General features: G+C 71.3%; 75 protein-coding genes and 1 pseudogene (1 of these 76 cut by a window edge). 35 read left to right on the top strand and 41 right to left on the bottom strand.

What is annotated here, in order from left to right; translation table 11 throughout:
- Positions 1 to 425: 425 nt before the first annotated feature.
- Entirely contained in the window at positions 426 to 1,433 is a 1,008-nt protein-coding gene (locus G3I78_RS30480; RefSeq protein ID WP_164430325.1) for a stage II sporulation protein M, read from the bottom strand.
- Between the two features lie 130 nt (positions 1,434 to 1,563).
- Here G3I78_RS30480 and G3I78_RS30475 point away from each other — a divergent pair, with 130 nt between their 5' ends.
- Positions 1,564 to 2,574: an RDD family protein gene (locus G3I78_RS30475; protein WP_164430323.1), complete on the top strand. Its 1,011-nt coding sequence runs from the start codon at positions 1,564 to 1,566 to the stop codon at positions 2,572 to 2,574.
- A 39-nt stretch (positions 2,575 to 2,613) separates the two neighbouring features.
- Here the strand turns inward: G3I78_RS30475 and G3I78_RS30470 are convergent, their stop codons facing one another.
- The gene (locus G3I78_RS30470) at positions 2,614 to 3,243 is read right to left on the bottom strand and encodes a hypothetical protein (RefSeq protein ID WP_164430321.1); all 630 of its coding nucleotides are present in this window, start codon (positions 3,241 to 3,243) and stop codon (positions 2,614 to 2,616) included.
- A 148-nt stretch (positions 3,244 to 3,391) separates the two neighbouring features.
- A complete protein-coding gene (ahcY, locus tag G3I78_RS30465; RefSeq protein ID WP_164430319.1) occupies positions 3,392 to 4,849 on the bottom strand; it encodes an adenosylhomocysteinase in 1,458 nt (485 codons plus the stop codon).
- Positions 4,850 to 5,305: 456 nt separating this feature from the next.
- On the opposite strand from ahcY, the gene G3I78_RS30460 reads away from it, so the two are divergent.
- Positions 5,306 to 7,525, top strand: a complete 2,220-nt coding sequence (locus tag G3I78_RS30460) for a fructose-specific PTS transporter subunit EIIC (RefSeq protein ID WP_164430317.1) — start codon at positions 5,306 to 5,308, stop codon at positions 7,523 to 7,525.
- A 133-nt stretch (positions 7,526 to 7,658) separates the two neighbouring features.
- Here the strand turns inward: G3I78_RS30460 and G3I78_RS30455 are convergent, their stop codons facing one another.
- From G3I78_RS30455 to G3I78_RS30425, 7 genes are all read right to left on the bottom strand, one after another.
- Positions 7,659 to 8,642: a cation diffusion facilitator family transporter gene (locus G3I78_RS30455; protein WP_164430315.1), complete on the bottom strand. Its 984-nt coding sequence runs from the start codon at positions 8,640 to 8,642 to the stop codon at positions 7,659 to 7,661.
- Between the two features lie 145 nt (positions 8,643 to 8,787).
- On the bottom strand, positions 8,788 to 9,939 hold the full coding sequence (gene manA / locus G3I78_RS30450) for a mannose-6-phosphate isomerase, class I (protein ID WP_164430313.1): 1,152 nt from the start codon (positions 9,937 to 9,939) through the stop codon (positions 8,788 to 8,790).
- Between the two features lie 45 nt (positions 9,940 to 9,984).
- Complete coding sequence (locus G3I78_RS30445; RefSeq protein ID WP_164430311.1) at positions 9,985 to 11,112, bottom strand: SIS domain-containing protein; 1,128 nt, start codon at positions 11,110 to 11,112, stop codon at positions 9,985 to 9,987.
- A gap of 136 nt (positions 11,113 to 11,248) precedes the next feature.
- A complete protein-coding gene (locus G3I78_RS30440) occupies positions 11,249 to 11,419 on the bottom strand; it encodes a Trm112 family protein (protein WP_007382472.1) in 171 nt (56 codons plus the stop codon).
- Positions 11,420 to 11,594: 175 nt separating this feature from the next.
- Positions 11,595 to 12,962 (bottom strand): phosphomannomutase/phosphoglucomutase, encoded by a 1,368-nt coding sequence (locus G3I78_RS30435; protein ID WP_203615712.1) that lies wholly within the window; start codon positions 12,960 to 12,962, stop codon positions 11,595 to 11,597.
- Between the two features lie 111 nt (positions 12,963 to 13,073).
- Positions 13,074 to 14,696, bottom strand: coding sequence for an L-lactate permease (locus G3I78_RS30430; RefSeq protein WP_164430307.1), 1,623 nt, complete (start codon positions 14,694 to 14,696; stop codon positions 13,074 to 13,076).
- A gap of 136 nt (positions 14,697 to 14,832) precedes the next feature.
- The gene (locus tag G3I78_RS30425; RefSeq protein WP_343243883.1) at positions 14,833 to 15,207 is read right to left on the bottom strand and encodes a DUF3499 domain-containing protein; all 375 of its coding nucleotides are present in this window, start codon (positions 15,205 to 15,207) and stop codon (positions 14,833 to 14,835) included.
- A 356-nt stretch (positions 15,208 to 15,563) separates the two neighbouring features.
- Between G3I78_RS30425 and G3I78_RS30420 the strand changes: the two genes are divergently transcribed.
- On the top strand, positions 15,564 to 16,013 hold the full coding sequence (locus G3I78_RS30420) for a metallopeptidase family protein (protein WP_164430305.1): 450 nt from the start codon (positions 15,564 to 15,566) through the stop codon (positions 16,011 to 16,013).
- 6 nt (positions 16,014 to 16,019) lie between these two features.
- Here the strand turns inward: G3I78_RS30420 and G3I78_RS30415 are convergent, their stop codons facing one another.
- From G3I78_RS30415 to G3I78_RS30405, 3 genes are all read right to left on the bottom strand, one after another.
- On the bottom strand, positions 16,020 to 17,498 hold the full coding sequence (locus G3I78_RS30415) for a DUF5719 family protein (protein ID WP_164430303.1): 1,479 nt from the start codon (positions 17,496 to 17,498) through the stop codon (positions 16,020 to 16,022).
- Positions 17,495 to 21,166 (bottom strand): glycosyltransferase, encoded by a 3,672-nt coding sequence (locus tag G3I78_RS30410; protein WP_203615711.1) that lies wholly within the window; start codon positions 21,164 to 21,166, stop codon positions 17,495 to 17,497. Before G3I78_RS30410 ends, G3I78_RS30415 begins: the two co-directional genes overlap by 4 nt.
- 183 nt (positions 21,167 to 21,349) lie before the next feature.
- Complete coding sequence (locus tag G3I78_RS30405) at positions 21,350 to 21,613, bottom strand: WhiB family transcriptional regulator (protein WP_020137941.1); 264 nt, start codon at positions 21,611 to 21,613, stop codon at positions 21,350 to 21,352.
- A 659-nt stretch (positions 21,614 to 22,272) separates the two neighbouring features.
- On the opposite strand from G3I78_RS30405, the gene G3I78_RS30400 reads away from it, so the two are divergent.
- The 4 genes from G3I78_RS30400 to G3I78_RS30385 are packed head-to-tail and all read left to right on the top strand — an operon-like array spanning position 22,273 to position 26,149.
- Complete coding sequence (locus tag G3I78_RS30400) at positions 22,273 to 22,782, top strand: cysteine dioxygenase family protein (RefSeq protein ID WP_164430301.1); 510 nt, start codon at positions 22,273 to 22,275, stop codon at positions 22,780 to 22,782.
- Between the two features lie 34 nt (positions 22,783 to 22,816).
- On the top strand, positions 22,817 to 23,776 hold the full coding sequence (gene cofD, locus G3I78_RS30395; RefSeq protein WP_164430299.1) for a 2-phospho-L-lactate transferase: 960 nt from the start codon (positions 22,817 to 22,819) through the stop codon (positions 23,774 to 23,776).
- Positions 23,773 to 25,083 (top strand): coenzyme F420-0:L-glutamate ligase, encoded by a 1,311-nt coding sequence (locus tag G3I78_RS30390; protein WP_164430296.1) that lies wholly within the window; start codon positions 23,773 to 23,775, stop codon positions 25,081 to 25,083. Before cofD ends, G3I78_RS30390 begins: the two co-directional genes overlap by 4 nt.
- 58 nt (positions 25,084 to 25,141) lie before the next feature.
- The gene (locus G3I78_RS30385) at positions 25,142 to 26,149 is read left to right on the top strand and encodes a DNA-3-methyladenine glycosylase 2 family protein (protein WP_164430294.1); all 1,008 of its coding nucleotides are present in this window, start codon (positions 25,142 to 25,144) and stop codon (positions 26,147 to 26,149) included.
- A gap of 187 nt (positions 26,150 to 26,336) precedes the next feature.
- On the opposite strand, the gene G3I78_RS30380 is transcribed toward G3I78_RS30385, so the two are convergent.
- Both G3I78_RS30380 and G3I78_RS30375 read right to left on the bottom strand, forming a co-directional pair.
- Positions 26,337 to 27,419 (bottom strand): NDP-sugar synthase, encoded by a 1,083-nt coding sequence (locus G3I78_RS30380; protein ID WP_164430292.1) that lies wholly within the window; start codon positions 27,417 to 27,419, stop codon positions 26,337 to 26,339.
- Between the two features lie 145 nt (positions 27,420 to 27,564).
- Positions 27,565 to 29,013 carry a peptidoglycan recognition protein gene (locus tag G3I78_RS30375; RefSeq protein WP_164430290.1) on the bottom strand — a complete coding sequence of 483 codons (1,449 nt, stop codon included), beginning with the start codon at positions 29,011 to 29,013 and terminating at the stop codon, positions 27,565 to 27,567.
- 129 nt (positions 29,014 to 29,142) lie between these two features.
- Between G3I78_RS30375 and G3I78_RS30370 the strand changes: the two genes are divergently transcribed.
- The 6 genes from G3I78_RS30370 (at position 29,143) to G3I78_RS30345 (ending at position 38,690) form a co-directional block, all read left to right on the top strand.
- A complete protein-coding gene (locus G3I78_RS30370; protein WP_164430288.1) occupies positions 29,143 to 29,877 on the top strand; it encodes a TIGR03089 family protein in 735 nt (244 codons plus the stop codon).
- A gap of 225 nt (positions 29,878 to 30,102) precedes the next feature.
- Complete coding sequence (locus tag G3I78_RS30365) at positions 30,103 to 31,296, top strand: LCP family protein (RefSeq protein ID WP_164430286.1); 1,194 nt, start codon at positions 30,103 to 30,105, stop codon at positions 31,294 to 31,296.
- 153 nt (positions 31,297 to 31,449) lie between these two features.
- Positions 31,450 to 33,174 carry an LCP family protein gene (locus tag G3I78_RS30360; protein WP_164430284.1) on the top strand — a complete coding sequence of 575 codons (1,725 nt, stop codon included), beginning with the start codon at positions 31,450 to 31,452 and terminating at the stop codon, positions 33,172 to 33,174.
- Between the two features lie 215 nt (positions 33,175 to 33,389).
- Complete coding sequence (locus tag G3I78_RS30355) at positions 33,390 to 35,009, top strand: LCP family protein (RefSeq protein WP_164430283.1); 1,620 nt, start codon at positions 33,390 to 33,392, stop codon at positions 35,007 to 35,009.
- 208 nt (positions 35,010 to 35,217) lie between these two features.
- On the top strand, positions 35,218 to 36,954 hold the full coding sequence (locus tag G3I78_RS30350) for an LCP family protein (RefSeq protein ID WP_164430281.1): 1,737 nt from the start codon (positions 35,218 to 35,220) through the stop codon (positions 36,952 to 36,954).
- 191 nt (positions 36,955 to 37,145) lie between these two features.
- Positions 37,146 to 38,690 (top strand): LCP family protein, encoded by a 1,545-nt coding sequence (locus tag G3I78_RS30345; RefSeq protein WP_164430377.1) that lies wholly within the window; start codon positions 37,146 to 37,148, stop codon positions 38,688 to 38,690.
- A 6-nt stretch (positions 38,691 to 38,696) separates the two neighbouring features.
- Here the strand turns inward: G3I78_RS30345 and G3I78_RS30340 are convergent, their stop codons facing one another.
- On the bottom strand, positions 38,697 to 39,725 hold the full coding sequence (locus tag G3I78_RS30340) for a glycosyltransferase family 2 protein (protein ID WP_164430280.1): 1,029 nt from the start codon (positions 39,723 to 39,725) through the stop codon (positions 38,697 to 38,699).
- A gap of 130 nt (positions 39,726 to 39,855) precedes the next feature.
- Between G3I78_RS30340 and G3I78_RS30335 the strand changes: the two genes are divergently transcribed.
- Both G3I78_RS30335 and G3I78_RS30330 read left to right on the top strand, forming a co-directional pair.
- The gene (locus G3I78_RS30335; protein ID WP_164430279.1) at positions 39,856 to 41,316 is read left to right on the top strand and encodes an LCP family protein; all 1,461 of its coding nucleotides are present in this window, start codon (positions 39,856 to 39,858) and stop codon (positions 41,314 to 41,316) included.
- Between the two features lie 277 nt (positions 41,317 to 41,593).
- A complete protein-coding gene (locus G3I78_RS30330) occupies positions 41,594 to 41,956 on the top strand; it encodes a four-helix bundle copper-binding protein (protein ID WP_164430278.1) in 363 nt (120 codons plus the stop codon).
- A gap of 70 nt (positions 41,957 to 42,026) precedes the next feature.
- On the opposite strand, the gene G3I78_RS30325 is transcribed toward G3I78_RS30330, so the two are convergent.
- Positions 42,027 to 43,301 carry an LCP family protein gene (locus tag G3I78_RS30325; protein WP_164430277.1) on the bottom strand — a complete coding sequence of 425 codons (1,275 nt, stop codon included), beginning with the start codon at positions 43,299 to 43,301 and terminating at the stop codon, positions 42,027 to 42,029.
- 118 nt (positions 43,302 to 43,419) lie between these two features.
- Here G3I78_RS30325 and G3I78_RS30320 point away from each other — a divergent pair, with 118 nt between their 5' ends.
- The 6 genes and pseudogenes from G3I78_RS30320 (at position 43,420) to G3I78_RS30295 (ending at position 46,947) form a co-directional block, all read left to right on the top strand.
- Positions 43,420 to 43,998, top strand: coding sequence for an acyl-CoA thioesterase (locus G3I78_RS30320; protein ID WP_164430276.1), 579 nt, complete (start codon positions 43,420 to 43,422; stop codon positions 43,996 to 43,998).
- A 303-nt stretch (positions 43,999 to 44,301) separates the two neighbouring features.
- On the top strand, positions 44,302 to 44,529 hold the full coding sequence (locus tag G3I78_RS30315; protein WP_164430275.1) for a hypothetical protein: 228 nt from the start codon (positions 44,302 to 44,304) through the stop codon (positions 44,527 to 44,529).
- Complete coding sequence (locus G3I78_RS30310; RefSeq protein ID WP_164430374.1) at positions 44,516 to 45,031, top strand: DUF6879 family protein; 516 nt, start codon at positions 44,516 to 44,518, stop codon at positions 45,029 to 45,031. The genes G3I78_RS30315 and G3I78_RS30310 overlap by 14 nt, the downstream gene beginning before the upstream one ends.
- 6 nt (positions 45,032 to 45,037) lie before the next feature.
- Positions 45,038 to 45,889 carry a Scr1 family TA system antitoxin-like transcriptional regulator gene (locus G3I78_RS30305; RefSeq protein ID WP_164430372.1) on the top strand — a complete coding sequence of 284 codons (852 nt, stop codon included), beginning with the start codon at positions 45,038 to 45,040 and terminating at the stop codon, positions 45,887 to 45,889.
- A gap of 378 nt (positions 45,890 to 46,267) precedes the next feature.
- Positions 46,268 to 46,360, top strand: a pseudogene (locus G3I78_RS52225) (DUF397 domain-containing protein); the annotation flags it as partial.
- A 119-nt stretch (positions 46,361 to 46,479) separates the two neighbouring features.
- The gene (locus G3I78_RS30295; RefSeq protein ID WP_164430274.1) at positions 46,480 to 46,947 is read left to right on the top strand and encodes a hypothetical protein; all 468 of its coding nucleotides are present in this window, start codon (positions 46,480 to 46,482) and stop codon (positions 46,945 to 46,947) included.
- Positions 46,948 to 47,069: 122 nt separating this feature from the next.
- Here G3I78_RS30295 and G3I78_RS30290 read toward each other — a convergent pair whose 3' ends face one another.
- Complete coding sequence (locus G3I78_RS30290; RefSeq protein ID WP_164430272.1) at positions 47,070 to 48,227, bottom strand: acyl-CoA dehydrogenase family protein; 1,158 nt, start codon at positions 48,225 to 48,227, stop codon at positions 47,070 to 47,072.
- Between the two features lie 177 nt (positions 48,228 to 48,404).
- Between G3I78_RS30290 and G3I78_RS30285 the strand changes: the two genes are divergently transcribed.
- Complete coding sequence (locus G3I78_RS30285; protein WP_164430270.1) at positions 48,405 to 49,748, top strand: UDP-glucose/GDP-mannose dehydrogenase family protein; 1,344 nt, start codon at positions 48,405 to 48,407, stop codon at positions 49,746 to 49,748.
- A 357-nt stretch (positions 49,749 to 50,105) separates the two neighbouring features.
- On the opposite strand, the gene G3I78_RS30280 is transcribed toward G3I78_RS30285, so the two are convergent.
- A complete protein-coding gene (locus tag G3I78_RS30280) occupies positions 50,106 to 50,609 on the bottom strand; it encodes a CGNR zinc finger domain-containing protein (RefSeq protein WP_164430268.1) in 504 nt (167 codons plus the stop codon).
- Between the two features lie 118 nt (positions 50,610 to 50,727).
- On the opposite strand from G3I78_RS30280, the gene G3I78_RS30275 reads away from it, so the two are divergent.
- Positions 50,728 to 51,087 (top strand): VOC family protein, encoded by a 360-nt coding sequence (locus G3I78_RS30275; protein ID WP_164430266.1) that lies wholly within the window; start codon positions 50,728 to 50,730, stop codon positions 51,085 to 51,087.
- Positions 51,088 to 51,165: 78 nt separating this feature from the next.
- Positions 51,166 to 51,549 carry a VOC family protein gene (locus tag G3I78_RS30270; RefSeq protein ID WP_164430264.1) on the top strand — a complete coding sequence of 128 codons (384 nt, stop codon included), beginning with the start codon at positions 51,166 to 51,168 and terminating at the stop codon, positions 51,547 to 51,549.
- 17 nt (positions 51,550 to 51,566) lie between these two features.
- Here G3I78_RS30270 and G3I78_RS30265 read toward each other — a convergent pair whose 3' ends face one another.
- Complete coding sequence (locus G3I78_RS30265; RefSeq protein ID WP_164430262.1) at positions 51,567 to 52,688, bottom strand: dipeptidase; 1,122 nt, start codon at positions 52,686 to 52,688, stop codon at positions 51,567 to 51,569.
- Between the two features lie 194 nt (positions 52,689 to 52,882).
- On the opposite strand from G3I78_RS30265, the gene G3I78_RS52925 reads away from it, so the two are divergent.
- Positions 52,883 to 53,512 carry a response regulator transcription factor gene (locus G3I78_RS52925; protein ID WP_203615707.1) on the top strand — a complete coding sequence of 210 codons (630 nt, stop codon included), beginning with the start codon at positions 52,883 to 52,885 and terminating at the stop codon, positions 53,510 to 53,512.
- 87 nt (positions 53,513 to 53,599) lie between these two features.
- Here the strand turns inward: G3I78_RS52925 and G3I78_RS30255 are convergent, their stop codons facing one another.
- Genes G3I78_RS30255 through G3I78_RS30245 form a run of 3 tightly spaced genes read right to left on the bottom strand, consistent with a single transcriptional unit; the run spans position 53,600 to position 56,450 of the window.
- Positions 53,600 to 54,796 (bottom strand): dipeptidase, encoded by a 1,197-nt coding sequence (locus G3I78_RS30255; RefSeq protein WP_164430260.1) that lies wholly within the window; start codon positions 54,794 to 54,796, stop codon positions 53,600 to 53,602.
- Positions 54,793 to 55,314: a 5-(carboxyamino)imidazole ribonucleotide mutase gene (gene purE, locus G3I78_RS30250; protein WP_203615706.1), complete on the bottom strand. Its 522-nt coding sequence runs from the start codon at positions 55,312 to 55,314 to the stop codon at positions 54,793 to 54,795. Before purE ends, G3I78_RS30255 begins: the two co-directional genes overlap by 4 nt.
- Positions 55,311 to 56,450: a 5-(carboxyamino)imidazole ribonucleotide synthase gene (locus G3I78_RS30245; protein WP_164430258.1), complete on the bottom strand. Its 1,140-nt coding sequence runs from the start codon at positions 56,448 to 56,450 to the stop codon at positions 55,311 to 55,313. The genes purE and G3I78_RS30245 overlap by 4 nt, the downstream gene beginning before the upstream one ends.
- A gap of 178 nt (positions 56,451 to 56,628) precedes the next feature.
- Between G3I78_RS30245 and G3I78_RS30240 the strand changes: the two genes are divergently transcribed.
- Positions 56,629 to 57,132 (top strand): GtrA family protein, encoded by a 504-nt coding sequence (locus G3I78_RS30240; protein WP_164430256.1) that lies wholly within the window; start codon positions 56,629 to 56,631, stop codon positions 57,130 to 57,132.
- Positions 57,133 to 57,197: 65 nt separating this feature from the next.
- Here G3I78_RS30240 and G3I78_RS30235 read toward each other — a convergent pair whose 3' ends face one another.
- Both G3I78_RS30235 and G3I78_RS30230 read right to left on the bottom strand, forming a co-directional pair.
- A complete protein-coding gene (locus G3I78_RS30235) occupies positions 57,198 to 58,472 on the bottom strand; it encodes an ATP-binding protein (RefSeq protein WP_164430255.1) in 1,275 nt (424 codons plus the stop codon).
- A 70-nt stretch (positions 58,473 to 58,542) separates the two neighbouring features.
- On the bottom strand, positions 58,543 to 59,220 hold the full coding sequence (locus tag G3I78_RS30230) for a response regulator transcription factor (RefSeq protein WP_164430253.1): 678 nt from the start codon (positions 59,218 to 59,220) through the stop codon (positions 58,543 to 58,545).
- Positions 59,221 to 59,516: 296 nt separating this feature from the next.
- On the opposite strand from G3I78_RS30230, the gene G3I78_RS30225 reads away from it, so the two are divergent.
- Complete coding sequence (locus G3I78_RS30225) at positions 59,517 to 61,055, top strand: oligopeptide:H+ symporter (protein WP_164430251.1); 1,539 nt, start codon at positions 59,517 to 59,519, stop codon at positions 61,053 to 61,055.
- A gap of 71 nt (positions 61,056 to 61,126) precedes the next feature.
- Here G3I78_RS30225 and G3I78_RS30220 read toward each other — a convergent pair whose 3' ends face one another.
- The 7 genes from G3I78_RS30220 to G3I78_RS30190 form a co-directional block, all read right to left on the bottom strand.
- Positions 61,127 to 61,486, bottom strand: coding sequence for a hypothetical protein (locus G3I78_RS30220; protein ID WP_164430249.1), 360 nt, complete (start codon positions 61,484 to 61,486; stop codon positions 61,127 to 61,129).
- 145 nt (positions 61,487 to 61,631) lie between these two features.
- The gene (locus G3I78_RS30215) at positions 61,632 to 62,942 is read right to left on the bottom strand and encodes a hypothetical protein (protein WP_239158122.1); all 1,311 of its coding nucleotides are present in this window, start codon (positions 62,940 to 62,942) and stop codon (positions 61,632 to 61,634) included.
- Between the two features lie 2 nt (positions 62,943 to 62,944).
- The gene (locus tag G3I78_RS30210) at positions 62,945 to 64,054 is read right to left on the bottom strand and encodes a hypothetical protein (protein WP_343243882.1); all 1,110 of its coding nucleotides are present in this window, start codon (positions 64,052 to 64,054) and stop codon (positions 62,945 to 62,947) included.
- Entirely contained in the window at positions 64,051 to 64,248 is a 198-nt protein-coding gene (locus G3I78_RS30205; protein WP_164430247.1) for a hypothetical protein, read from the bottom strand. The genes G3I78_RS30210 and G3I78_RS30205 overlap by 4 nt, the downstream gene beginning before the upstream one ends.
- Positions 64,249 to 64,286: 38 nt before the next feature.
- The gene (locus tag G3I78_RS30200; protein WP_164430245.1) at positions 64,287 to 64,985 is read right to left on the bottom strand and encodes an LPXTG cell wall anchor domain-containing protein; all 699 of its coding nucleotides are present in this window, start codon (positions 64,983 to 64,985) and stop codon (positions 64,287 to 64,289) included.
- Positions 64,986 to 65,121: 136 nt separating this feature from the next.
- A complete protein-coding gene (locus G3I78_RS30195; protein WP_164430243.1) occupies positions 65,122 to 65,616 on the bottom strand; it encodes an ATP-binding protein in 495 nt (164 codons plus the stop codon).
- Positions 65,617 to 65,799: 183 nt separating this feature from the next.
- On the bottom strand, positions 65,800 to 66,180 hold the full coding sequence (locus G3I78_RS30190; RefSeq protein WP_164430241.1) for an STAS domain-containing protein: 381 nt from the start codon (positions 66,178 to 66,180) through the stop codon (positions 65,800 to 65,802).
- Between the two features lie 251 nt (positions 66,181 to 66,431).
- Between G3I78_RS30190 and G3I78_RS30185 the strand changes: the two genes are divergently transcribed.
- Positions 66,432 to 67,334, top strand: coding sequence for an RNA polymerase sigma factor SigF (locus tag G3I78_RS30185; RefSeq protein WP_164430239.1), 903 nt, complete (start codon positions 66,432 to 66,434; stop codon positions 67,332 to 67,334).
- 166 nt (positions 67,335 to 67,500) lie between these two features.
- Entirely contained in the window at positions 67,501 to 69,036 is a 1,536-nt protein-coding gene (locus tag G3I78_RS30180) for an RICIN domain-containing protein (protein ID WP_164430237.1), read from the top strand.
- A gap of 17 nt (positions 69,037 to 69,053) precedes the next feature.
- Here the strand turns inward: G3I78_RS30180 and G3I78_RS51295 are convergent, their stop codons facing one another.
- From G3I78_RS51295 to hutU, 6 genes are all read right to left on the bottom strand, one after another.
- The gene (locus tag G3I78_RS51295) at positions 69,054 to 69,275 is read right to left on the bottom strand and encodes a hypothetical protein (RefSeq protein ID WP_203615704.1); all 222 of its coding nucleotides are present in this window, start codon (positions 69,273 to 69,275) and stop codon (positions 69,054 to 69,056) included.
- 146 nt (positions 69,276 to 69,421) lie between these two features.
- Positions 69,422 to 69,685, bottom strand: coding sequence for a hypothetical protein (locus G3I78_RS30170; RefSeq protein WP_164430233.1), 264 nt, complete (start codon positions 69,683 to 69,685; stop codon positions 69,422 to 69,424).
- 56 nt (positions 69,686 to 69,741) lie between these two features.
- Positions 69,742 to 71,022 (bottom strand): imidazolonepropionase, encoded by a 1,281-nt coding sequence (gene hutI / locus G3I78_RS30165; protein ID WP_164430231.1) that lies wholly within the window; start codon positions 71,020 to 71,022, stop codon positions 69,742 to 69,744.
- On the bottom strand, positions 71,019 to 72,356 hold the full coding sequence (locus tag G3I78_RS30160) for a formimidoylglutamate deiminase (RefSeq protein ID WP_164430229.1): 1,338 nt from the start codon (positions 72,354 to 72,356) through the stop codon (positions 71,019 to 71,021). The genes hutI and G3I78_RS30160 overlap by 4 nt, the downstream gene beginning before the upstream one ends.
- Entirely contained in the window at positions 72,353 to 73,555 is a 1,203-nt protein-coding gene (locus tag G3I78_RS30155) for an allantoate amidohydrolase (protein WP_164430355.1), read from the bottom strand. Before G3I78_RS30155 ends, G3I78_RS30160 begins: the two co-directional genes overlap by 4 nt.
- A gap of 59 nt (positions 73,556 to 73,614) precedes the next feature.
- Positions 73,615 to 75,279 (bottom strand): urocanate hydratase, encoded by a 1,665-nt coding sequence (hutU, locus tag G3I78_RS30150; protein ID WP_164430227.1) that lies wholly within the window; start codon positions 75,277 to 75,279, stop codon positions 73,615 to 73,617.
- Between the two features lie 195 nt (positions 75,280 to 75,474).
- Between hutU and G3I78_RS30145 the strand changes: the two genes are divergently transcribed.
- The 5 genes from G3I78_RS30145 to G3I78_RS30125 all read left to right on the top strand — a co-directional run bounded on the left by G3I78_RS30145 (position 75,475) and on the right by G3I78_RS30125 (position 79,343).
- Complete coding sequence (locus G3I78_RS30145) at positions 75,475 to 76,845, top strand: diaminopimelate decarboxylase (RefSeq protein WP_164430353.1); 1,371 nt, start codon at positions 75,475 to 75,477, stop codon at positions 76,843 to 76,845.
- 170 nt (positions 76,846 to 77,015) lie between these two features.
- Complete coding sequence (locus G3I78_RS30140; protein WP_164430225.1) at positions 77,016 to 77,432, top strand: hypothetical protein; 417 nt, start codon at positions 77,016 to 77,018, stop codon at positions 77,430 to 77,432.
- Positions 77,429 to 78,358, top strand: a complete 930-nt coding sequence (locus G3I78_RS30135) for a hypothetical protein (RefSeq protein WP_164430223.1) — start codon at positions 77,429 to 77,431, stop codon at positions 78,356 to 78,358. Before G3I78_RS30140 ends, G3I78_RS30135 begins: the two co-directional genes overlap by 4 nt.
- A gap of 34 nt (positions 78,359 to 78,392) precedes the next feature.
- Entirely contained in the window at positions 78,393 to 78,947 is a 555-nt protein-coding gene (locus G3I78_RS30130; RefSeq protein WP_164430221.1) for a roadblock/LC7 domain-containing protein, read from the top strand.
- Between the two features lie 21 nt (positions 78,948 to 78,968).
- Entirely contained in the window at positions 78,969 to 79,343 is a 375-nt protein-coding gene (locus G3I78_RS30125; RefSeq protein WP_031060095.1) for a hypothetical protein, read from the top strand.
- Between the two features lie 16 nt (positions 79,344 to 79,359).
- Here the strand turns inward: G3I78_RS30125 and G3I78_RS30120 are convergent, their stop codons facing one another.
- The 3 genes from G3I78_RS30120 to G3I78_RS30110 form a co-directional block, all read right to left on the bottom strand.
- Positions 79,360 to 79,944: a hypothetical protein gene (locus G3I78_RS30120; protein WP_343243881.1), complete on the bottom strand. Its 585-nt coding sequence runs from the start codon at positions 79,942 to 79,944 to the stop codon at positions 79,360 to 79,362.
- Positions 79,945 to 80,025: 81 nt separating this feature from the next.
- Complete coding sequence (locus G3I78_RS30115; protein WP_164430220.1) at positions 80,026 to 80,877, bottom strand: MurR/RpiR family transcriptional regulator; 852 nt, start codon at positions 80,875 to 80,877, stop codon at positions 80,026 to 80,028.
- A complete protein-coding gene (locus G3I78_RS30110) occupies positions 80,874 to 82,475 on the bottom strand; it encodes an aromatic amino acid ammonia-lyase (protein WP_164430218.1) in 1,602 nt (533 codons plus the stop codon). The genes G3I78_RS30115 and G3I78_RS30110 overlap by 4 nt, the downstream gene beginning before the upstream one ends.
- A gap of 141 nt (positions 82,476 to 82,616) precedes the next feature.
- Here G3I78_RS30110 and G3I78_RS30105 point away from each other — a divergent pair, with 141 nt between their 5' ends.
- Positions 82,617 to 83,630 carry the 5' portion of an ABC transporter ATP-binding protein gene (locus G3I78_RS30105; protein WP_164430216.1) on the top strand. The gene runs 21 nt beyond the window's last position, so only the first 1,014 of its 1,035 coding nucleotides appear in the window; the start codon lies at positions 82,617 to 82,619; its stop codon lies beyond the right edge, outside the window.

Here is an 83,630-nt window from a genome sequence, read left to right as displayed (position 1 = left end):
AACATATCTGGCGTTGATTTTTGGCACGCTGTTGAGTTCTCAAGGAACGGACGCTTCCTTTGTACTCACCCTCTCGGGCTTTCCTCCGGGCTTTTCCCTTCGGTCTTGCGTTTCCGACTCTATCAGACCGTTTCCGGTTCCGATTTCCTCGGTGCTTTCCAGGTTCCCGCTCTCGCGTTTCCCTTTCCGGCGGTCCCAACATTATCAGAAGTTTCGGGCCGGACTGACCGGCCATCTGTTTCCGATTCATCGGGAAGGGGCTTCTCTGAAATCAAGATTTCCAGAAGCAGACAGACACTTACTGCTGCCGAGCGGGATGAACCCGGCTCTAGGCAACTGTTCGAATCTACCTCCCCGCAGGTGCCGTGTCAACGGCTCTTGTGGGGCGAAGGAGACAGTAGCAGTTCAGCGCGGTCACTCGCACATCAGGCGGCGGTCGGGACGGTGGCACTGCGTTCCGCGGCCTCGACGTCCCCCGTGTCGCCGGAGCGCGCGGCTCGTCCGCCCAGGACGAAGACGTAGGCGAGGAAGGCCAGCTCGGCGAGGACCCCGATGGCTATGCGGGCCCAGGTGGGCAGGCCGGAAGGGGTGACGAAGCCTTCGATGGCGCCGGAGACGAAGAGGACCAGGGCAAGGCCGATCGCCATGCCCACGGCGGCCCGGCCCTCTTCGGCGAGCGCGATGCGTCGGGAGCGGGGGCCCGGGTCGATCAGGGTCCAGCCGAGGCGCAGGCCGGTGCCGGCGGCGACGAAGACTGCGGTGAGTTCGAGGAGGCCGTGCGGGAGGATCAGGCCGAGGAAGGTGTCGAGTCGGCCGGCCGAGGACATCAGGCCGAAGCCGACTCCGAGGTTGAGCATGTTCTGGAACAGGATCCAGAGGACCGGGAGCCCCAGGAAGACCCCCAGGACCAGGCACATGGCGGCGGCCTGGGCGTTGTTCGTCCACACCTGTGCGGCGAAGGAGGCAGCGGGATGGCTGGAGTAGTACGTCTCGTACTGACCGCCGGGGCGGGTGAGCTCGCGCAGCTCGCTGGGGGCCGCTATGGAGGACTGCACCTCGGGGTGGGTGCCGATCCACCAGCCCAGGAGGGCCGCGACGACGGTGGAGAGCAGCGCGGTGGGTACCCACCAGTGGCGCGACCGGTAGACCGCGGCGGGGAAGCCGTACGCGAGGAAGCGGGTGACGTCGCGCCAGGAGGCTCGGCGGGTTCCTGTGACGGCACTACGCGCGCGTGCCACGAGTTGGCTGAGTCGGCCGGTGAGTTGTGGGTCGGGGGCGCTGGACTGGATCAGGGAGAGATGGGTGGCGGTGCGCTGGTAGAGGGCGACGAGTTCGTCCGCCTCGGCGCCGTTGAGGCGGCGCTGGCGCCGGAGCAGGGCGTCCAGGCGGTCCCACTCGGCTCGGTGGGCGGTGACGAAGACGTCGAGGTCCATCGGTTTGCCTGCTCCTCGGCTGATCGTCGGCGGGCCGTCGTGAGTTTCAGCTTGTCGTACTGCGGCGCGATGCGCCCTCAGCTTGGCAGACTGGCAGTTCTCAAGGCAGGTCAGGGGAAGGGCGGCGGGCGTGAGTGAGCTGGTGACGGGCGAGGCGGTGGCGCTGGAGTTGCGCCCCGCGAGGCTGCCCAGCAGGGCGTTGGCCGTGCTGATCGATCTGATCGTGGCCATGGTCGTGTACATCGCCGTGACCATCGCCGTGGTGGCCGCTGCCGCTTCTCTGGACGATGCGGCGCAGGTCGCCCTGTCGATCGCCGCGTTCCTGCTCGTGCTGGTGGGTGGGCCGATCGCGGTCGAGACGCTCAGTCATGGACGCTCGTTGGGGAAGCTCGCCGTGGGGCTTCGTGTGGTGCGTGACGACGGTGGGCCGATCCGGTTCCGGCACGCGCTGGTGCGGGGTGCGATCGGTGTGGTCGAGATCCTTATGACGTTCGGGGTCGTGGCCTGTATCGCCTCGCTCGTCTCGGCGCGCGGGCGTCGGGTCGGTGACGTGTTCGCGGGGACGCTGGTCGTCCGGGAGCGGATTCCCGTCGCGCGCAGCGGCTTCGTGCCGCCGCCTCCGCCGTGGCTGGCCGGGCGGTTCTCCGAGCTCGATCTGTCCGCGGTTCCCGACGGTCTGTGGCTCGCCGTCCGGCAGTACCTGACGCGGATGCACCAGCTGGATCCGCAGGTCGGCGGGGCCATGGCGGAGCGGCTGGCGTCCGATCTCGCGGCGCGGACGGGGGCTCCGGCGCCGCGGGACGTGCCGCCGGGCGCGTATCTGGCCGCGGTGGTGCAGGAGCGGCAGGCGCGTGAGGCGCGGCGGGCTTTCGGCGGTGGTACGGCGCAGGCGGGGCCTTCTCCGGTGGCGGGGCCCGGCGCGGCGCCGGTCGGAGTGCCGGGCGGCTATCCGTATCCGGCTCCGTATTCTCCTCAGCCCCAGCCGCCTGTCTCGTACGGCGCCGGAGCGGCCCCCGTGGTGGAGGGCCCGGGTGTTCCCACTAAGGGACCCGCTGTTCCCGCGAAGGGAGACGCCGAGGGTGCCTCGCCCACCACGCCGCCGGGAGGCAGGCCCGCGTCCGGATTCGCGCCGCCTGCGTGATCCTGTCGGGGGCCGGTGCCGGCACCCGGTGAAGTCGGTTCAGCCGAGCGGTGGTTCGGGGAACGCCGACGGCGGTGTCTCCAGGTCCTCCAGCTCGATCCCGGGGGCCGCGAGGACCACGTCCCCGGCGATGTGCACGGTGTGCTGCTCGCCCGTGTCCAGGGCTGTGACCTGGTAATCCTCCACTGTCAGAGGGCCGTTGTCAGTGGCGTGTGATTCTCTTTTCAGCAAGGTCCAGGACTGGTCCACGGTGCGCGGGGCGAGGACCGGGTCCGTGAAGGCCAGGAGGCGTACGCGAGTTGCTGAGGCGGAGGGGGTGAGGCGCAGGAGACGGGTGGTGGCGACGAGGAACGCGGGGGATGTGCCGGTGAAGGCGTGGGCGGCGACGTTGCCTTCCGTGGCGTGGGTCCCGGTGGGGTCTGTGCGGACCCAGGTGACACCGTCGAGCGCGGCACCGCGCACCTGCCAGCTCGCGGCGTGGAGTTCGAGGCGGATGGGGCGGCCGAGTTCGTCAAGGGTGAGATCGACCGAGCCGCTGTGACTGCCCGCGGGGGTAGTCAGTTGAGAGACGTAGCGCCAGCCGGACGGGCCGGGGGCGCACTGGAAGTGTTCTTCGGCGAGAGGGGTGTGATCGTGCGGATCGTGGAGCGAATAGCGGCCGCGGGGCATGGGGGTCCTGGGTTCTGACGGGCTGTCCGGCCTGACGGTCACACGGCGGAGGAGCGCGGGCCCGGCAAGGGCCGCGGGACCAAAGGGGCAGGCCCCCGACACGGGGGTGCGGGGGCCTGCCTCGGAGGCTGCTGCTGTGCCGTGGGGCTCAGTAGCGGTAGTGGTCCGGCTTGTACGGGCCGTCGACCTCGACGCCGATGTACGACGCCTGCTCCGGGCGCAGCTGGGTCAGCTTCACGCCCAGGGCGTCCAGGTGGAGGCGGGCGACCTTCTCGTCGAGGTGCTTGGGCAGCACGTAAACGTCGGTCGGGTACTCGGACTGCTTGGTGAACAGCTCGATCTGGGCCAGGGTCTGGTCCGCGAACGAGTTGGACATCACGAAGGACGGGTGGCCGGTGGCGTTGCCCAGGTTCAGCAGGCGGCCCTCGGAGAGGACGATGAGCACCTTGCCGTCGGGGAACTTCCAGGTGTGGACCTGCGGCTTGACCTCGTCCTTGACGATGCCGGGGATCTTGGCGAGGCCGGCCATGTCGATCTCGTTGTCGAAGTGGCCGATGTTGCCGACGATCGCCTGGTGCTTCATCTTGGCCATGTCCGAGGCCATGATGATGTCCTTGTTGCCCGTCGTGGTGACGAAGATGTCGGCCTTGTCGATGACCTCGTCGAGGGTCGTGACCTGGTAGCCGTCCATCGCCGCCTGGAGGGCGCAGATCGGGTCGATCTCGGTGACGATGACACGGGCGCCCTGGCCGCGCAGGGACTCCGCGCAGCCCTTGCCCACGTCGCCGTAGCCGCAGACGACCGCGGTCTTGCCGCCGATGAGGACGTCGGTGGCGCGGTTGATGCCGTCGATCAGGGAGTGGCGGCAGCCGTACTTGTTGTCGAACTTCGACTTGGTGACGGCGTCGTTCACGTTGATCGCCGGGAACAGGAGGGTGCCGTCGCGGTGCATCTCGTAGAGACGGTGCACACCGGTCGTGGTCTCCTCGGTCACGCCGCGGATCTCCGAGGCGAGCTGGGTCCACTTCTGGGAGCCGTCGGTGATGGTGCGGTTGAGGAGTTCGAGGATGACGCGGTGCTCGTCGTTCTCGGCGGTGTCGACGGAGGGGACCTTGCCGGCCTTCTCGTACTCGACGCCCTTGTGGACGAGGAGGGTGGCGTCACCGCCGTCGTCCAGGATCATGTTCGGGCCGCCGGTGGGGGTGTTCGGCCAGGTCAGGGCCTGCTCCGTGCACCACCAGTACTCCTCCAGGGTCTCGCCCTTCCAGGCGAAGACCGGGACGCCCTGGGGGTTGTCCACGGTGCCGTTCGGGCCGACGGCTACGGCGGCGGCCGCGTGGTCCTGGGTGGAGAAGATGTTGCAGGAGACCCAGCGGACCTGGGCGCCCAGGGCGACCAGGGTCTCGATCAGGACGGCGGTCTGCACGGTCATGTGCAGCGAGCCCATGATCCGGGCGCCGGCCAGCGGCTGGGTGGCGGCGAACTCCTTGCGGATCGCCATCAGGCCGGGCATCTCGTGCTCGGCGAGGGTGATCTCCTTGCGGCCGAAGTCGGCCAGGGAGAGGTCGGCGACCTTGAAGTCCTGTCGGTTGTCGACAGTCGTCATTGCGAGCTGCTCCTCGGGGTTGGGGCGAGGTGGGTACGGCTGGTCTGCGCGGCGGCGGACACAGGGGTGCCCGAAGAGGACACAGGCATGCCCGGTGCGCGCAGCGCAGTCCGTCGGAGGCCCTCTCTCCCTCGGTCGGTCCGCGTCGGGACCGCCCGACCGCCATCAGCAGCGACGTCTGGCTCCGTCCCAAGCTACACCGGTCGGCCGGGCCGCCCCAGTCCGTCTCCGAATACATCAAGCCGATCACAGCGTGATGTCGAGAACATCGCCGGGGTTCGGCGGGGTTCCCGAGCCCGCGTGGTTCCGGTGGCAACGGACCAGGTCATCGGGGGGCTTTTGTCCTTGGGCGGTCTGGGCAGGTGGTGGAGGATGCACAGCGATCGGAACATCTGATCGATCTTGCGGGGCGTCCGGGACGGCGTCTCCGCGTGACAAAGGCGTTAGGAGATCGACGTGACCAGTCCAGCCGGGCCTCCCCCCACGGGCGGCGGCAGCGACGAGCGGCAGACGGTGAAGCTGCTCGCGGTGACCGCGTGCCCGACCGGCATCGCCCACACGTACATGGCCGCGGAGAAGCTCGCGCAGGCCGCCGAGAGCCGTGGCATCGAGATGAAGGTGGAGACGCAGGGATCGATCGGGGCTGAAAACGTCCTGACTGACAACGATGTCAGCACCGCAGACGGCGTCATCGTCGCCGCGGACAAGGACGTGGACCTGAGCCGGTTCGTGGGCAAGCGAGTGCTGAGCGTGGGGGTGGCGGAGGGGATCCGTCATCCCGAGCAGTTGATCGAGCGGGTGCGGTCGGCGCCGGTCCACACGGCGGGCGCCGCCACGGCCACCACGGCCGCGTCGACGGCGACCGGCGGCGGCAAGGAGCGGAGCGTCGGGTACAAGGCGCTGATGAACGGGGTCAGTTACATGATCCCGTTCGTGGTGGTCGGCGGGCTGCTGATCGCGATCTCGCTCTCGCTCGGCGGGCACACCGACCCGTCCGGCGGTCTGGTCATCCCGAAGGACTCCTTCTGGATGGACATCAACAACATCGGTGTCATCGGCTTCACGCTGATGGTGCCGATCCTGTCCGGCTACATCGCCTACGCGATCGGGGACCGCCCCGCGCTCGTCCCCGGCATGATCGGCGGCTGGATCGCGAACACGGGTTCGCTGTACGACTCGAAGGCGGGCGCCGGGTTCATCGGAGCCATCGTCACCGGGTTCCTGGCCGGGTATCTGGTGCTGTGGATCAAGAAGGTCAAGGTCCCGAAGTTCGTGCGGCCGATCATGCCGATCATCGTGATCCCGATCGTGGCGACCACGGCCCTGGGCCTGTTCTTCATCTACGTCATCGGGAAGCCGATCTCCTGGGTGTTCGAGCACCTCACCAGCTGGCTGAGCGGGATGACCGGCACCAGCGCGATCCTGCTGGGCGCGATCCTGGGGCTGATGATCGCGTTCGACATGGGCGGGCCGGTCAACAAGACGGCGTTCCTGTTCGGCGCGGGGCTCATCGCGACCGGCAACCAGACGGTCATGGGCATGTGCGCCGCCGCGATCCCGGTCATGCCGTTGGGGCAGGGCCTGGCCACGCTGATACGGAAGCGGCTCTACACCGAGCAGGAGCGCGAGACGGGTCTGGCCGCGCTGTTCATGGGGTGCTTCGGCATCTCCGAGGGCGCGATCCCGTTCGCGGCGGCGCGGCCCGCGCAGGTCATCCCGGCCAACATGCTCGGTGGTGCGGTGGCCGGGGCGATCGCCGGTGTCGCTGGGGTCGAGGACGCGGTGCCGCACGGCGGGCCGATCGTGGCGGTGCTGGGTGCGGTGAGTGGGGTGCCGATGTTCTTCATCGCCGTGATCATCGGCACGGTGGCCACCGCGCTGACGACGGTCACGCTGATCGACATCGGCGAGCGGCGGCGCAAGGGTGAGGCGCCGGAGCCCGGACCGGGTGTGACGGTGTCGGGTGCGGCCGGGCCGCTGGAGCCCGAGCTGGTCGGAGTGGGCGCCGGGGCCGCGGGGTCCGGGGCGATCGGTGCCGTGGTCGCACAGCGGGTCGTGACCTCGTCGGGTACGGCCGCTGCGGAGGCATCACCGACCGGGGCCGCGGAGGTCGCGGGCACCGAAGCGGAGGCCGGTACGGACGTCGGCACGAGCGCCGGCACGAGCGCCGGCACCGATATCGATGCCGAAGCCGTCGCCCCTGCCACCGAGCCCCGCCACGAAGTCCTCTCCGGCTACCTCACCGCCCGGACCGTGAAGGTCGCCCTCGCCTCCCACGACAAGGAGGCCGCCATCAAGGAGATGGCGGAGCTGCTGGCCCGTACCGGCAGCGTGACCGACGTGGACGAACTGGTCGCGACCGCTCTGCGCCGGGAGGAGCAGGGTACGACCGGGCTCGGGGAGGAGATCGCGATTCCGCATGCCAAGACGGATGCGGTGAGCGCGCCTGTCGTCGGGTTCGCGCGGTCCGCCGAGGGCGTCGAGTGGGGTTCGCTGGACGGTACGAAGGCCAGGCTGGTCTTCATGATCGCCGTGTCGGAGACGGCCGCGGGCGACGAACACCTGCGGATCCTGGCGCTGTTGTCGCGGAAGTTGATGGACCCGGGATTCCGGGAGCGGCTCGTCGCCGCGGCGGACGAGGGGGCGGTGCTGGAGGTGCTGGGCGAGATCCGGTAGCCGTCGGAGCACCGGTAGCCGTCGGAGCACCGAGAACCGACGGGGCCCGCCGAGAGATCGGCGGGCCCCGTCGCCGTACAGCGGAAGGCCTGTCAGCGAAAGGTCGTACAGCAGGCCCTGCCTCAGCGCCCCGTCAGTGCCCCGCGGTCGGCTGCTGTGCCGGACCCCCGGGTGTGGCTTCCCGGTCGGCGCCCTTGGCGGCCTCGCTCTCGCTGTAGATGTCCGGTTCGAGGTAGATGACGCGGGCGATCGGGACGGCGTCGCGGATGCGGGACTCGGCGGCGTTGATGGCGGAGGCGACCTCGGCGGCCGAGTCGTCGTGCTGGACGGCGATCTTGGCGGCGACGAGGAGTTCCTCGGGGCCGAGGTGGAGCGTGCGCATGTGGATGATGCCGGTGACGGTGTGGCCGTCGACGATCGCCGTCTCGATCTTCCTGACCTCGTCGGTGCCGGCGGCCTCGCCGAGCAGCAGGGACTTGGTCTCGGCGGCCAGGACGAGGGCGATCAGGATGAGCAGGATGCCGATGCAGAGGGTGCCGATGCCGTCCCAGACGCCGTCGCCGGTGAGCAGGGCCAGGCCGACGCCGCCGAGGGCGAGGATCAGACCGACGAGGGCGCCGAAGTCCTCCAGGAGGACGACGGGGAGTTCGGGGGCCTTGGCGCGGCGGACGAACTCCTTCCAGGAGAGGTCGCCGCGCAGCGGGTTGGACTCCTTGATGGCGGTCCGGAAGGAGAAGCCCTCGGCGATGATCGCGAAGACGAGGACGCCCACCGGCCAGTACCAGTGCTCGATCTCGTGCGGGTGCTTGATCTTCTCGTAGCCCTCGTAGATGGCGAACATGCCGCCGACCGAGAAGAGCACGATGGAGACCAGGAAGGCGTAGATGTAGCGCTCGCGGCCGTATCCGAACGGGTGTTGCGGGGTGGCCTCGCGCTGGGCCTTCTTGCCGCCGAGCAGCAGCAGGGCCTGGTTGCCGGAGTCGGCGAGCGAGTGCACTCCCTCGGCGAGCATCGAGGACGAGCCGCTGAACGCGAACGCCACGAACTTCGACGCCGCGATCGCGAGGTTGGCGCCGAGTGCCGCCACGATCGCCTTGGTTCCGCCTGACGCGCTCATCTGCTCGCGTTGTCCCTTCGCCTCAAGTGCCTCTACGCCGTCCAGGCCTTTGCCCGTCCTTTGCCGGTGGGCCATTCTTGCAGCCTCACCCGGCTCGGGCGTCCCAGCCGTCCACAGGTCCGGTCATACGATCACAAAGACACGGTCACACGATGACCGTGGCCCGGAAGACCGTGCCCGCCCCGGACACCTCGGCCTTCTCGCCGGCCGGCACGAACACCGACTGACCGGGGCTCAGTTCGTGTTCCCCGGTCCGTACGGAACCTGCCGTGCAGAGCAGGATCTGCGGGGACGGACGGGTGAGGTCGTGGGTGGCGGCGCCCTCGGCGAGGACGTACCGGGACAGCCGGAACTCGTCGATGGGGGTCTCGTAGACCTCCTCGCCGTCGGGGGACGCCTCGGGGCGCAGTACTCCCGGGTCGGCGGCCTCGAAGTTGACGATGCGCAGGAGTTCGGGGACGTCGACGTGCTTGGGGGTCAGGCCGCAGCGCAGGACGTTGTCGGAGTTGGCCATGATCTCGACGCCCAGGCCGTTCAGGTAGGCGTGCGGGATGCCGGCGCCGAGGAACAGGGCCTCGCCGGGCTGGAGTCGGACGTGGTTGAGCAGCATCGCGGCGATGACGCCCGGGTCGCCCGGGTAGTGGTGGGCGATGTCGGCGTAGGGGGCGTGCTCGCCGCCGAGGCGGGCGCAGGCGGCCGCGGCCTCGGTGACCGTGTGGGCCATCTCCGCGCGGTCGGCGGTGAGGATCGCCGTCAGGACCTCGCGCAGGGCCGCCTCCTCGGGGCGGGCGTGCAGGAGGTCGACGTACGGCTTGAGGGAGTCCACGCCGAGCGCGTCGAGCAGTTCGGCCGCGCGCGCGGGCTCGCGGAAGCCACACAGGCCGTCGAACTCGGTGAGCGCGCAGATCAGTTCGGGCTTGTGGTTGGCGTCCTTGTAGTTGCGGTGGCCCGCGTCCACGGGGATGCCCCGGCGCTCCTCGTCGTCGTAACCCTCCTTCGCCTGGGCGAGGTTGGGGTGCACCTGGAGGGAGAGCGGGGCGCCCGCGGCGAGGATCTTGAGCAGGAAGGGCAGCCGGGGGCCGAACTTGGCGACGGCCTTTTCGCCCAGCTCGCGCGCGGGGTCCGCGTCGATGACCTCGACGAGGGTGCCCCGGCCGGTGCGGGAGGGGGCACCGGGGTGGGCGCCCATCCACATCTCCGCCTGCGGCTCACCGGTCGGCCGGACGCCGAGCAGCTGCGGGATGGCGGTGGTGGAACCCCAGGCGTAGGGGCGGACGGTGTTGTCGAGGCGGTCCATCGGGCTCTTTCTGTACGTACGGCGTTCAGGGCGTCCTGGGCAACGTCAGGCCCCGGAGGCGAGCGCCAGGTAAACGGCGGCGAAATCCGTGACGGCGATCAGTTCCGCGAGGGTCTCGATCTCGCCGCCGGCTTCGGGTTCCAGCTCGCTGATGGGGGTGTCGTGGCCGAGGGCCAGGTCACGGGCGGCGGGGGCGGCGGTGAGGCCGCCGAGGGGGCGGTCGCGAAGGAGCACCACGCGCGCGTGCAGCGCGGGAGGCTCCTCGACACGGTCGCGGAAGAAGTCGTCGGGGTCGGCGCTGGCGGCGAGCGGTCCGGCGAGCAGGGCGTTGTGCGCGGCGAGGGCCTCGGGCAGTTCGGCGACGACGGCGGGGCGGCCGGAGAGCTCGGCGAGGGCGGCGGCGAAACGGCGGCCCGCGGGGCCCGCGGAGGTGCCCTCGGTCCAGATCACCGGGAGCGAGTCGGCGAGTTCGGCGGCGAGGGTCTTGGCGGGGTTGCTGTAGGTCGCGATGGCGGGGCCGCAGCGCTCGGCGATGTGGTCGAGCCGGTCGGCGACCTTCTCCAGCGCCTCCGGCGGGGCGGCGAGCAGTCCGGTGCGGTCGAGGATCGCGAGGAGCGGGGTGAGCAGGGCCCACAGGACGCCCGGGGCGGACGCGGTGAGGGGCGTGTCCTGCTCGTAGGGGGCCGTCGCCATCGGTACGAACAGGCCGTGGGCGCCCTCGACGGCCTCGGTGAGCGGGGTGCCGGCGGGGGCCACGGCGACGACCGTGCAGCCGCGGCGGTAGGCCTGGTCGGCGAGGAGCGACAGGCCGGGCTCGGTGCCGTCGGGGGTGGCGATCAGGAGCAGGTCGACCGATCCGGCCCAGCCCGGGAGTTCCCAGCGCAGGGCGCCCGCGGCGGGGGCGACGCCGGTGGGGCTGAGGCGGGTGACGGGGCTGCCGGCGCCCGCGAGGGTGCCGAGGAGGTCGGCCACGCAGGTGGCGGCGGCGCCGGGGCCCGCGATGAGGACGGCGCGGGGTCGGCCGTCGGGCTTGAGGTCGTTGACCCCGGCCTCGGTGGCGTGCCGGGCCGCTGTGCGGACGCGGGCGCCTGCCTCGGCCGCGCCGCGGAGCAGTCCTCGGCGGTCGGCCTCCGAGAGGGCTTCGGGGGTGTCTAGCAGCGATTCGTCGAGCATGGGGCGGCAGCCTCCGATCGCCGGGTCTCCGGGACGCCGGTGGTCGCTGTGTCGTTGTCGCTTTGCGCTACGGCGGCGGGGGCGCGGTGTCTCCTACGGCGGCCCTGGCGCCGTCCCGTCCGCGGCGGACCCGTGTCTACGCGGGGCGGCGGGCCTCGTCGACGAGGAGGACGGGGATGCCGTCGCGGACGGGGTAGGCCAGGCCGCAGTCCTGGCCGGTGCAGATCAGCTCGGTGTCCTGCTCCTTGAGGGGGGCGTGGCAGGCCGGGCAGGCGAGGATCTCCAGGAGGCCGGCTTCGAGCGGCATGGGGGTTCCCTTCGGGAGCGGTACGGCTGCGTGTGCGGATGTGCCTGGTCAGGGTACCGCCGGGGAGAGGGCGGCGCCGGGGTCGGGACGAGGTCCGGGGCCGGGGTTCGGCGGGTGCTTCCCGCCCCCGCCGGCCCGGCGCCCGCTCCTCGAACGCCGGAGGGGCCGGGTTTCCTCACGCCCTGATGATCGCCAGTACCTCGTCGCGCACCTTCGCCATGGTCGCCTCGTCCCTCGCCTCCGCGTTCAGGCGCAGGAGGGGTTCGGTGTTGGAGGGGCGGACGTTGAACCACCAGTCGGGGGTGGTGACGGTGAGGCCGTCGAGGTCGTCGAGGGTGACGTCCTCCTGGTGCTCGTAGGCCGTCCTGATCGCGGCCAGGCGGTCGGTCTGGTCGGCGACCGTGGAGTTGATCTCGCCGGAGCCGGCGTAGCGGTCGTACTGGGCGACCAGGGACGAGAGCGGGCCGTCCTGGCCGCCCAGGGCCGCCAGGACGTGGAGGGCGGCCAGCATGCCGGTGTCCGCGTTCCAGAAGTCCTTGAAGTAGTAGTGCGCGGAGTGCTCGCCGCCGAAGATCGCGCCGGACCTCGCCATCTCGGCCTTGATGAAGGAGTGGCCCACGCGGGTGCGTACCGGTGTGCCGCCGTGCTCCCTGACGACCTCGGGGACGGACCAGGAGGTGATCAGGTTGTGGATGACGGTGCCCTTGCCGCCGTGCCGGGCGAGCTCGCGGGAGGCCACGAGGGCGGTGACGGCGGACGGGGAGACCGGGTCGCCGTGTTCGTCGACGACGAAGCAGCGGTCGGCGTCGCCGTCGAAGGCGATGCCGAGGTCGGCGCCCTCCGCGCGGACCCGCTGCTGGAGGTCGACGATGTTCGCCGGGTCGAGGGGGTTGGCCTCGTGGTTCGGGAAGGTGCCGTCCAGCTCGAAGTACATCGGTACGACGTCCAGGGGCAGGCTCGCGAAGACGGTGGGGACGGTGTGGCCGCCCATGCCGTTGCCCGCGTCGACGACGACCTTCAGGGGGCGCACCGAGGACAGGTCGACCAGGGAGAGCAGGTGGGCCGCGTAGTCCTCCAGCGTGTCCCGCCGGGTGACCGTGCCCGCGTCGCCCGTCGTCTCCGGGGCGCCCGTCTCGCTCCACCGCTCGACCAGTGCGCGGATCTCGGCGAGGCCGGTGTCCTGGCCGACCGGGGCCGCGCCCGCGCGGCACATCTTGATGCCGTTGTACTGCGCGGGGTTGTGGGAGGCCGTGAACATGGCGCCCGGCAGGTCCAGCGCGCCCGAGGCGTAGTACAGCTGGTCGGTCGAGCACAGGCCGATCTCGGTGACGTCCACACCGCGGGCGGCGGCTCCGCGCGCGAAGGCCCGCGACAGACCGGGGGACGAGGGCCGCATGTCGTGGCCGGTGACGATCGCGGTGGCGCCGGTCACCTGGACGAAGGCGGCACCGAAGAGCTCGGCCAGTGTCTCGTCCCACTGGTCCGGTACGACTCCGCGCACGTCGTACGCCTTCACGAGCTGTGACAGATCAGCCACGGCCAACCCTTCTGGAAGTTCTGTCGGTCACCACAAACTACCCGCAGCCACTGACAGCGGGCTGTGCGGGAGCTGAGTGGACTCCCAGCCGTAACCTCAGGTCAGGACGCCGGTGGGTCAGGGCAGCATCCAGTCCAGGACCGGTGAGCTCTGCCCGACCACGATCAGGCACATCACCAGCAGCAGTCCGAGGCTCCAGGGCAGCACCTTGCGCAGCAGGTCGCCCTCGCGGCCCGCGAGCCCGACGGCCGCGCAGGCGATGGTGAGGTTCTGCGGGGAGATCATCTTGCCGAGGACCCCGCCCGAGCTGTTGGCGGCGGCCAGCAGTTCCGGGGAGAGCCCGGACTCCCGGGCCGCGGTCACCTGCAAGGCGCCGAACAGCGCGTTGGCGGAGGTGTCCGACCCGGAGACGGCCACCCCGAACCAGCCCAGGACCGGCGACAGGAAGGCGAGTCCGGCGCCGGCCGCGGCGACGAAGTGGCCGATGGTGGCGGCCTGTCCGGAGAGGTTCATGACGTAGGCGAGGGCCAGTACGGACGTCACGGTCAGGATCGCGAACCTCAACTCGTGGACGGTCGCCGCCCATTCGCGAAGGGCCACGCGCGCGTGCACGCCGAGCACGACCGCGGTGAGGACGCCGGCGAACAGCACGAGGGTGCCGCCGGTGGAGACGACGGGCCAGCTGAAGACGTTGCCGCCGACCGGTTCGCCGTCCGGGTTCACGACGTTCAGGAAGGGCCAGTCGTACGTCTGGGTCGCCTCGGCCAGCCAGTCCTTGATCGCCGGGATCTGCGCGAGGGAGAAGATCACGACGATCAGGGCGTACGGCGAGTAGGCGCGCAGGACTTCACCGCGCGGGTCGCTCTCGTCGAGGTCGAGGTCCTCGCTGCGGGTGCCGGTCAGTACGGACGCGCGTACGGACTCGTCGGCCGGTACGCGCGCGTGCGGTACGGCGACGAGGGCGCCCGCGCCGGCCAAGGCGGCGCCGATGTCGGCGAGTTGCGCGGAGAGGTAGTTGGAGGCCGCGAACTGGGCGACGGCGAAGGCGACTCCGCAGACCAGTGCCGGAACCCAGGTCTCGCGCAGGCCGCGCTTCCCGTCGACCAGGAAGACCAGCACGAGGGGCACCACCAGGGCCAGCAGAGGCGTTTGACGGCCCACCACGGTGGCGACGTCCTCCAGCGGGATGCCGGTGACCTGGGCGAGCGTCACGACCGGTGTGCCCATGGCGCCGAAGGCGACCGGGGCGGTGTTGGCGACCAGGGCGACGACGGCCGCGCGCACCGGGTCGAAGCCGAGGGCGACGAGCATGACCGAACAGATCGCGACCGGGGCGCCGAAGCCGGCGAGGGCCTCCAGGAGCGCGCCGAAGCAGAAGGCGACGACGAGGGCCTGGATGCGGGGGTCGTCGGAGAGCCGTCCGAAGGAGCGGCGCAGGATGTCGAAGTGCCGGGTGCGGACGGTCATCCGGTACACCCACAGGGCGTTGACGACGATCCACAGGATGGGGAAGAGCCCGAAGACGGCTCCCTGGGCGGCGCTGGAGACGGTCTGGCCCAGCGGCATGCCGTAGGCGAGCCAGGCGACCAGAGCGGCCGCCAGGAGCCCTGTGAGGCCCGCGAGATGAGCCTTCAGGCGCACTCCGCCGAGCAGGACGAGGACGATCACCAGGGGCAGGGCCGCGACCAGGGCGGACAGGCCCAGTGAGTCGGCGACGGGTTCGAGTTCCTGGACGTACACGGGCGCCTCCCCGATTCCGTCATGCGGAAAGCGATTTCTCACTTCGGCTTACGGAATGGTCGTGTCCGCGCCAACCGGACGTCAATGGCCGTGCGTCACTGAGCGAAACGCGCACCGAACGCGCACAGGAGACAGGTCAGTTGTCGGGAGAACGCAGCACCCGCAGATGGCCGCGGCGCGCGACCTCCATCGGGTCGGCCCGGCGGGCCCCGCCACCGGCCTCGGCGGCGCGCTCCTGCGGACGGGCCGCCTCGCGCACGGCGTTGGCAAGCGCTTCCAGATCGTCGCCGCTGGGCCGGGCCGGAGCCGAGCCGTCGACGAGCCGGACGACCTCCCAGCCGCGCGGCGCGGTGAGGCGCTCGGAGTGCTCGGCGCACAGGTCGTAGCAGTGGGGTTCGGCGTAGGTGGCGAGCGGGCCGAGGACCGCGGTCGAGTCGGCGTAGACGTACGTCAGCGTCGCGACGGCGGGACGGCCGCAAGCGGTGCGCGAACAGCGACGTACAGGGCTCACGACGTTGGACGGTACCGCACTCTTGAGCGGGCCGCGACGACTCTCCCCCAGGTCACTCCACCGTGTCGTGCTGTGAAACGCCCCACACGCCACTCCGCCCACACCGCGATGACCTGCACGGACACCCGTTTTCGAGGGGCCGAACAGACCTGGACCCGGTCACTACTTGGTGCAAAGCAGGTCAATTGCCTTGAGTTCGACGGTCTTGGAGAGATACGGAAACGAGCCCAACCTTGGCTGGAATGGTCATCCGGCGACATGACGTACGAGACGATCGCACGCCGTTCCGTGCGGCGCCCGGGGTACCGCGTGGGGGCCGGGCGGCGGACCGCGGCGAGGATTACGCTTCACCAGTGATGGACAACCCCGTAACGCCCCGCGCCACCGGCCCCGGGCCCCGCCGCCGTGACCGCCACGGACGCGGCATGCGCGGCCCGATCGCCCCGCCGCAGGTGCCGCTCGCCGCCAGCAGGGCCGAGGCGTTCGCGGATCTGGTGCAGGACTCCGTGGAGCGCCTGGAGCGGCGGTGGCCGCAGCTCGCCGACATCGACTTCCTGGTCCTTGAGGTGCCGCGGCTGGACGGTCCCGGGCAGGCCTGGAACGACGAGGCGGTGCCGCTCGGCGGGACGATCGCCGCGCGCGAGGGGCGTCCCGCGCGCGTGGTCGTCTACCGGCGGCCCGTGGAGATCCGCACCAAGGGGCGCGACGAGCGGGCGGCGCTGGTGCACGAGGTGGTCGTGGAGCAGGTCGCCGAACTGCTCGGACTCACCCCGGAGACCGTGGACCCCCGCTACGGCGAGGACTGAACCCGGCTACTTCTGGAGCACGGACAGGTCCTCGTCGGCCTCCGGCACCGACACCGTCCCCCGGTCGTCCGGGAGGTTCTGGATCGTGAAGCCCGGCACTCCCTCCTCGGTCGCCGCCAGCATCCGGGAGCCGTAGACCGGGCCTCCGGAGACGCGCTCCACCGTCAGGGCGTACGTGCCCTTGAGGCCGGTCGGGGTGGGGGCCTCGACGTTCTCGGTGGTGCCTGCCTTGACGGTGAAGGTCTTCGTGACCGGCTCGCCGCCCTCGCTGCCCGCCGACGCGGTGACCTTGACGGTGGCTGCTCCGGTGGGCGCCGTCAGGGCGAGCGTGGTGCCCTTGGCGCTGTTGTCGGCGACCGTCGCGCGCGTGGCGATGGGCCGCGTGGCCGGGATGAACGCCGTCTCCTGGTCGTCGCCCTTGCCGCGGACGACCCGCAGGGCGGCGACCACCGGCACCGAGCCGCCGGAGGAGGTCAGCACCAGCGAGCCCGCCTCGCCCCGGGTGACGTCGCCGAGGTCGGCGGCGGCGGTCATGCCCGCCTTCACGTGCAGTGTCTCGTTGCCGGCCGGGGTGATCTGGCCTGACGGCGAGGCGAGCCTCACCGTCAGGTCGGCGTCGTCGTCGCCGGGCGCGAAGGCGATCAGGCGCACCGCGGTGGCGTCCTTCGGGATGCCCGGCAGCACCAGGCGGTCGGAGGGGTCGGTGGCAGCGGGCAGCCAGTCGCCGCCGAGCTTGTCGTCCAGGGCCTGCACGGCCGCGCCCACACGCCCGCTGCGGACGTTCACATGGAGGGTGAGGTTCTCCTGCTTCTCCTCGGTGAGCGTGGACAGCAGGATCGGGTCGCTGGAGTGCGGCGCGACGGTGATGCCCTCCCCCAGCGTGGAGTCCAGGGCGCCGTCCTTGCCGTAGAGCTGGATGTCGACGACGGCGGCGGAGTCGTCGGGGTTGGTCAGGTGGACGTAGTCGGTGCGGTCGGCGGCCGTGCTCGCGCCCGTGAACCAGAACTCGGTGTCGGGAGCGGAGCAGTTGACGCCCTGGAGGCCGCGTCCGGAACCCGCGGCGACCTCCGTGGTCTCCTGGACGGTCCAGCCGGGCGCGAACTTCCCCTCGGCGGTGCCGACCAGGGCCGAGGCGTCGCCGCCGGAGGTGTCGCCGGTGGCCGGCTTGCCGGGCTCCCCGGGTTCGAGGACCGGCTTGGCGGCCTTCTTGCCCGTGCTCTTGCCGTCCGACTCCTCGCCGGCCGCCCGGAGTTCGGCCTTGCCCTCGCCGCTCGCGTCCTTGGTGACGGGCGTGAAGGAGGTGTACGACGTCTCCGCGATGTCGGAGGTGCTGGGCGCCGGGCACAGCAGGCTGGTGCGCTCCACGGGCAGTTCGGCGGCCGCCTCGGCGGTGGTCCTGGTGTCCGGGGTGTCGAGCGTGGCGAACCCGGTGACGGCGGCGAGCGCAACGACGCCGGCGATGAAGGACAGGGTGGTGCGGTTCACTGCTGGCTCCCGTCGGGACGCTCACTGCCGGCCGCGCCCGGGTGCTGCCTGGCCGGGTCGTACGCGGGGTCGTAGCCCTGGTCGTACTGCTGCTCGTAGGGGCCGCCGTACGTCTGGTCGTACTGCTGCTGGTTCTGGCCGCCGTAGGCGTACGGGTCGTACTGGCCGCCCTGGTACGGGTCCGCCTGGTACGGCTGCTGGTCGTAGCCGGAGGCCTGGTACTGCTCGGCGGTGCCCTGGTACTGGTCGCCGGTGTAGCCGCCGTACTCGGCGTTCGCGTAGCTCGGGGCGTCCCAGTCGCCGTAGGGCTGCTGCTGCGGGACGGCGGCGGGGGCGGGGGCCTCCTCCGGAGGAGGAGGGAAGTCCTCGGTCCCGCCCGTCTCCTCGGAGTCGGCCTCGGCCTGGGCGCGCAGGCGGCGGGCTCGGCGGCCCTCGCCCGCCACGGCCTGGGCGGGGATCGCCTGCTCCTCGGGGAGGTCGTCGTCGACGTCGCGGCGGCGGCCGGGCAGGGCCAGCACCACGAGGACGACGGCGAGGGAGCCCTGGACCCACAGCCAGAGGGTGTGGGTGAAGGGGTCGTCGAAGGTGACGTCCAGGGTGCCGCCGGAGGCGGGGAGTTCGAAGCCCTGGGCCCAGCCGTCGACGGTGGTCCGGGTGAGGGGCTTGCCGTCCAGGGTGGCCGTCCAGCCCTCGTCGGCGCTGTCGGCCAGGCGCAGGACGCGGCCGTACGCGCCGGCCGGGACCGTGGTGTGGATGTCGACGGGGCCCGCGGCCACCGGCTGTGCCGCGCCCGAGCCGGACTTGGCGACGATGACGGCGCGCGCGACCTCCTGGTCGACCCGCCACAGACCGCTGCCGTCCTGCTGGCTGAGCCGGGACAGACCGGGGGTGGCGTCCAGCACGCGCGTGACCTCGCGGGGCGCGCCCTTGTGGACGAGGACGTAGCGCACGGCGAACCCGCCGAGCTCGCTGGCCTGGTCGGCGCCGGAGCCGGCGACGAGGTTGGCGACGACCTTGTCGAGCCTGGTGTTCTCCCCGTCGGCCGCAGCGAGTTCGGCGTCGCCGAGGCGGGCGCCGGAGCCGCGGACCAGCATGTAGCCGACGTGAGCGGTGGAGTCGCTGTCGAGGACGAGGGTGCGGGCCTGGTCGCGGGTGCCGAGCTCCTCGGCGACGAACGCGGGCACCTGCACGGGGTCGCGGCGCTCCAGCGGTCCGTCGGCGCCGCCGATCATCCAGCCCGCGGCGACGAGCAGCGGGCCCGCGGCGGACGCGAAGGCGATCAGCGCGGCGACGGGCTGGCGCCAGCCGAAGCTCTGCTCGGCCACGCGTGCGCGTGCCCCGTCGGCGCCGAGCACGGCGGCGGCCAGCAGGGCGAGGCCGTAGACGAGGGTGGCGGGTCCCGCCCAGGTCGAACCGTTGGACAGGACCGCGAAGACGAGGCCGGTCAGGGCCACCGCCCAGGCCGCCCAGATGCCGAACTGCCGCTCGGAGCGCAGCAGGGCGGCGAGCGCGGCCAGCACGATGCCGATGAGCATCAGCCCGTCGACGGTGCCGGGGCCGCCGGGGCTGGCGCCGAGGAGGTCGAGGGCGGAGGCGGACGAGGAGCCGTACGCGAGGCCCGCCTGCTGGAAGAAGCCGAACGGGAGCAGCGTCAGCGACCAGGGCGCCAGGACCAGCAGGGGGGTGCCGAACTGGGCGAGGAAGCGCGGGCCGTAGCCGGTGAGGTCGGTGCGGCGCACGGCCAGCACGCCGATGCCGAGGAGCAGTGCGATCGGCCAGATGATCGGCGTGAACGCGGTGGTGACGGTCAGCAGCAGGGCGTACGCCCAGGTGGCGCGCCAACTGCCACGCGCGCCCGTGGTGTTCGTCAGGCCCGCGGCCGAGACGCCCGCGCGCGCGATGAGCGGCAGCAGGACGGCGAGGACGGCGGTGCCCACGCGGCCGCCGGCGAGGGCGCCGGTGGCGGCGGGCAGGAAGGCGTAGACGACGGCCGCCCACGCGCGCAGGAGGCGGGACTCGACGAGCGGACGGGACGCGAAGTAGGCGGTGAATCCGGCCAGCGGCACCGAGCAGACCAGCAGGACGGTCAGCGCGAGCCCGGTCGAGCCGAACAGGACGGAGGCGAACGCCGCGATGACCGCCAGGTAGGGCGGTGCGGACGGGGTGCCGCCCGCGCCCACCGCATGCCAGGAGTCCAGGTAGCGCGACCACAGCTCGCTCGCCTCGCCCGGGGCGGGCAGCAGGGCGCCGCCCGCGAGCGCGCCGCCGCCCAGGAGGTTGCGGCAGGCGACCAGGGAGACGAGCAGCAGGCCCAGGAAGAGCATCGGGCCGGGGTTGCGGGCGACGCGCTTGAGGCGGGCGAACTGCTCGATCTCCAGGAAGTCCGCGTCGTCGCCGCCGGGCCCCGACTCGATGCCGCCGCCGTGGCGGCCGGCCGTGGCGGCCTCGGTGTCGGAGCCGCCGAAGAAGTCGCCCGCGACCTGTTCGACGGTGGCCCGCACGGTCGCGCCGGGCGGCGGGAACAGCTGCCTGAGCTCGTCCTTGTCGACGACCGGCTTGCCGCGCTTGGCCCGCCCGGCGATGATCCGCTCGGGCCGCAGCAGGGTGCCGAGCAGGCCCCTGATCTCGTCGACGGCCTGTCCGGGGACCTTGCCGACGAGGTAGGCGACGGTCCGCAGCACGGTGCCGACGACCAGGCGCACCAGCACCCAGGGCAGCAGGGCGGTACGGGTGTTGACGAGCAGGGTGTAGACGGCGCCGGCCTTGTCGACCTTGTGCGGGGAGGCGGTGGTGCGGCCCGCGCAGTCGACGGCCCGGCGCTCGCGGGAGGCCGCCTCGGCATGGCGTACGACGGCCTCGGGGGCGATGAGGACGCGGTGGCCGGCGGCCTGGGCGCGCCAGCACAGGTCGACGTCGTCGCGCATCAGGGGCAGGCGCCGGTCGAAGCCGCCGAGCTGCTCGAAGAGGTCGCGGCGGATCAGCATGCCGGCGGTGGAGACCGACAGCACGGACCGGACGTGGTCGTGCTGGCCCTGGTCCTGCTCACGGCGGTCGAGGCCGGTCCAGCGGCGGCCGGAGTGGGCGATGGAGACGCCTACCTCAAGCAGCTGCCGCTTGTCGTACCAGCCGCGGAGCTTGGGGCCCACGACGGCTACGTCGTCCCGGCCCAGTTCCAGTTCGTTCTCCACGACGCGCAGCAGCTGGGCCAGGGCGTCGGGGTCGGGGGCGCAGTCGTCGTGCAGCAGCCACAGCCACTGGACCGGTTCGCCGTGCGGCAGTTCCGGCATGTCGTAGGCGTCGTCGCGCCACGTGCGCGTGACCGGGTCCCAGCCGCTGGGCCGCTTCAGGTACGGCAGCTCGTCCGGGGTGAGGACCGGGGCGGTGCGGTTCGCCTCCTCGACGGCCTGGCCGAAGCCGGTGCGCCGGGCGAGGTGCAGGACCCGGTCGTCGCCGAGGGCGTCGGTGACCAGCTGGGCGGAGTCGTCCGCGCTGCCGGTGTCGGCGGCCATGGCGAACTGCACGGGGCGCTCCTGGCCGAGCAGCCCGGCGAGCGCGTCGGGCAGCCAGCGGGCGCCGTCGTGGGAGACGAGCACCGCGGTCACCACATGACGCGGGAACTCAGGAGTGGCAGCGTGCTCTTGGGCTGCCGTGTGGCTGTGCACGGACATCGAGGTACGGGCCCCGGTTCGGTGGACTGCGGTGGACGCCTGTGCCCGGTGGGGGCGGCGAGGCGTCTCGGACGAGCGCCCACACTATCGGCTGGGCATGGCAGCGGCCCGCCGCCTGTGGATAACCCACGTGCGACGGGCCGTTCGGTTGCGTGCGAGAAGTGCCGCGAAGAGAGCCTCGCGTCAGACGGCGGCCTTCTTCAGCCTGCGGCGTTCGCGTTCGGACAGTCCGCCCCAGATGCCGAAGCGTTCGTCGTTGGCGAGGGCGTACTCGAGGCACTCGGAGCGGACCTCGCAGGAGAGGCAGACCTTCTTGGCCTCGCGGGTGGAGCCGCCCTTCTCCGGGAAGAAGGACTCGGGGTCGGTCTGGGCGCACAGCGCGCGCTCCTGCCAGCCGAGTTCCTCGTCCGCGTCGTCGACCAGCAGTTGCTGCACCGTCTCGGTCATGTGCGCCCCTCGTCTGTCTTTCGCGTCCCCGTGATGTAGCCGTTACCGATGTCGGCTGAACGACACGAGTGAAATTACAAGTGTGCTGCTCCGGGCGAGTCAAGCCGAGATCTGCTATTGGGCCCCTTATTCACTCTGCGGAACCAAGGCCTAGCGGAAAGTGTTCAAATCGGCATAAACCTTGACAAGCAGACGAGGTCCGGGAGGGTCACCGACCCCGCGGCAAGCCGTGCGGACCTGTACGGGGAAGGACGCCCATCAGTTCGATCTCGTTCCGTACGCGCGTGTGGAGGTCGCGGGGAGGTCGCGGCCCGTGCGCCCGGTTGTGCGCCATGTGTCCCGGTAGGCGCATGAACAAACCTTTCACCAGACAGATGAACCGGATGAGGTGAAACCTGTCCCACATACCGGGTGTCGAGTTGACAGTGAAGGTGTGAACCGATGTCCTTGTGGGCATGCTCGCGAACTTGGCACTCACCTCGACCCGCACCGCCGGGTCCCACGGTGCTGCCCGCGCTCGCTGTAGCTGTTGTTGTTCCAGCTGTTGAGCCCATCCTGCTCCAGCTGTCGGCCGAGTCGTCCGTGACCCGGGCGGGACTCGGTCCACGTTCCCTCTGACCTTCGCTCCACTGATTTTCACTGAGGAACCACCGCACCCCATGAACAACGACAACGACCTCCAGATCGCCGGCGACCTCCTTGAGGTCCCGCACCTCCTCCAGCCCCGGCCCGAGCACCCGGCCACCGTCGCCGACTTCGTGGGCCTGGCCCGCTCCGTCGCCGCCGACCGCTCGCAGTGGGCGCACCTCGTCCGGTACGACGCGACGAGCCGCTGGTACCACCGGCTGCGCACCGGCCCCGGCTACGAGGTGTGGCTGCTGTCCTGGGTGCCCGGACAGGGCAGCGGGTCGCACGACCACGGCCGTTCCTCCGGTGTCCTCACCGTCCTGGAGGGCACACTGACGGAGCGGACCGAGCGGGGCACGCGCGCGCTGGAGGCGGGGGCCCAGCGGGTGTTCGCGCCGGGGTACGTCCACGAGGTCGTCAACGACGCGCTGGAGCCGGCGGTCAGCCTGCACGTCTACTACCCGGGTCTGACCGAGATGCCGATGCACACGACCTGCACCGCCCGCGAGGCCCACGACGAGGTGGTCGCCGTAACCTCATGACGCGTTGTCGTACCCGCCTGCAAGACTGGTTCCCATGCGAATCGTGGTTCTGGCAGGCGGCATCGGCGGTGCCCGTTTCCTGCGTGGTCTGAAGCAGGCCGCGCCGGACGCGGACGTCACGGTCATCGGCAACACCGGGGACGACATCCACCTCTTCGGGCTGAAGGTCTGCCCGGACCTCGACACAGTGATGTACACGCTCGGCGGCGGCATCAACGAGGAGCAGGGCTGGGGGCGGGCCGACGAGACCTTCCACCTCAAGGAGGAGCTCGCGGCGTACGGCGTCGGGCCCGAGTGGTTCGGGCTCGGGGACCGGGACTTCGCCACGCACATCGTGCGCACCCAGATGATCGGTGCCGGGTATCCGCTGAGCGCGGTGACCGAGGCGCTGTGCGACCGGTGGAAGCCGGGGGTGCGGCTGATCCCGATGACCGACGACCGGGTCGAGACCCATGTGGCGGTCGAGATCGACGGCGAGCGCAAGGCCGTGCACTTCCAGGAGTACTGGGTGCGGCTGCGGGCGTCCGTGCCGGCCCACGCGGTCGTGCCGGTGGGCGCGGAGCAGGCCAAGCCGGCGCCGGGCGTGCTGGAGGCGATCGCGGAGGCGGACGTCGTGCTGTTCCCGCCGTCCAACCCCGTCGTGTCCGTCGGCACCATCCTCGCCGTGCCCGGTATCCGTGAGGCCATCGCCGAGGCCGGGGTGCCGGTCGTGGGCCTGTCCCCCATCGTCGGGGACGCGCCCGTGCGCGGCATGGCCGACAAGGTGCTCGCCGCGGTCGGCGTCGAGTCCACGGCCGCCGCGGTCGCCGAGCACTACGGCTCGGGGCTGCTGGACGGCTGGCTGGTCGACACCGTCGACGCGGGCACCGTGGAGCGGATCGAGTCGGCCGGCATACGCTGCCGGGCCGTACCGCTGATGATGAGCGACCTGGACGCGACCGCGCGGATGGCCCGGGAGGCGCTGGAGCTCGCCGAGGAGGTGCGGGCCTCTTGAGCGGGACGGCTGCCGACGGCTACCGGGTCTGGGCCGTGCCGGGCCTGCCCGAGGTGCAGCGCGGGGACGACCTGGCCAAGGTGATCGCCGCCGCCGAACCCGGGCTCCTGGACGGGGACGTGCTGCTCGTCACCTCGAAGATCGTGTCCAAGGCGGAGGGGCGGGTCGTCGAGGCGGCCGACCGGGAGGCCGCGATCGACGCCGAGACGGTGCGGGTGGTCGCGCGGCGCGGGGCGCTGAGGATCGTGGAGAACCGGCAGGGGCTCGTGATGGCCGCCGCCGGGGTGGACGCCTCCAACACCCCCGCGGGGACCGTGCTGTTGCTGCCCGAGGACCCGGACGCGTCCGCGCAGGCGATCCGGGACGGGCTGCGGGACGCCCTGGGCGTCGAGGTCGGCGTCGTCGTCACCGACACCTTCGGGCGGCCCTGGCGTGCCGGGCTCACCGATGTCGCGATCGGGGCGGCCGGGGTGCGGGTCCTCGACGACCTGCGGGGCGGCACGGACGCGTACGGCAATCCGCTGAGCGCGACCGTCGTGGCGACGGCCGACGAACTGGCCGCCGCCGGTGATCTCGTCAAGGGCAAGGCCGCCGGGCTGCCCGTCGCCGTGGTGCGCGGGCTGGCGCAGGTGGTGGCCGCGGAGCACGGGGAGGGGGCGCGGGCCATGGTGCGCGAGGCGCGCGACGACATGTTCCGGCTGGGGACCTCCGAGGCGGTACGGGAGGCGGTGGCCCAGCGTCGTACCGTACGGGCCTTCACCGACGAGCCCGTCGACCCCGGTGCCGTGCGGCGGGCGGTGGCGCTCGCGGTCACCGCGCCGGCGCCGCACCACACCACGCCGTGGCGGTTCGTGCTGCTGGAGTCCGAGGGTGCGCGGACCGGACTGCTGGACGCGATGCGGGACGCCTGGATCGCCGATCTGCGGCGGGACGGCAAGTCCGAGGAGTCCATCGCCAAGCGGGTCCGGCGCGGGGACGTGCTGCGGAACGCGCCGTATCTCGTCGTGCCCTGTCTCGTGATGGACGGGTCGCACACCTACGGCGACGGGCGGCGGGACGGGGCCGAGCGGGAGATGTTCGTCGTCGCCGCGGGCGCCGGGGTGCAGAACTTCCTCGTCGCGCTGGCCGGGGAGCGGCTGGGGTCGGCGTGGGTGTCGTCCACGATGTTCTGCCGGGACGTGGTCCGGGAGGCGCTGGGGCTGCCGGAGGAGTGGGATCCGATGGGGGCCGTGGCGGTCGGGCACCCGGCGGAGGCACCGCGACCGCGGCCCGAGCGGGAGGCGGGGAGTTTCATCGAGGTGCGCTGAAGCGCCCGTGGTTTCGTGGGTTTCCCTCCGGTTCCTCTGACACCCCAGGACTTCATTCGTGGCAGGACGTTTCGCTCCGCGGCCTACCCGTACGACTGTGCGCGGTGGGGAAGTCGCCGTGCCCACCCCCCGGCCCGGTGGGTCGGGGGACGCGGGCGGGCTGGTGCGGACCTGGGTGCCCGGGTGGCCCGTCGATCTCGGGCTGGTGCTCGGGGCGCTGCGGCGGGGGCCGGGGGATCCGACGTTCCGGGCGCTGCCCGACGGGTCCGTGTGGCGGGCCAGTCGTACGCCGGCCGGGCCCGGGACCCTGCGGGTGTCGGTCCGCAGCGGTGAGGTGCGCGGGGAGGCGTGGGGGCCGGGGGGCGAGTGGCTGCTCTCGCGGCTGCCGGAGTTGCTCGGGGCCGCGGACGATCCCGCGGCGTTCGTGCCTCGGCATCGGGTCGTCGCGCATTCCTGGCATCGGCGGCCGGGGTTGCGGCTGACGCGGACCGGGCTGGTGCTGGAGTCGTTGATTCCTTCCGTGCTGGAGCAGAAGGTCACGACCGATGAGGCGTATCGGGCCTGGCGGTTGCTCGTGCGGAAGTTCGGGGAGCCGGCGCCGGGGCCCGCCGCGGGTGGGCGGTTGTGGGTGATGCCCTCGCCTCGGGGGTGGGCGTTGATTCCGTCGTGGGAGTGGCACAGGGCGGGGGTCGACTACAAGCGGGCCTCGACGATTCTGCGGTGTGTGCGGGTGGCCGCGCGGCTGGAGGAGGCGGTGGGGATGGCTCCGGATGCGGCGCGGGCGCGGTTGGAGGTGGTGCCGGGGGTGGGGCCGTGGACTTCCGCGGAGGTGGTGCAGCGGAGTCATGGGGCGGCGGATGCGGTGACTGTGGGGGATCTGCATCTGCCGGGGATCGTGGGGTTCGCGCTCGCGGGGGATCGGGACGCGGATGATGCGGTGATGTTGTCGTTGCTGGAGCCGTATGCGGGCCAGCGGCATCGGGCGGCTCGGTTGATCTTGTTGAGTGGGCGGGTTCCTGGGCGGCGGGCGCCTCGGATGACTCGGGGGGATATCGGGCGGTTGTGACGTGGGGGTGCCCTGTGGGTTTTTTCGCCCCCGCCGCCCCTACCCGTCCCATCCCCAGGGGCTGCCGCCCCTTCGACCCCGCCCAGGGGGCGCCGCCCCCTGGACCCCCGCTCCTCAAACGCCGGAGGGGCTGAATTTGGCCGAATTGAGCCGCATTTATCTGAAATGCAGCTGGATTCAGTCGGATTCACTGGTCCGAAGAGAACCGCACCGCCCCCGCCGGGATCCTCGCGTCGCACCAGATCCTCATGCCGTCCCGTAGTTCGTTGTCGGGGCCGATGACCGCGCCGTCTCCTATCACCGTGCCGGTGAGGACGGAGCGTTCGCCGACTCGGGCTCGGGTGCCGATGAGGGAGTCGGTGATCACCGCGCCCGGTTCGATCACGGCGCCCGGGAGGATCGTGGAGCCGAAGACCCGGGCGCCCTCCGCGACGTACGCGCCCTCGCCGACCACCGTGCCGCCGGTCAGCTTGGCGTCGGGGGCGACGCGGGCCGTGGGGAGGACGAGGCGGTCGCCGCAGCGGCCGGGGATCGCGGGGGACGGGGCGCGGCCGAGGACCAGGTCCGCGGAGCCGCGGACGAAGGCGGCGGGGGTGCCGAGGTCCAGCCAGTAGGTGGAGTCGACCATGCCCTGGAGGTGGGCTCCGGCCGACAGGAGTTCGGGGAACGTCTCACGTTCGACCGAGACCGGGCGGCCCTGCGGGATCGTGTCGATGATCGAACGGCGGAAGACGTACGCCCCCGCGTTGATCTGGTCGGTGACGATCTCCTCGGGAGTCTGGGGCTTCTCCAGGAAGGCCAGGACCCGGCCCGTGGCGTCGGTGGGGACCAGGCCGTAGGCCCGGGGGTCCGTGACCTTGGTGAGGTGGAGGGAGACGTCCGCGCCCGTGGTCTCGTGGGTGCGGACCAGGGCCCTGATGTCCAGGCCGGTGAGGATGTCACCGTTGAAGATCAGGACCGGGTCGTCGGGGCCCGAGCGCAGCCGCGAGGCCACGTTGCGGATCGCGCCGCCGGTGCCGAGGGGCTCCTCCTCGGTGACGTACTCGAGGTGGAGGCCCAGCGACGAGCCGTCGCCGAAGTGCGGTTCGAAGACCTCGGCGAGATAGCTCGTCGCGAGGACTATGTGGTCGACGCCGGCCGCTCTCGCTCTGGCCAGCTGGTGGGTGAGGAAGGGCACCCCGGCCGCGCGGACCATGGGCTTCGGGGTGTGGACCGTCAGGGGTCGCAGCCTCGTGCCCTTGCCCCCGACCAGGAGGATCGCTTCTGTCACCTGTCGTCTCCGCTTCCTGCCGGGACCGGCCCGAACTGTCTTTCGACCGGCCAGTGTATGCAGACCGTTGTGCGGTGCCTTCGACGGCCGTGCGGCATTCCGCGCCTGCCCCCCGACGGCGGTGAACTGCGATGCGGCGAGACCCTCAGCGGCCCTGGTAGCGGGCCGCGGTGGAACGGGTCGAGCCGAGCTTGCTGTAGAGCAGCCGGCCGGGGCACTCCGTATTGAAGCCGTCCCGGTGACCGGAGATCACGTTCAGTCGTACATTCTTACCTTTTCGGTAGAGATTCCCACCCCCCGACTTCAGATATGTCTTTCCGCTCGGGTTGGCGCCGTACAGACCGAGCTTCCACGCCGTGAGCCGGGCGACCGCCTTCACCGCGGCGGCGGACGGCTTGGTGGACTCGTAGCTGCCGAGGACGGCGATCCCCACGCTGTTGGTGTTGAAACCGAGGGTGTGGGCGCCGAGGACCGGCTTCGCCACGCCACCGGCCCGGCCCTCGTAGATGTTTCCGCACTTGTCCACGAGGAAGTTGTAGCCGATGTCGCGCCAGCCCATGCTCTTGACGTGGTACCGGTAGATACCGCGAATGAGCGAGGGAGCCTGCGCACAGCTGTACCCGTTGCCGGACGCCGTGTGGTGCACGAAGGCCGCCTTGGCCTTCTTCGTGTAGACGAACTTCTTCTCGCGCAGCTTCTCGTCGGCGCCCCAGCCGCGCCGGGTGACGATCCGCGGGCGCGGTCCGATGTACGGCTTCACCCGCTGCTGCTCCGTCAACTCCCCCGCGCGCAGGGCGAACAGCTCCTGTTCGGTCTGCTTGCGGTCCAGCGCCGGGAGTTCGGTGGCGCCGAGGACGCCGAGCCCCGCGTTGGCGGCGGACGCGTCGGTCGCGGCGAGTGCGGCGAGTGCGGCGACCGGTTCGGCGGTGGGGGCGGAGCGGTGGGTTCCGCCACGCCGGGCGACCCCGCGCCGGGCGACCCCGCGCCGGTCGACACCGCTCCGGGCGACCTCCCCCTCGGCCGCCTCCCCCGGGTCCACCAGCTCCAGCCGCAGCCCCGTCGGAAGAGGCGCCGCCGCCACCGTCGTACGAGAGCCGTCGGCCTCGTCCTCGGCCGTGCGGTCGGTCTCCGCGCGGACCCGGGCCTCGACCCCGTCCGAGTCGCCCACCCACAGGGGTGCGGTGGCGCCGCGGACCTGGCCGGAGGTGCGCTCGGCGGTGCCGGGGTCGGCGGCGTCGTCGTTGTGGGTCTCCAGGTCCTGCCAGCCGGACCAGGTGTCGGTGCCGGCCGCGCGGGTGCGGACCTGGACGCTGCCGTGCAGGGCGGTGTCCGGGTCGTCCCAGACGACTCCGACGAGGGAGAAGTGCCGTACGTCCCGGCGGGACACGCCCTGTTCGCCGGCCGGGGCGAGGGTGCGGTCGCGGGCGACGGGCGCGAGCGGCAACGACTGGGTGCCGCCCAGGACTTCCGCGCTCGGCGCCGGTCTCGACGCCGTCACCGGCGCCTGGTGGGCCGCGACCGCGGGCGGGGTGAGCGGCAGGGCGAGAGCGGCCGCACAGGTGACACCGATCGAGGAAGCAAGAAATCCGCGCATGCTTCTGATCTTGGACATAGTCATATAAATCTGTCCATCGGGGAACTGACGGGCCGTCGGGTCCCGTTGCGCCGAACCGGTGGCCCGGCGCGGCGGTGCGCACCCACGCGCCCGCGTACGCTTTCCCGGGTGAACGCCACCGATCGCACCCCTGCCGACCTGCTGCGATCCGCGCTCGCCGCGGATCCCGGACGCCCCCTGGTGACCTTCTACGACGACGCCACGGGAGAACGTGTCGAATTGTCCGTGGCCACCTTCGCCAATTGGGTGGCCAAGACCTCGAACCTCCTCCAGGGCGACCTCGCCGCCGCGCCCGGCGACCGGGTGGCGCTGCTGCTGCCGGCGCACTGGCAGACGGCGGTCTGGCTGCTGGCGTGCGCGTCGGTCGGGGTCGTCGCCGACGTCGGCGGGGACCCGAAGGCCGCCGACGTGGTGGTGAGCGGGCCGGACTCCCTGGAGGCGGCTCTCGCGTGCTCCGGGGAACGGGTCGCGCTCGCGCTGCGGCCGTTGGGCGGGCGGTTCCCGCGGACCCCGGACGGGTTCGTGGACTACGCCGTCGAGGTGCCGAGCCAGGGGGACCGGTTCGCGCCGTTCTCTCCGGTGGATCCCAAGGAGCCCGCGCTGGTCGTGGGCGGGCGGGAGTTCAGCGGGGCGGAGGTCGTGGAGCGGGCTCGGGCCGAGGGGACGGGGGACCGTGTGCTGTCCGGCTTGGCCTACGACACCTGGGACGGGTTGAACGCCGGGTTGTACGGGCCGCTCGCCACCGGGGGGTCCGTGGTGCTGTGCCGCCATCTGGATCAGTTGGGCGACGAGGGGCTGGCCAAGCGGATCGAGAGCGAGCGGGTGGCCGTGGTGCGCCGCTAAGAGAGGGTGGCCGTGGTGCGCCGCTGAGAGCGCGGTGACGGGGACACTCGGCGGATACCAGCCCGTCGTGGCCGGTGGCGCCCACCCGACGGACCCGCACATCGACACAGCCCCGCACCCCTGGCCGGACCAGTCACCCGTACGGCCCAGCCCAGGACGCTTCCCGCTCCCAGGTCGCGCCATGGTCGTAGGACGAGACTCCTACGACACCAGGGGGCACCCGCCGTGACCGACAGCGCAGGCACCCTCGGGCCCGGCGCGGGGTCGTCCGCGAGCGGGAAGGGGCTCATACGGCGGCGTCGGCGCAGGCGGGTCCGGTACGGAGGGCTCGCCCTGGGCGTGGTCGCCGCCGCGCTTGCCGGTGCCGGGTGGGCCGCCTACGCCAAGCTCGACGGGAACATCACGCCCGACGACGCGGCCGCCGCCGAGCTCGCCCGGTACGAGAAGGAGCGGCCGACCTCGCTGGTCAAGGACGCGCAGAACATCCTGCTGATCGGATCGGACTCACGGTCGGGGGACGGCAACGCCCGGTACGGGCGGGACTCCGGGACCGAGCGGTCCGACACCACGATCCTGCTGCATCTGGCCGCCGGGCGACGCACCGCGACCGCCGTCTCGCTGCCCCGCGACCTGATGGTGGACGTGCCCGCGTGTCTGCGGCCTGACGGCACCCGCAGCGAGCCCATGTTCGCGATGTTCAACTACGCCTTTCAGAAGGGCGGTTCGGCCTGCACGATCCGAACCGTCGAGAAACTCACGGACATTCGCGTGGATCATCACATGGTGGTCGACTTCCACGGCTTCAAGGACATGGTGGACGCCGTCGACGGAGTCGCCGTCTGCCTCGCCGAACCGATCCACGACAAGGCCGCCAAGCTGCGGCTTCCGTCGGGCCGGGTGACGCTCGACGGTGAGGAGGCGCTCGGCTATGTGCGGGCCCGCAAGTCCCTCGGCAACGGCAGCGACACCGACCGGATGGACCGTCAGCAGCGCTTTCTCGGGGCGCTGGTCAACAAGGTGCAGAGCAATGACGTACTGCTGAATCCGGTGAAGCTCTATCCGGTGCTGGACGCGGCGACTTCCTCGCTCACCACCGACCCGGACCTCGCGAGCCTGCGCGGGCTCTACGAACTCGTGCGCGGGCTGCGGGACATCCCCGCCGGGCGGGTGCAATTCCTGACCGTGCCGCGGGAGTCGTACGTCTACAACGCCAATCGCGATCAACTCGTGGAGCCGGAGGCCCAACGGCTTTTCGAACGGCTGCGCAAGGACGCACCGGTGAAGGTGACGGAGAAAGCCCCGAAAGTTTCAGAACTTTCTCATCGACCTCGCCGCGAAGAAAGCTATGGAGAAACTGAGAACGGCGGTGGAGTGCCCGCCTTCCGCGGCAACACGGCCGCCGAGGACACCTGCGAGTAAAGCATTCACCAAGGGCGTGCAGCGGTGTCCGGGCAAATGGGCGGATTGCCCGGTTGTAGGGACGTGGAATTTGTCACCGCCGTAACCTGTCGGCGAATCGGACGGCTAGTGTGAGCGCTCCGGTGCATCCGGCCGACGGAGGATTCAGCAACCGTGGACGCACAAGGCCGTGGACGGGCGGGCGACATCGATCCAGCCGACCAGTGGGTGCTCAACCCGAACACCGGTGAATACGAACTGCGACTGACCCCTTCCGCACCGCAGTCGGGCGTTCCCGGACCGCGCAGGTCGGCGCCCGCCGTGGACAGCAGGACGGCCGCGCCCGTGGCCCCCGGCCGCGACGTCCCGCCGCCGCGCAGGCGCCGGGGCGCACCGGAGGAGCCGTTGCCGGGCCGACGCGGGCACCGGCCGGCCAAGAAGAAGTCGAAGGCGAAGAAGGCGCTGCTGTGGACCGGCGGCACCATGGCCTTCGTGCTCGTCGCGGCGGCGGGCGGCGGCTACCTCTACATCCGGCACCTCAACGGCAACATCACCTCCGTCTCCGACGACGGCGCGAGCACCGGTGGCTTCCAGACCGACAAGGCGATCAACATCCTGCTGATCGGCACCGACAAGCGCACCGGCGCGGGCAACGAGAGCTACGGCGACTCCGGCAGCGTGGGCCACGCGGACACCACGATCCTGCTGCACGTCTCCAAGGACCGGACGAACGCGACCGCGCTCAGCATCCCGCGCGACCTGATCGTGGACGTCCCCGACTGTCCGACCACGCAGGACGACGGCTCGACGAAGGTGATCGCGGGCACCGACGACGTCCGCTTCAACACCAGCCTCGGACAGGACGGCCGTACGCCCAGCTGCACGGTGCGGACCGTGACCGAGCTGACCGGGATCCAGGCCGACAACTTCATGGTGGCCGACTTCAACGCGGTCAAGACGCTGACCACGGCGGTCGGCGGGGTCGAGGTCTGCCTGGCGAAGGACATCAACGACAAGGACTCCAAGCTCAAGCTGTCGAAGGGCAAGCACACCATCTCGGGTGAGGACGCCCTCGCGTTCGTGCGCACCCGGCACTCGGTGGGCTTCGGCGGCGACCTGAGCCGGATCGGGCTCCAGCAGCAGTTCCTGAGCGCGCTGATGCGGAAGCTGAAGTCGAACGACACGCTCACCAACCCGGCGAAGATGATCAAGCTGGCGGAGGCGGGCACCAAGGCACTGACCGTCGACTCGCAGCTGGACAGCATCTCCAAGCTGAAGGACCTCGGTCTGGAGCTGGGCAAGCTCAACGTGAAGAACCTGACCTTCACCACCGTGCCGGTCGTCGACAACCCGGCGGAGAAGGTGAAGGCGACCGTCGTCCTCAACGACTCCACGGCGCCCACCGTGTTCGACATGATCAAGAACGACGTGTCGTTCACCGAGGTGAAGAAGAAGGCCAGCGCGTCGAAGAGCGCCGAGGCGGCCGAGGAGGCGGCCCGGCTCAAGGGCACCAAGTCCGCCGCCGCCGACGTACGGGTGCGCATCCTCAACGGCGGTGCGGCGGCGGGCAGCGCGCAGGCCGAGCTGGAGTACCTCCAGAACGAGGAGGGCGTGCTGAAGTCGGAGAACGCGGGCAACGCGGACGCGTCGCCGGCGAGGACGACCCTGGAGTACGCCCCCGACCAGGCCGACCAGGCGCGCCGGCTCGCGGCCATCCTGGGCCTGTCCGGGGCGCAGCTCAAGCCCGGCAAGAGCGTGACCAACTCCCAGGGTCTGCCCACCATGTCGCTCACCCTGGGCAAGGACTTCAAGGGCGCCGGGGTGTCCTTCACCACGGCGACGAAGGCACCGGAGGGGGTGCAGCAGTCCACGGCCGACAAGGTCGAGTGCGCCAAGTGAGGTCCGGGGGCGTGCCGTTGTGCGCCCACCGCCGGTGATCGCACGGTCTCGGAGCGTCCCCTCGGCCGGGGCTCTCGGGCCCGTGTGCCGGGCGCAGCGGTGCGGGCGGGACGTTGTCCGCCGGTTCCGCGGTGACCTGAGGGGCCTGTCGTGCGTCTAACCAGTCGCACGGCAGGTCTTTTCGTTGGTTCGGTGTGAGGGTGGGGAGACAGGGGATGGCGTACAGCGATGTGCACGAGGAGGGGGCGCGGCCGGATTCCCGGCCCGCTCCAGCGCCGGAGCCGCCGGAATCCGGCCTGGACGGCGGCGGGCGGCACGGGCGGCGGCGCGGGCCGCGCAAGCACCGGGTACTGAGATGGTCCGCGGCCACGCTCGCCGTGCTGATACTCGGATCCGGTGGCGCCGGATACCTCTACTACGAGCATCTCAACGGCAACATCCGCAAGGGCGAGCGCAGCAGCGGCGACTCCAAGGCGCGCAGGACCGGGGCCAACGCGGCCGGGCAGACCCCGCTGAACATCCTGCTGATCGGTTCGGACAGCCGTAACTCCGACGAGAACGTCAAGCTCGGCGGCAGCCGGGACAACCGCGGCAACCCGCCGCTGGGCGACGTGCAGATGCTGATCCACCTCTCCGCGGACCGCAAGAGCGCCGCGATGGTCAGCATCCCGCGCGACACCCGGGTCGACATACCCGAGTGCAAGGACCCGGACACCGGCAGGACCTACCCGGCGACCACCGACATCATCAACACCTCGCTGGCCCGCGGCGGGGCCGGCTGCACGCTCGCCACCTGGCAGAACCTCACCGGGGTCTACATCGACCACTGGATGACGATCGACTTCTCGGGCGTGGTGCGGATGGCGGACGCCATCGGCGGCGTCAACGTCTGTGTACGGCAGAACGTGTGGGACCGCCCGACGGCCGCGGTGCCCGGCGGCTCCGGGCTGAAGATGCGGGCCGGGACGCACAAGGTGCAGGGCAAGGAGGCGCTGCAGTGGCTGCGCACCCGGCACGCCTGGGGCAGCGACCTGATGCGGGCCAGGGCCCAGCACATGTACCTGAACTCGATGATCCGCACGCTGAAGGGGCAGAACGTCTTCACCGACACCCCGCGGCTGATGGACCTGGCCGAGGCGGCCACGAAGTCCCTCCAGGTGTCCGAGGAGATCGGCACCGTCAAGAAGCTCTACGACCTGGGCACCCAGCTCAAGTCGGTGCCGACGGACCGCATCACCTCCGTGACGATGCCGAACGTCGAGGACCCGCAGAACCGGGACCACGTCGTCCCCGACGGCGCGAACGCCGACAAGCTGTGGGAGATGCTCCGCGACGACGTGGCCCTCGACGACAAGGGCGGCAAGGGCAGGTCGTCCGGCGGGAAGAAGCCCGCGGAGAGCACGAAGGCCCCCTCCGCTCCCGACGCCCGGATCGGTGTCGTCGTGCAGAACGCCACCGCCACCTCCACGCTCGGCCCGGTGAGCGGACGCGCGGGCGCGCTCGCCGAGGAGCTCGTGCGGAAAGGTTTCTCGCAGGCCTCCAAGGACGCCACGACCGGCCTCTCCGAGGACCGCACGGTGGTGCGCTACCCCAGCGCCGACCTGGAGGGCGACGCCCAGCGGATCGCCAAGTCCCTGGGGATTCCGCTGAGTTCGGTGAAGAAGTCGACCGATGTGTCAGGAGTCACGCTGGTCGTGGGCGCCGACTGGCGCAACGGGACGGCGTATCCGAAGCGGTCCGAGCCCAAGGCCGGTGACCTGCCGGGGAACTCGGACGCCATCAACGGCTCCGACACCAAGCAGTGCATGGACGTCTACGCGCCCTATCGCTGGTAGTCGAACGGTACGCCCCGGGCGTACGTACATACTTACAGAATCGGAACAGGAACAACTCACGTCGCTCAAAGCCCGACCGGGCGGCTAGTGTGAGCGATCCAGGGACCCCCGGGCACACGTCTGCCCAGGGGTCGAGCACTGTGTTGACCAACACCCGTGCGCTTCCGGGGGAGGCGCCGCGTGGCCCTGACGGAGGATTCGGACAGCCGTGGACGCACAAGGCCGTGGGCGGGCGGACAACGTCGATCCCGCAGACCAGTGGGTGCTCAATCCGAACACCGGTGAATACGAACTGCGACTGACCCCTTCCGCACCGCAGTCGGCCGTTCCCGGACCGCGTAGATCGGCGCCCTCCCCGAGCAGGGTCGGCGCGGGCGTCCCGGGCAGTCGTACGACGGCCCCCGTGGCCCCCGGCCGGGACGTCCCGCCGCCGCGCAGGCGCCGGGGCGTGCCCGAGGAGCCGCTGCCGGGGCGGCGCGGGCGGCGGCCGGTCAAGCAGAAGTCCAAGGCCAGGAAGGTGCTGCTGTGGACCGGCGGCACCATGGCCTTCGCGCTGGTCGCCACGGCGGGCGGCGGCTACTTCTACCTCAAGCACCTGGAGGGCAACGTCGGCACGACCGACGTCGGTGACGCGGCCGCGAGCAGCTTCAGCAAGGACGAGGCCTTCAACATCCTCATCATCGGCACCGACAAGCGCACCGGTGAGGGCAACGAGGGCTACGGCGACGCGGGCAGCGTGGGCCACGCGGACACCAACATCCTGCTGCACGTCTCCAAGGACCGGACGAACGCGACCGCGCTCAGCATCCCGCGCGACCTGATCGTGGACGTGCCGGACTGCGACACCAAGCAGGAGGACGGCACCAGCAAGGTCGTCGCGGGCACCGAGGACGTCCGCTTCAACACGAGCCTCGGACAGGACGGCCGGGACGCGGGCTGCACGATGCGTACGGTCGAGGCGGCCACCGGGATCAAGCCGGACCACTTCGTGATGGCCGACTTCAACGCGGTGAAGACCCTGACCTCCGCGGTGGGCGGGGTCGAGGTGTGCGTGGAGAAGGCCGTGGACGACAAGCAGTCCAAGCTCAAGCTGCCCGCGGGCAAGTCGACCGTCGAGGGCGAGCAGGCCCTCGCGTTCGTCCGCACCCGGCACGCCTTCGGCAACCAGGGCGACCTGGACCGGATCAAGGTGCAGCAGCAGTTCCTGGGCTCGCTGATGCGGCAGATGACCTCGGGCGACACCCTCACCAGCCCCACCAAGCTGCTGAAGCTGGCGGAGGCCGCGACCAACGCGCTCACCGTGGACAGCGCGATCGGCAAGGTCGGCACGCTCAAGGACATCGCCCTGGAGCTGAAGAAGGTGCCGACGAAGAACATCAGCTTCATGACGATCCCGGTGGTCGACAACCCCGCCGAGACGGTCAAGGCGACGGTGGTCGTCGACCAGACGCGGGCTCCGGAGATCTTCGACGCCATCACCGGCGACGTCTCGTTCACCGAGGTCAAGGCGCAGGAGAAGAAGGAGAAGGCGGAGGTCGCCGCGCGGCTCAAGGGCACCAAGTCGGCCGCCGCCGACGTACGGGTGCAGATCCTCAACGGCGGTGCCGCGGCGGGCAGCGCCCAGCAGCAGCTGGCGTACCTCCAGACCGAGGCGGGCGTGACCAAGTCCGACAACGCGGGCAACGCCGAGGCGGACCTCGCGAAGACGACCCTGGAGTACGACCCCGACCAGGCCGACCAGGCCCGCCGTCTCGCCGACATCATGGGCCTGTCCGGCGCGGCCCTGAAGCCCGGCAAGAGCGTCACCAACGCCCAGGGCCTCCCGGCCATGACCCTCACCCTCGGCAAGGACTTCAAGGGCGCGGGCGTGAAGCTGAACTCCTCCGCGCCGGCCGCGTCGAACGTGGAGAAGTCCACGGCGGACAAGGTGCAGTGCGCGAGCTGAGGGGTACGGCGGGGCCGGGCCGCCTCTCGGTGCCGGGCTGACACGAACGGCAACTCCCAGGTCTCGCACAGGTTCATGGGGCAACCTCGCGGGCCCGTCGTATGTCTAAGACGTGCGGCGGGCCCGCTGCATGGCGTGCGGGTCCGGGTGGGTGGGGTGGGAGGACGGGAACGTTGACAACGCAATACAGGGTGCAGGACGTCGCGCCGGACACCGCGGGGGACGGTGGGGGCAGCACTCGGGCACCGCGCAAGCACCGGGTGCTGAGATGGTCCGCGGCCACGCTCACGGTGCTGATACTCGCGGTGGCCGGGACCGGCTACCTCTACTACCGGCACCTGAACGCCAACATCGAGCAGGACGACCTGAACCTGGGCGACAACAAGGTCGCCGGGCCGACACCGAACGCGGCCGGGCAGACCCCGCTGAACATCCTGGTCATCGGCTCGGACGCGCGGGACAGCAAGGAGAACCAGGAACTCGGCGGCGCCCGGGAGACCTTCGGCTCCACTCCGCTCGCGGATGTGCAGATGCTGCTGCACCTGTCCGCCGACCGCTCCAACCTGTCGGTCGTGAGCATGCCCCGCGACACCCTCGTCAAGATCCCCAAGTGCACCGACCCGGACGACGGCAAGGTGTACGCGGCCAGCGAGGGCCGGGTGATGACCAACCAGAGCCTCGGCCACGGCGGTCCCGGCTGCACGGTGGCCACCTGGCAGGAGCTGACCGGCATCCGCATCGACCACTTCATGATGGTCGACTTCTCGGGCGTGGTCTCCATGGCGGACGCCATCGGCGGGGTCCCGGTCTGCGTGGACGCCAACATCCACTCGCGCGACAGCCAGGGGCACGGCTCGGGGCTGAAGCTGGAGAAGGGCACGCACCCGGTCAAGGGCGTGCAGGCGCTCCAGTGGCTGCGCACCCGCTACGGCTTCGAGGACGGCAGCGACCTCGCCCGGGCCAAGGCCCAGCACATGTACATGAACTCGATGGTCCGCGAGCTGCGCGAGAACGCCACCCTCTCCAGCCCGAACAAGCTGCGCAAGCTCGCCGAGCAGGCCACGAGGGCCATCACCGTCGACTCGGGGCTCGGCACCGTCAAGAAGCTCTACGACCTCAGCAACGAGCTGCGCAAGGTCGAGCCGTCCCGCATCACGATGACGACCATGCCGAACCGCTACGTCGGCGCCCGCGTGGAGCCCACCGAGGACGCCGAGCAGCTGTTCCGGCTGGTGCGCGAGGACATCGCGCTGGACGGCAAGGACGCGAAGAAGGCGACCGCGCAGAAGACCGCGGAGGCGTCCGCCACCCCCGCCGCCGCCGAGGACAAGGACGAGATCGGGGTCCTGGTCCAGAACGGCACCCGCACCGACACCCTGGCCGCGGCGAGCGGCCGCGCGAGCACGGTCGCCGGGCTCCTGGTGGAGAAGGGCTACACCAAGGCGTCCTCCGACCGCTCCGCGTCCCTCAGCGAGGCGAAGACGCTCGTCCGCTACCCGAGCGCGGAGCTGGAGTCGGATGCCCTCGCGGTCGCCAAGTCCCTGGGGATTCCCACGAGTTCGGTGAAGAAGTCGACCGATGTCTCAGGGGTCACGCTCGTCGTGGGCGCCGACTGGCGCGAGGGTACGGCGTACAAGGCGGCCAAGCAGGACGACACCACCCCGAAGACGGCTGAAGCCCTCAACGGGGCGGACGAGTCGGCCTGTATGCACGTGAACCCGGGGTTCACCTGGTGAGCTGACTCACGCCTCGCTCAGCACCGCCGGGCGCCGCGAGGCGATGACCCGCTTCGCCAGTGAACGGGGGCTGGTCAGAAAGCCGTAGCCCCACGACATGTGCATGGTGGCGAGCGCCACGGGGATCTGGAGGCGGGCCTTCAGCGGCAGCCCCTTGCCGGCGGGCAGCGAGCCCAGCACGATCGCCGCGAGGTACCCGCCCGGGATCACGAAGCCGAGCGGGGTCAGCGCGGCGCCGACCACGATGCCGGCCGCGATGGCGCACACCGCGGTCGGCGGGGCGAGGTAGCGCAGGTTGATGGAGCCCTCGTGGTAGCGGGCGACGACGTGCCGCCAGCGGCCGTAGTCCTTGTACTGCTTGGCGAGGGCCTTCACCGACGGCCTCGGGCGGTACGACACCTTCAGCTCCGGCGAGAACCAGATCAGCCCGCCCGCCTCACGGATGCGGAAGTTCAGCTCCCAGTCCTGGGCGCGGATGAACTCCTCGTTGTAGCCGCCCTGTTGCTCCAGGGCCTCGCGCCGGAAGACACCGAGGTAGACGGTCTCGGCCTGCTGGGCCGCTCCCCCGGTGTGGAAGGCCGCGTTGCCCACGCCGATCTTCGAGGTCATGGCGGCGGCGACCGCGTGCTCCCAGTCGTTCTCGCCCTCGGCGTGCATGATCCCGCCGACGTTCTGCGCGCCGGTCTCCTCCAGGAGCCGTACGGCGGTGGCGATGTAGTTCGGCGAGAGGATGCCGTGCCCGTCGACGCGGACGACGATCGGGTGGCGGGAGGCCTTGATCGCGGCGTTGAGGGCGGCGGGGGTGCGGCCGGTGGGGTTCGGGACGGTGTGGACGCGCGGGTCTTCGCTCACGAGCTCGGCGGCGATCTCGTCCGTACGGTCCTTGGACGGACCGAGGGCGATCACGACCTCCATCTCGCCGGCGTACTCCTGCGCGAGGATCGCTTGGACGGCTCCGCGCAGATGCCGCTCCTCGTCGAGGACGGGCATGATCACGGACACGGCGGGGAGCTGCACGTCGGGCTTGGCGTTCATAGGGGGCTCACGTTACCGCGAACGGGGGACAGCGTTGCGCGCCGCCGGGGGCGGTGCACCGGGCGGCAGATCGTATGGGCCTACGGTGCTCAGGATCCCTCGTTCGGCTGTTCTCGCGGAGGTGTCCCCCATGCCCGCCACGCCGCCCAGATCCTCCGCCCCCCGCCCCCGCCCACCGCAGCGCAGGCCCTCCCGGCCACCCGTACGACGCAAGCGCCCGCGCTGGGCCATGCGGGCGGCGACCACCCTGTCCGTGGTGGTGCTCGCCTCCGCCGGGATCGGGCACGCGGTGGTGACCAGCCTCGACGCGGACATCGCGCGCGTGGACCCGTTCAAGGACATGAAGAACCGGCCGCGCGCCGGGCACGGCATGAACGTCCTGCTGGTCGGCACCGACGGCCGCGACAAGATCACCGAGGCAGAGCGGCAGAAGTACCGGCTCGGCGGGGCGCCCTGCCACTGCACCGACACGATCATGATCGTGCACATCTCGGAGGACCGGGAGCGGGCCAGCGTGGTGAGCCTGCCGCGCGACTCGTACGCGATGACTCCCGCGCACGTCGACGAGACCACGGGGGAACGGCACCACGGACACCCCATCAAGATCAACGCGGCGTACGCGGAGGGCGGTCCGCAGCTGACGGTCAGGACCGTGGAGGCCATGACCCACGTCAAGATCGACCACTATCTGGAGGTCGACTTCACCAGCTTCATGAAGACGGTGGACGTCCTCGGCGGGGTGGAGATCTGCAACGCCGACCCGCTGAAGGACTCCTACACCGGTCTCGACCTGGCCGCGGGACGCCACCTGCTGATGGGCGGCCAGGCCCTCCAGTACGTCCGCTCCCGGCACGCCGACGGGTCCTCCGACCTCGGCCGGATGAAGCGGCAGCAACGGTTCCTCGCGGCCCTGATCGACCGGGCGACCTCGTCCGGCATCCTCCTGAACCCCATGAAGTTCCGCGACGTGACCCGGGCCGTCCTCGGCTCCGTACGCGCCGACAAGGGCTTCGGCACGGACGAGCTGCTCGACCTGGGCCGCGCGATGCGCAACTTCTCCCCCTCGTCGTCGGAGTTCACGACCGTGCCGATCGGTCAGATGGGATACGTCGTCAAGGGCGTCGGCTCGACCCTGAAGTGGGACCCGGTGAAGTCCTCGCGGCTGTTCGGGGCCCTGCGCGAGGACCAGCCGCTGGCCGCGCACAAGGTGCAGAGCAAGGCGCTGCTCGTCCCCGTGGCCCCGCAGCAGATCCGCGTCCAGGTCGAGAACGGCACGGCGACCGGCGGGCTCGGCAAGCGCGTGGACGCGGCGCTGGCGTCCACGGGATTCCGCACGACGGGCAACCCGGCGACCTCCACCGAGCACACGGTCACACGCACGGTCGTCTCCTACGACCCCCGCTGGGACCGCTCGGCCCGCTCACTGGCGGCGGCCCTGCCCGGGAGCGAGCTGCGGGCCGTCAAGGGCCAGGGCGCCGTACTGAAGGTGATCGCGGGCACGGACTTCGAGAAGGTCCGCAAGGTACGCGCCGAGGACGAGAGCCAGGGGGAGTCCGGGGTGGTCACGGGGGACGAGGTGGGGTGCGCGTAGCGGGGACCGGGTGACCGGGGTCGGCCGGGCGGCGGTTGTGCCGGCCGCCCTCCGCGTCGCCGGCCGGCTCCTGTTTGTCCGCGCCCAGGAGCTGACGGACCGGGGCCGAGCGGAGCGGGGGCCGGCTCGGCGCCGGTGTGGGGAGAAGCCAGGCTGAGCCAGGCTCCGGCCGGGTTCCGCCCGATGTGTGTCAGCCCCGTGGCGGACGGGGCCGGACGGGCGTAGGACGGAAGGCGACGGGGCCCGCCCCGGGCTCCCGCGTCCCTCAGGAGGAGCCATGACCCAGGCCGAGAGCATGTCCGCGATGAGCAAGGAGACGCAGGACTGCGTGGCGGCGTGCATGGACTGCCACAGCGTGTGCGAGGAGACCATGAGCTCCGTCATGCAGATGGGCGGGCAGGCGCAGATGAGGGTCATGCGCGCGCTCATGGACTGCGCGGACCTGACCCGGATGTGCGCGGACATGATGATGCGCCGCTCGCCCCTGTCGGCGGAGATGTGCGCGATGTGCGCCAAGGCCTGCGAGATGTGCGCCGAGGCGTGCATGTCCATGCCGGACGATCCCCAGCTGATGCGCTGCGCGGAGGCGTGTCGCCGCTGTGCGGAGACCTGCCGGACGACGGCGGGCATGGCGATGTGAGACCCCCGCCGCCCGCCGGCGCACGAGAAGGGCCGGTCCACCGGACCGGCCCTTCTCACGTCCGCCGCTCTCAGTTGCCCGAGACCGTGACCTTCTCGTCGTTGTTCAGCTCCTGCACCAGCTGCTTCACCTTCGCCTTGTCCCAGACGAGGTTGCCGCCGCTGGACCCGGAGATCGGCATGTTCAGCGAGGTGCCGTCGCCGCCGTTGACGCCCTTCATCGCGAAGAACATGGAGCCCAGGTCGTACAGGCCCATGTCCTTGTCGACGATGAGCGAGTCCAGGCCGGCGCCGAGCGTCGGGTAGAGCTTGAAGGGGTTCAGGATCGTGCCGGGGGTGGCCACCTGGTGGGCGAGGGCCGCGAGGAACTTCTGCTGGTTCTTGGTGCGCTGAAGGTCGGACGCGGCGAACGCGTGCCGGGTACGGACGAAGGCGAGCGCCTGGTCGCCGTTGAGGGTCTGCTTGCCCGCCTTGAAGTCGGCGCCGGAGTACTTGTCCTTGAACCCCTTGTCGATGTCGATCTCGACACCGCCGACCGCGTCCACGATGCTCGCGAAGCCCGCGAAGCCGATCTCGACGTAGTGGTCGATGCGCAGCCCGGTGTTGAACTCGACGGTCCGCACCAGCAGTTCGGGCCCGTCCTCGGCGTACGCGGCGTTCAGCTTCACGTGCCGGCCGGTGCCCTTGTAGGTCTTGCCGGACTCGGAGCCCACGAAGGTCGGGATCTCCACGTCCGAGTCACGAGGCAGCGAGACGAGGGTGTCGCCGTTGCCGCCGACGTGCAGGATCATCATCGAGTCGGTGCGCTTGCCCTCGGCGGAGCCGGTGTGCAGCTGCTTCTTCTGCTCGGAGGAGAGCCCGGCGCGGCTGTCGGAGCCGACGATGAGGTAGTTGGTGCCGTCGCCCTGCTCGGGCCGGTCGATGACCTTGGAGAGGTCGACCTCGCGGTTGAGCTTGGAATCGGCCCAGAAGTAGGTGCCGACGGTCGTCACGACCAGCCCGGTGATCACGACGATCGCGGTCCACTTGATCCGCTTGCGCCAGTTCGGCGCGGGACGCGGACCCCGGCTGCGGACCGGATCACCGGGTCCCCCCTGGTCGCCGCCGCCGGGGCTGCCGTAGACCTGCCCGGTGTTGTAGCCGCTGTCGTAGCCGTCGTAGTCACCATGGCCCTGGCCGTTGACGTACGACTGCTGCTGCGGGGGCACGCCGCCGCCGTACGGCGGTGCCTGACCGCGGCGGACCTGCCGCATCACGCGGGCGCTCTCGGGCTGTGCGCTCGCGCTGCCGCGTCCGTACCGGTCGGCGCGGTTGTCGCCGGACCATCCCTCGGGCCAATCGTTCATGGGGCCCAGTGTGCAGGTACCTGCTGTGCCCTATACAAGGGTCGTCGGAAAATCAGGGCAGCGCTGTTGCCAAGCTGACACAAATTCCCGGATTGTCATCAGGCATAAGGTGGAGGCCATGACAGACCAGGCCACGGCCCCGGAAGGCACGTCGGAACGCTCGCAACCGGGCACTCCGGAGATCCCGGGCAAGCCCACCTCCGCGTCCCGCACCACGCTGAGCCACATCATGACCCAGGCCGACACCAACCTCCTCGGCACCGTGCACGGCGGCGTGATCATGAAGCTGGTGGACGACGCGGCGGGCGCGGTGGCCGGCCGGCACAGCGGCGGGCCCGCCGTCACCGCCTCCATGGACGAGATGGCGTTCCTGGAGCCGGTCCGGGTGGGCGACCTGGTCCATGTGAAGGCCCAGGTCAACTGGACCGGCCGGACCTCGATGGAGGTCGGGGTGCGGGTCCTCGCCGAGCGCTGGAACGAATCGACGCCCGCGACACAGGTGGGCTCGGCCTACCTGGTGTTCGCGGCGGTGGACGCCGACGGCAAGCCACGCCGGGTCCCGCCGGTCCTGCCGGAGACGGAGAAGGACGAGCGGCGCTACCAGGAGGCCCAGATCCGCCGCACGCACCGGCTGGCGCGCCGGCGGGCGATCATGGAGCTGCGGGAGAAGCGGGCGGCGGAGGGGTTCGAGGACTGAGTCCCCTCGGGCAGTGCTCTCATCCGCCCGTCGCGAACCAGAGCAGCATTCCGGCACGGCGGCCGAACGAACCGTCCGCGAGGGACCAGCCACCCCGGCGGTCGACACGGGCCCGAACCCCAGCGGCCCTCACCCCACCCTTGAACCCACCACCTGGACGGTCTTTCTCTCACACACGGCGGACGCGGGGCACTGAGTACGAGGGCGGGAGATCGGTCCGCGCGCAAGTTCTCGCAAGTTCCTGGCCCCTGGCCTGGAGCCGGGCACAAGATCGAGCACAGGCCCGACAAGCGGGAGGCAGCAATGGCTCTGATCAAACTCGGTCAGGATCCCGAGAGCCCGGAGGGCAAGTCACCCACCCTCTACCTCGACGACGAGAAGGGCACCTACCTGGTGCAGGGGTGGAAGGTGGTCGACGCGGCCCGGCGCGCCCAGCTGGACCTTCCGGACCACGAGGATGTGATCGAGATTCCCCAGCGCATGGTGCGGTTCTTCCCGGAGGTGAAGAGCGGTGGCGGTGCCGACTCTTGAGGACCGGCTGCGACGCTGCACGCGCTCCGCAGTCCATCTGGAGATGCGCGACGGATACATGCGCTCAGACCCCCGGTTCACCGACTGGCAGAACGGCGTCCGGGACAATCCTGCGGAGAGCGACCCCGGGCGTCGGCCTTGGCTACGTCTCATCGCCGACCTCGTGGATCAGGGCGTCGAGGTGCGCAGGGCTCGGATCGTGTCGGAGCCGGTTTCCGAGTACATCCGGTTCGAGCACCACCTGACCGGCCCCACCGTGGAGGCGGGGGAACAGGTGCGCTGGCTGCCTCGCCGCCTCGCATCCGCGTTGGCCCTGCCCGGCAACGACTTCTGGCTCTTCGACGACAGCTCAGTGGTCTTTCACCACTTCGCCGGTGACGGCGAACTCGCACCGGACGACGAGGAGTTCAACGACGATCCGGCTGTGGTGAAACTGTGCGCCGACGCCTTCGAAGCGGTCTGGGCCCTGGCAGTGCCGCATGTGGACTACCGGCCGGCCTGATCCACAATCTCCAGCGTGACGTCATCCAGTGTGCAGCAGGCACGGCAGGCCCTCGGCCGGCGTCTTCGCGAGATCCGCAAGGACGCCGGCCTCACGGCACGGGAGATGGCCAGGCGCGCCGACTGGCACGAGTCGAAGTGCTCGCGACTGGAGAACGGGCGCGCACTCCCGTCCGACGTGGACATCCGGACGTACACCACACTCTGTGCCGCCGAGAACCAGACCGCGGACCTGATCGCCACCGCACGCGGCATAGAGGGCGCGTACGTCCAGTGGCGACGCATGGAGCGGGCAGGTCTCCGGCGTGTCCAGCAGTCCGTGGCACCGCTCTTCGAGCGCACCCGCCGCTTTCGTGTCTACCAGTCCTGGGTGATCCCGGGCCTGCTGCAGTCGGCCGCCTACACCCGCGCCGTACTGAGCACCGTGGCACACCTCCGAGACGTACGCGACGACGTCGACGACGCCGTGGCCGTCCGCCTGGACCGGCAGCGCATCCTGCACGCCGGCGACCACCGGTTCGCCATGCTCGTCGAGGAGTGGGTGCTGCGCACGGTCATCGGCGACAGCGACACCATGGCCGGAGCACTGGGCCATCTGATCTCGGTCGCTTCGCTGCCCGCTGTCAGCCTGGGCATCATCCCGCTCGGTACGCCACGCGGAGCCGGATGGCCGGTCGAGTCGTTCACGATGTACGACGACGCACAGGTCAACGTCGAACTCGTCTCCGCGCATCTGACCGTCACCCAACCGGGCGAGATCGCTGAGTACGCGAGGACGTTCGCCGAGTTGTCCGCCATCGCCGTGTACGGCGCACAGGCCAGGTCCCTCATCACTGCCGCCATCGACACCATCGGGTGATCGCCGCGCAAGCATGCGCAAGTCCATGGATCGGCAACTCGCCTGCTTCGTACGTTCGTTGCACCGAGAACCGATCAGCGGTGGAGACGGCGTATGAAGAGGCAGAAGTCGCAGGGCGGCCACGGCCGGATCGCGAGAGCTCAGGTCCACTCATGGTGAGCGAGCGACCGGACTCGCGCTTTTCAGCCGACCGGCCGCTCATGACCATTCGGGTCTCTCATGACTCCGGCCGGACCTGGGGCCCCGAGCGAACCGTGAACGCCTCCGCTGATCCACGGCCTCTGCTCACAGCCGTCTGGCCCCGCTCTTGAACTCCCGCCCACAAGGGCGGCGGCGGTCAGCCATGGCCGCGATCAGCTGAGCTGGAAGGTGTATCTGATGCTGGACGGAACCAACCTGTACGCACTCGACATCGCCGGCGCCTCCTTCGTGAAGGCGTGCGGCGGCCCCTGCAGCGAGGGGTGCGTGACCCGGGATCGACCCGGCGCGGTTCGGTCTGAAGATCTGATCCGCCTCCTCCCTCAGGTCCCGGTTCCTCGTCGAGCCGGGACCTGTCGTCCCCGTCCTTCGACACCCGGTGAAAGGCTCTGGTGCACCATCACGGCTATCTGTGGGCCGGCCCCAAGGAGCGTTTCGATCAAGAGGCGTTGCGGCGCCCTCCGCACCCTGAGCCTCCTCCGGCCGGAAGCAGACCCGAACTGATCCAGCGCTACCGCGAGGTGGCAGCCGAGTTCCCGGTCGTCGACCTACCGCCGCTGGAGACGGCGTACTGGCTCGTCAAGCCCCGCGCTCTGGTGCGCGGCACATGGGACGAGGCGAAGGACGCTGCGGCCTGGCTCGGGGAGCGGTCGGCCGAGTACGGGCATCGGTTCGCCTCCGGGGACGACCGAGACGTGAGCCGGCCGGCCTTGCTTGTCCGCGACGCCGCCATACGGCTGGATGCGGGTGCCGACGTATCGTACGGCTTCTATCTGGAACGTCCCTCCTACCTGCATCTGGCCGTGGTGATCTGCTCCCCGAATCGCTCGAGACCCGAACTGCCTTGCCCCGTAAGGTGATCGCACCCCGGGCACATTCGGCTGATCAGAGGGGAGCAGCGTGAACTCCTCGTACGGTGACGTGGACAGAACCGAAGCGGACCCGGCCCGCCCGGGCCGGGTCCGCTTCAACGGCTCACTCGCTACGGCAGGTTCCGCGCCATCACGATCCGCTGAACTTGGTTCGTGCCCTCATAAATCTGTGTGATCTTGGCGTCCCTCATCATCCGCTCCACCGGATAGTCCCGCGTGTACCCGTACCCACCCAGCAGCTGGACCGCGTCCGTGGTGACCTCCATGGCCACGTCGGAGGCGAAGCACTTGGCGGCGGCGCCCTGGAAGGTGAGGTCCTTGTCGAGGCGTTCGGAGGCGGCCGCGGCCTGGTAGGTCAGGGCGCGGGCGGCGGAGATCTTCATCGCCATGTCGGCCAGCATGAACTGGATGCCCTGGAAGTCGGCGATGGCCTTGCCGAACTGCTTGCGCTCCTGGACGTAGCCCTTGGCGTAGTCGAAGGCGCCCTGGGCGACGCCGAGCGCCTGGGCGGCGATGGTGATGCGGGTGTGGTCCAGGGTCTTCATCGCGGTGGCGAAGCCGGTGCCTTCGTCGCCGATCATGCGGTCGGCGGGGATGCGGACGTTGTCGAAGTAGACCTCGCGGGTCGGGGAGCCCTTGATGCCGAGCTTCTTCTCGGGGGCGCCGAAGGAGACGCCCTCGTCGGACTTCTCGACGACGAAGGCGGAGATGCCCTTCGAGCGCTTGGTGGGGTCGGTGACGGCCATCACCGTGTAGTACTCGGACTCGCCCGCGTTGGTGATCCAGCGCTTCACGCCGTTGAGGATCCAGTGGTCGCCGTCGCGGACCGCCTTGGTCTTCATGCCGGCCGCGTCGGAGCCGGCGTCCGGCTCGGAGAGGGCGTACGAGAACATCGCGTCGCCCTTGGCGAGCGGGGTCATGTACTTCTTCTTCAGGTCCTCGGAGCCGGAGAGGATCACCGGGAGCGAGCCGAGCTTGTTCACCGCGGGGATCAGGGATGACGAGACGCACACGCGCGCGACCTCCTCGATCACGATCACCGTGGCCAGCGCGTCGGCGCCCGCGCCGCCGTACTCCTCCGGGACGTGCACGGCGTGCAGGTCGCTGGCGACCAGGGCGTCCAGCGCCTCCTGCGGGAAGCGGGCCTCCTCGTCGACCGCGGCGGCGTACGGCGCGATCTTCGCCTCCGCCAGCGAGCGGATGGCGTCCCGGAGCATGTCGTGCTCCTCGGACGGGCGGTACAGGTCGAAATCAGCCGATCCGGCCAAGGTCTCTCACGCTCCAAGGACGCTGCGGTGCCTGTGCTAATTACCGTTAAGTAACTCAAATTTTAGGGGCCCGCCCACGGGAGTGATACGTGAGCTTGGCGACAGGGGGAAAGTTGCCCGTCACACGCCCCGACTATGCTCGGGCACCGCATGACCGCAGACCTCCCTGGAGACCCCATGAGCCTCAAGATCACCGTGATCGGCACCGGCTACCTCGGCGCGACGCACGCCGCGGCCATGGCCGAGCTCGGGTTCGAGGTGCTGGGGCTCGATGTCGTCCCCGAGAAGATCGAGATGCTCCAGCGGGGCGAGGTCCCGATGTACGAGCCGGGGCTGGAGGACCTGCTGCGCAAGCATGTCGCCGGGATCGAGGGCTCCACCGGGCGGCTCCGCTTCACCATGTCCTGGGAAGAGGTCGGCGCCTTCGGTGACGTCCACTTCGTCTGTGTGAACACACCTCAGCGGCACGGCGAGTACGCCTGCGACATGTCGTACGTCGACTCCGCGATCGCGTCCTTGGCTCCGCACCTGACCCGCCCGGCCCTGGTCGTCGGCAAGTCGACGGTGCCCGTCGGGTCCGCCGACCGCCTCGCCCGGTACCTCGTCGAGAACTCCCCCGCCGGGGAGGACGCCGAGCTGGCCTGGAACCCGGAGTTCCTGCGCGAGGGCTTCGCGGTGGACGACACCCTGCACCCGGACCGGATCGTGGTCGGTGTGCGCAGCGAGCGCGCCGAGAAGCTGCTGCGCAAGGTGTACGCCACTCCGCTCGCCGAGAGCACGCCGTTCGTGGTGACCGACTTCCCGACCGCCGAGTTGGTGAAGACGTCCGCGAACTCCTTCCTCGCGACGAAGATCTCCTTCATCAACGCGATGGCGGAGGTCTGCGAGGCCGCGGGCGGCGATGTCGCGAAGCTCGCGGAGGCCATCGGGTACGACGACCGGATCGGCAGGAAGTTCCTGCGGGCCGGGATCGGCTTCGGCGGCGGCTGCCTCCCGAAGGACATCCGCGCCTTCATGGCGCGCGCGGGCGAGCTGGGCGCCGACCAGGCGCTGACCTTCCTGCGCGAGATCGACTCGATCAACATGCGCCAGCGCGGCCAGATGGTCGAACTGGCCCGGCAGATACTGGGCGGCGGGCCGTTCCTCGGCAAGCGCGTCGCGGTCCTCGGCGCCACCTTCAAGCCCGACTCGGACGACGTCCGCGACTCCCCCGCCCTGAACGTCGCCGGCCAGATCCACCTCCAGGGCGGCCAGGTCACCGTCTACGACCCGAAGGGCATGGCCAACGCCCGCCGCCTCTTCCCGACCCTGGGCTACGCCGACACCGCCGTGGACGCCGTACGGGGCGCCGACGTCGTACTGCATCTCACGGAGTGGCGGGAGTTCCGCGAGCTGGACCCGGCGGCGCTCGGCGAGGTCGCGGCGGCGAAGGTGGTCCTGGACGGGCGGAACGCGCTGGACCCGGTGCTGTGGCGGAAGGCCGGGTGGACGTACCGGGCCATGGGGCGGCCCACGGCCTGAGCGGTCGGCGGTCGGCGGTCGGCTCTCCGTCGGCGTTCAGCTTCCCGCGCGGTCGGCGAGCCCCCGGGGGTCGTCCGCCAGGACGCGGGCGGCGAGCCGCCGTACCTGCTCCGCGACCGGCCGGTCGCGGTCGACGGGCAGCTCGTACACGTAGAGGCCCTTGCCCGGCCGGGCGACGCGGCAGCGGTCGTGGGACGGCTCGTCAGGTAGACACCGTTCCGGCCGGGGCTCAGCCGGCCGGAACGGTGTCCAAGACCCATTCTCCACATCCTCGCCACACTTGGGGAACCGCTTTCCAGAAGCTGGGACAAGGAATCCGGGCTGCCTTGCGCGAGATCGAGAGCGGGGGAACATCCCTCAGCCCTTCGCCCGGTACCGCCGCATCTTCGCCCGCGCCCCGCACACCTGCATCGAGCACCACCGCCCCCGTCCCGCCGGGCTGCGGTCGTAGTAGGCCCAGTGGCAGTCCACCGCCTCGCAGGCCTTGAGGCGGTCCCAGGTGCCGGCGACCAGGGACCCGGCGACGGCGGCGGCGACGCGGGAGAGGAGGGGGCGGTCGTCGGCGGCGGCGAGGGCGGCCGAGCCGTCCGACTCGGTCACCGTGAGCACCAGCGGGGCCGCCGCCAGCAGTTCTCCCAGCGGTGTCACCGCTGTGTGCGGGGGATGCCCGGCGTGCGCCAGCAGGGTCACCCGCAGCGACTCGCGCAGCTCCCGCGCCCCCGCCACCTCGTCCTGCCCGAGCCCGAACCGCTCCCGGCCCTCCGCCGTGTCCAGCGAGTCGGCGCCCGACTCCAGGTCCACCGTGTTGACCAGGGACTCGACCAGGGCCAGCCCTCCGGGCGCGGGCGATCGCTCACTCATGGCTGCACGCTACCTACTCTCGTCAATTCCCTTGCGACGTTACTCCCAATGAGCCAGCATGAGGTAACCGTTACTGGATACTCGCTTGTACAGGTAACCGCGCTTCAAGGAGGAAGCCATGGCCATCGCCGAACTGGGAGTCGTCGTCCTGGACTGTCCCGACCCCCGCGCGCTCGCCGACTTCTACGCCGGTGTCCTCGGCGGCTCCGTCGAGGGCGAGGGCGACTGGGTGGACCTCAAGGTCCCGGGCGGACAGGCGCTCGCGTTCCAGGCCGCTCCCGGACACCAGCCCCCGCAGTGGCCCTCGGCCACCGCCTCGCAGCAGTTCCACCTGGACCTGACCGTCCCGGACCTGGACGCGGCCGAGACCCAGGTCCTCGCACTCGGCGCCAAGCCCCTCGACACCGGCGACCGCTCCCGCACCTGGCGTGTGTACGCGGACCCGGCGGGGCACCCGTTCTGCCTCTGCGCCTGCTGAGACGCCTACGGCCGCCGAAAGCACGCCCACGGAGACACCCACGACCACCGAGCCCCTCGTCCGAATCAGGAGATCCCCGTGACCGTCGCCCGCTTCCGTTCCGTAGTGATCGACTGCCCCGACCCCCGCGCGCTCGCCCGTTTCTACGCCGGAGCGCTCGGCGGCACCCCGGAGGACGCGGACCCCGACTGGGTCGTCCTGCGCATCCCCGACGGCCCCCGGCTGGCCTTCCAGAGCGCGCCCGGGCTCACCCCGCCGGAGTGGCCGCGCGCCGACCGCAACTCCCAGCAGTTCCACCTGGACTTCGACGCCGGGACCACCTGGGAGGAGATCGACGCGGCCGAGGCGAAGGTGCTGGAGCTGGGCGCGCGGCTGCTGCACGCCGAGGACAAGGAGGACTTCCGGGTGTACGCCGATCCGGCAGGGCACCCGTTCTGCCTCTGCCGGATCGACCCGATGTAGGAGCCTTCCGGGGCCCGCTACCCGTCCAGCTCCGCGATCTTCGCCGTCGACGGCTCCCGCCGCTGCTGCGCCGCCCGTGCGGTGAAGTCGGACCCGCGCAGCACCCGCTGGACGTTGCCCCAGGTCAGCAGCGCCAGGTCGGCCTCGTCCCAGCCGCGGCGCAGCAGCTCGGCGATCAGGTGCGGGTAGCAGGAGGCGTCGCCGAGCTCCTGCGGATGCGCGGTGCCGGCGTCGTAGGTGCCGGAGAGGCCGACGCACTCACGGCCCGCGACCCGGCGTACGTGATCGAGGTGATCGGCGACGTCCCGGACCGTCGCCCCGGTCTGCTCGGCGGTCATCGGCACCATGCACAGCCCCTTGGCGGCGCCCAGCTCGGTGAGCAGGTCGTCGGGGAGGTTGGCCGGGTGGGGGCGCAGGGCGCGGGCGGCGGAGCGGGTGAACAGCACGGGTGCCTTGGAGACCGCGAGGGCCCGCCGGATGGTGTCCTCGGAGGCGCCGGAGAGGTCGGCGAGGACACCGAGCCGGTTCATCTCGCGCAGCACCTCCTCGCCGAACCGGGTCAGCCCGGTCTCGCTCGCCCAGGTCGCCCCGGACAGGGTGAGGGCGCGCAGGCCGAGGGCGTGCAGGGAGCGCAGGATGCCGAGCGAGTCGCCGAGGGCGGCGGCTCCGGCGGGACCGAGCAGCACCGCGGCCCGGCCGCAGTTGCGGGCGTCGGTGGTCTGGCCGGCGGTGCAGGCCAGGCGCAGGCCCTCGGGGTGGTTGCGTACGACCGTCTTCACCAGGTCGAGCTGTTCCAGCGTGGCGCCGACGGCACGGTCCCCGTCGAGCCCCTCGGGCAGGTGCAGCGACCACAGCAGCGCGCCGACGTGCCCCTCCCTGAGCCGCGGCACGTCCGTGTCCACCGCGCTCTCGCCGAGCTCCAGGTCGAACCAGGGCAGGTGTCTGAGGGCCCACGGCAGTCCGCTGTAGCCGTCGGCGACGGGGTGCGCGGCAAGGATGGCGTGGGCGCGCTCCAGGGGGCTGGTGTCCGGGTCGGAGACCGGGACACGGGGTTCCGGGCCGGGCTCGAAGGGGTCGGGCAGGTCGTCGAGCGCGCCGACCTCGGCCGTGGTGTGCAGTTCGTCCTGGAGGTCTGCCATGGCGGGCTCCGTACGTCGTGATCTACGTCGTGATCGCAGTACGGTCACCGTCGCACGGGGTGCGGGGGGCTTCCTGGTGGGAGGGGCGTTCGGGGGTACCGCCCGGTGCCTCCGTGGGCGAGATCACAGTGCCGCCGGGGTCCTGATTCCTCCGGACCGGGCACGCACCCGCCCGGAACCACGTCCTCCAGTATGTGAAGGTTCACAGACCCGGCACGGCGCCACGCATCCTCGTCGTGGACGCCGACCACTGCGCCCAGCCGCTGATCGCGGCGCTCGGCGAACTCGGCATGGAGGTCTACGCGGCGAACCGCGGCCGGTACGCGGCCCGGATCGGCGGGACCGTACGGCCCGATCTCGTCGTCCTGTGCCCGGCGCTCCCGGACTCCGCCGACCTGGGCCCGCGCGCTCCGGTGCTCCTGCTCACCGACCGCCCGCTCGCCGAGACGCTCGACGACGTCCACGCCCTGCTCCGCACCGAGCGCGAAGACACCGGACTCCTGCGCAACGGCCCCCTGACCCTGGACCCGGCCGCCCGCGAGGTCCGCCGGGACGGCCACCGCATCCCGCTGGCGTCCCGCGAGTTCGACCTGCTGGCCTACCTGATGGCCAACGCGGGCCAGGTCGTCACCAAGAGCCAGATCCTCGACCGGGTCTGGCACGCGGAGTTCCCCGGGAACTCCGGAATCGTGGAGACGTACGTCCACGCCCTGCGCCGCAAGCTCGACGACCACGACCGCTCCCTGATCCACACGGTCCGCGGCCTCGGCTACCGGATGGACCGGGCTCGCCGGGGCCCGTCGTTCGGGCCAGGGCAACGGTGAGAAACGGCCCCCTCAACCGCTGCGCGACCGGTGTCTGATGTACGGGGGCGGGGCCGACGGCTGCACCGACCACCCCGCCCTGGACGCTCAGCCCGTGGCGCCGTCGAGTTCGGTGAGGGTCGCGTTGGACGGCGCCCGGGTGGCCTGAAGGTCGCGGGCCACGTCCTCCGCCGCGCCCAGCACCCGTACCGCGTTCTGCCAGGTCAGCTTGGCGAGGTCGGGCTTCGACCAGCCGCGGTCCAGGAGTTCGGCGATGAGGTTCGGGTAGCCGGAGACGTCGCCGGGGCCGTCGGGGGTGAAGGCCGTGCCGTCGTAGTCGCCGCCGATGCCGATGTGGTCGACGCCCGCGACCTCGCGCATGTGGTCGAGGTGGTCGGCGACCGTCGCGGCCGTGGCGACCGGGCGCGGGTTCCGCTCCTCGAAGGCACGGTGGACCTTCATCGCCTCGGGGGTGGTGGCGAGGTGGTGGAAGCCGTGCTCGCGCATGTTCTCGTCGGCTGCGGCGGTCCAGTCGACGGCGGCCTGGAGGACGAACTTCGGCACGAAGGTCACCATCGCGACACCGCCGTTGGACGGCAGCCGCTCCAGCACGTCGTCCGGGACGTTGCGCGGGTGGTCGCAGACGGCCCGCGCCGAGGAGTGCGAGAAGATCACCGGCGCGCTCGTCGTGTCCAGCGCGTCCCGCATGGTCGTCGCCGCCACATGGGAGAGGTCGACGAGCATGCCCTCGCGGTTCATCTCCCGCACGACCTCGCGGCCGAACGCCGACAGTCCCCCGACACCGGGTTCGTCGGTCGCCGAGTCCGCCCAGGCCACGTTGTCGTTGTGGGTGAGCGTCATGTAGCGGACGCCGAGCGTGTACAACGCCCTCAGCGTGGCAAGGGAGTTGGCGATCGAGTGGCCGCCTTCGGCGCCCATCAGGGAGGCGATACGGCCTTCCCGGCGCGCCGTCTCCATGTCGGCGGCGGTCAGCGCGGGGGCCAGCGTCTGCGGGTACCGCGCGAGCAACTGCCGTACGCAGTCGATCTGTTCCAGTGTCGCGGGCACCGCGTCGGGCAGGTCCGAGCGGACGTACACCGACCAGTACTGGGCGCCGACGCCGCCGGCCCGCAGCCGGGCGAGGTCGGTGTGCAGGTGGGCCGACTGGTCGGTGGCGATGTCACGGGCGTCGAGGTCGTAGCGGACCTGTTCGCGCAGCGCCCACGGGAGGTCGTTGTGGCCGTCGACGACCGGGAACTCGGCGAGGAGTTCCCGGGCCGTCTCCAGCGGGTCCGTGGCCGTCACTTGCCGAAGCCGAAGCCGTTGGAGCCCTCGACCTTGGCCCTGAGGCGCTTGCCCTTCTCGGTGGCCTGGTCGTTCAGCTCCTGCTGGAACTCCCGCATCCGGCCGAGGAGTTCCTCGTCGTGCGCGGCGAGGATCCGGGCCGCGAGCAGTCCGGCGTTGCGGGCCCCGGCGACGGAGACGGTCGCGACCGGCACACCGGCCGGCATCTGCACGATCGACAGCAACGAGTCCATGCCGTCGAGGTACTTGAGCGGCACCGGCACACCGATGACGGGGAGCGGGGTGACGGAGGCGAGCATGCCCGGCAGGTGGGCCGCGCCACCCGCCCCCGCGATGATGACCTTGAGCCCGCGCCCGTCCGCCTGCTCGCCGTACGCGATCATCTCGCGCGGCATCCGGTGCGCGGAGACGACGTCGACCTCGTACTCGATCTCGAACTCGTCGAGGGCCTGGGCGGCGGCCTCCATGACGGGCCAGTCGGAGTCCGACCCCATGACGATGCCTACAACGGGGCTCATTCGGTGATGGTCCCTCTCAGGTAGCCGGCAGCATGACGTGCGCGTTCGAGAACGTCGTCCAGGTCGTCGCCGTAGGTGTTGACGTGGCCGACCTTGCGGCCGGGCTTCACGTCCTTGCCGTACATGTGGATCTTCAGCTTGGGGTCGCGGGCCATGCAGTGCAGGTACGCGGAGTACATGTCGGGGAAGTCGCCGCCGAGGACGTTGACCATGACGGTCCACTTGGCGCGGGGGCGCGGGTCGCCGAGCGGGAGGTCCAGGACGGCCCGGACGTGGTTGGCGAACTGCGAGGTGATCGCGCCCTCCATCGACCAGTGCCCGGAGTTGTGCGGGCGCATCGCGAGCTCGTTGACGAGGATGCGGCCGTCGCGGGTCTGGAACAGCTCGACGGCGAGGTGGCCGACGACGTCCAGTTCCTTGGCGATCGACAGGGCCATCTCCTCGGCCCGCAGGGCGAGGGACTCGTCCAGGTCGGGGGCGGGCGCGATGACCGTGTCGCAGACGCCGTTCACCTGCTGGGACTCGACGACCGGGTAGGCGACGGCCTGGCCGTGCGGCGAGCGTACGACGTTGGCGGCCAGCTCGCGGACGTAGTCGACCTTCTCCTCGGCGAGGACGGGCACGCCGGCCCGGAAGGGGTCCTCGGCCTCCTCGACGGAGTCGACGACCCAGACGCCCTTGCCGTCGTAGCCGCCGCGGACGGTCTTGAGGACGACGGGGAAGCCGTCGCCCTCCTCTGCGAAGACGGCCACATCCGCCGGGTCGCTCACGATCCGGTGCCGTGGGCACGGCACGCCGATCGCGTCGAGCCGCGCCCGCATCACGCCCTTGTCCTGGGCGTGCACGAGCGCGTCGGGGCCGGGGCGCACGGGGATGCCGTCCGCCTCCAGGGCCCGGAGGTGCTCGGTGGGTACGTGTTCGTGATCGAAGGTGATCACATCGCACCCGCGCGCGAACTCCCGCAGCGTGTCGAGATCGCGATAGTCGCCGATGACGACATCGCTCACGACCTGCGCCGCGGAGTCCTGCGGGGTGTCACTGAGGAGCTTGAACCTGATGCCGAGCGGGATGCCTGCCTCGTGTGTCATACGAGCGAGCTGGCCACCGCCGACCATGCCGACTACCGGGAACGTCACGACCCCAGGGTATCGGTCACGCCACGGCGGCCGGATTCCGCGCCTCTTACCGGTCCTCTTACCAGCTTGTTTCCCAGTGTGTGAGTTCATCCACAGGCATTGGGCAAGGGGGATGGTTAGCATGGCTGAGTTGACGAAATCACCCGACTGACCGACCCGACTGGGGGCCTGTACGACCATGGGACATGGTTCCTCAGGGCTGCGAAGGATTTTCCGCGAGGTCGCCAAGTTCGGCGCGGTCGGCGGAGCGGGTCTCCTCGTCAACCTCGTCGTCTTCAACCTCGTCCGGCATCTCACCGAGCTTCCGGTGGTCCGGGCGAGCATCGTCGCCACCGTGGTGGCGATCGTCTTCAACTACATAGGGTTCCGTTACTTCACGTACCGCGACCGCGACAAGAGCGGGCGTACGAAGGAACTGACCCTGTTCCTGCTGTTCAGCGTGGTCGGCCTGGTCATCGAGAACGGCGTCCTGTACGCGGCGACCTACGGCTTCGGCTGGGACAGCCCGCTGCAGAGCAACGTCTTCAAGTTCCTCGGCATCGGCATCGCGACCCTGTTCCGCTTCTGGTCCTACCGCACCTGGGTCTTCAAGACCCTCCCGGCCCGGGAGGCCGTGGCCAGCGCGGAGTCCTTCCTGGAGGAGGCCGAGCAGGAGCCTCCGGCGAAGCAGCGGGTTCTCTGACCCTCCTGCACGGACGCCGATCGGCCCGCGCACGCCGACCGGCCTCCCCGCTCAGCCCGCGCGGCTCACCGCACCATCGGCTCGTCGTCGTCCAGCGCCGTCGCCTTGAGCGGGGTGCGGGACAAGAACAGGCCGAACACCGGGGGCTGGGCCTGGAGCATCTCCAGGCGGCCGCCGTCCGCCTCCGCGAGGTCCCGGGCGACCGCGAGGCCGATGCCCGTGGAGTTGCGTCCGCTGATCGTGCGCTCGAAGATGCGGGCGCCGAGGTCGGCGGGGACGCCGGGGCCCTCGTCGGTGACCTCGATGACGGCCTGGTTGCCGGTGACGCGGGTGCGCAGCGCGACGGTGCCGCCGCCGTGCATGAGGGAGTTCTCGATCAGCGCGGCCAGGACCTGGGCGACCGCGCCGGGGGTGCCGACGGCCGTGAGGTGCCGTTTGCCGGAGCTGACGATCGCCCGGCCCGCACTGCGGTAGGCGGGCCGCCACTCGGCGAGCTGCTGCTGGATGACCTCGTCGAGGTCGAAGGTGACGGCGTTTCCGGCGCGCGGGTCGCGGGAGTTGGTGAGCAGCCGCTCGACGACGTCCGTCAGCCGCTCGACCTGGGTGAGCGCGACGTTCGCCTCCTCCTTCACCGTGTCCGGGTCGTCGGTGAGGGTGATCTCCTCCAGGCGCATCGACAACGCGGTCAGCGGTGTCCGCAGCTGGTGGGAGGCGTCGGCGGCCAGGCGCCGTTCCGCCGTGAGCATGCGGGCGATGCGCTCGGCCGAGGAGTCCAGGACGTCGGCGACCCGGTCCAGCTCGGGGACGCCGTAGCGCTTGTGCCGGGGGCGGGGGTCGCCGGAGCCGAGGCGTTCCGCGGTCTCGGCGAGGTCGGTGAGCGGTGAGGCCAGCTTGTTGGCCTGGCGGATCGCGAGGAGCACCGCGGCGATCACGGCGAGCAGCGCGACCAGGCCGATGATCAGGAGCGTACGGCCGACCTCGCGGGTCACCGAGGAGCGCGGCTCCTGCACGGTGACCGTCTCGCCCTCCTCGCCCGTCTCGGTGGAGCTGATGACCTCGCCGGACGGCTTGGAACCGACCTCGATCGGCTTCTCGCCGGCGATCCGGATCACGGCGTAGCGGTCGGGGCCGACCTGGTCGCGCAGGATCTCCGCGGTCACGTCCTCCGCGGCGAACAGCCGGCTGTCCACGATGCCGGCCAGCCGGATGGCCTCGGAGTCCACCCGCTCCTGGGCGCTGTTGCTGATGGTCCGGGTCTCGACGATGACGAGGGAGACCCCGAACACGGCGATGACGACGAGCACGACGGCGAGCGTGGACTGAATGAGACGACGACGCACGTCAGCGCCCCTTCAGCCCACGACGGAGACCGGTCGCGCACCCGGTGAGACCACTCACGACGATCCGCACTCAGCTCTTCTCGAACCGGAACCCGACACCGCGCACGGTGGCGATGTACCGCGGGTTGGCCGCGTCGTCGCCCAGCTTCTTGCGCAGCCAGGAGATGTGCATGTCGAGCGTCTTGGTCGACGACCACCACGTGGTGTCCCAGACCTCGCGCATCAGCTGGTCCCGGGTCACCACGCGTCCGGCGTCCCGCACCAGCACCCGCAGCAGGTCGAACTCCTTGGCGGTGAGCTGGAGTTCCTCGTCGCCCATCCACGCGCGGTGCGACTCGACGTCGATCCGCACCCCGTGGGTGGCGGGCGGCTGGGCCGGCTCGGCCGCGCCGCGCCGCAGCAGCGCCCGGACCCGGGCGAGCAGTTCGGCGAGCCGGAAGGGCTTGGTCACGTAGTCGTCGGCGCCCGCGTCGAGTCCGACGACGGTGTCCACCTCGTCGGCGCGCGCGGTCAGGATGAGGATGGGTACGGCGTGGCCCTCGGCACGCAGCCGGCGGGCCACTTCCAGGCCGTCCATGCCGGGCAGACCCAGGTCGAGGACGACCAGGTCGATACCGCCCTGCATTCCGGCGTCGAGCGCGGAGGGACCGTCCTCGCGCACCTCGACCTCGTACCCTTCCCGGCGCAGTGCGCGGGCCAGCGGCTCCGAAATGGACGCATCGTCCTCAGCGAGCAGTACACGGGTCATGAGGTGATGGTAGACCGCTCATGACAGATGCTGGAGTGTGATCGCAACCCCGTGATTCTTACCTTTCGCGGAACCTGGGCGAACCTGTGACTGTGGGGTGCCAATCCTGTAGGGACCTTGGAAACCGGGTGTACGGTTCCACGGTCACCTGTGATTCAAGTCTCAAGTCCTTTCATTTCCGGCAGTATCCTGCCGTATGGTGAATCAATACCTGTCGCATCGTGGGGACCTTTGGCGCGTATCCGTCGCTGAAGGTCTCTTTTGTGTGCGGTAATCCCCACCAGCAAGGAACGACCATGGCGTCCAGCCTGACGAAGGACTCGGCGACTCCGGGCACCCCCGGTTCCGACACAGCCTTCTTCGGCCACCCCCGCGGACTGGCCACACTCTTCATGACCGAGATGTGGGAGAGGTTCTCCTACTACGGCATGAAGGCCCTGCTCACCGTCTACCTGCTCTCCGGCGGCCCCGACGCCGGCAAGGGCAGCATGGGCGGCGGCCTCGCGATGGACGTGGCGACCACCACAGTGATCGTCTCGGTCTACTCGGCGATGGTCTATCTGCTCGCCATGCCCGGCGGCTGGCTCGGCGACCGCCTCTGGGGTCCGCGCAAGACGGTGGCCATCGCGGCCGTCACGATCATGGCCGGCCATCTGACGCTGGCTCTGCCCGGCGGCCAGGCACCGTTCTTCGCCGGTCTGGCGCTGGTCGCGGCCGGTTCCGGTCTGCTCAAGGCCAACATCTCCACGATGGTGGGCCACCTGTACGACGGCCCGGACGACCCGCGCCGCGACGGCGGCTTCACGATCTTCTACATGGGCATCAACGCCGGTGCCTTCTTCGCCCCGCTGGCCATCGGCACCGTCGGCCAGAAGGTCAGCTGGCACCTCGGCTTCGGCATGGCCGCGGTCGGCATGGCGATCGGTCTCGCCGCGTTCCTGATCGGCACCCGCACGCTGAGCCCGCAGAGCAGCACCGTCCCCAAGCCGCTGGCGGCCGAGGAGCGCGCGGCCTGGCTGCGCAAGGGCCTGCTGTGGGTGATCGCCGCGACCGTCTTCTACGGCGTCGTCGGGTTCACCGGCCACTTCACGCTGAACTGGGCGATGATCCCGCTCACCGTGATCGGGCTGATCGTCCCGGCGGGTGTCCTGCTGCGCATCAAGCGGGACAAGGACCTCTCGGCCGCCGAGCAGTCGAAGATGTCCGGCTACATCTGGTTCTTCGTCGCGGCCGCCGTGTTCTGGATGATCTACGACCAGGGCGCGTCCACGGTCCAGGCGTTCGGCGAGGGCAAGGCGGCGGGCTCGCTGCTCGGCTTCGACTTCCCGTCCTCCTGGTACCAGTCGCTGAACCCGCTGTTCATCATGGCGCTGGCGCCGGTGTTCGCGTTCGTCTGGGTCTGGCTCAACCGCCAGGGCCGGGAGCCGAGCACCGTCGTGAAGTTCTCGATGGGCCTGGTCCTCGTCGGTGTCTCGTTCTTCTTCTTCCTGATCCCGCTGGGGATGGCGGCCAACGGCACCGCGGTCAGCCCGATGTGGCTGGTGGGCATCTACTTCATCCAGACCGTCGGCGAGCTGTGCCTCTCCCCCGTCGGCCTCTCGGTGACCACCAAGATGGCTCCCGCCAAGTACGCCTCGCAGATGATGGGCGTCTGGTTCCTCGCGGTCACCGCGGGCGACTCCATCACCAGCCTGCTCTCGAACCCGGCCATCGCCGGAGTCGACCTCAGCGGCACGGCAGCGGTCTTCGGTGAGGCCGCACTGGCCGTGCTCGCCGGGTTCGCGGTGTGGATGTACCGGCGGAAGGTCAAGTCGCTGATGGGCGACGTCCGCTGACCCTCCCGCCCCCAACGGTGAAGGGCCGCCGCGCCGGTACGGTGCGGCGGCCCTTTCTCACGCCTCCTGTGTCAGGCCTTCGTCTCGACCGACCACGACCGGGTGAAGCTGCTGAAGCCGCACATCACGGTCGACTTCTTTCCCGGCTTCACCCACGGACCGAACAGCGTCACCGAAATGTCGTGCGGGTTGCCACGACCGCGCACCACGTCACACACGAGTTTGACGCGATGCTTGCCGATCCCCTTGCCCGACGCGGACTTCTTGCACGAGGACGTGCCTTTGGGGCGACCGAGGTCGAGATGCACCTCCGCCTTGCACTTGTACTTGGCCCCGGCCGCCTCCGCGGTACCCGCGGCGACCAGACCCGTCCCGGTCGCCATGAGGACGGCCGCGAGGGCGCCCGCGGCCGCCTTCTTCCCCCAGATCATTTGCTTCTCCTTCTTCTGCCGGGCAACAGCCAGAGTTGGTCGCCTCTGAGCTGTCCCGATGCAGGACACACATCGTCATCGCGCACTTGCTTGCGCGAACGGCAGAATGCCATACGGCCACCGATCAGGTGAAACGACGAGATCGTCAGCGCACCCTTCGGCCAGGCATGAATGTGAACACGGCTGCCCCCAGCAGCACCGCCGTCCCCGCCACCAACCCCAGCGCCTTCAGCGCCCCGTGGTCGTCCGAGCCCGTGGCCGCCAGGCCGCCGGTGGTCGACGAGCCGGTGGTCGAGCCGCCCGAGGTCGATGAGCCGCCGGAGGCGCCGCCCTCCTGTTCCTCTGTCGTCAGGGTGAGGGAGACCTCTGTGCTGTCGGGCTTGCAGGTGGTCGTCGTGCCCAGGGCCTCGATCGTGAGGACGCCCGGGGAGAGGGTCGACTCGCCTGTCGCGCCGGGCTTGTAGGTGCCCGTCATGTCCGGGATCTCTATCGGGTCGCCCGACTTGATGGCCTCGGAGTTGGTGGGTCCCTCGACGTGCACCGACCCCTTGTCGTCGCCTCCCAGGGCCACCTCCATGGACGGCTTCACCGAGTCCGCGGGGATGTCGGCGGGGCTGTCCATCGGGGAGTTCTTGAACTGCACGGTGAGGCCGTAACTGCCGCCGTCCTTCTTGGCGTTGATCTGGATCGTGGAGGTGGCCTTCTTCTCCCCGAGCGGCGACTGGCAGGTGTAGGGGATGTCGACGGCCTTGCCGGTGAAGTCGGTCTGGCCGTCACCGGAGGACTCCGTGGCGCTCGGCGTGGAGCTGGGAGTCGAACTCGGCGTCGGAGTCGGCGTCGGCGTGGGTGTCGGCGTCGCGCTGTCGGTCGGGTCCGGCGTCGAAGTCCCGTCCCCCGCCGCCACGTTGACCGTCGCCGCCGCGGGCACCGTCGCCGTCGGCGTGCACACCGTGTTCGTCCCCAGCGCGTTCACCGTGTACGGCCCCGGCGTCAGCGTCAGCGACCCCGCCGCCGTCAGCTTCAGCGTGCCCTTCATGTCGGACAGCACCATGTCGCCGCCCTTGGGGATCGCCGGGTTCTCCCGGGGACCGGTCATCGCGATGTCCGCGGTCTGCGCGCCCGTCGCCTTCAGCGTGCCCGTCGGCTGCACCGAATTCGCGGGCAGGTCGATGATGTTGGGATTCTTCGACGCGGCCTGCGTGAACTTCCACACCACGTCGATCTGGTCGCCCACCTTCGCCGTGGCCGGCGCGGTGATCGTCACCTTGGTGGTGCCGTCGACGGGGTCGAGCCCGACGCCGGCGGGCGGCACGCACCGGGTCGCGAACGACACCTCGGCGGCCTGCGCGATCCCGGCGGTGAGGCCGAGCACCACGCCCGCCCCGGTCAGCGCCAGCACGAGTCCCGCCGCGCCCGCTCTTCTCGGCCCCCCGGCCGGTGTGACTCTCCTTCGCATGCTCACGTGGTTCCCTCTCTGGTGGGAGTCGTAGGACTCGTCGGGCTGTCGTCGTGCGGTGCGGAGAGCCGACCACCGGCCGCGCCCGGATCGGCGTCCGGGGTGAACCACGGCAGGGTGGAAGTCGAAGGGGCCGCGTGCGCGGCCTTGGAGGGCTTGAACCCCGGTAGCCGCAGGGCGAGTTCGGGAAGCCGCAGACCGCGGTGCCGGACGCCTCCGGCGGGCCGTGGCCGGACCCGGTCCACCACCGCCATGCCGATACGGAACAGCGCCGCCGGCACGACCAGGCAGACCAGGATCCAGAACAGCGTCACGCCCCAGGGCCGGCCCACGTCCCAGGGCTGCTCGGCGAGCACCTTGCCGCCGTACTTCAGGGACACCGTGTAGTCGCCGTGCGCGCCGCCCGTCAGCTCGACGGGCAGCTCGATCCGCGCCTTGCCGCCGGGCCTGATCGTGCCGCGCCACTGCTGTTCGTCCCACTGCGGGGCGAACACACCGTGGGCGGTGCCGACTTGGAAGACGGGGTCCTTGACGTCGGAGGTGCCGACGTTGCCGACGGTGAGGACGAGCGTGCGCGCGGGCGGGGACCCGAACCACGTCAACAGGCCCCCGGAGCCGTCGAGTCGGGTGTCGGAGAGCACGGAGATCCGGCCGCCGGAGGTGTCCGCGGGCAGCGGCTCCACGGCGTGCCCGGCCACCTGGAAGATCGCGTCCGCGTCGGCCTTCGCCCCGGTCACGGTGGCCACGTGCACCACACAGGGGCAGGGCACCGGCGGTTCGGAGACCGGCAGTTGCTTGCTGAAGCGGCCCTCGGCGTCGGTGGTGACGGCCCTGCCGTCCGCGTTGGCACAGGAGTTGGTGCCCCCGGGCACCCCGCGCGACGGCACGGCCTGTCCGCAGATCAGGATCATCAACAGCGCCCGCTGCCGCCAGCCGGCGCCGGTCACGGTGATCGAACTCCCGGTGCCGGCCTGAGACTTGGACACCTTCACACTCGGCCCGTCCGCCGCGGCCGCCGTCCCGGCCACGGGCCCCAGCAGGAGCAGCGCGAACACCGTCACCAGCACCGCCGACCGCACCGCCCGGCCGCCCGGACTCCAGCACAGGCTCACGTCATCGCTCCCGTCGACTCGGCTTCCGTGCGCGGGATTCCGGGCACGCGGTCGGCCGTACGACGCCTTCGACGCCGTACGGCGAACAGGGCGGCCCCGGCGAAGGCGCGAGCGGAAGGACCGGACCCCGGCGGCACGGACGGCACGGACAGCACCGGCGGGAGCAGGTACGGGACACGGGCGGTGGACGGCATGGGCGGCTCCAGCTGTCGTACGGGACCGGTCGGGCCGCTCAGCGGCGTACGCGGACCGTCTGGTTCCGTCGGGTCAGCCACAGGGCGCCCGCCGCGCCCGCGAGCAGCACGGTGCCGCCGAGGGTGCCGAGGGCGATCGCCGAGTCCTCGGGGCCGGTCTGCGGGAGTTCGGCGCCGGAGCCGGTGGTGCCGCCGCTCTGGGTGGAGCCGGTGGTGCCGCTCCCGCCCGCCGCGGTGACGTCCAGGGTCAGCGAGGCGCCGGGGCTGTTGGTCGGCGTGCACGTGGTGGTCGTGCCGAGCGCCTTGATGGTGAGCACGCCCGCGGTGAAGGTGACCTTGCCGGACTTCTTCGGGGTGTACGTCCCGGTCAGGTCATTGATCTTGATGGGGGTGTTGGCCGGGACCACGGCCTGGTTGGCGGGCCCGGAGACCGCCATGGTCCCGCTGTCGGCGCCGCCCAGCTTGATGGTGGCGCTCGGGTTCATCGCCCCCTTGCCCAGGTCGACCGGGCTGGAGGAGACGCCCTTCTGCCAGGACATGGTGATCTTGTAGCCGCTGCCGCTCTTGACGCCCTCGATGTCGATGGGCGAGACGGCGCTCTTGTCACCGATCGGCGTCTTGCACTGGTAGTTGACGTTCACGACCTCGGCACGGGCAGCGGGGGCGGTCAGCAGCACCGCCGAGCCGGCCAGAGCCGCGACGGACGCGAGCGCGGCGGTTCGTTTCGGGTACGACACGGTTCCGCTCCCCTTACTCGTTCCTGACGGCACATCAGATCGGCCGTCAAGGTACGCCGGGGTACGAGAGGAAGGAAGAGAAAGTAAGTGTCGGAACTGTGCGGACCGCGCCGGGGCCCGTCCGGTGGATCAGGCCCTACGCCGGCGCTCCCAGCTCCGCCCACACCGTCTTGCCGGCCGCCCCCGGGGAGCGTACGACTCCCCAGTCCAGGCAGAGGCGCTGCACGATGAACATGCCGTGGCCGCCGGGGCGGCCCGCGCGGTGCGGGGTGCGGGGGGCCGGCTGGCCCGCGCCGCGGTCGGAGACCTCGACCCGGATCACCTTGTTGTCGCAGGAGATCCAGAGCTGGTCGGGGCCCTCGGCGTGCAGGCACGCGTTGGTCACCAGTTCGGAGACGACCAGCAGCACGTCCTCGGCGGCGGCGCGCTGGTCCGCGGAGGCCGCCGGAAGCCACCCCCACGCGTACAGCGCCTGCCGGGTGAAGTCGCGCGCGAGCGGAACGACCCCGCTCTCCCCGTCGAAGCTCAGTCGGCGGGCCTGCCCCCCGGTCGGGACCTCGGCTTCGCCGCCGGGCTCCGCGCCGGGCTCCGGGTCACGGTCGCCCGGCGAGTAGGGCCGGGTGGTGCTCATCAGCGCTTCACCTCACCGATTCACCGGTTCACGATTCAGAACGTCACTGCAAGGTCGCTCACCGAACAGTCAGTACGGATGTCTCCTGCCCGAGCGGACCGACGGAACACCCCTGCATTCGGGACGTTTGTCCGGCACGAGGGGTGCAACACCCGACGGGCGCCGGCCGCGAGGCGAACCGCCTCAGCCGCCGGACTCGTCCGCCAGGGCCGCTGCGAGCGTGTCATGGACCGTGAAGACGGCGTCCGCGCCCGTGATCTCGAAGACCCGCGCCACGACCGGCAGCATCCCCGCGAGATGTACGCCACCCCCCGCCGCCTCGGCTTTCAGCCGTGCCCCCAGCAGCACATTCAGTCCGGTGGAGTCACAGAACTCCAGCCGTGTGCAGTCGACGACAAGCCGGCTCTTTCCCTTGGCGAGGCAGTCGTCGAGTGGCTCACGCAACAGATCGGCGGTGTGGTGATCCAACTCACCCGCCGGTGTCACGACGGCACTGGAGCCCTCTTCGCGCACCTCAACCAGAAGCCGGCCAGACTGTGCGCTGCCGACCGTCCCGCGGTCCATGCCGTCTCTCTCTCCCGACGTCGTGGCTGCTGACTGACGCCCTCGAACACTACGCCTTCTCCACACCCTCCGACACCCGAACAATCACTCACAAACGGACATAACCGCACATAAGACACTTGCGGTCGACTCCGGATTACGGGTAGGGCTAGTAGAGACACGAACTCGACACGGCCGGCTTTGGAGGCGCCGCACACCGCAGTGCACGAATTGGCTTCGGCAGCCTTATGCCGAGAACGATGGAGGACATCATGTCACCCCGGCTCGACGCATCGCATACCCAAGAGGCGACGTCGACATCCCCCCCGGAACATCTGGATCCCATCGAGCAGGACGGCGCAGGCGACTTGCTCGCCGGGCTTCCGGAGATCCCCCCGTACGAAGAGGTGGGGCCGGTGGACGCACGAGCCCTCTCCAAGACCCTCTTCGCACGGCTGGAGTCGCTGGAGGAGGGCACGCACGAGTACTCGTACGTCCGCAACACGCTCGTCGAACTGAACCTCGCGCTGGTCAAGTTCGCCGCCTCCCGGTTCCGCTCGCGCAGCGAGCCGATGGAGGACATCATCCAGGTCGGCACCATCGGCCTGATCAAGGCGATCGACCGCTTCGAGCTCAGCCGCGGTGTGGAGTTCCCCACCTTCGCGATGCCGACCATCGTCGGCGAGATCAAGCGTTTCTTCCGGGACACCTCGTGGTCCGTGCGCGTACCGCGCCGACTCCAGGAGCTCCGGCTCGACCTGGCGAAGGCCGGCGACGAACTGGCCCAGAGGCTCGACCGCGCGCCGACGGTGGGCGAGCTCGCCGAGCGCCTCGGGCTGTCGAAGGACGAGGTCGTCGAGGGCATGGCCGCGTCCAACGCGTACACCGCCTCCTCCCTGGACGCCCAGCCCGAGGAGGACGACTCCGAGGGCGCGCTGGCCGACCGGATCGGCTACGAGGACCACGGCCTGGAGGGCATCGAGTACGTCGAGTCCCTGAAGCCGCTGATCGCCGAACTGCCGTCCCGGGACCGTCAGATCCTCTCCCTGAGGTTCGTGGCGGGCATGACCCAGTCGGAGATCGGCGACGAACTCGGTATCTCGCAGATGCATGTGTCACGGCTGCTGTCGCGGACCCTGGTGCGACTGCGGAAGGGCCTGACCGTCGAGGAGTGACGCGTCGGCCGCACTGACCTGCGCGTGTGCCCGGTGTCCTGGGGGACGCCGGGCGCCGTGCGTTCGGGACAGCTCTCGGTTACTCGGAGAAACTCTTTCCCCAAGGGTTCACTTCCCTCACTATGGTCCCGCACAGACTGGCCGGTACGTCAGGAGGAGGGTGCGCATGGTGCGGGCCGACGGGACGGGGGGCGGGGTGCACGCGGGCGCGTCCGACGCCCGGCTCACCGAGCTGCTGCGCGCTGCCCCGGCCACGGCCTACCCGGCCCTGCTGGAGCTGCGCGCCCGCCATCAGCCGGCGGTCCTGGCCTACGCCCGCCTCTGCACGGCCGGTGACGCGGCGGCCCGGCAGCTGGCCGCGCAGACCTTCACGCTGGCGGCCCGGGAGACGGCCCGCGGGGTCGACCCCGGCCTGCCGTGGCGCCACCGGCTCCTGCTGCTGGCTGCGGCTTCGGCGGCGGTGTGGGCCGGGGACGCCCGCTCGGCCGGCCTGGACCCGGGCCTCCTGCTCACCCTGAACACGGCACCGCCCGGCGGCCCGGTGCCGCCCATGCTGGCCGCGTTCCAGTCCCTGCCCGACCGCGGCCAGGGCCTCGTCTGGTACGGCCTGGTGGAGGCCGAGCCGCAGCCCCGCACGGCGGGCTACCTCGGCCTCACCCGCGAGGACGTGGTCTACGGCACCGAGGGCGCCCTCGGTGCGCTGGCACAGGCCTGTCTGCGGTTCCGGCTCGCCGCCTCCGACGACCCCCGCTGCGCCGACTTCCGCCGCCTGATCGAGGAGGCCGTACGACCGGACAGCCGGCGCGACAACGCCGACCTGTACGCCCACATGGCGCTCTGCCCGCACTGCACGGCGGCCCACGAGGAGCAGTGCGCGTTACGGGACGCTCCGCGCGCGGCGCTGGCGGAGGGGCTGCTGCCGTGGGCCGGGACGGCGTACGTGACGCGCGGCGCGGACGAGCCGGACCCGGTGGCGGGCGTGAAGTCCCGTATGCCCTCCGGCACTTGGCCGCGCCCGCGGCGGCTGGTGCTGGCGTCGGCGGCGCTGGGGGTGGCGCTCGCGCCGCTGCTGCTGTTCCTGGTCTCGCGGGGCGGTGACGCGCCGGTGGCCTCTCCTTCGGCGACGGCCACGCTGCCGGGCCCGCCGCGGATCACACCGCCGGAGACGTTCTCCCCGTCGCCCTCCCCGTCCCCGTCGGCCTCGTCGACGAGCAGAGCGCCGTCGCCCTCCGCCTCCTCGCCCTCCCCCACGAGGAGTTCCCCGCCGCCCCGCAGGACGAGCCCGCCGCCGTTCCGGGCGCCGGGCGGCGGCTACGCGCAGGTGGTCAACGTCTCCACGGGCCGCTGCCTGGACGTCTCCGGCGACTTCACCGACGGCACGGACGTGGTCACGGCCCCCTGCGCCTCGGGCTCCGCCCAGCGCTGGCGGGTCGACACCGGCCGGGGTGTCCTCCAGTCCGCCGCCGACCCCGACTACTGCCTCGACAGCCGCGGCGACGTCGACAAGGGCCTCGGCATCTGGACCTGCGACTCGGTCGAGGGCCGCAACGGCGACAACCTCCGCTTCACCGTCGACCCCGACGGCGTCATCCGCCCCCAGATCGCCATCGCGACGGGCATGACACCGGCCGGCGGAAACGCCGTGTCACTGGAACCGCTGACCGGGGGCGCGGACCAACGGTGGCGGGCGGGGGCGTCGTAGCGGACCTTTTCGAGCCGTCACGGCTTGCCGATGTCCACCACCCACACCCCCGTGCCGTCATACGCCTCTGGCGTGGCGGTCAGGATCTGCCCTTCGACGGCGCCGGAGGCAGCGGCGTAGACCGCATGGCTGAACGGCCACTCCAGACCGGCGGACACCACCTGTTCGACGGTGGCCGCTCCGGCGAAGTCGAGGGGCAGGAACTCCAGCCCCGGCAAGGCTCCGACGTGTGCTGCCACACCAGGACGTTCCAGGCCGGCCGCGACCAGGCACAAGGCGGGGACATGCGCTCGTTGAGCGGGATCGTCGACCTCCACAACAGCAAGCCCGGAAAGCAACCGGTGCCCGCGGCAGAGGGCAAGGACCGCGGTGTGATCCAGAATGATCACCGGCGAGTGCCCACCCGGCCGGAAGCAATTGCCGCCCGCCATTCCTGGGCTTCCCGCACGTCGTCCTCGGTGAAGTCCTCTCGAAGGTGAGCGCGCACATACGCCACGGCCCGGGCCGTCCGCTCGGCTCGCTCGACCTCGGTAGGCGTGGCGGCGACCACGCGTTCGACGTACGCCCTCGTGCTCATGCCGCGCTCCTCCGCCAGCATGCGCAAGCGGTCCCTTATGGGTTCACTGATCTTGATCGTGGTGTCAGCCATAACGAGAGAATACATTTGAATACCACGGTTGAACCCACTGAACCGCGCCCTTCCGATCAGGCCACGCGTGCCCCGCGCCGCCACACCTCGGTGACCAGCGGCACCCCGGGGCGGTACGCCAGGTGTACGTGGCTCGGGGCGTCCAGGAAGAGGAGGTCGGCGTAGGCGCCGGGGGTGAGGTGGCCGATGTCGTCGCGGCGGAGGGCCGCCGCGCCGCCCGCCGTGGCCGACCAGACCGCCTCGTCCGGGGTCATGCCCATGTCGCGGACCGCGAGGGCCACGCAGAAGGGGACGGAGGAGGTGAAGGAGGAGCCGGGGTTGCAGTCGGTGGAGAGGGCGACGGTGACGCCCGCGTCCAGGAGGCGGCGGGCGTCGGGCCACTCCGCGCGCGTGGAGAACTCGGCGCCGGGCAGCAGGGTGGCGACCGTACGGCCGTTCGCCAGGGCGTCCACGTCCTCGGGGGTGAGGTGGGTGCAATGGTCGGCGCTGGCCGCGTCCAGTTCGACGGCGAGCTGGACCCCGGGGCCGTAGGTGAGCTGGTTGGCGTGGATGCGGGGGTGCAGGCCCTTCGCCTTGCCGGCCGTGAGGATCGCGCGGGCCTGGTCGCCGTCGAAGGCGCCCTTCTCGCAGAACACGTCGATCCAACGGGCGTACGGCGCGCAGGCGTCGAGCATCTCGCCGGTGACGAGGGCGACGTAGGCCGCGGGGTCGTCCGCGAGGTCGGGGGACACGATGTGGGCGCCGAGGTAGGTGACCTCGTCGGTGTGGGCGGCGGCGATGCGCAGCGCCCGTGCCTCGTCCTCGACCGTCAGGCCGTAGCCGGACTTGGTCTCGAAGGTCGTCGTGCCCTGGCGCAGGGCCTCGGCGAGATAGCGGGTGAGGTTGCGTTCGAGGTCGGCGTCGCTCGCCGCCCGGGTCGCCGCGACCGTCGTACGGATGCCGCCCGCGCTGTAGGCCCGGCCTGACATGCGGGCGTTGAACTCCTGGGTGCGGTCGCCCGCGAAGACCAGGTGGCTGTGGGAGTCGACGAAGCCGGGCAGGACCGCCCTGCCTCCCGCGTCGACCCGGTTGTCAGTGGCGGGTGCTTTTATTTGATCACCGGTCCACACGACGCGGTCGCCCTCGATGACGACGGCCGCGTCCTGGATCAGTCCGAGGGGGGAACCGTCACCGGAGGAGGGGTCGTTGGTGACCAGGGCGGCGATGTTGGTGATGAGCGTGCTCGCGGTGCTCGCGGAGTGGGCGGGGCTGACGGTCGTCGCGTTGCTCATGGCGTCCTCGGTGGCCTGGTCTGCGGTGGGGGCGGGGGGCTCGCTGCCCGGGTTCTCGCGCTTCATCCGCGCAGGGCTGCGACGGCGTCGGCGAGGGCCTTCGGCACATCCGGTACGAGCGCGTGTACCCCGTCCCGTACGACGTGCCGACCACCCACCACTGTGTGCGACACGTCCGCTGCCGACGCGGCGAATACGGCCGTCTCGGCCCCGAGCCGCGGAAGCGGCCCTGCCGTCCTGACCGAGTCGAGCCTGATGGTGGTGAAGTCGGCGAGCGCGCCCGGCTCCAGGGTGCCCGCGCCGTCCCAGCCGAGGGCCGCGTGGCCGTCGGCCGAGGCCGCGCGCAGAAGGGCCGCCGCCGTCCAGTGACCCCGGGTGCGGGTGCGCAGGCGCTCGTTGAGCTCCATCGCGCGGGCCTCTTCGAGGAGGTCGATGACGGCGTGGCTGTCGGAGCCGAGGGAGAGCGGTGAGCCCGCCTTCTGGAGGGCGACCGCCGGTCCGATGCCGTCGGCCAGGTCCCGCTCGGTCGTCGGGCACATGCAGGTGCCGGTGCCGCTGTCGCCGATCAGGGCGATGTCCTCGTCGGTGAGGTGGGTGTTGTGGACGCCGGTGGTGCGGGGGCCCAGGACACCGTGGTCGGCGAGGAGGCGGGTCGGGGTGCGGCCGTGGGCCTCGCGGCAGGCGTCGTTCTCGGCGGTCTGCTCGGACAGGTGGACGTGCAGCGGGGCCCGCCGTTCCTCGGCCCAGCGTGCCACGGTCGCCAACTGGCCCGCGGGCACGGCCCGTACGGAGTGGATCGCCGCACCGATCCGCGCGTGATCCCGGTCCTTGAGAACTGAACAGCGTTCGGCCCAGGTGTCCGCGTCGCCGTCGGAGAAGCGGAGCTGGTGGGTGGTGGGGGGCTGTCCGAAGCCGGCGGAGAGGTAGGCGGTGTCGAGGAGGGTGATGCGGATCCCGGCGTCGGCGGCGGCCTGGATCAGCGCCTCGCCCATGGCGTTGGGATCGGCGTAGCGGGTGCCGCCGGGGGCGTGGTGGACGTAGTGGAACTCGCCGACCGCCGTCACCCCCGCCAGCGCCATCTCGGCGTACACCGCGCGGGCGAGCGCGTGGTACAGCTCGGGGGTCAGCTTGTCGGCGAAGGAGTACATGATCTCGCGCCAGGTCCAGAAGGTCCCGGAGCCGACCTGGACGGTGGAGCGCAGGGCCCGGTGGAAGGCGTGCGAGTGCGCGTTGGCCAGGCCCGGGAGCGTCAGTCCGCGCAGGATCTCGGCGCCGGGGGGCGGGGTGTCGAGGTCCTGGCGGACGGCGGTGATGCGGCCGTCCAGTACGTCCACGGCCACGCCCGGCTCGACGTGGGTGTCGAGCCAGGCGTGTTCCAGCCAGTACGTCTTCGCTGTCACCTGCGGGTCAGCCCTTCCAGTACGTCGGCGAGCGCCAGGACACCGGCCACGCAGTCGTCCTCGGCGGCGAACTCCGCCGGGGAGTGCGAGACACCGGTGGGGTTGCGCACGAACAGCATGGCGGTCGGGACGGTCCCGGAGAGGATTCCGGCGTCGTGTCCGGCGCCGGTGCCGAGGACGGGGACCCTGAGGTCGGAGCCGGTGCCGAGGATGCGGGCGAGTTCGTCGCGCAGGGCGTGGTCGAACTCGACGACCGGGGTGAAGGACTCCCGGACGATGTCGAGGTCGATGCCGTGGGCCTCCGCGTACTCCCGGGCCGCCTTCTCGATCCCGCCGACCACCTGGTCCAGGCTCTCCTGGTCGGCAGCCCGGGAGTCGAGCCAGCCGCGCACCAGGGAGGGGATGGCGTTGACGCCGTTCGGCTCGACGGAGATCTTGCCGAAGGTGGCGACGGCACCGGCGAGTTCGGCCTCGCGGCGGGCGGCGAGCACCGTCTCGGCGTACGACAGCATCGGGTCGCGCCGGTCCACGAGGCGGGTGGTGCCGGCGTGGTTGGCCTCGCCCCGGAAGTCGAACCGCCAGCGGCCGTGCGGCCAGATGGCGCTGGCGATGCCGACCCGGTCGCCGCTGAGGTCCAGGGCCCGGCCCTGCTCGACGTGGAGTTCGACGAAGGCGCCGATGCGGGCGAGGCGTTCGGGGTCGGCGCCGATGGCGTCGGGGTCGTGGCCCGCGGTCTCCATGGCCCTGGGGAGCGTGATCCCCTCGCCGTCGGTCAGCCGGTGCGCCTGCTCGACGGTGAGCTGTCCGGAGGTCAGCCGGGAGCCGACGCAGGCGAGCCCGAAGCGGGCGCCCTCCTCGTCACCGAAGTTGACGATGGCCAGCGGCCTGCCGAACTCGACCTGCCTGGCCCGGAGTTCGTCGAGTGCGGCGAAGGACGACACGACACCGAGGGGGCCGTCGAAGGCGCCGCCGTCGGGCACGGAGTCCAGATGCGACCCGGTGACGACGGCGTCCCCGGCGGCCGGGTCCCCGAGCCAGGCCCACTGGTTGCCGTTGCGGTCGACCTCGTAGGCCAGCCCGCGCCCCTCGGCCTGCTCCCTGAACCAGGCCCGGCAGTCGGAGTCGGCGCCGGTCCAGGCGAAGCGGCGGTAGCCGCGGGAGTCGGGGTGCCGGCCGAGGGGAAGCAGGTCGCGCCACATGGTGTGGAAGGAGTCACCCCCGGCAGGCCGTGCCCCCGCCGAGGAGTTGCCGCTCTCCGTCACGCCGTCTCACCTTCACGCATCGGCACCCGCACGCCCCGCTCGTCGGCGACCGACTCCGCGATGTCGTACCCGGCGTCGACGTGCCGGATGACGCCCATGCCCGGGTCGTTGGTCAGCACCCGCCGTACCTTCTCGCCCGCGAGCTTGGTGCCGTCGGCCACCGAGACCTGGCCGGCGTGGATGGAGCGGCCCATGCCGACGCCGCCGCCGTGGTGGAGGGAGACCCAGGACGCGCCGGAGGCCACGTTGACCATGGCGTTCAGCAGCGGCCAGTCGGCGATCGCGTCGGAGCCGTCGAGCATGGCCTCGGTCTCGCGGTACGGGGAGGCGACGGAGCCGCAGTCGAGGTGGTCGCGGCCGATGGCGAGGGGGGCCGCCAACTCGCCGCTCGCGACCATGTCGTTGAAGCGCTCGCCGGCCTTGTCACGCTCGCCGTAGCCGAGCCAGCAGATCCGGGCGGGCAGGCCCTGGAAGTGGACGCGCTCGCCGGCCATCTTGATCCAGCGGGCGAGGGACTCGTTCTCCGGGAAGAGGTCCAGGATCGCCTTGTCGGTCTTGGCGATGTCGGAGGCCTCACCGGACAGCGCGGCCCAGCGGAAGGGGCCCTTGCCCTCGCAGAAGAGCGGGCGGATGTAGGCGGGGACGAAGCCCGGGAAGGCGAACGCCCGGTCGTACCCGGCGAGTTGGGCCTCGCCGCGGATCGAGTTGCCGTAGTCGAAGACCTCGGCGCCCGCGTCCATGAAGCCGACCATGGCCTCGACGTGCTTCGCCATGGACTCCCGGGCGCGCACGGTGAACCCGGCCGGGTCCTTGGCGGCGGCGTCGGCCATGTCCTCGAAGGCGATGCCCGTCGGGAGGTAGGCCAGCGGGTCGTGGGCCGAGGTCTGGTCGGTGACGATGTCGATGGGGGCGCCCTCGGCGAGCATGCGCGGGAGCAGCTCGGCGGCATTGCCCAGCAGGCCGATGGAGAGCGGGCGGCGGGCGTCACGGGCCTCGACGGCGAGCTGGAGGGCGTGCTCCAGGCTGTCGGCCCGCACGTCGAGGTAGCGGTGCTCGATACGGCGCTCGATGGCACGCGGGTCGACGTCGATACAGATCGCGACGCCGTCGTTCATGGTCACGGCGAGGGGCTGGGCGCCGCCCATGCCGCCGAGGCCCGCGGTGAGGGTGATCGTGCCCGCGAGGGTGCCGTTGAACTTCTTGGCGGCGACGGCGGAGAAGGTCTCGTAGGTGCCCTGGAGGATGCCCTGGGTGCCGATGTAGATCCAGGAACCTGCGGTCATCTGGCCGTACATGGTGAGACCGAGGGCCTCCAGGCGGCGGAACTCCTCCCAGTTGGCCCAGTCGCCGACGAGGTTGGAGTTGGCGATGAGGACACGCGGGGCCCACTCGTGGGTCTGCATGACACCGACCGGGCGGCCGGACTGGACCAGCATGGTCTCGTCCTGCTTGAGGGTGCGCAGGGTGCGGACCATGGCGTCGAAGGAGCGCCAGTCACGGGCGGCCTTGCCGGTGCCGCCGTAGACGACGAGCTTGTCGGGGTGCTCGGCGACCTCGGGGTCGAGGTTGTTCTGGAGCATTCTCAGGGCGGCTTCCTGCTGCCATCCCAGGGCGCTCAGTTCCGTACCGCGCGGCGCTCGTACGGGGCGGGGTCCTGACATGGTCTGCCTCCTGGGACTCTGCTGCGGATGGCCGCGTGCCGGTTGTTGCTCTCGATATTCACATCCTGACTTCCTGAATAGAACTAGTCAATACGTTCTCGCGTCAGCGTCAGTGAGGCAGGAATGTTTCGCTGGACACGCGAGACGCGACACGCGAGACACAGCCGACGACGGGACGACGGGACGGGAGACGTGGTGGACGAGTACGGCAACACCGGCGAAGGACGGGCCGCCCGCCGGGACGAGGCGGTGCGCGCGGCCGTGGAACAGGGCCTGCTGGGGCCGGACTCCCCCATCGTCGGACTGCTCGACGTCACCGGCATCCAGGAGTCGGCGGCGGAGCTGCGCACGGCGTTCGACGAGGTCACCGCGCCGGGCACCCCGGTACTGCACGCGTTCGCGGTGAAGGCGACCCCGCTGGTCCCGGTGCTGCGGCTGCTGCGCGAGGAGGGCATCGGCGCGGAGGTGGCGAGCCCGGGCGAACTGGCCCTGGCGCGGGCCGCGGGGGTGCCGCCGGCCCGGACCGTGCTGGACTCGCCCGCCAAGACGCCCGCCGAGCTCAGGGAGGCGCTGGCGCTGGGGATCGCCGTCAACGCGGACAACCCGCAGGAGCTCGAGCGCATCGACGCCCTGGTGCGGTCGGCCGTGAGCCGCTCCCCGCTCGGCATCCGGGTCAACCCGCAGGTCGGCGGCGGTTCCATCGGGGCGACCTCCACGGCCACGGCGACCTCGAAGTTCGGGGTGGCGCTGCGGGACGAGGGGGCGCGCGAGTGGGTGATCCACGCCTACGCCGACCGCCCCTGGCTGTCCCGGCTGCACGCGCACACCGGCTCGCAGGGCATCCCGCTCGCCCTGATGACCCAGGGGGTCGCGGAGACGTACGCGCTGGCCGAGGAGATCAACCGGCGGATCGGGCGGCCGCAGATCGACACGGTCGACATCGGCGGCGGGCTGCCGGTGAACTTCGGCTCGGACGCGACGGCACCGACGTACACGGAGTACGCGCGGGCGCTGAAGGCGGCGGTGCCGGGGCTGTTCGACGGGCGGTACGGGCTGGTCACGGAGTTCGGGCGGTCGCTGCTGGCCAAGCACGGCACGATCGTGGCGCGGGTGGAGTACGCCAAGAGCGCGGGCGGGCGCCCGGTCGCGGTGACGCACGCGGGCGTGCAGGTGGCGACGCGGACGGTGTACGTACCGGGGTCGTGGCCGCTGAGGATCGCGGCGTACGACGGCAAGGGGCGGCCGAAGAGCGGGCCCGAGGTGGTCCAGGACGTGGCGGGGCCCGCCTGCTTCGCGGGCGACCTGCTGGCCGAGGGGCGCGCGCTGCCGCTGCTGGAGCAGGGGGACTACGCGGCGGCGCTGGACACGGGGGCGTACTACTTCGCGCACCACTACGCGTACAACTCGCTCGCCCGGCCCGGCATCCACGGTTTCGCGCCCGGCCACGCGGGGGGTGTCGCCTTCGCGACCGTACGGGAGGCGCAGACGCTCGCCGAGATCGTGGCCGAGTCCGGAGGGGCGCACGCGACCGCTCTCACCACCCTGCGCGCACCTGGGAGCCGTTGACGCGGACGGGCCGGATCGCTCACCAAAGAGGCTGTAAAACTAGGCAAGTCGACCCACTCTAGTCACCCCGAGCATGTTCCACCGGAAAATGCCAGATCCCTCACCCCTCGCGCACACGTTGCGTAGTTTCGGCGTCACTCAGCCGAACCCCAGGCGGGAGGGGAGCCACGGTGCAGGGAATCGACGAGTGCCTGCTGGAAGCCATGCGACTGCCGGGTGCGCGGGGCGCCGCGCTGGTCGACTGGACGAGCGGGCTGGCGCTGGGAGCCGTCGGGGAGTCCCCCGGCGGTGACCAGGAGGCGGCCGCCGCCGAGGCCGCCGAGCTCGCCCGGCTCGCCGCCGAGCAGCGCGCCTTCGCCTCCGACCGGTCCGACGACACCGGGGCGGGGGCCGCCGGGGAGGAACCGGATCCGCCCGTCGAGGACCTCATCCTCAGCAACCGGGACAGCTACCACGTGCTGCGGTTCGTGCCGACGTCCTTCGACAGCAGCGTCTTCCTGCACCTGTGGCTGGCCCGCGCGGAGGGCAACCTCGCGCTGGCCCGCATCCGGCTCGGCGAGATGGCCGGACGGCTGGTGCTCGGATGACGACGGTGAAGACCACTCCGGCCACCCCGCCGCCCCGGCTGCCGGTGCGCGACAAGGCCGCCGCCACGGACCGCGGCTGGGGCGGCGTCTCGCCCATGCTGACCCGGCTCGCCGCCGAGCGGGCCACCGGCGTCCTGGTGCGCGAGCGCGGCACCCTGCACCTCGCCGACGGCAAGGTGGTGCACGCCGACAGCCCGGCCGCCCCCGGCGCCGACGTCCTGCTCGCGGCCCACGGCACCCTCGATCCCGCGATGTGGCGGGAGGCCCTCGCGGAGAGCGTCCAGAGCCTCGGGAACGCCGGGACCGGCACCCGCCGCCTCACCGGGGCGGAGGCCGTGCAGCAGGCGGGCCGCCGGCTGGTCGCGGGCGGGCTGCTCACGCCGGGCGCCCTGGAGATGTGCCGGCTGACCGCGCTGTACGACGCCGCGTACTTCGCCCTCTCCCCCAGCAGCGCCCCGGGCCGGTTCCGCTACGGCACCGAGGACGGCCTCGACGACGGCCCCGGCGAGGCACCCGACGACCGCCCCGGCACCCTGCGCCCGGTGCCCGTCGCCGACCTGGAGCGCGAGACCCTGCGCCGCCGAGACCTGCTGCACCGCATCTGGCCCGACGCACTGCCCGACGAAACGCCGCTGACCCGGGAGTACCGCCCGGCGGCCCCGTCGATCCCGGCCCGGCGGCAGGCGGTGCTGGCCCGGGTGGACGGCGTCCGCACGGCGTCGGACATCGCGCGCGAGCTGGGCCGCCCGGCCTTCCACACCCTGGTGGACGTACGGCGGCTGATGGCGGCCGGGGTGGTGGCGCCGTGTCCGCCGGCGCTGCCCGGTGAGCCTCCCGGTCCCGTGGGCGCCGGCACCTCGGTCGAGTCCGCCGACCCCCACATCACGCTGCTGAAGAGGCTCAGGGATGCGCTGGAGGCCCTTTGAGCGGCAGCGGTTCCGCGCCGAGAGGAGAGACCTGATGGCAGCAGCTCAGGACGGGATCCTGGAGGAGCTGCGCCGGCTCCGGGCCCGGGTGCCGCAGCTCACGGGCGCCCTCGCGGCCGATGCCGACGGTCTCGTCCTGGCCCAGGACACCCCGGGTGTCGATCCGGCGGCGGTGGCCGCGCTCACCGAAACCACCCTCGCGCTCGCCGGCCGGCTGGCGGACGAGACCGGCCAGGGCGAGCTGCGCGAACTGCTCGTGCGCGGGGTGTACGGCTATGTCGCCACGTACCCGGCGGGTCCCGCCGCCGTCGTCACCCTGCTCGCCCAGGACCGGGTCAACGTCGGCCGGCTCCATCTGGAGGGCCGCCGGGCGGGCGCGCGGATCGGGGAGCTCATCGACGTACCGGCCACCGCGGCCAACACGGCCGCCGCCACCGGGGCCGCGCAGACCCCGCAGACCACCACGAAGGCGCCCGCCAAGGCCGCTCCGGCACGTACCAGAGCGGCCCGCACGCCCCGGGCCAAGCCCGCGGACACCCGCGCCACGGCCACCGCACCGACGGTGGCCCGCACCACCACCGAAAGTTGAGAGAACCGAGGAGACACAGTCATGGCCAACACCGAAACCGCACTGAAGGAGGCCCTCGCCTCCATCGAGGGCGCGACCGGCGTCGCGCTCGTCGACTACACCAGCGGCATGGCGCTCGGCACGATGGGCGGCAGCAAGGGCTTCGACCTGAACGTGGCCGCGGCGGGCAACACCGACGTGGTCCGCGCCAAGATGCGCACGATGGAGCACCTCGGCCTCAAGGGCCAGATCGAGGACATCCTGATCACCCTGTCCGACCAGTACCACCTGATCCGCCTGATCGCCGGGCGCGGCGGCAACGGTCTCTTCCTCTACCTGGTCCTGGACGCCAAGAGGTCCAACCTGGCGATGGCCCGCCACCAGCTGCGCCAGATCGAGAACGACCTGGAGGTGTGACCCCGTACGACCCGTTCTAGACGAGTGCCGCGGTGCGGCGGCGCGCCCCACCCGGGGCCGCGTCGCCCGCCGCGACACCCGTGCCGCGGTACGCCTTGACGGCCTTGCCCGCCGGGCGTCCGCCGTTCGCGGCGAGCCAGTCGACCCGCACCCACAGCAGCGCGTCCTCGGCCCGCTCGCGGCGCCCGAGCCAGGCGGCCTTGAGCCAGAGGCCCGTACCGCACCCGGCGAGCAGCAGGCCGCCCGCGACGGGCACGGCGAAGTTGCAGCCCAGCGCGAGCAGCCAGGCCAGCAGCAGCCACCAGCGGTGGCCACGGCGCCAGTTGCGCACCCCGACCGCACGGTCCTGGAGCACGTCGTGCTTGCCCGCGCGAGCGGCCGCGCGTCCCAGTGCCGTGTACCGCTTGCGGCGGCTGTACGACACCACGCCCGCCGCGACGATGAACAGCGCGGCTCCTGCCATGACGCCGATCCGCCGTCCCGTGAGGCCCGGTACCAGCAGCCCGACACCGGCCGCGAACACCCCGGCCCACCACAAGGGTGCGGCTCCGGCCCGTACGACGACGGCCACCCGCACCAGTCCCTGTCCTCCGCGTGCCACGTCCGTCTCCCGTCTCGTGTCTGTGCGGCATCCGCGAGGCACGCTAGCGAGGCAACGTGAGACGAGTCTGAAAACGGGCTCCTACTCCACGAACAGCCCGCGCGCCGCCGCCCGTGCGTCGAACTCCTCCAGGCGGGCCTGCGCGTCCGGCAGGTCGTCGCACATCGCCTCAAGCAGGACCCGGCCGAGCAGCATCGGCGCGCAGGCCGTGTCGAAGGCGAGGCCGGTGCCGACGGCGGCGGGCAGCAGCAGGTCGGAGACCTTGGCGACCGGCGCGAAGGCGGAGTCGGCGACGGTGACGACGGTCAGCCCGGCCTCCCTGGCGTGAGCGAGGGTGTCCACGACCTCGCGGGGGTGCCGGGGCAGCGCGAAGCAGAGCAGGGCGGTGGCGCCCGCGCGGACGGCGGCGTCGATCCGGTCCTGGATCATCGTGCCGCCCTCGTCGAGCAGCCGTACGTCCGGATGGACCTTGGCGGCGAAGTACGCGAAGCCGTACGCCTGCGAGGCGGCGGCCCGCAGCCCGAGCACCGGCAGCGGGCGGGAGGCGGCGAGCAGCTGCCCGGCCCGCTGCACCGGGCGCGGGTCGGCGAGGACCTCCGCGAGGTGCCGGAGGTTCTCGATCTCGGCCTCGACGGCCTGCTGGTACTCGTTGTACGACGCCGAGGCGGCCGACTGCTCGGCGGGCGCTACCTCGCGCAGGTGCCGGCGCAGGGCGGGGTAGCCGTCGAAGCCGAGGGCGACGGCGAAGCGGGTGACGGAGGGCTGGCTGACCCCGGCCAGTTCGGCCAGCTCCACGCTGGACAGGAACGGCACGTCGGCCGCCCGCCGCACCATGCTGTGCGCGATCCGCCGCTGGGTCGGTGTCAGCCGGTGCCCCTCGAACAGCGCCTGGAGCCGTCCCGCCGGGGTGTCCACCCCACCGATCTCGCTCATGCCTCGTTCCCCCTCCAGATCTCCGTGAACCGGTCGAGCAGCGCGGTCGCCGCCGTCACGTCGTCCGTGAGCGGCCGGTCGGCCGGGTCCTCGTCGAGGACCGACTCGGCGAGCTCCTGCGCCCGGCCGACCGGAAGCTCCGGGTCGGGCCTGAGGTCGCGCTGGCGCAGCGCCCGTACGGCGGCGACGAGTTCGCAGCCGACGACGAGACGGTACGCGCCGCACGCGCGCAGTGTCTGGCGGGCGGCGAGCGAGGCGAAGCTGGCCTGTTCCTCGACGCCCCGGGAGAGTACGGCGTGGCCCAGTGAGGCGGGCGCGGAGAAGGCCCGCAGATCGCCGAGGGCGGCTCCGGCGGCGTACTCCAGGATCATCACGCCGGAGGAGGCGGGCTCCGGGTCGGCGAGGAAGGGCCGCAGGCGGGTGAAGGCGGGCTCGTTGAGGGTGGAGAGCCGGGAGGTGGACAGCCGGGCGACCTGGGTGAGGGCCAGCCTGAAGTGGTCGAGGGCGAGGGCGAGTTGGGCCTGGTAGAAGCCGCCGTGGTGGTAGGCGGCCATGTCCTGGGCGTCGATCAGCGGATTCTCGGCGGCCGCGTTGATCTCGATGGCGAGGACCTCCTCCAGGGCGTCGGCGGCGTCCTGGGCGGGCCCGTGGATCTGGGGCAGGCAGCGGAAGCCGTACGGGTCCTGGATGCGCCCGAGCGGTGGGGTGGGCCGGTCCTCGGCGCCGATGAACTCCCGCATCCGGCGGGCCACTTCGGCGGACCCGCGGTGCGGCCGGGCGGCGTGCACGGGGGCGGCGTACGCCTCGTGCGACCCGTCCACGGCCAGCAGTGACAGCGCCCCGACGACCTGGGTGGCCTCGATCAGCCCGCGCAGTTCCTGCAGTGCGAGGGCGGCCTGGCCGAGGGTGAGGGCGTTGCTGCTGATGAAGGCGAGGGCGTCGTTGTTGTCGAGGGGCTGGGGTTCGGGGGCGCCGGCCGGCCTGACCGGACCGCCGAGGCCACCCGCGCCGGGCCTCCCCCTCCCTACAGCCTCAAGCACGTCGGGGGCACCCCCGCCGCCGTCCCGCCAGGGGTGCTCCCCCGCGAGCGCGAGGCCCGCCTGGGCCAGCGCCGCGATGTCCCCGGTGCCGACCGAGCCGAACTCGTTGACGACCGGGTACGCGCCGTTCTCCAGCGCCTCGCACAGGGCGGTCACCACGGTCGGCCGCAGTCCGGCGCCGCCCGCGAGGAGCTGGTTGGCGCGGACGGCGAGCATCGCGCGGACCTGCCGGGCCGGGAGTTCCTCGCCGATCGCGCCGGCGTGGCTGCGCAGCAGGCGCAGCCCGTGCTCGGCGGCCGCCTCGGTGGGCACGGCCTCGTTCCGGTTGGCGCCGACGCCGGTGGAGCGGCCGTAGACGCGTCCGGTCGCGGCGATCCGGCGGGCGGCGTCCCAGGACTCCGTCACCCGCTTCATCCCGTCGGTCCCGGGCACCGGGCGGGCGGTGCCGTCGGCGAGGCGGACGACGTCCGCGACACCGAGGCCGATTCCGTCGAGGACCACCAGGCCGGTGTGACCGATCGAGAAGGCATCCGGCGTGTCCACGATCCGAGACGACATTAGGTGGAAACTCCCATCAATCCGGACATTCGATCTTGCCTGACGGACATCCGTTACCTCGGATTAACACCGAACCGTTGACAATCCATTCAGCTACCGAGAACTCTGCATGACGTTATACAGCCGGGCAAGGGACAACTCATGATCCAGTTCGACGCGGTGCACAAGCGCTTCCCCAACGGCACGACAGCAGTCCACGACCTCACCCTCGACATGCCTGAAGGCGGCGTGACCGTCCTCGTCGGGTCCTCCGGTTGCGGCAAGACGACCACCCTCAGGATGATCAATCGTATGGTCGAGCCGACCTCCGGCACGATCAAGGTCGGCGGCAAGGACGTCACCGACCAGGACGCGGCCGAACTGCGCCGCTCCATCGGGTACGTCATCCAGCAGTCGGGCCTCTTCCCGCACCGCACGGTGCTGGACAACATCGCCACCGTCCCGCTCCTGCTGGGCCACGGGCGCAGGAAGGCCCGCGCCCGGGCCGCCGAGCTGCTGGAGACGGTCGGCCTGACCGCCGAGGCCGGCAAGCGGTACCCGCACCAGCTCTCCGGCGGCCAGCAGCAGCGCGTCGGGGTCGCCCGCGCCCTCGCCGCCGACCCGCCGGTGCTCCTCATGGACGAGCCGTTCGGCGCGGTCGACCCGGTGGTGCGCACCCAGCTCCAGGACGAACTGCTCAGGCTCCAGAAGGAGTTGAACAAGACCATCGTCTTCGTCACGCACGACGTCGACGAAGCCGTACGCCTCGGCGACCGCATCGCGATCTTCCGCACCGGCGGTCACCTCGTGCAGTGCGCCCCGCCCGCCGAACTCCTCGCGCGCCCCGCCGACGACTTCGTGGCCGACTTCCTCGGCGCCGAGCGCGGCCTGAAGCTGCTCTCTCTGACGACGCTGGCGGCCGTCCCGCAGGGCCCTGCGCCGGAGGGCGACACCTGGACCCTCGTCTGCGACGAGACCGGCAGGCCCCTGCACTGGGCCTCGCAGCAGACCGAACTCCCCGTGCGGCCCCTCACGGACGGCGACTCCCTGCTGGCCGCGCTCGACGAGTGCGTCGCCTCCCCCACCGGCCTGGTCGCCCGCGTCGACGCCGACGGCGTCCTGACGGGCGTCTCGTCCCGCGACGACATCCACACCCACGCGGGCAAGGCGCACACG

It is taken from the genome of Streptomyces sp. SID13726 (assembly GCF_010548375.1).
GTDB lineage: Bacteria > Actinomycetota > Actinomycetes > Streptomycetales > Streptomycetaceae > Streptomyces.
Note: the sequence above shows the minus strand (reverse complement) of the source record. Positions and strands in the feature narration are given on the sequence as shown.

What these genes read in the sequence shown, in the direction of transcription:
- G3I78_RS30480 (WP_164430325.1), bottom strand. Translation starts at nt 1,433, where the DNA reads ATGGACCTCGACGTCTTCGTCACCGCCCACCGAGCCGAGTGGGACCGC.
- G3I78_RS30470 (WP_164430321.1), bottom strand. Translation starts at nt 3,243, where the DNA reads ATGCCCCGCGGCCGCTATTCGCTCCACGATCCGCACGATCACACCCCT.
- ahcY (WP_164430319.1), bottom strand. Translation starts at nt 4,849, where the DNA reads ATGACGACTGTCGACAACCGACAGGACTTCAAGGTCGCCGACCTCTCC.
- G3I78_RS30455 (WP_164430315.1), bottom strand. Translation starts at nt 8,642, where the DNA reads ATGAGCGCGTCAGGCGGAACCAAGGCGATCGTGGCGGCACTCGGCGCC.
- manA (WP_164430313.1), bottom strand. Translation starts at nt 9,939, where the DNA reads ATGGACCGCCTCGACAACACCGTCCGCCCCTACGCCTGGGGTTCCACC.
- G3I78_RS30445 (WP_164430311.1), bottom strand. Translation starts at nt 11,112, where the DNA reads ATGCTCGACGAATCGCTGCTAGACACCCCCGAAGCCCTCTCGGAGGCC.
- G3I78_RS30440 (WP_007382472.1), bottom strand. Translation starts at nt 11,419, where the DNA reads ATGCCGCTCGAAGCCGGCCTCCTGGAGATCCTCGCCTGCCCGGCCTGC.
- G3I78_RS30420 (WP_164430305.1), top strand. Translation starts at nt 15,564, where the DNA reads ATGGACAACCCCGTAACGCCCCGCGCCACCGGCCCCGGGCCCCGCCGC.
- G3I78_RS30410 (WP_203615711.1), bottom strand. Translation starts at nt 21,166, where the DNA reads ATGTCCGTGCACAGCCACACGGCAGCCCAAGAGCACGCTGCCACTCCT.
- G3I78_RS30405 (WP_020137941.1), bottom strand. Translation starts at nt 21,613, where the DNA reads ATGACCGAGACGGTGCAGCAACTGCTGGTCGACGACGCGGACGAGGAA.
- G3I78_RS30400 (WP_164430301.1), top strand. Translation starts at nt 22,273, where the DNA reads ATGAACAACGACAACGACCTCCAGATCGCCGGCGACCTCCTTGAGGTC.
- cofD (WP_164430299.1), top strand. Translation starts at nt 22,817, where the DNA reads ATGCGAATCGTGGTTCTGGCAGGCGGCATCGGCGGTGCCCGTTTCCTG.
- G3I78_RS30375 (WP_164430290.1), bottom strand. Translation starts at nt 29,013, where the DNA reads ATGCGCGGATTTCTTGCTTCCTCGATCGGTGTCACCTGTGCGGCCGCT.
- G3I78_RS30355 (WP_164430283.1), top strand. Translation starts at nt 33,390, where the DNA reads ATGGCGTACAGCGATGTGCACGAGGAGGGGGCGCGGCCGGATTCCCGG.
- G3I78_RS30340 (WP_164430280.1), bottom strand. Translation starts at nt 39,725, where the DNA reads ATGAACGCCAAGCCCGACGTGCAGCTCCCCGCCGTGTCCGTGATCATG.
- G3I78_RS30335 (WP_164430279.1), top strand. Translation starts at nt 39,856, where the DNA reads ATGCCCGCCACGCCGCCCAGATCCTCCGCCCCCCGCCCCCGCCCACCG.
- G3I78_RS30330 (WP_164430278.1), top strand. Translation starts at nt 41,594, where the DNA reads ATGACCCAGGCCGAGAGCATGTCCGCGATGAGCAAGGAGACGCAGGAC.
- G3I78_RS30325 (WP_164430277.1), bottom strand. Translation starts at nt 43,301, where the DNA reads ATGAACGATTGGCCCGAGGGATGGTCCGGCGACAACCGCGCCGACCGG.
- G3I78_RS30320 (WP_164430276.1), top strand. Translation starts at nt 43,420, where the DNA reads ATGACAGACCAGGCCACGGCCCCGGAAGGCACGTCGGAACGCTCGCAA.
- G3I78_RS30315 (WP_164430275.1), top strand. Translation starts at nt 44,302, where the DNA reads ATGGCTCTGATCAAACTCGGTCAGGATCCCGAGAGCCCGGAGGGCAAG.
- G3I78_RS30285 (WP_164430270.1), top strand. Translation starts at nt 48,405, where the DNA reads ATGAGCCTCAAGATCACCGTGATCGGCACCGGCTACCTCGGCGCGACG.
- G3I78_RS30280 (WP_164430268.1), bottom strand. Translation starts at nt 50,609, where the DNA reads ATGAGTGAGCGATCGCCCGCGCCCGGAGGGCTGGCCCTGGTCGAGTCC.
- G3I78_RS30275 (WP_164430266.1), top strand. Translation starts at nt 50,728, where the DNA reads ATGGCCATCGCCGAACTGGGAGTCGTCGTCCTGGACTGTCCCGACCCC.
- G3I78_RS30265 (WP_164430262.1), bottom strand. Translation starts at nt 52,688, where the DNA reads ATGGCAGACCTCCAGGACGAACTGCACACCACGGCCGAGGTCGGCGCG.
- purE (WP_203615706.1), bottom strand. Translation starts at nt 55,314, where the DNA reads ATGAGCCCCGTTGTAGGCATCGTCATGGGGTCGGACTCCGACTGGCCC.
- G3I78_RS30240 (WP_164430256.1), top strand. Translation starts at nt 56,629, where the DNA reads ATGGGACATGGTTCCTCAGGGCTGCGAAGGATTTTCCGCGAGGTCGCC.
- G3I78_RS30230 (WP_164430253.1), bottom strand. Translation starts at nt 59,220, where the DNA reads ATGACCCGTGTACTGCTCGCTGAGGACGATGCGTCCATTTCGGAGCCG.
- G3I78_RS30225 (WP_164430251.1), top strand. Translation starts at nt 59,517, where the DNA reads ATGGCGTCCAGCCTGACGAAGGACTCGGCGACTCCGGGCACCCCCGGT.
- G3I78_RS30220 (WP_164430249.1), bottom strand. Translation starts at nt 61,486, where the DNA reads ATGATCTGGGGGAAGAAGGCGGCCGCGGGCGCCCTCGCGGCCGTCCTC.
- G3I78_RS30215 (WP_239158122.1), bottom strand. Translation starts at nt 62,942, where the DNA reads ATGCGAAGGAGAGTCACACCGGCCGGGGGGCCGAGAAGAGCGGGCGCG.
- G3I78_RS30205 (WP_164430247.1), bottom strand. Translation starts at nt 64,248, where the DNA reads ATGCCGTCCACCGCCCGTGTCCCGTACCTGCTCCCGCCGGTGCTGTCC.
- G3I78_RS30195 (WP_164430243.1), bottom strand. Translation starts at nt 65,616, where the DNA reads ATGAGCACCACCCGGCCCTACTCGCCGGGCGACCGTGACCCGGAGCCC.
- G3I78_RS30190 (WP_164430241.1), bottom strand. Translation starts at nt 66,180, where the DNA reads ATGGACCGCGGGACGGTCGGCAGCGCACAGTCTGGCCGGCTTCTGGTT.
- G3I78_RS30185 (WP_164430239.1), top strand. Translation starts at nt 66,432, where the DNA reads ATGTCACCCCGGCTCGACGCATCGCATACCCAAGAGGCGACGTCGACA.
- G3I78_RS30180 (WP_164430237.1), top strand. Translation starts at nt 67,501, where the DNA reads ATGGTGCGGGCCGACGGGACGGGGGGCGGGGTGCACGCGGGCGCGTCC.
- G3I78_RS30170 (WP_164430233.1), bottom strand. Translation starts at nt 69,685, where the DNA reads ATGGCTGACACCACGATCAAGATCAGTGAACCCATAAGGGACCGCTTG.
- hutI (WP_164430231.1), bottom strand. Translation starts at nt 71,022, where the DNA reads ATGAAGCGCGAGAACCCGGGCAGCGAGCCCCCCGCCCCCACCGCAGAC.
- G3I78_RS30155 (WP_164430355.1), bottom strand. Translation starts at nt 73,555, where the DNA reads ATGTGGCGCGACCTGCTTCCCCTCGGCCGGCACCCCGACTCCCGCGGC.
- hutU (WP_164430227.1), bottom strand. Translation starts at nt 75,279, where the DNA reads ATGTCAGGACCCCGCCCCGTACGAGCGCCGCGCGGTACGGAACTGAGC.
- G3I78_RS30135 (WP_164430223.1), top strand. Translation starts at nt 77,429, where the DNA reads ATGACGACGGTGAAGACCACTCCGGCCACCCCGCCGCCCCGGCTGCCG.
- G3I78_RS30130 (WP_164430221.1), top strand. Translation starts at nt 78,393, where the DNA reads ATGGCAGCAGCTCAGGACGGGATCCTGGAGGAGCTGCGCCGGCTCCGG.
- G3I78_RS30125 (WP_031060095.1), top strand. Translation starts at nt 78,969, where the DNA reads ATGGCCAACACCGAAACCGCACTGAAGGAGGCCCTCGCCTCCATCGAG.
- G3I78_RS30115 (WP_164430220.1), bottom strand. Translation starts at nt 80,877, where the DNA reads ATGAGCGAGATCGGTGGGGTGGACACCCCGGCGGGACGGCTCCAGGCG.
- G3I78_RS30110 (WP_164430218.1), bottom strand. Translation starts at nt 82,475, where the DNA reads ATGTCGTCTCGGATCGTGGACACGCCGGATGCCTTCTCGATCGGTCAC.